The sequence below is a fragment of the Burkholderia gladioli genome (assembly GCF_000959725.1).
Classification (GTDB): Bacteria; Pseudomonadota; Gammaproteobacteria; order Burkholderiales; family Burkholderiaceae; genus Burkholderia; species Burkholderia gladioli.
The window spans coordinates 2411813-2523860 of the sequence record NZ_CP009322.1; the positions used below are offsets into that span (position 1 = coordinate 2411813).

Consider the following 112048-nt stretch of genomic DNA (forward strand, 5'->3'; position numbering starts at 1 on the left):
AGCCCAGCGATCCGCTACCGATCGTCACCCAGGTGCTGCTCAAGGCCGGCGACGAGATCGAACCCGCCGCGCGCGAGGTGTTCCTCGGTCAGATCCTGTGGCAGTTGCCGCGCGCGCGGCGCGATCGCGAGTTGCCGCGCCTGCTCGAGCAGACCGCCGGCACGCTCGGCGTGCGCTACGAATCGGCCCCCACCCTCATCGGAGCGTAGCGATGTCCGAACTCTCCCCCTTGCTGCTCATCGTCGACTACAACCTCACGCGCGTGGCGGACGTGGCGCATCTCGCGCAGGCCGCGAAAGTGCGTCACCAGGCCAACACGATACTGATCCGCGCCGATCCGGGCGCGCGCGACTTCGAGATCTGCACCCACGTGATCGATCTCGATCCGCTCGCCGAGCACTTCGTCGACACGGCGAGCGAGCGCCTAGCACCGTACCGGTCGCGCCTGCGCGCGGGCCTGGTGTTCTCGGACAACGCGGTGCAGCGTGGCGCCGAACTGCTGGAACGGCTCGGCCTGGCAGTCGATTCCGCCGCGCTCGCGGCCGGCGCCTTCAACAAGCGCAGCTACCGCCTCGCGGAAGGCCGCGCGCGGCCCCTGCTCGAGGCCCAGGGCCTGCTCGCGCCGGCCAGCGTGGAGGTGCGATCGGTGGACGACCTGCGCGCCTTCGCGGCCTCGCATCCCGACGGCTTCGTGGTCAAACCCTCGTGCGAGGGCAATAACCGCGGCGTCACGATCGTGCGCGCCGGCGACAGCCTGGACGAGGCCTTCGACGCCGTGAGGCCCTATCTCCACCATGGCGCGATCTGCGAGACGCTGATTCCGTATCGGCGCGAGTACTCGTTCGACGGGGTGGGCGACGTCGAATTCGTCACGGAGAAACTCAGCGCGAGCGGCAAGTATCCGGTCGAGATCGCGCAGATCCTGCCCGCGCGGCTCAGCCCGGCCGAGCAGGCCACGCTCACGCGCGCGGGCCGTCTCGCCAACCTGCTGGTCGGCCAGCGGCGCGGCGCGTTCCATAACGAGATCAAGCTCAGCGACGACGGCCTGGCCGCCGCCGTGGTGGAACCCAACCGGCGCCCGGCCGGGATGAAGATATGGACCATCGCGCAGGCCGTGTACGGCATCGATTTTTACGCGCAATGGCTCGATGCGGCGTTTGGCGAGGCCCGTCCCGCGACGCCGGCCGCCGGCGCCACCCAGGCCGCCACCGTGATGCTCGGCGTGCCGCACGCGGGCTGGTTCGCGCCGCCCGCCGCCGCCGAGGCCGAGCGCTTGTTGTCGGGCGCGCTGACCCGCACCGCCAGCCGTGCGGGCCTGCCCGTCTCGGCCTTGCGGCTGATCGAATGGGGCTGGCTGTCGGCGCAGCCGCGCTACCTGCCCGACCTGCCGCGGGAAAACGGCGATTTCGCGGCCCAGGTCTGCATCGCGGTCGACAGCGGCCAGGCCGAGATCCGCGAACTGGTGCCGGCCTTGCGTGAAGCCTGGCTGGCGATCCTGGCCGAAGCCGGGCTGCCGTCGCGGCAAGCGCTCACGATCGCAGCCTGAAGGAACCGAATCCGATGAGAATCCTGATCCTCCATCGCGTGCCCTATGCACGCATCGACTATGCGCGCGGCATCGACCACGCCGAACACGAGGTGACCTATTTCGGCACCCGCGCGATCCTCGACACGCTGCCCCGCGGCCTGCCTCACCACGCCGTGGCCCGCGCCGGCCAGCGCGGTGCCTACGAGGAGGCGCTCGACTGGCTGGCGGCGCAGCCGCAGCAGTTCGACCGCGTCCTGTCGCTGTCCGAGTACGAGCTGCTCGACGCCGCGCGGCTGCGCGAGCGGCTCGGCGTGCCTGGGCCGAGCGTCGAGGAGGTACGGCGGGTGCGTGACAAGGTCATCATGAAACAGGCCGTCGCGCGCGCCGGCCTGAAGGTGCCGCGCCACCTGCGGCTGCCGGCGCTGCTCGCGGCCCCCGAGGCGGCGAGCTGGACCGGAGCCAGCGTATTGAAGCCGCATAGCGGTGCATCGAGCGAGGACGTGGTGGTGTTCGACAGCCCGAGCGCCCTGCTCGCCGCGCTGGCCTCCCGCACCAGCGGCGCGGCGCGACTCGACCGGGGCGAGCTGGGCGCCGATGCGTACGAGGTCGAGGAGTTCGTCACCGGCGACATCCTGCATCTCGACGGATTGGTGGTCGACGGCCAACTCGCGACCACGATGGCGAGCCGCTACCTCGGCACCTGCCTGGGCTACGCGCAGGGCGAACCGCTCGGCTCGCTGCACTTCCCGCTGTCCGACGCCTTGCGCGACTGGACCTCCGCCGTACTGGCCGCCGTCGGCATCCGCGACGGCAGCTTCCACCTCGAGGCCATCGAGACGCCGGACGGGCCGGTATTCCTCGAAATCGGCAACCGCGTCGGCGGCGCCGACGTGGTGGCGACCTTCGAGCTGGCAACGGGCGTCCATCTGCCTTCGGAGGAACTGCGCGTGCTGACCGGCAAGCCGCCCTCGCATGCGCTGCCGGCCACCCAGGCCGGCTCGGCCTGGCACGGCTGGTTCGTGTTTCCCGGCCATGCGCTCGGTGTCGCGCATTACCCCGGCACGCCGGGTACCGAGGCCTTTCGCGACGACCCGGCCGTGGTTCGCTGGGCGGAACTCCCGCCCGGCGCCCCGCTGCTGTCGCGCATCACCTATTCGGCCCACGAAGCACCGATCGCCGGCATCGTCGCCTGCCGCGATGCCGACGCCACCGCCGCGTGGCTGAGACGGCTATTCGATACGGCCGCCGCCACGCGGTCGGCCGAACGCGCGGCGCTCGCGTGAGCCCGCAGCACCGATCCCATGACTCACCTTCACCATCGATCATCATGAAACTACGAGACATCCTGCTCGCCATCTTCATCACGGCCATCTGGGGCTTGAACTTCTCCGTCATCAAGCTCGGCCTGCAATCCGTCGACCCCTTCATCCTCGCCGGCATTCGCTTCACCTTGAGCGCGCTGCCCGCGGCGCTGCTGATCCGCCGGCCCGCCGTGCCGGTACGCTACCTCGCCATCTACGGCCTGCTGTTCGGGGTCGGGTTGTGGGGCATCGTCAACCTGGGCATCCAGGCCGGGCTGTCGGCCGGCATCGCCTCGCTGGTGCTGCAGTTCAGTGCCTTCTTCACGATCCTGCTCGGCGCGATCGTGTTCAAGGAAGCGGTATCGCGCTACCAACTCGCCGGCATCGCGATCGCCCTGCTCGGCCTGGCCTGCATCATCACCATCACCGACGGCACCGCCACGCTGGTGGGCGTGGCCCTGGTGATCGTGGGCGCCGTCGCCTGGAGTACCGCCAACATCGTGATCAAGCTGTCGGGCACGCGCGACGTGCTGGCCTTTCTGGTCTGGTCCAGCCTGTTCTCGCCGATTCCGCTGTTCGCGATCGCCTGGCTGCAGCATGGCGCGGCCGGCTACGCGGCGACCTTCGCGCACTTCGACGGCAAGGCCATCTTCTCGATTCTGTTCCAGGCTTATCCGACCACGCTGTTCGGCTACTGGATCTGGAACGTGCTGCTCAAGAAGTACCCGGTCTCGACCGTGGCACCGCTCTCGCTGCTGGTGCCGATCTTCGGGATGCTCGGCTCGGCCCTCATCTTCGGCGAACACATCGGCCTGCCGAAGGTGCTCGCCACGGTGTTCATCGTGCTGGGGCTGGCGATCGGCCTGTATGGCAAATACCTCGGGGCGCTGCTGACGAATCGCGCCCGCGCCTGATACGGGAGGTCGGGTCGGTGGCGAAGGCGACGGGGAGGTCGGTGCAGGGGTCGGTGCGAAGGTCGGCTCGTCGCGGAGCCGCATGTCCGGTGAAGGCGCCAGCGCACCGACCTCCGGAATTTCCGATATCCGCCGCCGACCAGAATGATCAGGTCGACCGGCAATCAGATGCCGGCGCCCCCCCGGCCTCAGCAACACGTCTCCAACCGCGCCGCGCAGACCTCGAGCACCCGCGCCGGATCCTGCTTCCACCAATGATCACGAGAAAATATCTCGACTTCCACCATGCCGGCATAACCGGCCTTTTCCACCTGCTCGCGAAACCCGGGCAAATCGACCACGCCATCGCCCATCATGCCGCGATCGAGCAGGAGATCGCGCGTATCGTGGAGCCAGTCCGAGACGTGATAAGCCAAAATCCGCCGAGCCGCCCCGGCCCGGGCGATCGATTCGCGCAGGCTCGGATCCCACCAGCAATGGTAGATGTCGATCGCCAGGCCGAGATGGCCGTCGTTGTCGGCATCGATCGCCTCGCACATCGCCAGGCCCTGCGCGATGGTGTTGACCACCGAACGATTGGCCGCGTACATCGGATGCAGCGGCTCGATCGCGATGCGCACGCCGAACTGCCTGGCGGTGTCCAATAGCATCGCGATGCCGTCCTGAACCTGCTGCCGGGCGCCGTCGAGGTCCCGATGGCCGGGCGGGATGCCGCCCACCACCATCACGAAGCATGCCGCCCCGAGTTCGGCCGCATCCGCCAGCGCGCGTCGATTCGAATCGATGTTCGCGGCGCGCTGCGCCGCCGTTGCCGCCGGGAAGTAGGTCGACCGGCAATAGCCCGACACACTCAGGCCCAGGCTCCGGATCTGCCTGGCGATGGCCCGGACGTCGGCGGATTCGACCTCCTGCCGCCACGGCGCCAGGCCGCCGAACCCTGCTCGCGCGATCCGATCGATCGTCAGGCCGAGCGGTTCACGATGGCCGAGCGTCGCGGTATTGATCGCGCAACGCGCCAGCTTTCCTTTCAGTGCATTCATGTCGATACCAACTCGGCTCGTCCTATCCGGCACAACCGAGCGGAGCCAGCACGGCCCGCGCTCGCGCGACGGCAAGCTCCGGATTCCTCAGCAATCCCGCCTGGTCCGCCAGGCGCAGCACCTCCGCCAGATACGCCGGCGGCCGCGCGCCATGATGGCCGCCCAGCATGAAGAAGTGGTCCTGGAAGCCGTTCAGGTAGGCCAGGAAGACCACGCCCGTCTTGTAGTACTGCGTCGGCGCCCTGAAGATGTGGCGCGACAGCGGCACGGTAGGCGCGAGCAGGGTGTCGAAACCGGCACGATCGCCCAGGGCCAGCGCTTCCAGCGCTTGCGAGGCCGCCGGCGCGATCGCGTCGAAAATGCCGAGCAGCGCGTGGGAAAACCCCACATCGTCGCCGGCGATCAGGCTCGGGTAATTGAAGTCGTCGCCCGTGTACATCCGCACCGACGCCGGCAGGCAGCGCCGGAACGACACCTCCTTCGCGTCGTCGAGCAAGGAGATCTTGATGCCGTCGATCTTCGCGGCATTCACGCCGATGATCTCGAGGCACACGTTAGCCGCGCTCTCGAAATCCTCGCAGCCCCAATAGCCGCGCAGCTCGGGATCGAAGGCATCTCCCAGCCAATGCAGGATCACCGGCTGGTTGCACATCGACAGCACTTCCCGGTAGACGCGGCAATAATCGCCCGGTTCGCGCGCGACCCGCGCCAGCGCACGGCTGGCCATGAGAATGATGCGCCCGCCAAGTTTCTGGATCGCTTCCACCTGGGTCGCGTAGGCCTGGATCACGTCATCGCACGAGTTGGCCTCGCTCGCGGGAAGGTGGTCGGTGCCGCAACCCGATGCGATCGAGGCGCCCGGAATGTCGCGGGTTTCGCCGATGCTGCGCGCGATCAGTTCGAGCGCGCGGCCCCAGCCGAGCCCCATGCCTCGCTGCGCGGTGTCCATTGCCTCGGCGATGCCGAGCCCCTGCCCGAGCAGGTAGCGCCGATATTCGATGGTCCGCTGCCAGTCGATCGCGCCAGCCTCGGAAAGCTCGCCGGCTCGCAACGGGTCGGCCGCCACGTGGGCGGCGGAATAGGCGATGCGATTGAAGGGTGCACGGGGCGCGCGCGGGATCAGCGGCGTTCCCGTCAGCCGATATTGGCGCAACATGCCGTCTTGGGAAGGAAGCTTGATGTCGAGAGTCATGGTCAATACTTTGGAACGAGAAGGCCGCCGTCGATGCGGATTGCCTGGCCCACGCTGTAGGGCAGGCCGCCGGTGGCGAGGGTTCGGATCGTGGTGGCCACTTCCTGCGTGGTGCCCCAGCGCTGCATCGCCGTGAGCCCGCCGGCCATCAGCGCGTCGTATTTCGCCTTGGAAGGCGCGGTCATTTCGGTTTCGATGAATCCCGGCTGCAGCTCGTAGACGGCCACGCCGAGTTCGGCGAATCGCAGGGAAAACAAGGTCGTGGCCATCGACAGCGCTGCCTTGGAAATGCAGTACTCGCCGCGCTGGGGCGAGGCCGCCACCGCGTTCGACGAGGTGATGGTAATCACCGACCGAGGCACGCCGCCGGCGCGCTCCGGCGAGCCGCGAGCAATGCGGCGGCCGAAGGCCTGCATCAGGAAGAAGGTGCCGCGCGTGTTCACCTCGAGGCAGCGGTCGTAACTCTCGGGGCTGATGTCCAGCAGGTCGCCGCGAGACTGCACCGAGACGCCGGCATTGTTCACCAGGCAGGCGAGCGGACCGAGCCGCGCCTCGATCGACTGCAGCATCGGGTCGTGCTGCCCGATATCGGCGAGATCCGAGACCAGCGCGAACGCCCTCCCCCCTGCCGCGCGAATCCCGGTGCAGGTCTGCTCGAGTTCGTCCGAGAGCTGGACGTCGCTCACCGCGACGTCGAAGCCCGCCGAGGCCAGCTCGACCGCCGCCGCGGCGCCGATTCCCCTGCGCGCGCCCGTGACCAGCGCGACGGGACGTGATTCCATGATTCCTCCTGCTCGGTTGTTCGGCATGGGCACCTCGCGGCGCGGCTTCATCTCGATGCCGGCAGGGTGCCGTTGCGCATAAGTAACGATACGGTTCGTTATTTAATAGCGTGCCGAGAGCCCTGTCAAAGAAGGGTTTTCACCTAGGGGGATCAGCGCAAGGAAGGAAGCGCCGCCATTGCGGCGGCGCGATCGAACGAGGCAGGGGCTGCGTCAGCGCGGGCGCAGCAGGCTCAGCACGGTTTCGATGTTGAATCGCAGGCGCGCTTCCAGGGCCTCTTTCGAGACGAAATCGAAGCCAAAGATCACCTCGCCCGTGAAGCGGTTCGTCAGGTAGTAGTAGCCGACCGCGGCCAGCGTGAGGTGCAGTTGCGCGGCATCCACGCCCGGGCGGAATTCACCCGCGGCGACGCCACGATCGAGGATCCGCTGCAGCATGTCGATGAATCCGGCATGCAGCTCCGCGAAGCGCTTCGACTTCTTCACGTGCCGCGCGCGATGGAGATTCTCGCTGTTGACCAGCGTGATGAACTCCGGATGCTTCAGGTAGTACTCCCAGGTGAAGGTCATCAGCGCGCGAATGGCATCGGTCGGCGACAGGCCGTCGAGTTCGAGCGCGCGCTCGGCATTGCGGATGTTCGACCAGGCTTCCTCCAGGACCGCCTGGAACAGCTGGTCCTTGCCCTTGAAGTACTCGTAGATCATCCGCTTGTTGACGCCGGCCTTGTCCGCGATCGAGTCGATCCGCGAGCCGCCCAGGCCGACTTTCGCGAATTCCGCCTTCGCGGCCGCGAGGATCCTGGCCTGGGTCTGCACGGGGTCGCGCGAGCGCTTCGCCCTGGCCGGTTTCTGGGTCGAGTCGGTCGCGAGCGTGTCGCGCCGGGTCGAGAGCTTCGTTTCCATTTCTGTCTCAAGCGTGGGATCGCGCCCACTTTACACCACCCGAGGCCGGCGGCATCCCGCCTTGCGTGCCCTTGGCCAAGCCTCGCCGCCTCGATCCCGTCGCGACCCATCGTTAACCCGAGGCCGCCACAAGAAGGCTTGAATCCGTCATCGAGCTATGCCAGCATTCGCCACAAGTAACGAACTGGTTCGGTGCAAAAAGCCGACCGCAGCCCAGGAGGACGTATGAAGAAGTGGACCACTGCCGACGCGGTCGCGGCAGAGATTTTCGACGGCGCGACGATTGCCATCACCGGCTCGGGCGGCGGCCTGCTGGAGCCGGACGCGCTGCTCGCCGCGATCGAGCGGCGTTTCCTGGCGACCGGGCATCCTCGCGGCCTGACCCTGGTCCATGCGCTCGGCATCGGCGACGGCAACGGCAGCGGCGTGGGCCGCTTCGCGCACGCGGGGATGGTCAGGCGCGTGATCGGCGGCCACTGGGTATGGTCATCGGCCATGCAGCGCCTGGCCGAGACGCAGGAAATCGAGAGCTACAGCTTCCCCGGCGGCGTGATCGCCACGCTGTTTCGCGAGATCGGTGCGGGACGTCCCGGCGTGATCACGCGAGTCGGGCTTCGCACCTTCGTGGACCCGCGCCTGGGTGGCGGCAAGCTCAATGCCCGCACCACGGAGGACCTGGTCGAGCTCGTCACGATCGGCGGCGAGGAGTACCTGCGCTTCAAGCCCTTCCGGATCGACTTCGCGATCGTGGCGGCCTCGTCGTCCGACGATCGCGGCAATCTCTCGACGCGCCGCGAGCCGGCCGATCTCGACATCTACGCGCTCGCGCTGGCGGCCCACAACAGCGGCGGCAAGGTGTTCGCGCAGGTCAAGGCACGCACCGGGCAGCCGGTCCAGGCGCGCCAGGTGAAGGTGCCGGGCGTGCTGGTGGACGCCACCGTCGAGGTGGCGGATCAGATGCAATGCGCGATCGCCGAATACGATCCCGCCATCAGCGGCGAGGCCCGCACCAACGCGGCGGAAGCCATGACGATGCCCGAGGGCATGCGCCTGATCGTGGCCGAACGCGCCGCTCGCGAACTCGGCCGGAACCAGTCGGTCAACTTCGGCTTCGGCTTTCCCGGCGCGATTCCGGCCGTGCTCGCCGCCCAGGGCCGGGGCGGGGATTACTGGGGTTCCGTCGAGCAGGGCGTGCATCGCGGCGACATGCTCGATGGCGCGATGTTCGGCACCGCCCGCAATGCCGACGCGATCGTCGCCAGCGTCGACCAGTTCGATTTCTACAGCGGCGGCGGCATCGACGTCACCTTCCTCGGCATGGGCGAATTCGACCAGGACGGCAACGTGAACGTCTCGAAGCTCGGCAGCACCGTGGTCGGCCCCGGCGGCTTCATGGACATCGTGCAGGGCGCCAGGAAGATCGTGTTCTGCGGCGCCTTCGAGGCCAAGGGCCTGAAGGTCCGGATGCGGGACGGGCGACTCGATATCGAATCGCCGGGCTCGGTGCCCAAGGTGGTGAAGCAGGTCCGCCACGTCACCTTCAGCGGCACGCAGGCACGGCTCGAGGGCAAGGAAGTCCTGTACGTGACCGAGCGCGCGGTGTTCCGCCTCGATGCCGACGGCGTGCGCCTGATCGAGATCGCGCCGGGCGTCGACCTTCGCGACGACGTGCTGTCGCGCATGGAATTCCTGCCCCTGCTCGACGCATCCCTCACGGCCGCCGCCTCCGCGAGCGCATGACGCCAGCCGTCACGCCCCGCCGCCCCAACCCACTCTATTTGCCGGGATCTGCCATGCCACCGACTGGCGACATCGAATTCCGCGTCGACGACGCTATCGCGACCTTGACCCTGAACCGCGCGGCGAAGCGCAATGCCTTGACGCTGGACATGCTCGATCAGATCGACGCGGCCCTGGCGTGCGTCGAGCGGGACCCGCGCATCGGCGTCCTGCTGGTCGAGTCGGCCAGCGAGCAATGCTTCTGCAGCGGTGCCGACATCAAGGAATGGGGCGACCTCGACCCGCAACGGATGGGTAGCCGCTGGATTCGCTCGGGCAACCGCGTGTTTCGCCGTCTGGCCGAGCTCGATATTCCCAGCATCGCGGTACTGGCCGGCGATGCGCTCGGCGGCGGACTGGAACTGGCGCTCGCCTGCGATCTCCGATACGCGTCGCGGGATGCCAGCCTGGGTTTTCCGGAGGCCGCCGTCGGCGCCATTCCAGGATGGCTGGGCTGCCGCCGGCTCGCCGGGCTGGTCGGCCCGGCGCGCTCGCGTCAACTGGTCCTGACCGGCGAGGCGATCTCCGCCGAGCGCGCCGAAAGCTGGGGAATCCTCAACGAGGTGCTACCGGCCGGGCAACTGAGCAGCCGCGTGTCCGAGGTCTGCTCGGTATTGCTGAGCCGTTCGAGCACCTCGCTGTCGGTCGGCAAGCGGCTGCTGCGGCTCGTCGAATCGGGCGACGCCGACATCGCCCACGAATTCGCCGCCTCGGTCTGCAAGGCATCGCCGGACGCGGCCGAGGGCGTGCGGGCGTTCCGCGAGAAACGCCAGGCGAGATTCGAGCGCCCGGCCTGAAGGATCTCGCATCCGGCCGCCCTTGCCGCGCCCGGGAACCAGCGGGAAATCGATCGCCGCCGACGCGCGAGCCATACGGTTCGCGCGGCGTGGCGGCGACCGCGAAATGCGGGGCGACACCCGCTACATGTCAATCGCGCGTGGATGCACGCTTAGGAGACTGAAATGAAGGCCTACAGATGGCGCATCTGCGCGCTGCTGTTCTTTGCGACGACCATCAACTATCTCGACCGCCAGGTGCTCGGCCTGCTCAAGCCGATGCTCGCGGCCCAGATGGCCTGGAGCGAAACCGAGTACAGCTATATCGTGATCGGCTTCACGGCCAGCTATGCCTTCGGCCTGCTGCTGTCGGGAAAGATCGTCGATCGCTTTGGCGTCAAGCTCGGTTACGCCGCCTGCGTGCTGGTCTGGAGCCTGGCCGCCTGCGGCCACGCGCTGGTTCGCAACACGCTCGGCTTCGGGGTGATGCGATCGCTGCTCGGCGTCGCCGAGGCAGGCAGCTTTCCCGCCGCGGTGAAATCCGTCTCGGAGTGGTTCCCGAAGCGCGAACGCGCCTTCGCGGTAGGCATCCTGACCGCCGGCACCAGCATCGGCGCGGTCGCCGCGCCGGCCGTGGTGCCCTGGCTCGCGGCGAGCTACGGCTGGCAGGCCGCCTTCGTCATCACCGGCCTGACGGGCTTCGTCTGGCTCGGCTTCTGGTTCCTCATGTACGAGATGCCCCAGCGCCACCGCAAGGTCGACGCGAAGGAACTCGCCCTGATCATGGAGGCCGAGCAGGACGTCATCGCGACACCGGACAAGGTGAGCTGGCTCTCGCTGTTCAAATATCGCGCCACCTGGCTGTATTTCGTCGGCAAGCTGCTGACCGATCCGGTCTGGTGGTTCATGGCCTTCTGGCTGCCCTCCTACTTCAATTCGCGCTTCGGCCTCGACCTGAAGAACCTCGGGCTGCCGCTGGTCATCGTCTATATCGCGACCTCGCTGGGCAGCGTGGCGGGCGGCTGGGTATCGTCGCGGCTGATCAGCCGCGGCTGGCCCGTGACGAAGGCGCGCCAGGTCACCATGCTGGGCATCGCCTGCCTGGTCGCGCCGATCATGCTGTCGCAATGGGTCGGCAACATGTGGGTGATGGTCGGGCTGCTGAGCCTGGCCGCCGGCTCGCATCAGGGCTGGTCGGCCAACCTGTTCACGCGCCCCGCCGACATGTTCCCGAAGGCGCTGGTCGGCTCGGTGGTGGGCATCGGCGGCATGGCCGGCGCGCTCGGCTCGACGCTGTTCCCGATCTTCGTCGGGCGCGTGCTCGATCACTTCAAGGCGCTTGGCGATATCAACGCCGGCTACAACATCATCTTCGCGATCTGCGGATGCGCGTATCTGGTGGCCTGGCTGCTGATGCGCCTGATCGAACCGCCGCAACGCCGATCCAGCGATCGCGAGATCCTGGTCGCCGCACAGGCCAAGTAAAGCGGTGCCGCGCTCCGGGCGATTTCACACCCACAACGCAAACGGCCGGCACCGCTCGCGCGATGCCGGCCGTTTCATCCAGCCAGTCGATCCGGGCCACCCGCGGGCAGCCCGTCCACCATCAGAACTTGTGGCGAATCCCGACCACCGCCAGCTCCTGCGTGTCGGTGCCCGAGTTCACGCCGTAGCTGCCGATCGAGGCCTTGGCGTCGACCAGCGCGCCGCCCGAGCCCAGCGTCTTGCCGCTGGCCTTCTGGTAGCCGGCCAGCGCGTACAGGTCGGTGCGCTTGGACAGCGAGTACACCGCGCCGATGTTGACCTGGTTGTAGTGCGCCGAAGCCGGGCCCGTCAGCGAGGTGTAGCTGTAGCCGACGCCCGTGTTCAGGGCCGGCGTGAAGCGGTAGTTGAAGAAGCCCGAGCCGCTGTTGAACTTGGCCGTCGAGCGGAACGTCGACAGCGAGTCGCCCGCGTATTGCGTATTCGAGTAGGCCAGGCCGAAGGTGGCCGCGCCCAGCACGTACTGCGCACCGGCGCGCACGATCTGGATCGACTTGGCGCTGGCGAAGCCCGAGTTCACCACGGTGTTGAACAGCGTGTCCGAGGTGCTGGTCCAGGTACGCGAGGTCGCGCCGGTGGCCACGGTGTTGCCGCCGTTCGCGTAGAAGTAGCCGGCGCCCAGCGACAGCGGGCCTTGCGCGTAGGCCGCGCCGAAGCTGTAGGTCTGGCCGTTGCCGGTCTGGCCGGCCACGCCGCCCAGCGCGTACAGGGCCTCGAACTGCAGGCCGGCGATCAGCGGGCTCGTGTACTTGACCGAGTTGCTGACGCGCAGGCTGTTGTCGTAGTTGTCGAGGTCGCCTGGCGTGGCGAAGGTGCCGCCGAACGGGCCGTCTTCGGTCAGGCCCTGCACCAGGTCGACGATCGGGTCGTATTGGCGGCCGAGCGTGACGGTACCCCAGGTCTTGCTCGCCAGGCCGACGATCGACTTGCGGCCGAATTCGCGGCCGCCCTGGCCGAGCGCGCCGGTGCCGACGTTGAAGCCGTTCTCGAGCTGGAAGATCGCCGCGAGACCGCCGCCGAGATCCTCGGTGCCACGCAGGCCCCAGCGGCTGCCCGACATGTTGCCGCTGTTGAACTTCACCAGCGTCGACTGGTTCGCGCCGTTGGCGCCCTGGGCGTTGTGAACGTAGGCGATACCGGCATCCACGATGCCGTACAGCGTGACCGTGCTCTGGGCGTGAGCGACGCCCGTGGCAAGCGATGCGATGGCAGGTAGCGCGAGGAGAGAAATACGCTTCATCCGAGTTCTCTATCTGTTATTGATTGGAAGAGCCCGAACGTTATCGAAATCAATAAGCAGGCGAAACCAAGGAATTCTTTTAAGAATATGAAAACAACACTTCAGTTTCCGGCTTATTGGCGCGTTGACACACGCGCCGCCGTTATGGAAGCAGTTGCAGACGCAAGCATCGCGATCGCGTCGTTTCGGCTGGCCGCGCGCCGCTTCCGATGCGCGGCTTGACAGCCTCGCGCGAACCTTCGTCCGGCCCGCTCGCGCCGGCTTTTGCCGTCAGTTATTTCTGTCTTGACAGAAATAACTGACGGGCCGTACATTACGCCGCATGGAACTGACACCGCTCTCCGAACGATTCATCCTCCACTGGGGCGAGATGGGCTCCCGCTGGGGCGTCAATCGCACCGTCGCGCAGATACATGCCCTGCTCTACCTGCACGGCAAGCCGCTCGCCGCCGACGAGATCGCCGCCGCGCTGAACGTGGCGCGCTCCAACGTCAGCAACAGCCTGAAGGAGTTGCAGTCGTGGCGGCTGGCGCGCGTGGTGCACGTGATGGGCGACCGCCGCGACCATTTCGAGACCTCCACCGATATCTGGGAACTGTTCAAGCTGATCGTCGAAGGCCGGCGCCAGCGCGAACTCGACCCGACCCTGACGGTGCTGCGCGAGACGCTCGACAGCCCCGAGCTGGCCGGCGAGAGCCAGGAAACCGAGCAGCGGATCCGCGATACGCTGCAGTTCCTCGAGACGCTGACCACCTGGTCCGACGAAATGCTGCGCATGAAGCCGGAAACGCTGATGAAGACGCTCGGCATCGGCGCGAAGATCAGCCAGGTGGTGCGGCGCAAGCCGGCGAAGTGAATCCGCGCGGGTGGCGACACCCGCTTTTTTTGATCCTTGAATTTCTGTTTCTACAGAAATAACAGTAAGGAGAAGCGATATGAACACCGTCATCGCCCTGGCCGCCCAGTTCCTCCTGCCGATGCCGATCGGTTATGCGATCGCGCGCTATCTTCGCGCGGTCACGCGCCGCCTGCTGGTGGACATGTGCGGCACCGAGGAGCGCGCCGATTTCTGGACCCGCATCGTGATGGTGATGCTGGTGCTCGGCCCGCTGACGCTGAGCCTCGCCTTCGGCCGCAATCCGGCGCAATGCTCGGCGAGCGAGCTGGTCTGCCTGGTCGGCGCGCTGCGCGCGACGCTGGCCACCTCGCTGTTCGGCGCGATGCTGCCGCTGATGGTGATCGCGCTGCGGATCTCGCGGCAGATTCCGCGCGACGCGGATCCGTCCGCGCCGGGCCGTCTTGCCGCCACGCCGGCCGCCACGGAACGCCCGGCCGCCTCGGCATGAAGATCCGGGCAGCGGCACCGTCACGCTGCCCGGCACTTGCCGGCGCGAAGCGAAGCAGTGGGAGCGATACGGCCTTCATCGCGCTGCCGGCCGTGTACTTCCCGATGATCCGCGAGCCGGTCTGAACGCTTGCCGCGCACGATAGCGCCGATGCGCGGCGACCTCTACTCCCCCGCCAGCCGGCGCAGCGCGCGGCCGTTCGACGAGGCGACGGACGCATCGCCGCGCCGGATCCGAACCGCCTCGGCCTGCGTCGACACGCACGGCGCCGAACCCGGCAGCGGCCGCCCCGCGCTCTCGCGCGCGGCCAGCACCGAGATCGCGCCGATCGCCGCCGCGCCGATCAGGTAATAGGCCGGCATCATCAGGTTGCCGCTGCGCTCGACCAGCCAGGCGGTGACCAGCGGCGTGGTGCCGCCGAACAGCGAGACCGAGACGTTGAAGCCGATCGCCAGCGCGCTGTAGCGGACCCGGGTCGGGAACAGGGCCGGCAGCGCGGACGGCATCACGCCGCAGAAGCAGGACAGCAGCACGCCGAGCAGCATCATGCCGGCGAAGATCAACCCGCCCCGACCGGTCTGCAACAGCAGCAGCGCGGGGATCGCGAACACCATCAGGCCGATGCAGCCGGCCAGCATCACCGGGCGCCGCCCGACGCGATCGGACAGCCAGCCGGCGGCGAGCGTGAGCGGCATCATCAGCACCATCACCAGCAGCACGATCACCAGGCCGCGCGTCTCGTCGAGATGCAGCGTGGCCGACAGGTAGTTCGGCAGGTAGGCCAGCGCCATGTAGTCGGTCACGTTGAAGATCAGCACCAGCCCGACGCAGACCAGCAGCGCGCGCCATTGCCCGACCAGCAGCGCGGCGATCGACGGGCGCGGCCGCGCGCGCTCGAGCCGCTCGCGATGCTCGGCCTCCTTGCGGAAGGCCGGCGTCTCCTCCAGCCGGGTGCGGATGTAGAGGCCGATCAGCCCGAGCGGGCCGGCCACGAAGAAGGGCACGCGCCAGCCCCAGTCGAGCATCTGCGCGGGGCTCAGCAGCGAGGTCAGGGCCGTGACGGTACCCGCGCCGAGCAGGTAGCCGGCCAGCGTGCCGAACTCGAGGAAGCTGCCCATGAAGCCGCGATGGCGGTCGGCCGCGAACTCGGCGATGAAGGTGGCCGCGCCGCCGTATTCGCCGCCCGTCGAGAAGCCCTGCACCAGCCGCGCCACCAGCAGCAGCACCGGCGCGAGGATGCCGATCGAGGCATAGGAGGGAATCAGGCCGATCGCGAAGGTGCCGCAGGCCATCATGATCATGGTGGCGGCCAGCACGCGCTGGCGGCCCAGCCGGTCGCCCAGCGGGCCGAACACCATGCCGCCGATCGGCCGCACCAGGAAGGCGGCCGCGAAGGTGCCGAAGGTGGCCAGCAATTGCGCCGAGCCGCTGGTCGAGGGAAAGAACACATGGCCCAGCGTCACCGCGATATAGCTGTAGACGCCGAAGTCGAACCACTCCATCGCGTTGCCGAGCGCCATCGCGCCCACCGCGCGGCGCAGCAGCGCGCGATCGACCACGGTCACCTCGTCGCCGGCGAAGGCGGCCTCGCGCGGCGGCGCGGCACGTTTCGCGGCGCCGCCGGATCGGGAACGCGGCGCGCTGCCCGGCGCGGCCGGGTGCCTGGCTGGGGTCTTGCCTGAAGCTCTGCGGGTCGAGTGGCTCAAAGGCTCGCTCCTGGATGAGTGGCGATGGACAGCCGCGACGCGGCATGCTGTCTCGTCGTGCGAGCGCGCCGGCCCCGCCGCGATAAAGTCCGTGGACTTCAGCGCGCGCGGCCCTCGCGGTCGCCATCGCCTGTTATCGAATACGGCATCGTGATCGATCCGAGTGTGCGCGACATCGCCTGCGTCATCCTGCCCTGATGCGTCCGCCAGCCGACCGGAAACGACAGTGTTCATGCCCTTGTCGGGCCCGCCGTGGGACGCCGTCGGGGCGCCGTGTCGAACCGGTCCGATCCGTGTCGGGAATAGGCAAGCGCCCGTCGAATTTCCTTGATCGCGGCCCCGCTTTTATCGCAATGATTCGGGGGTGACGCCGCCGTGAAAAAACGGCCGCGAGCGCGGCCCGCGACGCCCGGCAAGTGCCTGCCGGAACGCGGCGGCCACCGCCCTCGCGCCGCTCTCCGGCATCGCGGCTGGCCGGCGCGAGCCGGCCGCCGGGCAGGCGTCGTCATGTACGGCCCAACCTCTGGCATCGGCCCGCGCCGATGTTGCTCCCATGTCCGCATCCACGCCGCGCCATTTCGGTTTCCTGACCCTGCCCTCGTTCTCGATGATCGCCTTCTCGAGCGCGATCGAGGCCCTGCGCATGGCCAACTACGTCGACCGCAGCGAGCATTACCGCTGGACCGTCTACTCGGTCGACGGCGAGGCGGTGGCCGCCAGCAACGGCATGGTCGCGCGGCCCACCCACCGGCTCGATCTCGACGCGCCGCTGCCCGACCTGATGATCGTCTGCGGCGGCACCCAGGTGCGCGAGGCGGTGGACGCGCCGGTGATCCACGCGTTGCGCGAGCTGGCGCGGCGCGGCATGCCGCTCGGCGGGATCTGCACCGGTGCCTACGCGCTGATGGCCGCCGGCCTGCTGGACGGCTATCGCGGCACCGTGCACTGGGAGAACCTCTCGGCCCTGCATGCCGAATTCCCGGCAGTGTCGATCGTCGACGAGCTGTTCGTGATCGACCGCGATCGCGTGACCTGCACCGGCGGCACCGCGCCGCTCGACCTGATGATCGGCATCGTCGCCGCCGAGCGCGGCCAGGAACTCGCCACCCGCGTGTCCGAGCAGTTCGTGCTGCAGCGCATCCGCGGCGCCAGCGATCCGCAGCCGATCCCGGTCGACGCGCGGGTCGGCTTCTCGCGCGGCGAGTTGGTGGAGGCGGTACGGCTGATGGAAGCCAATATCGAGGAGCCGCTGCCGCTGGCCGACCTGGCGCGGCTGATCGCGCTGTCCGAGCGGCAGATGCAGCGCATGTTCAAGCACTACCTGAGCACCTCGCCCACGCACTACTACCTGTCGGTGCGCCTCAAGCACGCGCGCGAGATCCTGCGCAACAGCGACGTGTCGATCGCGCAGGTCACCTCGCTGTCGGGCTTCCGCTCGGCCTGCCATTTCAGCAAGGCCTATCGCGCCCAGTTCGGCCATGCGCCGAGCCAGGAGCGGCGCGCGCCGAAGACGGGCACCGCGAAACGCGCGCGGAAAGCCGCCGGCACGCGCGCCGACGACGACGGCGAACTCGAGGAGGCGGCGGTCGCCGGCATGCCGCACGCCTGAAGCTCGCCCGAAACCGAACGTCTTCATATATCGATCACGGTTCCCGGAGCCGCATCGCGGCGCAGCAACGGCGCGGCCTGTCGGGCGCGTCGCCGCTGGCCGTCGCAGCGGCCCCGGCACTTCCATCCCGGCGTCGTGATCGGCCACTGCCACTGGCTGGCCCGGCGCATCGGCCGGCGCGAGCTGGTCGCGTCGAACACGCCGCGCGAGGCGGGCACGCCACATCATGCGTCGTGCCCGCCCCGCCGCCCCGCTTCAGACCAGCATGCCGCCCGAAGCCTCGATACGCTGCGCGTTGATCCAGCGGTTGTCGTCCGCCAGCAGCGAGGCGATCAAGGGGCCGATGTCGCCGGGCTGGCCCACGCGGCCCAGCGCGGTGAATTCGGCGATGCGGCGATTCAGCTCCGGGTTGTCGCGCACTATGCCGCCGCTGAAGTCGGTGGCGATCGCGCCGGGCGCGACGGTATTGACCGCGATGCCGCGCTCGCCGAGTTCGCGCGCGAGGTAGCGCGTCAGCACCTCCACCGCGCCCTTCATCGAGGCATAGGCGCTGCTGCCGGGGAACGAGAAGCGCGTCAGGCCCGAGGACACGTTGACGATGCGCCCGCCGTCGTTGATCAGCGGCAGCAGCTTCTGGGTCAGGAAGAACACGCCCTTGAAATGCACCTGGTAGAGCGCATCGAGATCGGCCTCGGTCACCTCTGCGAACGGCGCGTGATGCGAGGTGCCGGCATTGTTGACGAGATAGTCGAAACGGCTCGCGCCGAGTTGCGCGAGCGCCTCGCCGAGCTTGCCGACGAAGGCGTCGAAGCCGGCCGTGTTGCCGGTATCGAGCTGCAGCGCGATCGCGCGGCGGCCTTCGGCCGCCACCTGCGCGACCACCTGCTCGGCCTCGGCCGAATTGGAATGCCAGGTGAAGATCGAATCGACGCCGCGGCGCGCGAGATTGACGGCGGTATCGCGGCCGAGGCCGCGGCTGCCGCCGGTGACGATGGCGATCTTGCCGATCTGGCTGGCGACGGGGGAAGTTTGCGTGGACATGGAACACCTCGATCAGGGAACACGGAACGCATCCTACGGCCGCGCCCCCTGCGCGGTGAATGACGGATCTCGACAATTTCTTGCCTGATCCTGCCCGGCCGCGCACGACGCTGCCGGCTTGCCGTTATGCTGGCAGCCGATGCCATCCCCTGGTTCCCGAGGATCCGACATGACCCTGAATGCCCTGCTCGACGCGGTCCGGCACCATATCGACGACCAGCCCCCCGCCCACGTCTATCGCACGGCGAACACCGGCCTGCTGATCACGCGCGCCACCCAGGACCGCCCGCAGAGCCGCCTGCTGATGCGCCCGGTGCTGTGCATCTCGCTGCAGGGCGCCAAGCAGACCACCTTCGGCGCGCGCGACTACCTCTATCGCGCCGGCGAGGCGCTGGTGGTCAGCATGACGATGCCGGCGATCGGCCGGATCGTGCAGGGCACCGAGGAGAAACCGGCGATCGCGCTGATCGTCGAGCTCGACATGGCGGAGATGAGCGCGGTGCTGGAGAGCTTCGAGGCGCCGCCCGCCGCGCGCGAGAGCACCGGGCCCGGCGTGTTCGTGGAGCGGCTGCGTCCCGAGATGATCGACTGCATGCTGCGCGCGATGCGCCTGCTCGACACGCCGCACGCGATCGGCGTGCTCTATCCCGGCATCATGCGCGAACTCTGCTACTGGCTGCTGGCCGGGCCGAACGGCGGCGAGATCGTCGGCATGCTGCTCGGCAACGGCCATGCCGAGCGCGTGGTGCGCGCGATCCACGCGCTGCGCGATCGCTACAACGCGCCGATCCGCATCGAGGAGCTGGCCCAGCTCGCGCGCATGAGCCCGTCGGCCTTCCATCGGCAGTTCAAGGCGCTGACCTCGATGACGCCGCTGCAATTCCAGAAGCAGTTGCGCTTGCTGGAGGCGCGTCGGCTGATCGCGCATGAAGTGGTCAAGGTCGAGGAGGCGGCGTTCAAGGTGGGGTATGAAAGCGCCTCGCAATTCAGCCGCGAGTATTCGCGCATGTTCGGCATCTCGCCCAAGCGCGACGCGGGCGCGCTGGCCGCGGCGCTGCGCGAGGGGCGGGTGCTGGAGACCAGCGAGGCTTAGGCGCGGCGAGTTGCGCGTCCGCCTCGCTCGGCGCCGCGCATCCCGGCTTCGCGTCTCAAAGCTCGCGCACGTCCGCGATCGGCGTGCTGCCGAACTGCTCGCCGAGCGCGTAGTCGAGCAGCTTGCGCGCCGCGTCCTCGGGCGTGCTCAGCGCGCCGCTGGCCTTCAGTTGCGTGAAGCGTTCGAGCTGCGGGAAACGTTCCGCCTCGGTGGCGCGGATGCTCGCCTGCATGTCGGTATCGACCACGCCCGGCGCCACGCTGGCGATGCGCAGCGGCCCGTTCGCGTCGAGCGCGACCGCGCGCGCATGATGGTCGAGCGCGGCCTTGGTCGCGCAATAGACGCTCCAGCCCGCGTAGGCGTTGCGCGCCGCGCCGCTGGACACATGCAGGATGCGGCGTTCGAGCGAGCCGCTGCCGAGCTCGGCCACCGCGGCCGCGAACATCAGCGGCGCCGTCACGTTCAGCGCCACCGCCTGCGCGATCGACTCGGGCGACTGCGTGGCCAGCGGCCCGATCGGCTCGACCATGCCCGCGTTGTTGATCAGCAGCACGCTGCGCGCGCCCTCGGCGAAGCGTTCGAGCGCGCCGCCGGCCAGCCAGGCGGCGACCGCCGCGGGGTCCGACAGGCCGAGCGCGAGTTCGGCGAAACGATCGGCGCCGAACTGCGTGGCCAGCGAGGGATGCGCACGGCGCGAGATGCCGAGCACGGCGACCTCGCGTTGCAGCAGTTGCGCGGCGAGCGCGGCGCCCAGGCCGCGCGTGTGGCCCGTGACGATGGCGCGGATCGGCTGCGAGAAGGAGACGGTCATGATCGAGATCCCGGTTGGCGTCGTGATGGAAAGCCTGCCGCGCGCATCGCTGCGCGGCGGCGCGGGCAGGCCGCTATCGTAACGAGCCGGGCAGGCGGGAGCAACGGATGCCCGGCGCGGCTCAGGCCAGCGCCGCCGCGTTGTCGGCATGCAGCGCCACGGCCGCCGCCTCGATCTCGCGCAGTTGCGCCGGATCCTCGATGCGCGACAGGAATTCGCCGATCGGCCCCAGCGGCGCGATGCCGGCCGCCTCGACGGCCGCGTGCAGCACGCGGATCGGCGAATAGGCGTCGCGGGCGTCCTCGAGCGCGATGAAGCGCTCGCGCAGCGCGGCGGCGCGCGTGTCGTCGCCGTCCAGCAGCGCCAGGCGAATCGCGTTCGACAACGCCGGCGCCACGCAGCAGGAGCCCGAGGTGAAGGCACGCAGCCCGAAGCCGCGGAAATGGTCGATCACCGGCCGCTCGCCGATCCCGCTGATGATGCGCTCCGCGCCCAGGCGCTCGACCAGCGCGGCCAGCACCACGTCGCGGCGCGGGTCCTCGCGCACGATCGCGTACTTGACGGCGCATACGGCGCCGTCCTTCACCAGCGCGGCGAGATCGTCCTCGGCGAGATAGCCCTCGTCCTTCACATAGGCGATCAACGGCCGGCCGTAACGCTCGGCGAGCTTGCGCAGGCCGGTGGCGACGCCGGCCTGCGTGGACGGGAAGCGCAGCGGCAGCACCATCGCGGTCGGGAAACCGCGCTCGGCCAGCAGGGCGAGCTGTTCGCGCGCCTTGCCGAAATCGGGGCCGACCGAGGGAATCAGCCATTCGCCGGCCTTCAACTGCGCGGCCAGCGCATCGACCACGGTGCCGAGCTCGGCCACCCCGAGGTTGTAGAAATTCGCGTTGCCGCCATACATGTAGGTGCTGATGCCGCCGCGTTTCAGGTGCGCCAGCAGCGCGCCGTTGGCGGCCGCGTCCTGGCTGCCGTCGGCGCGGCGCGCGAGCGGCGGCACCGCGATCACGGAGCCGCGCAGGTCCTCGACGCTCACGGGGGTGGTTTTCATCGATCGGCCTCAACATGTAAAATTGATTTACAACCTTAGCGGACCAAAGGGCTGACTGGCAACATGACCGAGGGTAATCACCGAGCCCGCGCCGGCCGCGCCCGAATCGTGCCCGGCGGCCGCCAATCCAGGCTGTAAAAGGCTTGTGCGGCACCACTACCGGCATCGCCGGCGCCGTCCACTCATTGCCAGTGGTTCCGCGATTGGTAAAATCGTCACCCGACTTGTTAGCCTCCCAGGACTCGATGGATTCGATGGACGACCTCGCGAGCGCCGGCGCGCTCGAACGCACCCGGCTGTCCGACACCGTGTACGCGGCCCTGCTCGACGGCATCGTCGGCGGCAACTACGCGGTGGGCGACCGCCTGCCGCCGGAGAACCGCCTGGCGCAGCATTTCTCGGTGTCGCGCCCGGTGGTGCGCGAGGCGCTGCGGCGGCTGCAGAGCGACGGCATCATCGTCTCGCGCCAGGGGTCGGGCACCTATGTGCAGCGCAGCCCGGCTCGACAGGTCACGGCGCTGGCCACCAGCCGCAAGCTGCGCGACGTGCTGCAGGGCTTCGAGGTGCGGCTCTCGCTGGAGGAACTGGCCGCCCGGCTGGCCGCGCGCCATCGCAAGGAACGCGACCTGCTGGAAATGGAGCGCGCCAGCGAGGCACTGCGCCTGGCCTTCGCCAGCCCGGTGTCGCGCGAGGCCGAGATGGAGGCCGACTTCGCCTTCCATCGCGCGATCGTGGTGGCGAGCGGCAACCAGTTGCTGCTCGACCTGCTCGACAGCGTGGCCGAGCGGCTCAAGGCCGGCATGCACATGACGCTGTCGCTGACCAGCGAGGCTTCGGAACAGCGCCGCGCGCGCGTGCTCGACGAGCATGACCGCGTGCTCAAGGCGATCCGCGTGGGCGACCCCGACAGCGCGGCGATCGCGATGCGCTACCACGTCGACCAGGCGCGCAACCGGCTGCTCGACCGCCAACTGGATCGCTGAACGCGGCGGCATCGCGCGCGCGGCGAGCGCCGCTGGATCGCAGCCTTCCGCCCGCGCCCTGTCCCCGGCGACGCGAACCCGTATCAAGTTGTCACTTTGTTTGACATGTCCGGCGAGCGAATGCTACCTTGCCGCGATCCAGTAGCCGGTGCCTTGCCCCAGCCAGGCGGCCGGCCTCGCAGCGTTCGCCGTCACCCCGCCGTCGCCCCCTCGTCCATCGAAGCGACCCGCTCCGCGGCCCCGGCTCCCCGCCCGGGCCCGCGCCCCGTGTCCGGCCACGACTCGCACGCAATCCGCATCACGGCGCCGGCGCGGCGCGAAGCCTGATCCGTTCCGCGCGGCACCGCCACCGATCCACCTTGCCGCATCGCAGGAGACAGACGGAATGGACCACGAAATCACCGGAAACATGTTGCTGGGCGCCGCTTCGGTGCGCGGCACGCAGGGCACGCTGCGCGCCTTCGCGCCGGCCAGCGGCCAGGAGCTCGAGCCGGAGTTCGGCGCGGGCGGCGCGGAGGATGTCGATCGCGCCTGCCGGCTCGCCGCCGAGGCCTTCGACCCTTATCGCCAGGCCGCGCTCGACACGCGCGCCGCGCTGCTGGAAGGGATCGCCACGCGTATCGAGGCGCTGGGCGCGACGCTGATCGAGCGCCTGCACCAGGAAACCGCGTTGCCCGTGGCGCGCCTGGAAGGCGAACGCGCGCGTACCTGCGGCCAGTTGCGCCTGTTCGCGAAGCTGGTGCGCGACGGCCGCTGGAACGACGCCACGCTCGACTCGGCGCAGCCCGAACGCAAGCCGCTGCCGCGCTCGGACCTGCGCGCGCGCAAGATCCCGATCGGCCCGGTAGCCGTGTTCGGCGCCAGCAATTTCCCGCTGGCCTTCTCGGTGGCGGGCGGCGACACCGCCTCGGCGCTGGCCGCCGGCTGCCCGGTGGTGGTCAAGGCGCACGAGGCGCACCTGGGCGGCTCGGAACTGGTGGGCCGCGCGATCCAGCAGACGGTGGCCGAGCTGGGCCTGCCCGAAGGCACCTTCTCGCTGGTGATCGGCAAGGGCAACACGGTAGGCGAGGCGCTGGTCGCGCATCCGGCCATCAAGTCGGTGGGCTTCACCGGCTCGCGGCGCGGCGGCCTCGCGCTGTCGGCGATCGCCGCGGCGCGCGCCGAGCCGATCCCCGTGCATGCCGAAATGAGCAGCATCAACCCGGTGGTCCTGATGCCGGCCGCGTTGAAGGCGCGCGCCACGCAGATCGCACAGGGCTTCGTCGATTCGCTGACGCTCGGCGCCGGCCAGTTCTGCACCAATCCCGGCCTGGTGCTGGCGATCTCGGGCCCCGATCTCGACACCTTCGTGGCCGATGCGGCCGCCGCGCTCGCCACGCGCCAGGCACAGGCCATGCTGTCGGCCGGCATCGCCGCCACCTATCGGCGCCAGATCGGCGAGCGCGCCGAGCAGACCGGCGTCGCCCAGGTGGCCGACGGCATCGCCTCGGACAATGCCTGCAGCGCGCTGCCCGTGTTGTTCCGCACTACCGCGGCGGAGTTCGTGGTCAATCACGGGCTGGCCGACGAAATCTTCGGGCCGGCCTCGATCGTGGTGTCGTGCCGCGACGAGGCGGAGCTGCTGCGCGTGCTGGAGGGTGTCGAGGGCCAGTTGACGGCCACCCTGCAGCTCGATGCGGCCGACTACCCGGCCGCGCGGCGCCTGCTGCCGGTGCTGGAGCGCAAGGTGGGCCGCATCCTGGCCAACGGCTACCCGACCGGCGTGGAGGTCTGTCATGCGATGGTGCATGGCGGCCCGTTCCCGGCCACCTCGGATTCGCGCACCACCTCGGTGGGCACCATGGCGATCGACCGCTTCCTGCGCCCGGTCTGCTACCAGGACCTGCCGGCCGAGCTGCTGCCCGAGGCGCTGCGGGACGACAATCCGCTCGATCTCTGGCGCCTGCGCGACGGCGAATTCGTCAAGGGCTGAGTCAAGGGCTGAGTCAAGGTCTGAGTCAAGGGCTGACTCTAGGGCTGAGTCAGAGGCTGACTCTAGGGCCGATCCGAACCGCGGCGGCATGCCGGCCACGCGCTTCACGCGCGCCGGCCGGCACAAACGAAAAGGGCCGACGCATCGCGCGTCGGCCCTTGTTGCTTCTCGGCCCGCAGACGGCCCGGAAACGGGCCGCTCGATCAGCTTGCCAGGTCCGGCGGCAGCTTGCCGCCGTTGGCCGCCAGCGCCTGCATCAGCTGCTTGTGCAGCCAGATGTTCATGCTGGCCGAATCGTTGGTATCGCCGTCGTACTTCAGCTCCTGCGCGAGCTGCTTGCGATGCTCGAGGCTGCTGTCGACGCCGAGCGCCTTCATGGTGTCGACGATCGACACGCGCCAGTTCAGCGTCTGGCCGCTCTCGCTGACCAGCTGGTCCATCACGGCGGCCACGTCGACGTCCGACAGCGGCGGCGTGGCCGGCGCGGCAGCCTGGGCCGCGGCCGGATCCGGTTGCGGCGTTTCGGCGGGCGGCGCCTGGTCCGGCTTGGCCTTGCCGAACAGCTTGTTCACGATATCGCCAAAGATGCTCATGGTCGGCACTCCATTCGGTTGGTGAAATTCGGTTCGTGACAAAGGAATGCACGCGCACGGCTTGCGATGCGCATGCCGGCGCCATGTTACCCGGATTGCCCCGGCGCGATTGTCAAAAGTGGTAAGCGCGACAAGCTCCGGATCGCGCGCTCAGAAGTGGATCCGGCAGGATTCGGGCGCCACGGTGAACCATGAAATCGTTGCCACGGCCACGTAGACGAGCACCAGGCCGATGATGCTCGGATAGGGGCGGAAACGGATCGGCACCTGGCGACGCGCCAGCGCCACCACGCCCACCCACAGCGCCAGGCCGGCCAGCGTGAGGAGCCAGTTGCCGAGCGCCTGGCCGCCGCCGATGATCGTGAACAGCAAGGTCCAGCCGAGCGCCAGCCCCAGGTCGCGACACTGGGCCGTGAAGAAGCCGAAACCGCCCGCCATCAGCAAGGCGATGGCGAGCAGCAGCAACCAGGCGCTCTGGAACAGCAGATGGGCGGGCCGGCGCGGCGCGGGCGCGGCGGCAACGACGCCGGGCGCGGCGGGCGTGGCAGGCATGGATTCAGGTTCGGTCGGCGGATTCATCGGCTCCCGGATCGGCGGTGGGCAACAGGCGCATCATAGCGCCGCGCGCGCGTGGCCGTGACCGGGGTCGATGACGACGCCGCTCGAACGTTCAGGCGCTCATTGCGACTGCGTGCACGGCGCCGGCGCCGAGGCGTTGAGCGGCGCGGCGCTGGCCTGCTTCACCGCCTGCGCCGCGATCTGCTGCAGGCGCGCGGCCAGTATGGCCGGCACGCCGAGCTGCTGGGCCGCCGTCTCGTTGCCGCCGAAACGCGTCACGTCGGTGCCGGTCACTTGCGCGAACAGCACCAAGCCGGCCAGGTAGGCGCCATCGACGTCGGGATGCAGGTAATCCGGCGAGCTGATCTGCGGATCGTTGACGGCATTGATGCCGTACCAGAGCAGCGGCAGGCTCGACGAGGCAAAGGGGTTGGGATTGGCCACACCCTGGTTCCAGGCGAGTCGCCAGGCCTCGCCCACCGGCGCGACGCCGGCGATCGCGCCGTCCGTCGAGGCGGCGTTGTAATAGGCATCGTGGTTGGCATCGCTGAGCGCGCCGAGCGCCGACTGGTACTGCGTGGCGAAGCCTGCCGCGCCGGTGTTGCCGGCCAGCGCCTGCGCGAGGTCCGCGCGCGCCCAGGGTTCGTAGAGATAGACGTTCGCGTGCGGCGCCGCGCCGTGGACCGCGCGCTCGATGGTCTGCACGCTCGCGCAGAAATCCTTCGGATTACTGACGCTGCTGCCGGTCAGCGCGGTCGGCAGCGGCTTGGTGCTCAGCTCCTGCAGCACCACCGCGTTCCAGCCCGGCTGCGCGATCACGCCCGAGGCCGCCGCGAAATTCTTCGACAGGCTGGTCTGCGAGATCGCCTCGATATGCACGTCGTAGCGCAGCCCGGCCTCGGCCGCGAGCTGCGCGAAGATGGCCGGAATCCCGCCCCAGGGGCCCGGCTCGAGCTCGGCGCGCGCGCCGGTCTGGCCGTAGTTCTCGTCGACCACCAGGGTGGAGGCGCTGCTCGAGCCGGCCGCGCCGCCCGAATGATAGGGGCGCACCGGCGTGTAGCGGCCGTGCGTGAAGCTGTCGCCGACGAACAGGATGTGCTGCACGCCGGCACTCGACGACGACGACGACGCGCTCGAGGAAGACGGAGGGGACGAAGCCGTGGAAGACTGGTTCACGGCCGGCGCCGAGCCGCCGCCGTCGCCGCCCCCGCATCCCGCCAACGCGAACACGGCACCGCATGCGCCAGCCAGGGCAGCTGCGCGCGGGAAAATAAGCTTGTCGATCACCACTGCTCCTCCGATCGGGCGATCGGCCGATTGCGCGTCGCCCTGTTGTCTCGACGATTCCGCGCCTTGCCGAACCGCCACGATACGAAGGCGCGCATCGCAGGCGATGCCGCGCCGATCCTCGCCGAGCGGCGCGCCCGGATCGTTGCGCGCGCACCGACGAAGCGGTCGATGCGCGCGCCGGACGGGGCTGCCGTCGGTCATCTGGCGCAGCCTACGGACGCGGGTTCGCAGCGTCCAATATGATTTGGCGCGCCTGTCCATATCGGCGCGATATGCCAAACGCGGCACGCGGCGCGGGCCGCGCCGCTGCTCGCGACAAGCTTTCAGTTCGATTCGCGGTGCTGGCCGCGGCCACGCGCCGGCAGGGTTTCCCCGAGCGAGCGCCGAGGCGACGACGACGGCGGGCGGCGAGCGGTGGCAGCCCAGCGGCTCAGCGCGAGCCCAGCTCGGCGAGCAGCCAGTCGCGAAACGCGACCAGCACCGGATGCTGGCCGACCCGCGGCGGATAGACCAGGAAGTAGGCACGCGAACTCGGCACCGGATCGAAGGGGCTGACCAGGCGGCCGTCGCGCAGCTCCTCGTCCACCAGCATGCGCGGCACCAGGGCGATGCCGATCCCGGCCACCACGGCCTGGATCAGATGCGAGGTCAGCTCGAAGCTGGGGCCGGGCCGCGGCGCGTCGTGCGGCAGCCCATGGGCCTCGCACCAGACGCGCCAGGCCTCGGGGAAGTTGCGCACGCGCAGCAGGCTCATGCCGGCCAGCGCCCGCGCATCGGGCGCGGGGCGGCGCCGGCCGGAGTCGCCGCGGCGCTTCCAGGCGGCGGGCAGCACCGCGGGATGGCCGACCAGCACCAGTTCCTCGTCATAGAGCCGATGCGCCACCACCTCGGGCCAGCGCCCGTCGCCGACCGCGATCGCCGCGTCGATCTCCATCGCCGAGAAATCGACGGCGTCGATGCGCGAATGCAGGTCGAGCTGCAAGGCGGGATGCGCGAGGTAGAAGCGATGCAGGCGCGGCATCAGCCACTTGGCGCCGAAGGTCGGCAGCGTGGCCAGCCGCAATTGCGTGGCGGGCGCCTGGGAGGCCAGCACGCGCAGCGTGGCGTCGCGAATACGCGCCAGCGCGCCGCCGATCTCGGCCATGTAGGCGCGCCCGGCGTCGCTGGGCCTGATGCGCTTGCCCTCGCGCACGAACAGTTCGACCTCCAGCATCGCCTCCAGCGCCTGCACCTGCCGGCTCACCGCGCTTTGCGTCAGCGACAGTTCCTCGGCCGCGCGCGTGAAGCTTTCATGCCGCGCCGAAGCCTCGAAGGCCAGCAGCAGCGACATCGAGGGCGTCAGTTTTCGAAAATTCATTCATAAACCTCATGATCAACCCGAGGAAGATACGTTTGCGGGCGGCGGCGGTCGATCCGACAATTCACCGGTGGCGGTCCATCCGAAATCGTGACGGATACGCCGAATCCAGACCTCAACCCCCTTCCCCGCCCGCCACGATGACCATTGCCCGGCTCCCCGTCGACGAATCCCTGCCTTCGGCCATCGATCGATTCTTGCATGAATTGCGGGCCGCCGGCTTCCAGGGCGAGATCGACCGCCGCCATGCCACGCGCACGGTGCTGGCCACCGATAACTCGATCTACCAGCGCCAGCCCGCCGCCGCGCTGTTCCCGCGCCACGCCGCCGACGTGGCGCGCCTGGCGGCCCTGCTCGGCGAGGCACGCTTTCGCGGGGTTCATGTGGCGCCGCGCGGCGGCGGCACCGGCACCAACGGACAATCGCTGACCGACGGCATCGTGGTCGACCTGTCACGACATATGAACCGGATCCTCGCGATCGATCCGGTGGCGCGCACCGCGCGCGTCGAGGCCGGCGTGGTCAAGGACCAGCTCAATGCCGAGCTGCAGCGCCACGGCCTGTTCTTCGCGCCCGAGCTGTCGACCTCGAACCGCGCCACCATCGGCGGCATGGTCAGCACCGACGCCAGCGGCCAGGGCAGTTGCACCTACGGCAAGACGCGCGACCACGTGCTCGCCCTGGAGACCGTGTTGATCGGCGGCGAGCGGCTCGCCAGCGCCCCCGTCGACGAGGCCGCGCTCGCGAGCCTGTGCGCGCGCGGCGACGGCATCGGCCGCGTGCATCGCGTGGCCAGCGGGATCCACCGGCGCGAGGCGCAACGGATTCGCGAGCAGTTCCCGGTGCTGAACCGCTGCCTGACCGGCTACGACCTCGCGCACCTGCGCGACGAACAGGGACGCTTCGATCTCAACAGCGTGCTGTGCGGCTCGGAAGGCACGCTCGGTTTCGTGGTGGAGGCCACGCTGAACGTGCTGCCGATCCCCAGGCACGGCATGCTGGTCAATATCCGCTATCGCGGCTTCATGGATGCGCTGCGCGATGCGCGCGCCCTGCTCGCGCATCGCCCGCTGTCGATCGAGACCGTCGATTCGACCGTGCTGCGGCTGGCGCGCGAGGACATCGTCTGGCAGGGCGTGGCCGAGTTCTTCCCCGACGATGCCGCGGTCGAGGACGGCGCGCAGGGCATCAACCTGGTCGAGTTCAGCGGCGACGACGCGGACCAGGTTCGCGCGCGCGTGGCCGCCTTCGTGGCGCGGCTGGAGCAGGAAGCGAGCCCCGCGCGCCTGGGCCTGACGATCGCCGATGGCGATGCCGCCGTGAAGCGCGTCTACGCGATGCGCAAGCGCGCGGTGGGCCTGCTCGGCAACGTGCAGGGCGAGGCGCGGCCGCAGCCCTTCGTCGAGGACACGGCCGTGCCGCCCGAGCACCTGGCCGACTACATCGCCGAGTTCCGCGCCCTGCTCGATGCCCGCGGCCTGCGCTACGGCATGTTCGGCCATGTCGATGCGGGCGTGCTGCACGTGCGGCCGGCGCTGGACCTGCGCGATCCGGCGCAGGCCGCGCTGATCCGGCCGATCTCGGACGCGGTGGCCGCGCTGACGCGCCGCTACGGCGGGCTGCTGTGGGGCGAGCACGGCAAGGGCCTGCGCTCCGAATACGTGCCCGACTATTTCGGCCCGCTCTACCCGGCCCTGCAGGAACTGAAGGCGGCCTTCGATCCGCACAACCAGCTGAACCCCGGCAAGATCGCGGCCCCGGCCGCCGACGGCGCGCAACTGCTGCGCATCGACGCCGTGCCGCTGCGCGGCGAGCTCGACCGGCGCATCGACGAACGCGTCTGGCAGGCCAATGCCGACGCGCTCCACTGCAACGGCAACGGCGCCTGCTACAACTTCGATCCCGACGACGCGATGTGTCCGTCCTGGAAGGCCACGCGCGAGCGGATCCACTCGCCCAAGGGCCGTGCCTCGCTGATGCGCGAATGGCTGCGCCTGCAGGGCGAGGCCGGCACCGATCTCACCGCCGAGCCGGTGGCGGCGCCCTTGCCGGCGCGCGCGATGAACAGCCTGCGCAAGCGGCGCGGCGAGGCCGATTTCTCGCACCAGGTGCACGAGGCGATGGCCGGTTGCCTGGCCTGCAAGTCCTGCGCGGGGCAATGCCCGGTCAAGGTCGGCGTGCCCGAATTCCGTTCGCGCTTCCTGGCCCACTATCACACGCGCTACCTGCGTCCGCTGCGCGACCACCTGATCGGCTCGCTGGAATTCACGCTGCCGCGCCTGGCCGCCGTGCCGGGCGCGCGCCGCATCTACAACGCGCTGCTGGACACGGCGCCGGTGGCCGCGCTGATCGAGCGCGCGGCCGGCGTGGTGGACGCGCCGCGCCTGAGCCGCGCCTCGTGGCGCGCAGCGCTGCGAACGGCCGGCGCCGAGCCCGCCACGTCGGCACGGCTCGCGAAGCTGTCGGCGGCCGAGCGCGCGCGCAGCGTGATCGTGGTGCAGGACGCCTTCACACGCTACTTCGAAACGCCGGTCGCGGCCGCCTGGCTCGCGCTGGCCGAGCGCCTCGGCTATCGCGTGTTCGTCGCGCCGTTCCTGCCGAACGGCAAGCCGCTGCACGTGCAGGGCTTCCTGCCGGCCTTCGCCCGCGCCGCCCGGCGCAACGCCGCGAGCCTGGCCGCGCTGGCCGCAAGCGGCATCGCCCTGGTCGGCCTCGATCCGGCCATGACGCTCGTCTACCGGCAGGAGTATCGCAAGCTGCCCGGTATCGGCGCGCTGCCCGAGGTGCTGCTGCCCCAGGAATGGCTGGTGGAGGTGCTGCGGGAGCGGCCTCGCCCGGCCGAGCTGCCGCCGCGCGCCTTCCGCTTGCTGCCTCACTGCACCGAGCGCACCAATGCCGGCGCCGCCAGCGCGCTGTGGCAGCCGGTGTTCGAGGCGGCGGGCCTCGCGCTGCGGATGCCCGCCAGCGGTTGCTGCGGGATGTCGGGCACCTACGGGCACGAGGCGCGCAATCGCGATACGTCCGAGCGAATCTTCGGGCAGTCCTGGGCGCGTCATGTCGAGGCGGACGACGACGAACTGCTCGCCACCGGTTATTCCTGCCGCTGCCAGGTGGCGCGCATCAGCGGCAAGCGCCTGCGCCACCCGATCGAGGCGCTGCTCGATGTTTATCGGAATGGGCGCAACATCGAGGACGCGCGCCCGGCCTGTAATCCGCATATCGATATGACGTGAAGCTTACGCGGCGCGATGAGCGTCGCTCAACGGCTTCACGCCCGGTTTTCAGCAATCAATTTGATTGCATGCGCAACCGATCGGCGCGAAGCACTGCGCCATCGGCGGCCGCGCGTCCGCCATCGAAGCGGGATCGACGCCGCAACCTCGGGCACGCCTGCACGAATCGCGCGCGCCAACGCAAGCACCCGCTTACAAAGCTGCGTTTTCCCGCACATCCCTGCGCCTCGAATGCATCGGCGCGCCCTAAAGTGGGCGGCCTGCAGGCCGTTAAAACGACGATTCCATCCATCATCGTTCAAGGCCTCCAGCATGAAGTTGTCCACCAAACTGACGGTGCTCGTCGTCACGGCATTGCTCGGTATCGTCCTGTTGGCCGCCACCGCGCTGACCATGATGCGAGGCGAACTGATCGACAGCCGCCGCGACGAGATCGCGACCCTGCTGTCGAAGGCCGAGCACGCGGTGAATGTCTACCGCGAGCGCCAGGCGCGCGGCGAACTCACGCTCGAGCAAGCGCAACAGCAGGCCAAGGAGGCGGTCGCCCGGCTCAACGACGAGGACAGCTATTTCTGGGTCAAGAACGCCGAGAACATCAATATCGTCCACCCGAACCCGGCACTGCGCGACAAGCGCGTGATCGACAACCCGACCGCCAGCGGCAGGACCGATCGCGAGGAATACGATGCCCAACTGGCCCGCTCGCACGTGGCCTTCGTCGACCTGCTGCTCAAGCGCCCCGGCGATGCGCAGCCGGTGCCGAAGCTGCAGGGCGTGGTGCGGATTCCCGAGTGGAACTGGTTGATCGGCACCGGCTTCTTCTACGACCGGATCAACCAGGTGTTCTACCGTCTCGCGGCGATCCTGGCCGGCATCGCGACGGCGATCGCGGTGGTCGTCTCGGCGATCGCGCTAGCCATGGTGCGCAGCGTGCGCCGCACGCTCGGCGGCGAGCCGGCTCATGCCACCGAGATCGCCACCCACATCGCCAACGGCCAGTTGCATCTCGAGTTCGATGCCTCGCGCGCCGCGCCCGGCAGCCTGATCGCCGAGCTCGCGCAGATGCGCACGCGCCTGGCGGCGATGATCGCCGAGATCCAGTCCGCCAGCCACGCCATCGCGCACGGCGCCGGCGAGATCGCCCAGGGCAATATCGACCTCTCGCAGCGCACCGAGCAGCAGGCCGCCTCGCTGCAGGAAACGGCCGCCAGCATGGAGCAGATCACCGGCACCGTGAAGCAGAACGCCGACAACGCACAGCAGGCCAACGGCCTGGTGGGCAGTGCCACCGAGGCGACCTCGCGCGGCGGCGAGGCGGTGCGCCAGGTGGTCGATACGATGTCGAGCATCGCCGAGCAATCCTCACGAATCGCCGACATCACCTCGGTGATCGAGAGCATCGCGTTCCAGACCAACATCCTCGCGCTCAACGCGGCCGTCGAGGCGGCGCGCGCCGGCGAGGAAGGCCGCGGTTTCGCGGTGGTGGCCGCCGAGGTGCGCTCGCTGGCGCAGCGCAGCGCCTCGGCCGCCAAGGACATCAAGGAGCTGATCCAGGTGTCGGTCGACAAGGTGGGCGACGGCAACCGGCTGGTGCAACTGGCCGGCGAACGGATGAGCGAGATCGACCGCTCGATCGGGCAGGTGGCCGACATCATCGGCGAGATCTCGGCGGCCTCGGTCGAGCAGAGCACCGGCATCGACCAGGTCGGCCGCGCGGTCACGCAGATGGACGAGGTCACGCAGCAGAACGCGGCGCTGGTCGAGCAGGCGGCGGCCGCGGCCACCTCGCTGGACGAACAGGCGGGCAGGCTGCGTTCGGCCGTGTCGGTGTTCCGGCTGGCCTGAGCGCCACGCGCCTCGATTGACAGTTAATAGATGACCGGTTATCTTGCTACGCATCCTGCCAACCGGGAACATCGTCCATGCCGCGTCCGCCCAACCCTGAAGTCCGTCTGCGCCTGATCTCCACCGGCCGCCGCGTGGTGCATGAACTCGGCTTCAACGGCTGCGCGGTGCAGGACATCGCCGAGGCGGCCAGCGTGCCGAAGGGCTCGTTCTACAACTACTTCGACAGCAAGGAAGCCTTCGCGGGCGAGATCCTCGAGGCCTATTGGGAGTCGATCGTGGCACGCCACTCGGCCGTGCTGCGCGAGGGCCGGGCCCGGCCGGTCGCGCGCATCCGCAAGTTCTTCCGCCTGCTGTCCGACGATCATCGCGAGGCCGGCTTCGCGCTGGGCTGCCTGATCGGCAATCTCTCGCTGGAGCTGTCCGCCACCAACGAGCAGGCGCGCCTGACCGCGCAGCGCCTGCTCGATCACTGGCAGGCGCTGCTGGCCGACTGCCTGCGCGAAGGCCAGGCGGCCGGCGAGGTCGCGCCGGGCGATGCCGACCAACTGGCGGCGATCCTGATCGAGGCCTACGAAGGCGCCGTGATGCGCAGCAAGATCGAGCGCAACGGCCAGGCCTGCGAGCGATTCGAAAAAGTGGTGCTCACCCGTCTGCTGGGGTGAGCTTTTTTTTGGCCCAATAATAAAGCGACCGGTCATTTATTATTCGAAGCCGCCTGTTTCCATTCCCGCATCCCCACCGCTCGAAGGAGCCCCGCATGACCCGTTCCACCCTGCCCTACGCCGATCCGTCCGACCCGGCGCTGCCGCCAACCGGCTTCCAGCTCGACCGCACCAAGGCCGCGCTGGTGGTGGTCGATCCGCAGAACGACTTCCTCAGCCCGTCCGGCGTGAGCTGGCCGTATTTCGGCGAGAGCATCGTCGAGAACGGCACCGTCGATCACCTGGAAACCCTGTTCAGGACCGCCAAGCAAGCCGGCATCCCGGTAGCCGTCTCGCCGCATTACTACTATCCCTGCGACCACGGTTGGCAGTTCGGCGGCCCGCTGGAGAAGACCATGCACGCGATCGGCATGTTCGAGCGCAAGGGGCCCGTCACGCTCGAAGGCTACGAGGGTTCGGGCGCCGATTTCCTCGAACGCTACAAGCCTTACATCCTCGACGGCGAGACCATCATCGCCTCGCCGCACAAGGTCTATGGGCCCGAGACCAACGACCTGGCGCTGCAGTTGCGCAAGCGCGGCGTCTCGCAGGTGATCCTGGCCGGCATGGCCGCCAACCTCTGCATCGAGTCGCATCTGCGCGAGCTGGTCGAGCAGGGTTTCGAGGTGCTGGTGGTGCGCGATGCGACGGCCGGCCCGCGCGTGCCCGAAGGCGACGGCTACCTGGCCGCGCTGGTCAACTTCCGTTTCATCGCGCATGCGCTGTGGAGCACCGCGCAGACCGTCGAGGCCCTGCAAGCGACGGCCTGAACGCGCTCAAGCGGCCGGCAGCGCGAGCCGCGCCAGCTCGGCGAAGTAGCGCGCGCCGACCGGCAGCAGCGCGTCGTTGAAATCGTAGGACGCATTGTGCAGCGGCGTGCCGCCCTCACCGGCCGTCACGCCGTTGCCGATGAACACGAAGTTGCCCGGCACCGCCTGCAGGAAGGCGCCGAAATCCTCGGAGATCATCATCGGCTGCACGTTCGCGTCGACGGCCGCCGCGCCGGCCACGCGCGTGGCCGCCTCCACCGCCAGCGACACGTATCGCGCCGGGTTCACGGTCGGCGCGAACTCGTGCGTGTAGTCGAAGCGGCATTCGGCGCCGTGGCTCGCGCAGATGCCCTCGCTGATCTCGCGCATGCGCCTGGCCAGCATGGCCTGCACCTCGGGCGCGTAGCTGCGCGTATCGCCCTTGATGGTGACCGTCGACGGGATCACGTTGCGCAGCCCGTCGGTGATGAACTCGGTGCAGGACACCACGGCCTGCAGCCCCGGATCGAGATTGCGCGAGACGATGGTCTGCAGCGCCAGCACGATCTGCGAGGCGATCACGATCGGATCGATGCCCATCTGCGGGCGCGCCGCGTGCGTGCCGCGCCCGCGTATCTCGATCACGAAGTTGTCCTCGCTGGCCATGATGCCGCCGGCGCGCGTCGCGAAGCTGCCGGCCGGCATGCCCGGCATGTTGTGCGCGCCGAAGATCGCCTCCACCGGAAAGCGCTCGAACAGGCCGTCGGCCATCATCGCCTTGGCGCCGCGCCCGTGTTCCTCCGCCGGCTGGAACACGAAGCGCACGATGCCGTCGAAGTCGCGCCGCTCGGCCAGCAGTTGCGCCGCGCCGAGCACCATCGACATATGGCCGTCGTGGCCGCAGGCGTGCATCTTGCCGCGCAGGCACGAGGCATGGGCACGGCCCGGCGCCTGCTCGACGATGTCGAGCGCATCCATCTCCGCGCGGATCGCGATCGCGCGCTCGCCACGGCCGGCCCGCAGGTTCGCCACCAGCCCCGTGCCGCCGATGCCGCGATGCACCTCCAGCCCGAGCGCGCCGAGAATGCGCGCCACCGTGTCCGAGGTGCGGACCTCCTCGAAGCCCGTTTCCGGGTATTGATGAAACTGCCGGCGCCAGCCGGTCAGCTTGTCCTGCAGGGAGCTTTCCATGTTCCTTGTCCTGGCTATCCTCGATGAATTCCCGGTGATCGATACGACGCCGCGCCTCATGCGTCGAGCGGCAGGCGCGCCGCTTCGTCGAGCCAGGCCTGCCGACGCGCGATCACGGCCTCGGCGGCCTCGCCCGTCAAGGAGGCGTAGACGCCCGGCGCGGTCGCGCCCTCGGTATTGATCAGCACTACGCGAGAATTCGCGTCGAGCCCGGCGCGCGCGGCCAGCGCGCGATCGCGCATCAGCACCGCCAGCCCCGCGTGGCCGGCCGCGCCCGATTCCCCGGCCAGCACCGGCACGTCGCCATCCACGCCGGCCGCCAGCGCTCGCATCGCGAACGTCGCATCGGCATCGTCGATGGTGAGGAACGCGTCGATGCAGGGCTGCAGGATGCGCCAGGCGAGCGGCGAAGCCTCGCCGCAGGCCAGCCCCGCCATCACCGAATCGACGCTGCCGGAAGCCTTCGCCGCGTGGCCGGCGATGGCGCTCTGGTAGAGGCAATCGGCCTGGGCCGGCTCGACCACCAGGAAGCGCGGGCGGCTCGCGCCGAAATGCTCCCACAGATAGCTGGCGATGCCGGCCGCCAGGCCGCCCACGCCGCCTTGCAGGATCACGTGCGTGAAGGGCGGCTGGCCGGCGGCCTGCGCGAGCAGCTCGGCCGCGATCACGCCGTATCCCTGCATCACGTCGCGCGGAATCGCCTCGTAGCCCTCATACGAGGTATCGGACACCACATGCCAGCCCTGCTCGCGCGCCAGCCGCGCCGCGTGCTCCACCGATTCGTCGTAGTTGCCGGCGATCCGCACGATGCGCGCGCCATGAGCGGCGATCGCCCGCTCGCGCTCGGCACTGACCCGCGCATGCAGCACGATCACGCAGGCGCAGCCGAGCGATTGCGCCGCGGCCGCGAGCGCCGTGCCGTGATTGCCGTCGGTGGCGCTGATCACGGTCAGCGCGGCAAGCTCATCGGCATGGCGGCCGGCGAACAGCGCCTGCGGCTCGAAGCGCGCCTCGGGCATCAGGCGCAGCGCGAGGCGCAGCAGCGCGACCGGCGCGCCCAGCGCCTTGAAGCTGCCGAGCGACGAACGCAGCGACTCGTCCTTGACCGCCAGCGCGGCGATGCCGAAGCGCGCCGCGGCGCCGGGAAGGTTCCAGAGCGGTGTCGCGCCACGCTCGATCAGCGGCCAATGCGCGAGCCAGGCACCGCTCTGCCGGGCCGTGTCGATATCGAGGATGCGACGCAGCGCGTCGGGATAGGGGGTGAAGCAGGCGTTCGGATTGGCGAACAGCATCGATGGGGCTCCCGGGAAGCGGATTCGGATCGGGTAAATAATATTTCGCCGTGACGCGAATCCTGTCTCGTTGTTATCCTGCCTGACGCAATTTTTTATCGATTCCGCGTTCATCCGCCCCCGACATCCTCATGACCACGCCCCTCGACACTTACGACCGCAAGCTGCTGGCCGAGATCCAGCGCGACGCGCAAACCCCGCAGAACGAGCTGGGCGCGCGTGTGAACCTGTCCACGGCGGCCGTCAACCGGCGCCTGCGCCGCCTGGCCGAGGAAGGCGTGATCGAGCGCTACACGGCCGTGGTCGCGCCCGAGAAGGCCGAGCACCCGCTCACGATCGTGGTGAACGTCGAGGTGGAGAGCGAGCAGATCGACCTGCTCGACGCGATGAAGCGCAGCTTCGCGCAGTGCCCGCAGATCCAGCAGTGCTACTACGTGGCGGGCGAATGGGATTTCGTGCTGATCGTCGCCGTCAAGCACATGGAGCAGTACAACGAGCTGACGCGGCGGCTGTTCTTCTCGAACAACAACGTGCGGCGCTTCAAGACGCTGGTCAGCATGGGCCGAGTGAAGGTGGGGCTGGAGGTGCCGATGGAGCTGGAGGCCTGAGCGGGCAAGGTGGGCGGCACGAAGGCGCGCATGCCGGGTGGAATCGGCAAGGCCGCCGCGACGCATCGCGGGCGCCGACGGGCCCGCGCGTTGCTAGGTCGGGATCGCTCGGCCAGCCGCGGCGCGGCTCCACGGCACGGCGCGCGATACCGCTGCCGAGCCGGCTGGACGAAAGCCCCGGCGGCGCCTAACATGGGCAGCGCTTTTCCTGCCAACTCGATACAGGAGCACCCCATGTCAGTTGATGCGAAATACAAGACCTCCGCCACGGCAACCGGCGGCGGCCGCGACGGCAAGACCGAGCTCGCCGACGGCACGATGTCGCTGCAGCTCACGGTCCCGAAGGAACTGGGCGGCCCGGGCGGCGACGGCGCCAACCCCGAGAAGCTGTTCGCGCTCGGTTATTCGGCCTGCTACCTCGGCGCGATGCGCGTCGCGGCCCAGCAGACCAAGATCAAGGTGCCGGATGGCTCGACCGTCAAGGCGACCATCGGCATGGGCCCGCGCTCGGAAGGCGGCTACGGCATCACCGCCGAACTCGACGTCTACCTGCCCGGCCTCGACGAGGCCGACGCAAAGAAGCTGGTCGAGACCACCCACACCATCTGCCCGTACTCGAACGCCATCAAGGCCAGCGTCGACGTGAAGACGACCACGCACGGCTGAGATCGAATCCGTCTTCCACCGGGTTCGACATCGCACGGGGCGGCAAGCCAGGCTTGCCGCCCCGTTTCATTTGCAGGTCTCGATGGGCGATGCGGCGCCGGCCGCGGCCGGCACGTGGCCGCGGATCACGCCGTCCACCACGGCGGGCAGCCCGTCGCAAAGCGCCGCCACTTCCTCGTCGGTCCAGCGCGGCGATACCGCCCCCTGCCAGACCAGCATCAGCGCATCGGTCATGCGCCCGGGCTCGGCCGCGCCCGAGGCCAGGCAATGCGCATGCAGGAAGGCACGCAAGGCGCCGCGCAGCGCCAGGCTGCGCTGGCTGGTGGCGGGCAGGGCCTCGCCCTGCGAGGTCAGCCGGGCCAGCCGGCAATCGCAGGCCGCATCGGCACGCACGCGCCGCGCCAGATCGTCGAACAAGGCGATCAGCACCGCGCGCGGCGTGCCGTCGGTGGCGCCGGCGATCTCGTCCCAGCGCGCGCGCTCGCCGTCGCAAAGCCGCCCGGCCACTTCGTCGAGCAAGGCCGCGCGCGAGCCGAAGATCCGGTAGATCGCCATCTTGTGCAGGCCCGCGCGCTCGGCGATGCGATCCACATGCACGGGCTCGCCGCCGTCGCGCTCGACCAGGTCCACCACGGCCTGCAGGATCGCCGCGCGCGAATCCTCGGCGCGGCGATAGCGGGCGCGCACCGGCGCGGCCGGCCCGCGCCGCGTGAGCCGGATGTCGACGAGATCGGGCGAATCGCCGGGAGGAAGGTCCATGGCAGGGATCGGGAAGTCGGGCCGGCCGGTGCTGCTCATGGCTGCGCCGGGGCGTCGTCCCAGGGACTGAAGCCGGTGTTCAGCACCGCCGCGAGCGAGCGCCGCAAACCGGCCGCGCGCTGCTCGCCATAGGACTGTTCGAAGGCATCCTGCACCTGCTGCCAGACCGGCAGCGCCTGTCGATAGACGCGCTCGCCGGCCGCGGTGATCGAGATCGCCTTGCGGCGGCGATCGTCCTCGCCGGGACGGATCGCCAGCAGGCCGTCGCGCTCGAGCGGCTTCAGGTTGGTCGACAGCGTGGTGCGGTCCATCGCCATCACGGTGGCCAGCTCGCCCATGCCGAGCGGGCCGCCCGCGCGCAGCTTGTGCAGGATCGAGAATTGGGTGGCGCGCAGCCCGACCTGGCTGAGCGCGCCGTCGTAGAGCGCGCTCAGGTAGCGCGAGGCCTTGCGCGCGGCCAGGCAGTTGCAGCGTCCGTCGAGGTTCGTGCTGTTGTCCATGATCGGAAGGAGATGGAGGGCATCGCTCGTCGCGCGAGACGGTTTCGCATCGCGCGCATCAGGCGCCGAAGCGGCTGCCCCGCCGCCCGCTTCGCGAGACGCGACAAGACGCGAGCAGATTGCCGGCGGGGACTGCGCTGCATATTATGCGTATATCAACCTATTGTAAAGCGAGGGCGGGCCGCTACGACTCGACGCAAAAGATGGCCATCGCCGAGGCGCTGAACCAGTCATTGGTGGAGGTGCTCGACATTCCTCGCGGCGATCGTTTCGTCATGCTTATCGAGCGCGGCGAAGACGAGCTGTTCATCGACCCGGACTTCATGGGCATGCAGCGCAGCGACAAGGCGATGATCATCACCGTGCTGCTCGGCGCGCATCGCGGGCAGGACGACAAGACGGCGCTGCTGGCCGCGGAGCGCGTGGAGGCGCATCCCGACGATGTGTTCGCCGCGCTGGTGCCGGTGCCGAACGAGAACTTCTCGTTCGGACGCGGCATCGCGCAACTCATGGGCGGCGCGCCGCGCTGGTGAGGCGCCTCAGGCCCGCCGCGCCAGGCGGCGCGCCCAGACCGCGTCGAGGCTCAGGGACTCGCCGCCGCGCACGAGCAGCATGAGCGTGATCAGCAGGTACAGCGACTCGGGCAGATAGAGCAGCCAGCTGGTCCAGCCGATCGGCCCGAGCCCCGCCGGGATCTGGTGAAGCCCGACGGTGGCCAGCGCGACGCCGCTGATCGCGAACAGCACCAGCGCGGCCGGGCGCGTGCCGAGGCCCAATGCCAGCAGCAGGCCGAACAGGCACTCGCAGCCCGCCACGAACGGCGCCATCAGCTCGGGACAGGGCACCTGCGCCTCGGTGATGGTCTGCAGCATCGCGGCGCGATTTCCCGGCAGCACCAGCTTGTTGAAACCGGAAGCCGAAAAGAATACGCCGGTCGCAATCCGCATCAGCGCGATCGGCCAACTCGCCGGATAAGCGGATGACGGCTGCACCAACGCAATACGCCGCAGAGTGTGAAATATGTTCATATTGAATTCGTGACTAAAAAAATCGCGTATCTTGCCGGCATCGCGACTCGTTTACTGCATTAGGCATTTCGAACCGGTCCGAATCAATCGCCGAGGTTTAATCGCGAAACCCTAACCGCATCACGCCTGGCGGGCAAGCCGGAAATTCGCAAAGCCCTTAAAAACAGGGGCGATGGGCGATAGCGTGATGCGCCCTGTCGGCAAATCGACAGGATGATGCATCGCAAAAAATCGTTTGAATCGATTTGATGGTTTTTTACATTGCAGCGCCGATACTCGCATGAAAATCCGCCCGGACCAGTCCGAAACGATTCATGCCGGCTTTACCCTGCCGGAATTACCGGGATACCCGCAATCGGGCATATCCATTTCGACAATCTCGACCTAGTATGAAATCGGCCGATTCCAGCGGCCGTTTCGGTGTCATCGATCCATCCTGATGAGGAGTCCAACTCATGAACCTGTCTCACCGACTCGCCGCTGAAGTCTTCGGCACCTTCTGGCTGGTACTGGGCGGCTGCGGCGCGGCCGTGCTCGCGGCCGCGTTTCCGCAACTGGGCATCGGCTTCGCCGGCGTCGCGCTGGCCTTCGGCCTGACCGTGCTGACCATGGCCTTCGCGATCGGCCATATCTCGGGCTGCCACCTGAACCCGGCCGTCAGCGTCGGCCTCACCGTGGCCGGCCGCTTCCCGGCTCGCGACCTGGTGCCCTACGTCGTCGCGCAGGTGGTGGGCGGCGCGCTCGGCGCCTTCGCGCTGTATCTGATCGCCACCGGCAAGCCCGGCTTCGACGTGGTGGGCAGCGGCTTCGCGACCAACGGCTTCGGCGATCGCTCGCCCGGCCATTACTCGCTGGGCGCGGCCTTCATCTGCGAAGTGGTGATGACGGCCTTCTTCCTGTTCGTGATCCTCGGCGCCACCGACAAGCGCGCGCCGGCCGGCTTCGCGCCGATCGCGATCGGCCTGTGCCTGACCCTGATCCACCTGATCTCGATCCCCGTCACCAACACCTCGGTGAACCCGGCACGCTCGACCGGCCCGGCGCTGTTCGTCGGCGGCGACGCGATCGGCCAGCTGTGGCTGTTCTGGGCCGCGCCGCTGATCGGCGCCGTGATCGCCGGCGTGGTCTACCCGATCGTGGCGGGGCGCGGCTCGGTGATCGACGCGCTGCCCCCGGCGGCGGCGCCCGCCGAATGAAAAACGGCGGCGCGAGCCTGCCGATGCAGGTTCGCGCCGCCGTTCGTTCCCAGCCGCTGCTGCTGCAGCAGAGCAGGACAAGCATGCCGCGCTTCCTCGCGAAGCGCCCGCCCCTATCCCCGTCCCCGCCCCTCCCCCGTCTCAGATCGATCGCTCGATCGCCTTGCCGAGCAGTTCCACGCCCAGGTCGACCTCCTCCTCGCTCACCGTCAGCGGCGGCGCGATCCGGAACACGCCGCCCATCCCCGGCAGTTGCACGATGTTCATGCTCAGGCCGAGCTTCATGCATTCGCGCGTGATCTTCGCGCCGAGCCCGTCGGCCGGCTCCTTGCTGCGGCGATCCTTGACCACCTCCATGCCCAGCAGCAGCCCGCGCCCGCGCACGTCGCCGATGCAGTCGTAGCGCTCCATCAGCCCGAGCAGGCCGTGGCGCAGGCGCTCGCCCATCTGGTTGGCGCGCGCCACCAGCCCTTCCTTCGCCACCACGTCGAGCACGCGCAGGCCGACCGCGGCCGGCAGCGGATCGGAAACGTGGGTGGTGTAGAACAGGTAGCCGCGTTCGTGCGCGCGCTCCTCGATCTCGGCCGAGGTGACCATCGCCGCCAGCGGCAGCCCGGCGCCCAGCGTCTTCGATAGCGTCAGGATGTCGGGCGTCACGCCATCGCGCTCGAACGCGAACATCGTGCCGGTGCGGCCCACGCCGGTCTGCGCCTCGTCGAGGATCAGCAGCATGCCGCGCTCCTCGCACTTGCGCTTGAGCGCGGCCAGGTAGCCCGGCGGCAGCTCGATGATGCCGCCCGAGCTGAGGATCGGCTCGGCGATGAAGGCCGCCAGGTTGCCGCTCGACTGGCGGTCGACCAGGTCGAAGGCGTAGTCGAGCTCGGCCAGGTAGTCGTAGCGGCCCTCGCGCTCGAAGCGCGGGCGATAGGTGAAGGGCGCGGGGATCGCGAACGAGCCGACCGCCGCCGGGCCCACGCCCTTGCGCCCGGCGCTGTAGGTGGCCGAGGCGGCGTGCCCGGTCATGCCGTGCCAGGACTGCGCAAAACCCACCACCTCGTACTTGCCGGTGACCAGCTTGGCCATCCGGATCGCGGCCTCGTTGGATTCCGCGCCGGTGCTCAGCAGCAGGGCGCGATCGAGCCCGGGCGGGGTGATCTCGGCCAGGCGCGTGGCGAGATCCACCACCGGCCGCGACAGCATCCCGCTGAACAGGTGGTCGAGCTTGCCGGCGTATTCGTTGATCACCGAGACGATCTCGGGATGGCTGTGGCCGAGCACGGCGCTCATCTGCCCGGAGGTGAAATCGAGGATCGCGCGACCGTCGGCGTCGTAGACGAAGCTGCCCTGCGCGCGCTCGATGATCATCGGTTCGAAGCTGCCGCCGTAGCGGATCAGGTGCTGCCTGGCGCGTTGCCAGAACTGCTCGTCTTGATTGCGGGACACCGTGGTTCTCCTGGCTGGACTGGCGGATCCCTCGCGGCGACGGACCCGGGTGAACGAATGCTTGCAGTCTAGTAGCCGCTCTGGTTTTATAGAATCTAATAGTTTTAATGCCAGATAGTAGTTCCGCTAATACCTTGAGGAACCTGCCTTGAGCCAGACACTCGATATCGACCTGCTGCGCAGCTTCGTCGCGATCGCGGAAGTGCGCGCGCTGAGCCGCGCCGCCGATCGCGTCGGCCGCACCCAGTCCGCGCTGAGCCAGCAGTTGCGGCGCCTGGAGGAGATCGTCGAGCAGCCGCTGTTCCAGCGCACCGGGCGCGGTGTGGTGCTCACGCATCCCGGCGAGCGCCTGCTCGGCCATGCGCAGCGCATCCTGCGGCTGCACGACGAGGCGCTGGCCGATCTCTCCGGCAAGGGTCTGTCCGGCACGATCCGCTTCGGCTGCCCCGAGGATTACGCCACCACCTTCCTGCCGCCGCTGCTGCGGCAGTTCTCGATCCAGCATCCGCATGCGCAGGTCGAGGTGTTCTGCGCGCCGTCACCGCGCCTGCACGAGCAACTGGCCAAGCACGCGATCGACCTGGCGATGGTTTCGGTGGCCGATGGGCAGCCGGCCGGCAGCGGCCCGATCCGCCGCGAGCCGCTGGTCTGGATCGGCTATCCGGGCCTCGCGCCGGCCGATTTCGAACCCTTGCCGCTTGCGCTGTCCGATCCCGACACGCTCGACCATCGCGCCGCCTGCGCGGCCCTGCAGCGCGCCGGGCGCGCCTACCGGATCGCCTACGCGAGCAGCAGCCTGGCCGGCCTGATCGCGCTGGTGCGTTCGGGGCAGGCCTTCGCGGTGGTCACGCAGATGGCCGTGCCGCCCGACCTGGCGATCCTCGGCGGCGATCCGGGCCTGCCGGCCCTGCCCGCGGTCGGCATCACGCTGCGGCTCGAGCAGGCCCAGCCCTCGCCGTTGGTCGAGGCCTTCGCCGAACATATCCGCGCCACCCTGCCCTCGCTGTGACGGCCCGGCGATTCGTTCGCGATCCTCATCGATCTCGCGCGACGGGCATGTCAGGCGAGCAGGCGCTCGAACAGCGGCGCGAGCGCGTCGATCCGCATCTGCCGGCCCACCCCGGCCGGCGGCGACAGCCCGATCGTCCGCCGCATCATCTGGAAACCGGCGATCAGGGCCAGCACCAGCGCCGCGCGTTGCGGCGCATGCGCGCCATCGAGCAGGGACGCGATCGCGCCGAGCCGGAAACGCTCGATTGCCTCGTTGCTTGAACTTTTCAATCTCCTGACGATCCATACCCGCTTTCAGGTAGATCGGAGAAGTTCATGCTGCGTATCGCGACCACCCTCGTCCTGCTGGGCACCGGCGCCCAGGCGCTTGCCGCCGGGGAAACGCGCCCCTCCCTGTTCAAGGAGTACGACGTGCTGGACAAGCGCGACAGGATCCTGCGCGAGGACCATCTGCGCGACTCGCTCAGGAGCGATGCGGAAAAGAGACGGGCAGCGGGGCTCGGCATGTACCCGCAGCATGGGCAGCGCAACGTCGAGCAAGCCGGCAACCTGTCGGTCAAGCCGTATTCGAAGAATATCGATTCGTACTGCTACCAGGAATCGGGCAACTCGACCACCTGCGGCTCGCGCCTGAACTGGTAAGCCCCTTCATCCCGCCAAGGCCTTCACGCGCCGCGCCAGTTCGGCAAAGCCGCACGCGCCCGAACTGGCGCAACAGCGCCTGTTCCGCGGTATCCAGCGCATCGCCGCGGCTTCGACGCCAGGCGATCCGCCTAGCGATGCGACACCAGCAGCACCAGCGGCATGGTGATGGCCGCCAGCGCCGTCTGCACGGTGATGATGCCGGCCGACAGGCGATGATCGCCGCCCAGCAGCTTCGCCATGATGTAGGCCGAGGGCGTGCAGGGCAGCGAGTTGAACAGCACGATGGTGGTCAGCGCCGGGCCGTGGATGCCGAGGCTCACGCCGATCCACAGCGTCAGCAGCGGCACCAGCAGCAGCTTGATGAAGGAGGACTGCAGCACCGGCCCGCGCGCCGCGCGGGCCGCCTGCATGTCGAGCCCGGCGCCGACGGCCAGCAGCCCCAGCGGCAGGGAGGCCGCGCCGAGGATCGAGAGCAGGCTCGACAGCGTGGCCGGCAACGCGAGGCCGCCGAGATTGAACAGCGCGCCGAGCAGCACCGCCATGATCACGGGGTTCTTCAGCACGGCATTGAGGACCTGCCTCGGCGTGGGCGCGCCGCCGCTGCCGTAGCGCATCAGGATCACCACCGAGGCCACGTTGAGCAGCGGAATCGCCACCGCGATGCTGATCGAGGTCAGCGTCAGGCCCACGCTGCCGTACATCGCGGCGGCGGCGGCCACGCCCACGTAGGTGTTGGGCCGCAGCGAGCCCTGGATCACCGAGGAGAACACCGCGCCCGGCTGCCGGCTCCAGAGGCGCCAGCCATACAGCAGCAGCGCGCCGGCGCCTACCGCGCCGAGGATCGCGATCGCGATCGGGCGGATCGGGAACTGCGTGAGGTTGGCGCGGGCGACCTGGCTGAACATCAGGGCCGGGAACATGTAGTAGTAGTTCAGCGTCTCGCAGGGCAGCCAGAACGCGTCGGCGAGCAGCCGGCGCTGGCGCAGCACGAAGCCGAGCAGGATCAGGGCGAAGATCGGGATCAGCGCGGTGAAGACACTTTGCATGGCGGTTCCGTCAGATCAGCGTCCTGGCCAGCACCACCGCGCCGTACACGCCGATGAAGGCGGTCATGGCGCGTTCGTAGAGCGGCGCGCCGGCGCGCTTGAACAGCAGGTTGCCGACCGCGAAATAAACCACCACCGCCAGCGGCGCGATCGCGAAACCCTCCACGCTCAAGGCCGAGCGCCGCAGCACCGCCAGCGTGCCGAGCTGCAGCGCGCCGAACAGCAGGTAGTAGCGCGCGATGGCCAGGCGCACCTGCAGCTTGTCCCGATGGCGGCTGACCGCGTACACGGCCAGCAGGGCGCCGCCCATGTTGGTCAACCCGTGGATCACGCCCATCGCGCCGGCATAGGCGCGGTCGCGACGCTGCACGAAGCGCTGCAGGCGTGCCTGCAGGCGCGGCGAGTAGCGGATCAAGGCGGCGCCCAGCATCATCAGCCCGATCAGGATCTCGACGCGGGCCTTGAGCCCGGTCGCCACCAGCACCGCCAGCGCCACCACGATCGCCAGCGCGCAGAGCAGCATGTTGATCCGCTCGCGCGCCGGCAAGGGCTCGCCGCGCCCGGTCGTGACCTGGATCGCGGAGATCGCCATCGAGGACGGCAGCAGCAGGCCCAGCACCGAGGTGAAATCGAAGCCGAGCAGGAGCAGCGTGGGGGTGCCGAATACCAGCACGCCCATGCCGAAGATCGATTGCACCACCGCGAGCAGCGCGACGATGCCGGCCAGCAGGTAGGGATCGTGCATCTCAGGCCGCCTCCAGGCTCGCTGGCTGCGGCCAGGACCGCTGCCGCGCCAGTTGGCCGACGCGCACCGTCTGCAGCAGGCTCGGCGACACGTCGGCGTCGCTGCTGGCGGCCAGCACCACCAGCACCACGTCGTCGTGCGCGAGGAACCCGGCCGTCCACAGCGCCTCGAGCGCCACCATCCCGGCGCCTTCGTCCGCAACGCTCAATTGCGGCAGGTACACGCCGGTCGTGCCCGGCAGCAGGTTCCAGGCGCGCACCCGCTCAAGCTCGTTGCCGACCGCGATGATCGGCTGCTGCACCTGCGCCATCGACACCAGCCGGGCCGCGTAACCGGTACGCGACAGCACCACGATGCGCGTGATCGGCAGGCTGCGCGCCAATGCCTGGGTGGCTGCCCGCAGGTCGAGCTGGCTGGCCGGCACGCCGCCGAGCGGCGGCGCCACCGCGTGCCGGTGCCCCTCGGCCAACGTGACGATGCTGCGCAGGCGCGCCACGGCCTCCACCGGGAAGCGGCCGACCGCGGTCTCGCCCGAGAGCATCACCGCCGAGGCGCCGTCGATCACCGAATTGGTCACGTCGCCGATCTCGGCCTTGGTCGGCAGCGGGCTCTCGATCATGCTGTGCAGCAGCTCGGTGGCCACGATCACCGGCTTGCCGTAGCGCTGCGCGGCCGCGATGATGGTCTTCTGGTGGATCGACACGTGATCGATGCTGGTCTCGACCGACAGGTCGCCACGATCGATCATGATGGTGTCGGTGGCGCGCGCGATTTCGTCGAGATGGTCGAGGCCGCCCTGGTTCTCGACCTTGGCGACGATCTGCGGCGTCGGCGCGTCGATCAGGGCGCGGATGGCCTCCACGTGGCGCGCCGATTCGACGAAGCTGATGCCGACGAAATCCACGCCGACGCGCCTGGCGAACGCGATCATGTCGCGATCGCGCGGCGTGACGAGCTCCTGGCCCAGGTCGATCTCGGGAACGTTGATGCCCTTGCGGCTCTTGAGCGTGCCGTCCGTTTCCGCGACCACATGCACGTCGGGCCCCTCGACTTCGGCCACCCGGAACGACAAGGTGCCGTCGTCGGCGTAAATGCGCACGCCGGCACGCAGCTTCTCATGAAACTTCGCGTAATTGACCGGCACCTTTTGCGAACCGTCATGCGACAGGTCGGTAGTCAATATCAGACGGTCACCCGTCTTGAACGACGGTTCGACACGCAACTGGATAGTGCGGATCTTGCGCCCCGGAATATCGAGCAGGATCGGCAATTCGGGCAGGGTTTCCCGAATCAGGGCAATGGTGGTCTCATGCCAGGCCAGGTCGCCATGCGAGCCGTTCAGGCGCGCGACCGTCATGCCCGCGCGCTGCAAGGCCAGCAAGGTGGAAGGATGGTTTGAAGCCGGCCCGATGGTTGCGACGATTGTTGTTCTGGACATTTCTTTTTCTGTCGTTGGTTTGCACGCGGCAAATATGACAGAAACATGTCAGCGACTTTAATAATAAAAACTTGGCCAATTAGACGCCAAAGAAATAAAGCTCGTCATTCGAAGTCGAAACATCAATAACGCTGTTGAAACGCCGTTCAACCAAATGGCGCCATCGAATTCAAAATGAGACCTTGATTCGCCCCGCTTCGAAAATCCCCTTTCACCCCCGCCCGCGCCACGCCACCAGCACCACGCCCGCGATCGCCGTGGCGCCGCCCGCCAGCGTGGCGAGGCCGGGACGCTCGCCGGTCAGCCAGGCCGACAGCGCGGTGGCCACGGCCGGCGACAGGTACAGGAAGTTCGCCGCGCGCGCGGCGCCGAAATAACCGAGCGCGTAGGTCCAGCTCGCGTAACCGAGCGCGGCCGGGAACACGCCGAGCATCAGCACCGCCGCGAGCGTGCCGTGAGGCGCCGCGGGCAGCGCGCCGATCGCGCCCGGCAGCCACGGCGAAAGCCATAAAGCCCCCGCCAGCAGCGTATAGGCCGTGCAGGCCAGCGGCCCGTAAACGGGAATCAGCCGTCGCTGCAGCACGAAATAGCTCGCCGTGCAAAAGGCCGCCGCGAGGATCAGCGTGCTGCCGGCGCCGAGCGCCAGGCCGCCTGGCTGGCCGCGCGCGATCACGGCGATGCCGGCCAGGCTGACCAGCGAGCCGATCCATCCCCAGGCATTGATGCGCTCGCCGAGGAACAGCACCGCCAGCACGGCGGTGAAGATCGGCAGCGTGCTGGCGATGAAGCTGGCCGCGCCGGGAGCGACGGTCTGCTCGCCGGTGTTCAGCAGGGCGTTGTAGAAGGCGATGCCGAACAGCCCGCACAACAGGAAGCGCAGGCTGTCGCGCCAGCCCGGCAGGCGCGGCCGCTGCCACGCCAGCCAGGCGAGCACCAGCACGGCGGCGGTGCCGAAGCGCCCCGCCGCCAGATGCAGCGGCGACAGGCCCTGCAGGCCGATGCGGATGAAGGGAAAGGCCGAAGCCCAGGACACCACCGTGAAGGCGACCGCGCCGAGCGCGAGCAGCACCTGCCTGAGATCGCGCGGCGAGCAGTTTTTCGAAGCCGGGGAGAGCGTGTTCATGCCAGGATCGTGCCGCATCGCCAGCTGTTAAGCTAGCGCATCGATCAACGTCTTCCTGTGAATATGGCTCACAGCTCATCTCGCCCTCGCGTCCCGTCCGCGGCACGGCTCGCCGACGCCGCGCCCGACGCCGCGCGGCCACCACTGGCCAGCCTCGAGACGGTCTGCAACGTGGCGCGCCACGGTTCCTTCCTGGCTGCCGCCGAGATCTCCGGCCTCACGCACGGCGCGATCAGCCGGCGCATCGCGGCCGTGGAGAACTGGCTCGGCGTGAAGCTGTTCGAGCGCCACGCGCGCGGCGTGCGGCCGACCCTGGACGGGCAGCGCTTCGTCAGCCGCATCGAGCAGGCCTTCGGCATCATCGACAGCGCGGCCGACCAATGGCGCTCGCCGCGCGGCGCGCGCCTGGTCAAGCTGAGCATGGTGCCGGCCTTCGCCAGCCTGTGGTTCCTGGCCCGCCACGGCGATCTGGAAAACGAAGCACCGGCCCTGCGCATCGAGCTCGACATCGACCATCGCGCCGTCGATATCGCGGGCGGCCAGGCCGACCTGGCGATCCGCTACGGACGCGGCAACTGGCGCCATCTGGAGGCCAGGCCCTTCCTGCCCGAAACGCTCTACCCGGTCGCGCATCCGGCGCTGGCCGCGCAACTGGCCAAGGCCATGCGCCGTCACGGCGAGGCCGCCCTGCTCGATGCCCCGCTGCTGCACGACTCCGACGCGACCGGCTGGCGTGCCTGGTTCGAGCCGCTGGGCATCGCGCTCAAGCCGCGCGCGCAGGATCGACGCTTCGAGGACTACACGCTGGTGCTGGCCGCCGCCGAGGCCGGGCTCGGCGTGGCGCTGGCGCGCGTGCCGGTGGCCGCCGCCCATCTGTCGCGCAGCCCGCTGGTGCGCCTGAGCCGGCGCGAGGTGGTTTCGCCGCTGACGGCGTACATCGTGCACGCGCGGGACGAATGCCGCCCCGAGGTGCTGGCGCTGATCGACAGGTTATTGAGGATGGCGAACCAGGAAGCGGCGGGCCTGGCGGGCGCCGGTGGCTGACATCGCGGCGCCGCCGTGCCCCTCATCGGCTGGCGGGCGAAGGCGCGGCTGCCGGCGCCGAGGCGGGCGTGCTGGCGGAAGCAGGCGCCTGCCAGACCACCGCGTTGTCGACGGCATACAGCCTGAAGCTGACGTTCGACTTGCGGCAATCGTCCTTGAAGCGCGCGAATTCAGCCGAGCTCGAGAAGCTGCCGAACTTGCCGTCGCTGGTGAACACGAAGACGCGCGGCGCGGCCAGCAGCAGGAACTGCTTGTAGGCCAGCACCACCGGCGCCTTCTGCGCGGCCGGCACCGGCAGCGCGTCGGCATCGCCGAGCGCGGCGTAGCCGCTGCCCGCCACGCTGCCGTCGGCGCCGAAGCGCACCCCGGCGGCCTTCATCTCGCCTTGCCAGGCCGCGATTTCCTTCGCATAGCGCTCGGGAAGCTGGGCGACCCATTCGGCCGGATACGAGAACGCGAAATTCTCGGTGGCCGTCGCCACCGAACGCACCACGCCCACCAGCCTGCCTTGCTGGTCGAACAGGCCGCCGCCGCTGGAGCCGCTGGTGACGGGCGTGGACGACTGGATGATCGGCACCGTGCTCTCGGGCTCCTGGCGCAGCGAGGAAATCAGCCCGTCGGTCAGCGACAGTTCCAGCCCGCGCGGGCTGGAGATCACGTAGACGCGCTGCCCGACCCGCAAGGTGCTGATCGGCGCGACCTGCACCGGCGTCACCTCGAACTTGCCGGCCACGCGCAGCAGGCAGAGGTCGCGGCGATTGTCGGGATCGCGCAGCACCTCGTCCACCTTCAGCGTGGCGCCGTTGTTGCCCAGCGTGACCGCGATCGACTTCTCGACCACGTGGCAGGCGGTGATGAAACGGCCCGGCGCGATCAGCACCGCGCTGCCGATCAGGTACTGGTTGCCTTGCGGCTGCTCGGCCCGCACCGTCCAGACCTTCGGCGAGACCGCCGCGAACACCTGCTCGGCCTGGCTGCCGCCATTGCCGATGTCGTTGGCGGGCGCCGTGCCGGCTTGCGCGAACGCACCGGCGCCGAAGCCGCACCACAGCAGACAGGCGGCATGGCGCAGGATGGCGGCGAAGCCTGCTCGGTCGATTCTCAAGGGACGTCTCCTTGCATTCGGATCACGCGATGGACGGCTGCCCGGCGCCGCCACGACGGCGTGCCAGGTCCCGATTATAGGGACCTGCCCGAACGGCCGTCGGGAGCGCGCGCTCAGCCCCGCCCGGCCGGCGCCACCGAGGCGCCCGCCACATGGTGCCGGGCCAGCGCCTCGGCGACGAAGCCCGAGGCCTTGCGCGCCTCCACGAAGGCATCGAGCGCCTCGGCGGCCGCCTGGCCTCGGCTGCGGGGCAGGCCCATCGCCTGGCGGATCACCATGAAGCGGCCGTCGAGCAGGCGCAGGCCCGACTGCCGCGCCGCGTCGGCTTCCAGTTGCTGCTTCACGCCGGCCGCCACGTCGTGCCCCTCGGCCAGGAAGGTCGACACCACCGCCGGCGAGGACGGCGCGCGCTCGATGGCGGCCGCTTTCAGCTCGCGCGTCAGGAACAGGTCGTAGGCGCTGCCCTTGCCGACCGTGACACGCACGCCGGGCCGGTCGACCTCCTCGTTGGCGCGGATCGGCGAGGCCTCGCGCACCAGGTAGCAGCCCTCGATCAGCACATAGGGCGAGGTGAAGGCGATCGATTCGGCGCGCAGCGGATCGATCGCGAAGAAACCGACGTCGGCGCGTTCGTCGCCGACCGCCGCCACCGATTCGCCGGCGGTGGCGAACACCGCCAGCTCGACCGGCACGCCCAGTTCCGCGCCGAGCGCGCGGGCCAGGTCGACCGAGACCCCGGCCGGTGCGCCGCTGGCGGGATCGTGGCCGGCCAGGATCGGATTGCCGAGGTTGATCGAGGCGCGCAGCACGCCGTGGGGAGCGAAAGCGGAAACGATGGCGGGATCGAGGTTCATGAGGCGCGGCGGGTTCGGTTGGGCCGCTGGCCGGCAGGCGCGGCGGCGGACGGGACGGGCGCGGTTTCCCGCGCCGGGGATCGGGGCGATGGCGATTCGAGTATCCCGCTGATGCGCGCGAGCGCGTCGAGCGTATGCAGCAGGTGCTCGCGCAGCGCCTCGGCGGCTTGCTCGTTGCACTCGCGCGCGAGCAGGTCGAGCACGTGCAGGTGCTGGCGACAGTGCTCGGCATAACGCTCGCGATGCCGCATCGAGCGATACGACAGCAGGCGCCGCACGCGATTGACGCGGCGGATCGTGTCGATGAAGAAGGGGTTGCCGGATGCCTCGACCAGCGCCTCGTGATAACGCACGCCGCGATCGTGCAGCGCGTCGGCGCTGGCCGTCTCGATGCCGCCGGCCAGCAGTTGCAGCTCGGTATCGCGGCAGCGTTCGAGCACGCGCGGATCGAGCCGGTAGCCGGGTTCGAGCAGCGCGGCCGGCTCCAGCGCGAGCCGCAGCCGATACGACTGCAGCAGGCTGTCGGGCGTGGTCAGCATGGTCGAGAAGGCCCAGCCGTAACCCGGCTTGCGCTCGGCCCAGCCCTCGCCCGCGATGCGCGCCAGCACGGCATTGAGCTGCGCGCCGGTCAGGCCGTAGCGCTGGCGGATCAGTTGCTCGGAGAATTCGTCGGGCAGCTCGCCGCGCAGGCGATCGTCGGCGATGCGGAAATACACGCTGGAGATCAGGTCCGCCTCGTCCAGGCCGAGCCCGCCGACCACCTCCTCCAGCGGCTCGCGCAAGGCCCGCGCCACGAAGAAACCGCGATGGCGTTCGCGCGTCACCACGCCCTTATCGTGCAGCAGCGCGAGCGCCTCGTTGACGGGCGAGCGCGACACGCGCAGGCGGTCCGCCAGCATCTGCGCCGGCAGGTGGGCACCGGCCTCGAGCTGCTCGCTGCGGATCAGCTCGACGATGCGGGCGGCGATCGATCGGTCGGTCATGGAAGCCGGCGTGAAGGATTGGCGTGGCAGGGCCGCCCATTGTCCGCGTTTCGGCGCATCACGCAAGCGCGGCCGCGTCCGCGCGCGGCAGGTGGCGGCGCAGGATGAAGGGGATCACGCCCCCCGCGCGCAGCAGCTCGCATTCGAGCCGCGTCTCGACGGCGGCCAGCGCGGCCAGCGGCTCGACGCGGCCGTGCGCGCGCACGATGCTCACGCGCACGGCGACACGCGGCTGCAGCACCGCCTCGCGCGCATCGATCTCGATCCGGTCGCCCGGCTGCAGCGCCAGCGCATCGGGATGCGCGAGCTCGATCATGCGCAGCGGCAGGATGCCCATGCCGATCAGGTTCGAGCGATGGATCCGCTCGAAGCTGGTGGCCAGCACCGCGCGGATGCCGAGCAGGCGCTGGCCCTTGGCGGCCCAGTCGCGCGACGATCCCGTGCCGTAGCGCGCGCCCGCCACCAGCACCACCGCCTCGCCCGCCTCGCGATAGCGCGCCGCCGCCTCGTGCAGCGGCAGGGCCTCGCCCGAGGGCGCATGCACCGTGTGCGCGACCGGCAACCCGGCACGCAGACGGTTCTCCAGCGTGCGGTTGTAGAAGGCCGCGCGCAGCATCACCTCCCAGTTGCCGCGACGCGACGCGAACACGTTCAGGTCCTCGCGATCCTCGCCGCGCTCGACCAGGAAATCGGCGACGGGGCTGTGCTTCGGGATCGCGCTGGCCGGCGAGATGTGATCGGTGCTCACGTCGTCGCCATAGACGGCGAGCGGATGCGCTACGTAATGGCCGAGCTGGCTGCCCGCCTCGGCCGAGGCGAAGGGCGGGCGGCGCAGCGCATTCGAGGCCGGGTCCCAGGGGAAGCGCGCCGAATCCGGCGCTTCCAGCGCGTGCCAGGCGGGATTGGCGCTGGCGATCGCGAAGGTGCGGCGGTAGTCGCCCGGCTCGTTGGCGCGCGCGACCAGCGCGTCGATTTCCCCGCGCGTCGGCCACAGTTCATGCAGGTGCACCGGCGTGCCGTCATGCGCCAGGCCCAGCGGCTCGCGGCCGAGGTCGCGCGCCGCGTCGCCGGCCAGCGCGAAGGCGATCACCAGCGGCGGCGACATGATGAAACCGAGTTCGAGCTCGGGATGGATCCGGCCCGGGAAATTGCGGTTGCCCGACAGTATCGCCACCGGGCGCGCGGCCTTCGCGGCCAGCGCCGCGCGGATCGGCTCGCCAAGCGGTCCTGAATTGCCGATGCAGGTGGTGCAGCCGTAGCCGACGATCGAGAAGCCGAGCGCGTCGAGATCCTCGATCAGCCCGGCGCGCTCGAGATAGGCCGCCGCCGCCGGCGAACCCGGCGCGAGCGAGGTCTTGACCCAGGCCGGCACCGTCAGGCCGCGTTCGCGCGCGCGCCGCGCCACCAGCCCGGCGGCGATCAGCAAGGCCGGATCGGAGGTGTTCGTGCAGCTCGTGATCGCGGCGATCGCCACCGGATGATGCGGCAGGTTCGTCGTCCGCGCCCCGCTCGCCGGCGGCGCGCCTTCCAGCTTCGCGAGCGTCTCGGCCACGGCCGTGTAGGGCAGCCGGTCTTGCGGCCGGCGCGGCCCCGCCACCTGCATCGCGATGCCGTCGAGCGCGATCTCGATGCGGCGCGTGTAACGCGGCTGCGCCTCGGGCTCGAACCAGATCCCGACGCGCCGCGCATAGGCCTCCACCAGCGCGATCGCGGCGGCGTCGCGGCCGGTCTCGCGCAGATAGTCGAGCGTGCGCGCATCGATCGGGAAATAGCCGGTGGTCGCGCCATATTCGGGCGCCATGTTGGCCACCACCGCGCGCTCGCCCGCGCTCAGCGTGCTCACGCCGGGCCCGAAGAACTCGACGAATTCTCCCGTCACGCCGATCTCGCGCAGCCGCTGCGTGACCGTCAGCGCCAGGTCGGTGGCCAGCACGCCCGGCCGCAGCGCGCCGCTCAGCCTCACGCCCACCACCTCGGGAATGCGCTGCATCACCGGCATGCCGAACATCACCGTCTGCGCCTCCAGGCCGCCCACGCCCCAGCCGAGCACGCCGATGCCGTTGATCATCGGCGTGTGGCTGTCGGTGCCGATCAGCGTGTCGGGCACGGCCCAGCGCTCGCCGTCACGCTCGATCACGCCGACCACGCTCGCCAGTTGCTCGAGATTGAGCGTGTGCATGATGCCGGTGCCGGGCGGATGGATCCGCACGCCCGTGACGGCCTTCGCGGCCCAGCGCAGGAAACGGTAGCGCTCGGCGTTGCGGGCCAGTTCGGTGCGCAGGTTGCGCGGCGCCGCGTCGGGTTCGCCATGCACTTCCACGGCCAGCGAATGGTCGACCGAGGCATCGACGGGCAGCACCGGATTGAGCACCGAGGGATCGACGCCGGCTTCGGCCAGCGCGTCGCGCATGCCGGCGATATCGACCAGCGCCGGCGTGCTGGTGGTGTCGTGCATCAGCACGCGGTTCGGCTGGAAGGCGATCTCGATCTCGCTGCTGGCGTGCTCGATCCAGGCCAGGATGCCGTCGACGGCGGCGCGCTGCTCCTCGCCCCGGTGATGGCGGATCACGTTCTCCAGCAGCAGCCGCAGCACCACGGGCAGCTCGCGCAGGCGCGTGCCGAAGCGAGCCGGCAGGTCGACGATGCGGTAGCGCGCGCCGTCGAGGGTGAGGGTCGCATCAGGGGCGGCGGCAAGGGGGCTGGGGGTCGAGGTCATGCCGCGCATTTTGCATATTTCAAATAGAAAATGCAATTTTAGGCGAAATGCGGGTAAATTACGGGGCCGCCCGCCGGTTCGCTGGCAGGCAGGCTCGAACTTGACGCCTGCTCATCCGCGGCGCGCCCCGCGCATCATCGTGTCATCGGCATTGGAAGGAGAATCCGCAGCATGTACGCCTATGTCGGCTCGCGTACCACGCGCGAGCGCAACGCCCGCGGCGAGGGCATCAGCGTGTTCCGCGTCGATCCCTCGACCGGCGCGCTCGATCCCGTGCAGGTGCTCGGCGATCTGGTCAACCCGTCCTTCCTCGCGATCGATGCGCGCGGCGAGCGCCTGTACAGCGTGCACGGCGATCGCAGCGAGCTGAGCGCCTTCGCGATCGACCGCGCGAGCGGGCGCCTCGCCTTCCTGAACCGGCAGGACACCGGCGGCAGGAACCCCGTCCACGTCGCGCTCGCGCCGGACGGGCGCCGCGCGCTGGTATCGAACCACCTGGGCGCGAGCCTCGCGGTGCTGCCGATCGCGGCCGACGGCTCGCTCGGCGCGCTCGCGCAATGCCTCGCGCTGGACGGCCCGATCGGCCCGCATCGCATCGAGCAGCAGCAGGCCAAGCCGCATTTCAATCCCTTCTCGCCCGACGGCCGCTTCGTGCTGGTGCCCGACAAGGGCCTCGATCGCATCTTCGTGTTCCGCTACGAAGCCGGGCGGCTCACGCCCGCCGAGCCGCCCTTCGTGGCCACGCGCGAGACGGCCGGCCCGCGCCATCTCGCCTGCCATCCGTCTCGACCCTGGGTCTATTGCGTCAACGAGCTCGATTCGACGGTGACCGCCTACGACTATCGCGCCGACAGCGGCGAGCTGCGGCCCAGGCAGATCGTGTCGGCGCTGCCCGACAGCTACACGGGCAACAGCCGTGCGGCGGGCATCCAGATCGACGCCGGCGGGCGCTTCCTCTACGCCTCGAATCGCGGCAGCGACAGCATCGCCTTGTTGCGCATCGATCCCGACAACGGCCGGCTCGCCTTCGTGGAAGCCGTATCGACGGGCGGGCGCACGCCGCGCTTCTTCACGCTCTCGCCGGATGGCCGCCTGCTGTATGCACTCAACGAGGACAGCGACAGCATCGTGAGCTTCTCGGTCGATGCCGGCAGCGGCAGGCTCTCGCCCACCGGGCAGCTCACCTCGACAGGCAGCCCGGTCTGCATGGTGTTTTCCCGCGCCTGACAAGGCCAGCCAACAAAGAAAAACGGGGCATGCCCAGGCGGGCATGCCCCGTTGCCTTTCCCGGTGCGCGTCGCGCTCACCTCAGCGGCGTCGGCCAGCCGATCGCATCGATATCCGGCGCCCAGTCGCTCGGATTCGAGATCGTCAGCGTATTGCGCGAGCCGGCCTGCAGGTTCACCGTCACCGCGACGTGGCGGATCGTGTCGTAGCTGCCCGTCGAGGGCAGCGCGAGCGTGACCGGCGTGCCGCCGTTCACGCTGACCTGCGCGTTGCGGCCGTTCGGTTCGCCATTGCCGTACAGGATGTCGATCGAATAGGCGCCGGCCTTCGGCGCCGCGATCTGGTTGAAGCTCAGCGTGTTGGCCTGGCCGATGTAGCCGACCTTCTTGCCGCCCGAGCAGCTCGCGCAGTCATACACGGCCGCCTGCCCGCTCAGCGTGTTGAGGGGCGACTCGGCCTCGTAGGCCGCGCGCGGCGGCTGGTAGGCGAGCGGCCCGGCCACCACGGCCACGCGCTGGATCGACAGCGCCGCCGACGGATCGTGCCACTTGGCCAGCACCACGCTGTTGCGCCCCGGCTTCAGCGCGGCCTCGACGCTCACCCCGCCCAGCCCCCAGGCGGCGCCGGTCGGCGGCAGCGAGACGATGCTGCCCGGCCCGCCGTTGACGCTGAGCAGCGCGTCGACCGGTTCGCTGCCGGTGTTCTGGTAGGCGATCTGCAGGTAGCCGCCGGCGCGCTGCGAGACCACGTTGTCGAAGCTGACCGTGGCCGGATTCACGACCTGCGCGTTCGGCTCGCAACCGCCGCAGGACGACAGGTCCGCGCTCGGCTGGTAGGCGCTGGGCCGATACGGCACGGCCGCCGTGTCGGCGCCCTGGATCACGTAGAGGCGGCTGGTCCCGGCCGGCACGCGCGTCTCGAAGCGGCCGATGCCGATGCCGGCATTGGCGCGCGCCCAGACATCGCGCACCAGGCCCGGCACCAGCGGCTCGAGCCCGAGCTCGCGCCAGCTCACCGCCATGCTCGCGTCCTTCGTCGAGTTGTTGAACAGCAGCACCGCGCGACGGCCGTTGCCCATCAGCGGCTTGGCCCAGACCTCGACGCCGGGCGCCGGGTTGGCCACCAGCACGCCCTGCAGGCCGAGCCCGTCCTGGTCGATCGCGATCATCTCGGGGTTCTTCAGCAGCGCCAGCGTGGCGGCCTTGGGCGGGCGGCCGGTGAAGTCGTTGCCGAGGATCATCGGCGCGCCCGAGATGGCCCACAGCGCGATGTGCGAGCGGTCCTGCTCGTCGCTCAGGCCCATGCCGGCCAGCATCATGTCCGGATCGTTGTAGCGGCCCGTGTGCTGCGCCTCGGGGAACACGTTGCCCTCGAAGTTCTGCCCCACCAGGCGCGACCAGCCCGGCGTGAAGTTGTCGCCGGTGTCGTAGGAGATGTCCTCCTCGGTGCGCCACATGTCGGCCACGTTGCCCCAGTCGTAGTCGCGGCCCGTCTTCGAGTCGTTGAAGCTGTCAGGGTTGATGCTGTAGAACAGGTAGCCCTTGCGGCCGGCGCCGAGCGCCGCCTGGCGCAGCGCGTCGCGCATCTTCGCGAATACCGGCACCTGGGCCGGCGCCGCGGTCGAGCCCTTGGTGCACCAGTCGTATTTCAGGTAGTCGACGCCCCATTGCACGAAGGTGGCCGCGTCGAGCGCCTCGTGGCCCTGGCTGCCGGTATTGCCGTTGGCCTCGTTGCCGGGCGCGCCGGGGGCGAGTTCGTTCTGCAGATTGTTGAGCTGGGCACAGGTACGCAGGCCCGGCGTCGCGTAAATCCCGTATTTCAATCCCTTGGAATGGATGTAATCGCCGAGCGCGGTCATTCCGCTCGGAAACGATACATGATTTCCATTCAATTTCCCTTGTGAATCGCGAGTCAATTCCGACCAGCAATCATCGACGTTCACATAGACATATCCGGCACTTTTCAGGCCGCTGCTGACCAGGTAATCGGCCGCGTCGTGAATCACCTTTTCGTTGATGTTGCAGCCATGCCCGTTCCAGCTCGCCCAGCCCATCGGCGGCGGTGGCACCGGCACCTGCCGCACCAGCGGCCAGGCGGGCGGCCAGGCTTGCTGCGCGGCGGGCGCGGCACCGCTGCCGGGCGCCGCGGCGCCGGTCACCGAAGCCGCGCCCGCGTGATAGGAAGACAATGCCGATATGAATAAGGGCAATGAAAAAAATACCGCTCGGATATGCCGTTTCATTGAATAGGTATCCTGATTCAATTAATGGTTTTATTCGATTCGCCAGACCTGCTCGATTGCATGCGAACGGTATCCGCCGAATCAGGGCTGATCAAGTTGTGCGACGGCTTCCCATATGTTGAATCGCGCGCGAAAAGGCGCGCTCGCGGCCTTGCGCGAGCACGCCGCGATGCAGCGACGGCGCACACGCCGAGCCGGCGCGGTTTCGTCGCGCGATCGTGTTATGCGGCATTGCGCCGCATCATCGCTGGAGGCCAAAGCGGGGGCGCCAACCGCTCGCCTGGCCGCTTTTCGATAGACTGTGCGGATTCTCGCGGCAGCGGACGGCACGACCGGCGCACCGCGCTCCCGATCCACAGGAATTCCCGATGAAGCAAGCCGTCTTGTCCCTTGCCCTCGCTGGCGCGCTCGCGCTGCCGGCTCTCCCGTCCCAGGCCCAGGCCTTCGACGATCGCTGCTTCGCGGTCGGCGACGTGGCCGCGCAGATCTCCGGCTGGCGCAAGAAGCACAAGACAAAGGAACAGGCGATCGCGCAGTCGCACAAGTACTACGGCAACGGCCCCGACGCGCAGGCCGTCGACCAGGCGATCGAGGAGATCTACGGCGCGCCCACCCTGCTGAACCCCGACCAGGCCACCATGCTGGTCACGCAGAACTGCCTGAAGCGCAAGGCGGCGCAGGCCGCCGCCGCATCGGGCGCGGCCGGCGCTTCGGCGGCCAAGCCCTGAGGCATCGCGCGGCCGGCTCGACGACCACGCCGCGCGATATCGCCAGACCGTTGCCTGCGCCGGCCCTCGCGCCGGCATCCCCAGCCAGCACGACGAACCGGATCCGACTCTCCATGGAAGCACGCCTGATCGAGCGGCCCACGAGCCGCATCGTCCACGTCAGCAGTGTCGATACCCCCGTGCGCAGCCGCCAGGACGCGCTCGACATCATGCTCGGCCACGGCCACCGGGATCTCGACGGCATCGCGATCGACGCCGCCTGCCTGCATCCCGACTTCCTCGTGCTGCGCACCGGCGTGGCCGGCGAACTGCTGCAGATGTTCGTGAACTACCATCTGAAGCTGGCCATCGTCGGCGATTTCTCCGAGGTCCGCGCCGGAGCGCTGCACGACTTCATCGTCGAGAGCAATCGCGGCCGGCAGGTGTTCTTCGTCGCCGATCTCGACGCGGCGATCGCCAGGCTCGAAGCGGCGCTCGCCACCTAGGCCTTGCCCTGCGCGAATCCGGCCAGCACCTGCGCCAGCGCGCGCCCCGCGTGGCGCGCCTGCGCCAGCGTCAGGGCCGTGTAGCCGACCAGCACCGCCGGCGGCAGCCGCGCCTCGCGGCAGAACATGCCCAGCGGCTGCAGCGCGATGCCGGCCGCGGCGGCCGCCGCGACGAAGGCGGCCTCGTCGCTGCCCGGATCGAGCCACAGCATGAAATGAAAGCCCGCCTGCTCGCCCGAGATCGCGTAGCGGCCCGCCGCGCCGGCCGCCAGCCGCTCCAGCACGGCATCGCGCCGCTGCTGGTAGGCCTGGCGGCTCGCCCGCAGGTGCCGGGCGAAATCGCCGTTGCCGATCAGGCCCGCCAGCGCGCGCTGCTCGATCACGCCGACCGGCCGCCCGAGCGCCGCGAGCAGGGCCTCGAGCGGCGCGCGCAACGCCGCCGGCGCCACCACGTAGCCGAGCCGCAAGCCCGCGAACAGGGTCTTGTTGAAGGAGCCGCAATAGATCGCGCGATCGTGCCGGTCGAGCGCCTTCAGCGCCGGCAACGGCGCGGCCTGGTAGCTGAACTCGCCGTCGTAGTCGTCCTCGACGATCCAGGCCTGCTCGCGGCGCGCCCAGTCGAGCAGTTCCAGGCGCCGCGAAACCGACATCGTCACGCCCAGCGGCGACTGGTGCGCGGGCGTCACGTAGGCCGCCACGATGCCCGGCAGCGCGGCCAGCCGCTCGACCACCAGCCCCTGCGGATCGACCGGCACCTGCGCGACGGCGGCGCCGTTCAGCGCGGCCAGCCGCTCCGTCATCGGATAGCCGGGATCCTCGATCGCCACGCGCCGCCCACGCACCTCGATCGCCCGCATCACCAGGTCGAGCGAATGGCGGATGCCGGCGGTGATGAACACGTCCTCGGCGCGGCAGGCGATGCCGCGATACTCGCCGAGCCAGGCGGCAATCCGCGCGCGCAGCCGCGCGTCGCCGCCGGGCACCGCCGCGCCGAGCTCGGCCGGTTTCAGGCCCGCCAGCGCCTGCGCCAGGTGGCGTTTCCAGGTGGCCGCCGGCAGCAGGGCCGGGTCGGCCAGGCGCGCGACGAAGGGCTGGCCGATGCGCGTGCCGGTCGGCGAGGCGTCGCGGGCCGCATCGGGCGAGCGCCGGAGGCGGGACGGATCGGCGCTCGCGGGCGCGATATCGACCGCGACCGCGGCCTCGCCATGCGCATCGGCTGCCGGCGCCATCAGATACGCCTCGGGAACCACCGCGCTGACCCGCGTGCCCGAGCCGCGCACGCGCGATAGATAACCCTCCGCCACCAGCCGCTCGAAAGCCACCTCGACCGTGCCGCGCGCCACCCGCCAGCGCTCGGCCAGCGTGCGCGTCGAAGGCAGCGCGCCGCCGGCCGCCAGGCGCCCCTGCAGGATCGCCTCGCGCAGCGCATCGGCGATGCGATCCTGCTTCGAGGCGCCGCCTCGCGAGGAGAGGCCCGGCGGCCTCGGCAGATCGAGCGGAATCGCGGCCTTGCCTCGCGTCATAGTGGTCCAGTCCGGTAAGCGTGGAATCAATCCCGGCTTATACCACATCGATCCTGGCGGCAGGCTCGCGGTCCTGCCCGCCGCGGCCCTTCGCCGGGATCGCCACCCTCGCCTTACGCCCGCCTTTCTTCATATGGATGTCATCGAACCCACGCCACACTCATCCACTGTGCAGATACACGATATCCCGCGCTTGTAAGGAAGCTGTCGAGGCGCTCGCGTATCATGCGATCACGCTGGCGCGCGTCCCGCGCGCCGGCACCGGACAATGGCCGGAAGCCGCGCCGCGCCCCGCGTTTCGGGCCTCGAGGCGGCGCCCCGCCCGCTTGCCGGCCGTCCGGCGACCGCGCCCTTGCTTGCCGCGCGCTCGCCGTTCGTCATCCGATCCTGTCACCGATACGCGACCCATGACGCTTTTGCCTCCGGAACCCATGGTCCCCGGCCCGCTCCTGATCGTCGACGACGAGCCGCTGATGCAGCGCCGGCTCACCACCATCCTGACCTCGCTGGGCTACTCGGACGACGCGCTGCTGTTCGCCGGCAGCCTCTCGGAGGCGCGCGCGATCCGCGCCACCCAGCCCTGCGCGATCGCGCTGGTCGATATCGGCCTGCCCGACGGCTCGGGCATCGAGCTGATCCGCGAATGGCACGAGGCCGACCCGGCCCTGCCGATCGTGGTGATCTCGACCTGGAGCACCGGCCCGACCATCGTCGGCGCGCTGCAGGCCGGCGCGACCGGCTACCTGCTCAAGGAGCGCGACGACATCGAGATCGCCTTGTCGATCCGCAGCGTGCTGCGCGGCGGCGCGCCGATCGATCCCTTCGTGGCGCGCCATATCCTCGAGACCACCGTGCACGCGGCGCCGGCCGCCGCGACGCCGGCCAGCGCGGGCCTGCTGCCCTCGCGCAACGGCGCGCCGCCGGTGCGCCTGAGCCGCCGCGAGATCGAGATCCTCGGCATCGTCAGCAAGGGGCTGACCAACCGCGAGATTTCGGAGCTGCTGTCGCTGTCGCGGCTGACCGTCGAATGCCACATCAAGAACATCTACAAGAAGCTCGCGGTGCGCTCGCGCACGCAGGCGGTGTTCGAGGCGCGGGCGCACGGCCTGCTGCCCTAGCCGCGCCTCGCCTCCAAGCATCCCTCTCCTGCGATCACAGATCGATGCCTGCCCGGCCCGCGACGTTACCGCTCACATCCACGCCCACGCTCGACGCGGCGGGCGGCGGCGCTCGCGCGCTCGTGCCGCCGTGGCTGTGCTTGCTCTGCCTCGCGCTGCTGACGGTGTTGGCGAGCACGGCGCGCGCCATCGAAACCTCGACGCCGGCAACGGCCAACGCCTCGACCAGCACCGCGCCACCGATCGACGCGGCGGCCGCCACCATCTCGCCCGCCGGCAGCGAGGTGCTGGCCGGCGACGCCAGCGGCAGCGCCGAGCCGCCCGACTGCGCGCTGCAGACCGACGCCGCGCGCGCCGTCGGCTGGGACGACGCCGCGCCGCCCGCCGCCGGCTGGACCCGCGTGCAGTTGCCCGACGTCTGGACCTCGCGCTGGCCCGGCTTCGACGGCGTGGTCTGGTACCGCTTGCGCTGGGACCGCGCCTGCCTCGGCGACGCACCGGCGGCCGCCTTCATCGACTACGTGAACATGGCGGGCGCGCTCTACCTGAACGGCAGCCTGCTGGCCGCCGACCCTCGGTTGAAGGAACCGCTCAGCCGCAGCTGGAACATGCCGCGCCGCTGGCTGCTGCCGGCCTCGCTGCTGGTGGCCGGCAGCAATACCCTGCTGGTGCGCGTCTCGGGCCTGGCCGCCTACGCGCCGGGGCTCGGCCCGGTGACGGTGGGCGCTCCCGCGCAGGTCGAGCGCCGTTACGCGCATGCCCACCAGGTGCGTCGCGACCTGCAGCTCTACAGCCTGGCCGTCACCTCCACGCTCGGCTGCTTCTTCGTGGTGCTCTGGCTGATGCGCCGCCGCGAGAGCCTGTACGGCTGGTTCGGGCTGCAGTCGATGGCCTGGTGGTGCTTCCAGGTGAACCAGGCGGCCACCTCGCCCTGGCCGTTCGCGAGCACCGACGGCTGGGAAGCGGCCATGTCGATCGCGGTGGTGCTGTTCAGCGTCAGCTTCGCGATGTTCACGCTGCGCTTCGCGAACCGCCGCTGCCCGCGCCTGGAGCGCCTGCTCTGGCTGCTCGCCGCGGCGCAGACGCTGGCCATGCTGCTCGCGCCACGCGGCTCGATCGAGACGGTGCGCGCGGCCATCGCCCTGCTGCCCGCGCTGACCTTCATCGGCTGCTGCAGTGCCTTCATCGTGTTCTCGCTGCGCCGGCCGCGCGCCGACCGGCTGGCGCTGTCGGGCTGCATGCTGGTCTTCGTGCTGGCCTGCATCCACGACCTGCTGACCTTCCTCGGCGTGCTCGGCGACAACGTCTACTACACCTCGATCGCCGCGCAGTTCGAGATGATCGGGATGGCGCTGGTGCTGGCCTGGCGCTTCGTCACCAACCTGCGCCGCATCGAGCAGTTCAACCACGAGCTGACCAGCGCGGTGGCCGAGGCCAAGCGCGAGCTGCGCGACACGCTGGACCGCGAGCACGCGCTGCAGGTCACCAATGCGCGCCTGAACGAGCGGCTCTCGCTCGCGCAGGACCTGCACGACGGGCTGGGCGGCACCCTGGTGTCGAGCATCACCACGCTCGAGCACGCGCCGCAGGACATGCCGCCGGCGCGTTTCCTCGGCATCCTGAAGGAGTTGCGCGACGACCTGCGCATCATCATCGACTCGGCCTCGCTCGACCATGCCGGCACGCGCTCGCTGGACGGCTTCCTCGCGCCGATGCGGCACCGGCTGGCGCGCGCCTTCGAGGCGCAGGACATCGACTGCCGCTGGGAGCTGGCCGGCATCGACAGCCTGCACCTGCCGAACGCGACCTGCCTGGACGTGATGCGCGTGCTGCAGGAGGCGGCCACCAACGCGCTGCGCCACAGCGGCGCGAGCCGCATCGAGATCGCCGTGGTGCACGACGCCGAGGGCCTGCGCATGGCCGTCGCCGACAACGGCCGCGGCTTCGACCCGGAAGCGCCGACGCTGCACGGCGGGATCGGCATGCGCAGCCTGCGCGCGCGCGTCGGCCGGCTCGGCGGCGCGCTGCGGATCGCCTCCGACGCGAGCGGCACGCGGCTGACGGTGAGCATTCCCGGGCTCGGCACGCCCGCCGGCGCCGGCTGAGCGAGCGCCCGAACGACAGCCGGGCGCCACGCTACCGACAGCTTCCGGCCAGGCTCGCGCCATCTTCCAACCCGCCTTCGAGCCCGCCGCGCGCCACGCGACATCGGCCGCCCGGCATGGTTCACCGGCTTACCAATTTCGGGGGATGGGCACCCATGGGGCGGATTGCTAATCTGCCCGCACATTCGCTTGCCAAGGCAAGGAAGCGCGGCGCAAGCAAGGCGCCGCACGGGCCGACACCGGCGGCAGCGCGCGGCGCGACCGGCCCGGCCGGCGAATGCGATGGCCGATGCGCCCTGAAGACACGCATCGTTCGTCATTCTCTGGCACGAGGCGGTGACCGGCCGGCGCGGCAGCGTCGGCCGGCTCACCAAGACCGCCGGCCAGGCCTTTGCTGCGGCCGCCCGAGCCGCCCCGGCACCCGCTTCGTACCACTCGCGCGCCGCCCGCCCGCGACCCGCCTTGTTGCCCTGACCCCACAAGAAACGCCTCCCGTCCCGTCGCCGTCGTAGAATCGACGAAATTTTTTGCGCCCGGTGTAACCGCCGACACGGATGGAACGAACTCAAGACAGCGCCGCGCGACAACGCACCGAGCAGGAACTGCGGCAATGGCTGCTGCTCGGCCTGGGCGGCGACGAGGCTGCCTACCGCCGCTTCCTGAACGCCTTGTCCACGCACTTGCGCGGCTTCGTCAGGCGCCGGCTGGCGAGCCGCCCGTCCGACGTCGAGGACCTGGTTCAGGAGATGCTGCTGGCGATTCACGACAAGCGTCACACCTATCGCGCCGGCGAACCCTTGACGGCCTGGGTCCACGCGATCGCGCGCTACAAGCTGGTGGACTACTTCCGCGCCTGGTCGCGCCACGAGGCGCTCAACGACAGCTTCGACGACGAGGCCGAGTGGATCGCGCCGCCGGAGCTGGAGTCGTCCGAGGCGCGGCGCGACCTGGGCCAGCTGCTCGAATCGCTGCCCGACCGGCAACGCCTGCCGATCGTGCACGTCAAGCTGGAGGGATTGTCCGTGGCGGAGACCGCGCGGATGACCGGCCTTTCCGAATCGGCCGTCAAGATTGGAGTGCATCGCGGCCTGAAGGCACTGGCCGCGAAGATACGCGGAACACGATGAAGACCGATGAACTGATTTCCATGCTGGCGACGGGCGTCACGCCCGTCGACCCGCACCTGCCCGCCAAGCGCTTCGCGACCGCCGTCGCGATCGGCGCGGGCGGCGCGCTGCTGCTGATGCTGGCCGTGCTCGGCCTGCGCCACGACCTGGCGACGGTCGCGCAAACGCCGCTGTTCTGGGCCAAGGTGGCCCTGCCGCTGGCGATCGCGATCGGCGCGCTGCGCGGCGCGCTCAGGCTGGCGCGGCCCGGCGCGCGCGCGGGCGGCGCGGGCCTGCTGGTGGCCTCGCCGGTGGCGGTGGTATGGATCGCCACCCTCGTCATGCTGGCGCTCACGCCGGCCGGCGAGCGTCTCGCGATGGTGCTCGGCCAGACCTGGAAGGTCTGCCCGTTCGCGATCTCGATGCTGTCGATCCCCGGCTTCGTCGCCACCCTGGCCGCGCTGCGCAGCCTCGCCCCGACCCGCCTGGCGCTGGCCGGCGCCGCGGGCGGCCTGCTCTCGGGCGCGGTGGCCACCCTGGTCTACTGCCTGCACTGCCCGGAGATGGGCGTGGCCTTCTGGGGCGTCTGGTACCTGCTCGGCATGCTGGTGCCGACCGTCGCCGGCGCCCTGCTCGGGCCGCGCGTGCTGCGCTGGTGAGCGCGGCGCCGGAGCCGGGCGGCGGCATCACGCCCGTGCTCCGACGCCGACGGCCACCGACGACCACTTTCGGCCGTACGCCATCATCATCAGGAAACTCAGGATGAAGCTCAGGCCGCCGATCATCAGCAGTCCCAACTCACCGACCACCGGCAGCAGGTTGGTCAGGAAGCCCGTCACCACCCAGGCGATCGCCATCACGGAACCCGCGACGCCGAGCGCCCAGCCCTGCCGCTCGACCGACACCGCGTCCGAGTAGGCGGTGTACATGGTGGTGTAGGCCACCATGTCGAAGCAGCCGACCACCATGCCGAGCCCCCAGAGCATGCCCTCGTGCGGCAGCAGGGCCGACAGCACCTGGCCGATGCCGGCGATCAGCAGGCCGAGCTTGGCGATGTCCACCACGCGCCAGACCTTCAGCATCAGGCGCACGATCACCATCAGGCCGAACACGAAGCAGATGCCGATCAGGCCGCTGAACAGACCGAGCTGCGAGCTGGTGTAGCCGAAGCGGGTCTGCAGCACCAGCATGATGGTCTGCAGGTAGAGGCCGTAGCCGACCTGCATCAGGAAGAACACGATCGACAGGAAGGCGACGCGATGATGGCGGCCGGCCTCGTGGATGATGCGCATCGGCAGCAGGATGTCGACGTGGATCTTGCCCTTGGGCGGGCTCGCGTCGCGATAGGTCCAGAAGGTCCACAGGCCGCAGAACACCGACAGCGCGGCAACCAGCAGGAACGGCGTGCCGTAGTTGAAGATCGGCAGAATCGTGCGGTCCGAGGTGATGCCGCCCAGCACCGGGCCGACGATCACGCCGGCACTAAAGGCCATCGACATGATGCTCATGTTCCAGGCCTTGGTTTCCGGCGTGCTGACGTCGGTGATGGCCGCCTGCGCGATGCCCTGGCAGCCCGCCATCAGCCCGCTCAGGCCGCGCCCGACCAGCAGCAGCGCGATGCTCGGCAGCAGCGCGCCGAGCGCCATCAGCAGGTAGCTCAGCGCCAGGCCGAAGATGCAGAGCAGCAGGATCCTGCGGCGCCCGTAGCCGTCCGACAGCTCGCCCATCAGCGAGGAGCCGAAGAACATGAAGAACGGATAGACGCCGTAGCCGAGCCCGAGGTAGAAGTTACGCAGCGAGACGCGGGTGCCGGCGCCGATGATGCCCGAATGCGGATCGGAGAAGATCGCCGCCATGATCGGGTAGACCAGGCCGAAGCCCATGGCGTCGATCGCGATCGCCAGCAGGCAGGGGCCCAGCAGCTTGAGATTGAGTCGGGACATGAGGCGGCCTCGCGGCAAGTGGAGTTGCCGCCTAACTTAACGGGCGCCGCACCCGGGGAGTAGCGCCGCCGCCCCGATATCAGTCATCGGTAAACCCGATCGATACGCCCCGGTCCCGCGCGGCTCGTGCCTCGGGCGGCGGCTTCGCCAGGCGCACCGCGTCGGGCAAGTGCGCCTCGAGCAGTTCGAGCACCGCCTGCGTCCTGGCCGGCACCGGGCGCGTCACCGGCAGCAGCGCGTGCAGCTCGAAACCCGGCACGGTATGGCCGGGCAGCAACTCGACCAGCCTGCCCGTCGCCAGCGCCTCGGCACAGACGATCTCCTGCAGCACGCCGATGCCGCAACCGGCCAGCAGCAACTGATGGACCGGGCCCCAGTGGCTGACCGTGGTCACGATGTTGATCGGCGCGGCAGGCGAGGCCGGGGGCGGCGAAACGGCAGCGAAGCGCAACTGGCCATCGGAGAACAGCCCCGCGACCCGGATGAATGGATGCCGGACCAGGTCGGCGGGCGCCTCCGGGCGGCCAGCCGCATCCAGGTAGCCGGGCGAGGCCACCAGCACGCGGCGCACATGGCCGAGCCGTCGCGCGATGAAATTGCCCTCGCCGATACGACCCAGCCGCAGCGAGAGATCGACGCCTTCGGTCACCGGGTCGGTCGGTTCGTCGTTGAGGACCATCTCGACGTGGAGCTGCGGATGCTGCTCGCGCATCACCGCGACCACGCCCGGCAGCAGCGCATCGCCCACCCCGTGCGGCGCCGCGATGCGGATCCGGCCGCGCACCGCCCGATCGCCGGGCGCGACCGCGACGCGCGCCTCCTCGGCGGCATCGAGCACCAGCTTGCTCTTTTGGTAGAACAGCGAGCCCTCGTCGGTGCATGAGACGGCGCGCGTACTGCGCAGCAGCAGGCGCACGCCGAGGTGCTGCTCGAGCCGCTCGATCCGGTCGCTGACGGCGGGCTGCCCCAGGCCCAGGTCCCGCGCGGCGCGCGACAGGTTTCCGCGTTCGACGACCCGCACGAAGACGCGCATTGCGGCCAGCAGATCCATGTATGCCTCGTTGTTGTCCGGATACCGGGCCCGCGAGCCTCGGCGGAATGGAGCCCTGGATTCTACCGGTCGACGCCGCGGATCCCGCCGGCATCGCCCATGCTTTCTGACAAACCGAAAGCTTTCGAGCGCCAGGCATTGCCGTTCCCACTGAATCCTCCGGACAACTTCATAAATGGGCGATTTCGGCCGGACTAGACTGTCCACACCGGATACCCGGTCAACATCCCCCGAGAACGCCGGCGCATCGACGCCGGCACCGGGCGGCGGCCCCGGCCGCCGATTCCTATCAGACAGGAGACATGCATGATCATCTACGGAACCGCCCTGCTCGCGTTCTGCCATCTCGCCGGCCTGTTCCTCGGCGACCTGCTGGGCGCCGCGATCGGCGTCAAGACCAATGTCGGCGGCGTCGGCATCGCGATGCTGCTGCTCATCGCGCTGCGCATCTGGCTGCACCGGCGCGGCTGGCTGCCCAAGGAGTCCGAGGCCGGCGTGACCTTCTGGGGCGCCATGTACATCCCGGTGGTGGTGGCGATGGCGGCCAACCAGAACGTGGTGGCGGCGCTCAAGGGCGGCCCGGTGGCGCTGCTGGCCGCGCTCGGCGCGGTGGCGATCTGCGCCTGCTGCATCGCGGTGCTCTCGCGCCTGGGCAACGACGACTCGGCACTCGTGCCGGCCAAGCAATAAGCGGAGGCCGGGATGCTTGCCATGCTCGAGAAAGTTCTTTCGCACAACGGCCTGGTGGCCGCCTTCGCGCTGGTCGGGATCGTGATGTGGATCTCGATGATGCTGTCGAAGACGCTCACGCGCGGCCGCGTGCACGGCTCCGCCTTCGCGATCCTCATCGGCCTCGCGCTGGCCTGGGTGGGCGGCACGCTCACCCACGGCGAGAAGGGCATCGCCGACGTGCCGCTGTTCGCCGGCATCGGCGTGATGGGCGGCGCGATGCTGCGCGACTTCGCGATCGTCGCCACCGCCTTCGAGGTGCAGGCCAGCGAGGCGCGCCGCGCCGGCATGATCGGCGTGGTCTCGCTGCTGCTGGGCACGGTGCTGCCCTTCATCGTCGGCGCGCTGGTGGCGCGTGCCTTCGGTTATACCGACGCGGTCAGCATGACCACCATCGGCGCGGGCGCCGTCACCTACATCGTCGGCCCGGTGACGGGCGCGGCGATCGGCGCGAGCTCGGACGTGATCGCGCTGAGCATCGCCACCGGGCTGGTCAAGGCCATCATCGTGATGGTCGGCACGCCGCTCGCGGCCGGCTTCCTCGGCCTGCGCACGCCGCGCTCGGCGATGATCTTCGGCGGCCTGGCCGGCACCGTGAGCGGCGTGACGGCCGGGCTGGCCGCCACCGATCGGCGGCTGGTGCCCTACGGCGCGCTGATCTCGACCTTCCACACCGGCGTCGGCTGCCTGCTCGGGCCCTCGGTGCTGTTCTTCGCTACCCGGGCCATCGTCGGCGGTTGAACGAGGCGGGCGCGGCCAGCGGCACCTCGGTGCCGCGCCGGCCGCGCCCGCGTCCACCTCGTCCCTGCCCGCGAGCCTGCCCTTCCTTGCACCGGCACCGCGTCATGCGCCATCCCATTCCCCTCCAGGGCCCGCTGCCCGAACACGAGCGGCGCGCGCTGCAACTCAGGCATCATCTCGCCCTCGCCAGGCTGCTCGACCGCTGCCACGACCCGGTGCCGCTCGGGGTGCTGGCCAACGTGATCCGGCTCGCACAGGCGCTGCGCGGCATCGCCTCGATGCCCTCGCTCGCCGCCTGCTGCCGGCGCGCCGACCTCGCCCTGCAACGCAGCTTCGCGCGCGGCGCGCCCTACCGGCTCGACCGGGCCGCGCGAGATGCGCTAGAGCCGCTGCTCGCGCTGCACGACGCGCAACTGGCCGCCGTCACGGTCGGCGCCTACCTCGGCGCGTGGCGTGACATGCGTGAGGCGCAATCGGTCATTCCGTATTCTCAATCGCCAAACCGCGACACGCCGATCGACACTCGTGCGCGGCACCTTAATCGGCGATTCGATTTGATATCCACCACCTTAAATGGGCAGCGCAATTAATATCCGAAATCCGGAGTCAAATGGATACCGATCGGTATCATCGTTGTCGCGATACGACGGTCCGGCATTCGACTTGCCAATTCGATTGAAAAACACCTGAAAAACAATGCGATTGCCTGACCGGCACTCGTTCGCATTTGCCACACAATTTCCGGCCCGAATTCGACGACACATTCGTCTGAGCCCGGAATCCCCCGCCCAGGCGCAGGCTGGGCGGGCATTTCCCGCCACCTTCCCGGCCCCTTGGCCCGGTCGATATAAGAAAAATCTCACCTGCCCGATAAGCCGACTGTGTACCATTCAAAAAGATACACACCAGATACACAACCATAAGCCGGCGCAATTCCAGGTGAATCGCGCGATCCCGGCCGACCGCATTGGCGTCCCTATTTTTCCGGCGAGGTAGTACCGCGTGGACCGGACGGATTTCCCTTTGGGGGGGTGAAATCCGGCGCCAGCATTTCGATAATAAGCAACGGGTGATAACAAGATCACGATGAGCACGACTTCCGAAGGTTTGAGCTATCGGTTCTCGACAGCCTATGCGCCGGCGCGCGAGCGTTTCGACGCCTGGCGCGCCGACACCGGTGCGCTATTCGACATCGGCATGCTCGAGGACGAGCATGTCCCCTACGATTCGCAGTTCGATTTCACGCTGCTCGACCAGATCATGTTCGGCGGCCGCCAGTGGCTGCATCCCGAGCACCGCGTCGAGCACGCGATGAGCCGTTCCGCGCAGCGGATCCGCTCGGACGGACTCGACGGCTACTACCTGCAACTGCAGATCAGCGAGACGCTGTCCGGCTCAGCCGGCCGCGACCCGGTGCTGATCGGCCCCGGCGACATGTGCGTGCTCGACCTGGCGACGCCCTTCGACCTCAAGGTCAGCACCGGCGATACGATCTGCATGGTGATCCCGCGCGACTTGCTGCCGGCGGGCGCGGCGGCGCTGCACGGTCGCTCGCTGTCGCACGGCATGGGTTCGATGCTGGCCGACTACCTGCGCTCGCTGCGCCGGAACATGTCGGTGGTCTCGGCCGGCGAGATGCCCTATGCGGTGCAGGCCACCAAGAACATGCTGCTGGCCTGCCTGGCGCCGACGCTCGACACGCTCAAGCAGGCCGAGACCGAGCTCGACGCGATGTTCGTGAACCGCGTGCGCGACTACATCGAGCAGCACCTGCTCTCGCCCGACCTGAGCCCGGACCGCATCTGCAAGGCGATGGGCATCTCGCGCTCGAAGCTCTACCGGCTGTTCGAGCCCACCGGCGGCGTGGCGCGGCTGATCCAGCACAAGCGCCTGCATCGCGCGCGCAACCTGCTGATCGACCCGACCGCGAAACGCATGCGGATCTCCGAGGTGGCGTGGCGGCACGGCTTCGTCAACGAGAAGCACTTCAGCCGCCTGTTCAAGGAGAAGTTCGGCTGCACGCCGAGCGAGGTGGCCGCGCGCGAATTCCGCCGCGAATCCGAGTACGCGCATGCCTCGCCGGAACAGTCGGCTGCGTCGACCAACTTCAGCGACTGGATGCGCTCCTTCGTGTCGCTGTAGGCGGGGCGGGCCGACGCGGCGCGGCCATGAAGCCAGGACGCCACGAAAAAAAGCGCGGCCGTCGAAGGACGGCCGCGCTTTTTGCGTTGCGTGCGACGGCTCGCGCGCTCAGTTCTGGATCAGCGGATTGAGCGTGGTGCAGAGGAAGCCCGTGCAGTTCGCCGGCTTGAAGTAGAACGAACTGACCGCCGTGCCGAAGGCGAGATCGCCGAAATAGGCATTGCCCTGCGCGCCCAGCGTGTTCGACTGCGTGACGAAGCCGCTGTTGGTGGTCTGCACGGCCGCGCTCTGGTACGTGAAGGTCGGCGATTGCGTCTGGTCCTTCACGTAGACCGTGGCCGAGGCGCTGCCGAACACCTGCGTGCCCTTGGCGCGGAAACCGCGCGCGCCCTCGCTGTTGGCCTGCGTGACGAAGTCCGCGGCCGACGCGCTCGGCGCCACCGCCTCGTAGGTGTAGGTCGCGTTCGAGGCATTGTTCTTCATGTACAGCGTCACCTCGGTCGAATCGAGGAACAGCGGCGAGACCTGCCAGTAACCCGATTGCCCCTGCCCGTTGGCCTGCGTCACGAAGTCGGCCGGGCTGCCGACTGCCGGCGCGAGCTGGTAGCTGTAGGTCGCCGACGTGCCGTCGCTGCGATAGAGGTTGCCGAATCCCAGCTCGCCCTCGTAGCGGAAGCCGCGCGCGCCTTCCGCGTTCGCCTGCGAGAGGAAGGCCGTCTGGCCCGATTGCGCGGTCTGCAGCTCGTAGGTATAGATCGCGCCCGCACCATCGTTGACGAAGACCGAGCGAATCGTGCCGTCGCCCGAGAACGACAAATCGCCGAGATAGTGGAAGCCCTTCGCACCCTCGCCATTGACCAGCGTGAGGAAGCTCGCGCCGTCGGCGGCCGTCGCGATCGCCTCGAAGCGCGGCGTGAGCGTGCTGCCGGTTCCGCTGGTGCCGCTGGTTCCGCCGCTGGTGCCACTCGTGCCGCCACCGGTGCCGCTGGTCGAACCGCCGCCGCCCGACGAGGAGCCGGCGGAGCTGGAGGAACCCGCCGAAGCGGACGAGACATCGTCGTCCCCGCCGCAGGCGGTCAGGGCGAGACAGGCGAGCGCGATCAGCGCGGCAGCTTTTTTCATGGCGACCTCGGGAAGCGAATCAAAGGGAATACGACGCGAAGGGCGCGGCCCGCCTGACAAGGCGCGGGCCGCGCGGCGGCCGGCCGGCCGCCGCGTCGAAGCAGCTTGCTTAGTTGACCTTCAACGTACCGCCGCGGCCCAGGCCGCCGCTGACGTCCTGCGCCTTGTAGCTGCGCAGTGCCACCACCATCTTGTTCCAGGCGTCGATGAAGGCGACCACGGTGGCCTTGCCTTCCGGCGTCGACGAGAAACCGCCGAGCGCGCCGCCCACGCCACCGCCGAAGCCGCCCAGCGCGGTGCCCCAGTTGGTGGCCGTCGAGCTGCCCTCGGCCGCCGCGATCTGCACCGCCGAGCGCACGTCGAACAGCGTGAGCGTGACCACCGAGGCCTTGCTCTTGAGGCTGCCGGCCAGCGCCGAGATCGCGCCGTTGCCGATCAGCCCGCCGATCGCGCCGCCGATGCCGCCGATCGCCGAATCGTTGACCACGATGGTCGGCTCCATGTAGTAGTCGGCCGCCACGCGTTGGCCCTTCTGCTGCTTCGAGCCGGCGCGGTATTCGCCGGAGCTGCGCTGCAGCGCGGTGATGCGCTGCAGGCGCGCGTCGGTCTTCTGGTTGCCGACCGAGGTGATCACGAAGCAGTTCGATTGCTGGACCGCCAGGCGCAGCAGCGGATCGATGCTGGTGACCTTGGTGGCGCTGCCGAACGGGCCGAACCAGTCCGCGTTGCGGCCGTCGTCGACGGCGATCGTGCCGAGCGGCTGCGCGCAGTGCTCGAGCTTGGTGTCGGCGCCCGCGCTGGCCGCGCCGCCGGCGGCGCCGCTCACGCCGATGTCCTGGCCGCCCGGCGTCACCATGCCGCCGCAGGCGGCGAGCGAGGAGACGATGGCGGCGGCCGCCGCGATCCTGGTGATGGGATAGGTTTTCATATCGTTGTCGAATCAAGTGAGACGATGTACGGCTTACACGTCGGTGCGAACCTAGATAAGCCCCCCGGCATGGTTCGCGAAAGGATTGGTCTCCCCGTCGCGGCCCCCCATGCTTCGGAATTCGTCAGTACCAGTACCAGGTGGTCTGTTGCCAGGTGCCGTAGTACGGATAGCCCGAATTCCAATAGCCGTAATAGACGTCACGCCAGCGCGTGCGCCACTTGAAATCTTCCTCGTCGGCCTTCTTCGCTTCGCGGGCCTGCTGCAGCAGCTTTTCCGATTCCTTGTCGCCGCGGCCCGCCGCGATCGACAGCCATTTTTCCGCTTCGCGCGGGTCCGGGCCCATCTCCTCGAGGCCGAACAGGTAGTAGACGCCGAGCGCCTTCTGCGCGCGCAGGTCGCCGCGCTCGGCGGCGCTGCGCATCCAGTTGAGCGCCTGGTAGCTGTCCTGGCGCACGCCGTCGCCGCGGAAATAACGCAGACCGAGATCGTAGGCGGCCTTCGGCTGCGCCTTGGCGCTCTCCTTGAGCGCCGCGATGCGAGGGTCCTCGCGATCGTTCACGCCGTCCTTGAATTCCGTGGTGACCTGGTTCTTCGGTCGATCGGAACAGCCCTGGCCGTCGCAGATACGGACCATGTCGCTGGGCTGGAGCTGCGCGCAGGCAGCCAGCAACAGCAAGGACAGCGACGGCACCAACAGACGGCACTTCATGATTCCCCCGGCTCGAATCGAATCGCATCGACTGCCGGTTTCCGACGCCCGCCCCCAAGGGCGGTGAAGCGCTCACGCGCCTCGCGGCGCGTGAGCCAAACGTTTCAACTTCGGCAGGCATGCGGCCCGCGGTTTCTCTCTATGCCGGAACGTCTCGCCCGCCAGCCTGGTTCTCATGATGATTCGGCTCGCGAGCGCCGGCCTTCCGTGCCGGATTGGGTGAGCCATCGACAGACGATCCCCCAAGGGATTCCACGCGATTCGCCGCCATCGGGGGCGACGATAAATTTATGAGATTCCAGCGCGAGCCGTGTCTTTCCGGCTGTTCGTGAAGACGAATCCTAAGTTCTCCCGCCGGAAAAACGAGTGCCTCGCCGTCCACAATTGGTTACTGTCCGTCTCATCGGAAATTCGCCAGGAACTTTGTCGGTGTGAACCCTGCCCCGTTTCGGGGCATCATGGCCTCGCCCGTGGCCGGCCGCGGGCGCCAAAATCGTCCTTTCCCGGAGACCCGCAACATGCTGCATGCCCCTCAGGCAACCTTCATGGCGCCGACATTCGCGCGCGCATCCCGTCGTGGCCTGGCGGCCATCATGCTTGCGTGCGCATCCATCTTGTCGGCGATGACGCCAGCGGCAATGGCTCAAACGCCGAGCACCGCTTCCGAGGTGACCGGCGCCTCGCTGGTGCCGCTCGCGGCGCTGCCGCCCTCGCCCGAGCACGGCGCGCCGGCCGAGTTCTGCGCGCATTACCGCGAGCCTGCCGATGCGCTGTCGGCCGCCGGCCGCGAGGTCGAGAAGCTCGGCTGGTTCGTGATGTCCGAGGCACCGCTCGGCCGTTATCGCACGGTGTCGTTCGCGAGCGGCTTCGAGCCCGGCACCAGCGCGATCTGCACGCCGCGCAACGCCAACATCGGCATCTTCGACGGCACGCGCCTGATCGCCCTCGCCTATACCGCGCGCAAGGCCGACTGGCAGCTCGGCAGGCTCGAGCCGCTCGAGACGGGCGGGCTACTGGTCGGCGAGGGGCAAGGCGTCGGCGGCCCGGTCGCCGAATTGCATCAACAGGACGAGGGGCTGCGCCTGACCGCGGTGGCCGCCTCGCGATCGTTCTGCCAAGGCCGCGCGAGCGTGCCCAACGTGTTCGGCAAGTCGATCGCCGAGGCGCGCAAGATCCTCATCGCACAGGGCTGGAAGCCGGTGCGCGCGAAGCGCGGCGACCCGCTCTACGACGTGGCGGCCGATCTCGCCAGGCAAGGCGTGATCGAGGTGAACGACTGTTCGGGCACCGGCGTGGGTTATTGCAGCTACACCTATCGCAACGCCGTCGGCGTGCTGTCGGTGGTGACTGTCGGCGGCGATCCCGATCCGCGCAATGACAACGTGGTCGGCGCCACCGCCCGCTGCCCGGCGAAATGACGGGCGCCGAACGCATTCGATAGCACCGCCGGGGGACCGCAAAGACCGCGGCGCGGGGCTGTCGCGTCTCCGTAAGCTTGCTCTGGCAAACTGCAAGCCTCGGCGCAAGCGCCGGGGCCCGGCGCACGGATCCGCCGCGCTCTCGTTTTCCTTATCGACTCCCGCTCCCCCGACATGACGCGTTCCGTTTCCCAATCGGCCCTGCTGTGGATCGTGGCCGGTGGTTTCTTCATGCAGGCGCTCGACACCACCATCGTCAATACCGCCCTGCCCTCGATCGCGCATGCCTTTGGCGAGGACACGCTGTCGATGCGCTCGATCGTGGTGGCCTACACGCTCACCATGGCGATGCTCACGCCCGCCTCGGGCTGGCTGGCCGACCGCTACGGCACGCGCTCGGTCTATTTCGCGGCGATCCTGGTGTTCGCGATCGGCTCGCTGGCCTGCGCCGGCTCGCATACCTCGACGCAACTGGTGGTGGCGCGCGTGGTGCAGGGCGTGGGCGGCTCGATGCTGCTGCCGATCGGCCGGCTCGCGGTGCTGCGCAGCGTGCCCGGTGAAGCCTACGTGGGCGCGCTGGCCTTCATCTCGATCGCCGGCCAGGTCGGGCCGATCGTCGGCCCCACGCTCGGCGGCTGGTTCGCGCAGGCGCTGTCGTGGCGCTGGATCTTCTTCGTCAACGTGCCGATCGCGACGGTCGGCCTGCTCGCGGTGCAGCGCCACCTGCCCGCCGACCGGCTCGACCAGCGGCAGCCCTTCGACCTGATCGGCTGCACCCTGCTGTCGCTGGCGATGCTCGGCAGCTCGCTGGCGCTCGACATGCCGGGCGCCGCCTCGCACGTGGGCTGGATCGTGCTGGCCGCGCTCGGTTCGGCGCTCGCGGTGCTGGCCTATGTCGCGCACGCGCGCCGCCGCGAACAGCCGCTGTTCCGGCTCGGCCTGTTCGAGCGCCGCTTCAGCGTCGGCCTGATCGGCAACCTGGTGTGCCGGATCGGCAGCAGCGCGGTGCCCTTCCTGCTGCCGCTGCAGATGCAGCTCGGCTTCGGCTACTCGCCGCTGCACGCGGGGCTGGTGATGCTGCCGGCCGCCGTCGCCGGCGTGATCACCAAGCGCATGATCGCGCCGCTGGTCAGGCGCTACGGCTACGTGCCCTTCCTGAAGGTCAACACGCTGGTGGTGGGCATCTCGATCCTCGGCTTCGCCACGCTCTCGCCGCACACGCCGCTGCTGCTCGACCTCGCGCTGATGGCCTCGTTCGGCGGCGCCACCTCGATGCAGTTCGCGGCGATGAACAGCGTCACCCTCAAGGATCTGTCCCACCGCGACGCGAGCAGCGGCAACAGCCTGTTCTCGATGGTGCAGATGCTCGCCACCGGCCTGGGCGTGTCGATCGGCGGCGGCTTCGCCAGCCTGCTGAGCGCGCACGGCAGCTCGACCTTGTTCGGCATCCAGATGAGTTTCCTGCTGGTCGGCGCGATCACGGTGCTGTCGACCTTCGTGTTCGGCAAGCTGGAGAGCCAGCCCGCCGTCGCCGGCACGCGCGGCAGCCACTGAGCGGAGAGTCGCGTCGGGCGGGCCACCGCGCGGCTCGCCTCAGCCGGGCGCGCGGCAGTGCTCGGTGAAGCGCGCCAGGAAGCTCATGCAGGCCGCCAGCTCGTCGCGGCGCACGTATTCGTCGGCGCGATGCGCGCGCGTGATCGAGCCCGGGCCGCAAACCACCGCCGGAATCCCGATCGACTGGAACAGCCCGCCCTCGGTGCCGAACGACAGCGTGGTCTCGCGCTCGTCGCCGAGCCAGCCGGCGCACAGCGATTTCAGCTCGAGCGAGCCGGCATCGTCGCGCAGGCCGGGATAGGCGGACAAGGGCTCCAGCTCGATGGCCGCCTCGGGCGCCACGCGCCGCATCTCCGGCAGCAGCGTATCGCGCGCGAGGGCCGTGAGCGCCTCGATCACGCGCTCGCCGTCGCGCCCCGGCAATTCACGAATCTCGAAGTCGAACGCGCAACGGTCGGGCACCACGTTGACGGCCACGCCGCCCTCTATGGTGCCGGTCTGCACGGTGCTCCAGGGTGGATCGAAGCGCGCGTCGCGCGCGCCTTCCGTCTCCAGCGCGCGGGCGCTGCCGCGCAGCGCCGTGACCAGCTCGGCCGCGTACTCGATCGCATTGACGCCGAGCTGCGGCTGCGCCGAATGCGCCGCCAACCCGCGCACGCAGCAGCGATACGCGCGCTTGCCCTTGTGCGCCGAGCCGAGCCGCATGCCGGTGGGCTCGCCGATGATGCAGCCCAGCGGCCGCGCCGCATCGCGCGCCAGCTCGTCGAGCAGGTCGCGCACGCCCACGCAGCCGATCTCCTCGTCGTAGCTGATCGCGAGATGGATCGGCACCGCCAGCGGCTCGGCGACGAAGGCCGGCACGGCAGCCAGCACGCAGGCCAGGAAGCCCTTCATGTCCGAGCTGCCGCGCCCATACAGGCGGCCGTCGCGCTCCACCAGCTCGAACGGATCGCTGCTCCAGGGCTGGCCCGCCACCGGCACCACGTCGGCATGGCCGGACAGGCACAGGCCGCCGCGATCGCGCGGGCCGATGGTGGCGTAGAGATTGGCGCGCGTGCCGTCGGCATGCGGCACCAGCCGCGATTCAACGCCGTATCCGCGCAGGTAGTCGGCCACGAAGCCGATCAGGTCGAGGTTGGGCTGGCGGCTGATCGAGCGGAACGCCACCAGCCGCGCCAGCAGCTCGACCGGATCGCGCGGCGCGCTCATGGCTTGACGGCGATCACGTCGATCTCGACCAGCCATTCCGGGCGGGCCAGGGCCGTCACGGTCAGTCCCGTCGAGACCGCGTGCACGCCCTTCAGCCAGCGCCCGATCACGCGATAGACGGCCTCGCGATAGCGCACGTCGGTCAGGTAGACGGTGATCTTGCAGATGTCCTCGAGCTTGCTGCCGGCTTCCTCCAGCAGCATCTGGACGTTCGCCATCGCGCGCTCGGCCTGGGCCGCGGCGTCGCCGATGCCGACCGATTGCGAAGTGTCGAGATCCTGGCCGATCTGGCCGCGCAGGAAAACCATCTTGCCGGCCACCACGCCTTGCGCGAGGTCGTTGTCGAGCGACTGCTCGGGATAGGTGTGCTTGGTGTTGAACGGGCGGATGCGGATATGTTCCATGGGGGAATCAGGCGGTGGCTGGGTTGGGAAAAGCGGCGAGGCCGCCGCAATGCGTGAGGCTCAGTGCGTGAGGATGCGGGACAGGAACAGGCGCGCGCGCTCCGAGCGCGGCGCCTCGAAGAAAGCGTCGGCGGCGGCATCCTCGACGATCGCGCCGCGCTCCATGAAGATCACGCGATCGGCCACGCGCCGCGCGAAGCCCATCTCGTGCGTGACCACCATCATCGTCATGCCCTCGCGGGCCAGGTCGGTCATCACTTCGAGCACTTCGTTGACCATCTCGGGGTCGAGCGCCGAGGTCGGCTCGTCGAACAGCATCGCGGCCGGGTCCATCGCCAGCGCGCGCACGATCGCCACGCGCTGCTGCTGGCCGCCCGACAGCGCCGCCGGATACTTGCCGGCCTGCGCGCGCAAGCCGACGCGATCGAGCAGCGCGAGCGCGCGCGCCTCGGCTTCGTCGCGGCGCCGGCCCAGCACCTTGCGCCGGGCGAGCACGATGTTGTCGAGCACGCTCATGTGCGGGAACAGCTCGAAGTGCTGGAACACCATGCCGATGCGCGCGCGCAGCGCCGACAGGCGCGTGCCGGCCGCGCCCACGCTGATGCCGTCGACCACCACCTACCCGGACTGGAACGGCTCCAGCCCGTTCACGCACTTGATCAGCGTGCTCTTGCCCGAGCCCGACGGCCCGCAGACCACCACCACCTCGCCCTTGGCGACGCTGGCGGTGCAGGCATCGAGCACCTGGAACGCGCCATAGTGCTTGCCGAGCTGCCGGATCTCGATCATCGAAGTCTCCCTCGCGCTTAGCGCTTGCCGTCGAAATAACCGGCGCGGATCGCGCTGCCGATCAGGTTCAGGATCAGGCGGCCGGCGGTGATGCAGGAGATCTGGTTGACGTCCTTCTCGGGCTGGATCTCGACGATGTCCATGCCGACCACGCGGCCCTTCTTCACCAGGCCGTGGATCAGCTTGCGCGCCTGCAGGAAGGTCACGCCGCCCGGCGCCGGGCCGGCCACGGCCGGCATCACCGAAGGGTCGAGCCCGTCGGCGTCGATCGTCAGGTAGTAGTTGCCGTTGTCGGGAATGCGCGCCAGCACGGCATCCATGCCGACGTCGTGCAGCTCGTAGGCGCTCACCAGCTCCGAGCCGTAGGCCTGTGCCGCGCGCAGTTCCTCGGGGCGCGCGCTGCCCTGCGCGCGCAGGCCGATCTGCACGATCTTCGCCACGTGCTTCATCTCCGAGGCGCGGCGGATCGGGCTCGACAGGCCCTCGCGCACGCCGTTTACCTCGTCACGCCAGTCCAGGTGCGCATCGACATGCACCAGGGTGATCGGCCCCAGCGTATCGAAGGCGCGCAGCACCGGCGTGGTGATGCCGTGGTCGCCGCCCATCACGATCGGCAGCGCGCCGGCCGCGAGGATCTTGCGCACCGCGGCCTCGACGCGCTGGTAGTGGCTGCCCGGCGCGGCCAGGTCGGCGATCACGTCGCCGCAGTCGACGAAGCGGATGTCGTCGCGCTCCTGCAGCAGCGGGCCGTCGATATCGAAGTCGTAATGGCCGGGCGAGCGCACCACGCGGTCGGTGGCCTGGCGGATCGCGGCCGGCGCGTTGGTCTGGTCGTTGGTGAAGTCGGAGGCCGAATAGGCCGCGCCATAAGGCATGCCGAGCACGGCGATGTCGGCCTCCAGATGGTCCAGGTCGAGTGCCAGTTCCGAGTACAGCAGGGTCTTGTGGCCGGTGCGCGGCGCGACCGTCAGGGCTTGCGTCATTTTCAGTATTCCTCTTTATGTGGATGATGCGATGAGCGCTTCGTCGGGAATGGAATCAGGCGTGGCGGTAGCGCGTCGCGGCGCGCTCGGCCCACTGCCCGGCGATGTCGAGCAGCACGCTGCACGACCAGTAGATCAGCGCCGTGGTGCCGAGCACCTCGACGTAGGCGAAGGTATCGGCCGTCAGCAGGTTGCTCTGGTAGGTCATCTCGGCCAGGCTCATCACCGAGAAGATCGAACTGTCCTTGAACATCATGATGGTCAGGCTGGTGGTGGCCGGCGCGAGGAAGCCGAAGATCTGCGGCAGCACCACGTGGCGCTGCACCTGGAAGGCGTTCAGCCCCAGCGAGCGCGCGGCCTGCACCTGCCCGTGCGACAGGCTCGCCAGCGCGGCGCGCAGGATCTCGCAGAAGTAGCCGCCGGTATAGAAGGCGGTGGCGGCCACGCCGATCGCGAAGGCGGGTACCCGCAAGCCGAGCTTCGGCAGGCCGAAGAAGCTCAGGTACACCAGGATCAGGAAGGGCACGTTGCGCACGATCTCGACATAGGCGAGCGAGAGCGCGCGCAGCAGGCGCGAGGGCATCGCGCGGCAATAGGCGGCCAGCGTGCCGGCCACGATGCCCAGCGGAATGCCGAGCACGCAGACCTGGGCCGTCACCTTCAGCCCTTCGAGCAGCGGCCCGATCGAGGCGGTGACGATGGAAACGTCAATGGACATGGGACAGCCTGCGTTCGAGCCCGCGCGAGGCGGAAGAGACCAGGAACAGGATCGCGAAGTAGACCGCCGCCGCCACGCTGAACACCTGCAGCGGCTGGTTGGTCTGCAAGGTGGCATCGCGCGCCACCGTCGCGAGGTCGTGCACGGCGATGATCGACAGCAGCGAGGAGGCCTTCAGCAGCATGGTGAACTCGCTGGTCAGCGGCGGGATCGAGCGCAGGAACAACTGCGGGAACACGATGTGGCGCCACACCTGCACCGGGGACATGCCGAGCGCGCGAGCCGCCGGGATCTGACCGCGGCCCAGCGAATGCAGCGCGCCGCGCAGGATCTCCGAGATGTAGGCGGCGGTGTTGAGCGCCAGCGCGAGGATCCCGGCCTGCAGGGGCGAGAGCGTGATGTCCAGCAGCGCGGGCAGCACGTAGTAGGCGACCAGCATCTGGATCAGCGCCGGCACGCCGCGGATCAGGCTCACGTAGGCGAGCACGCAGGCCGCCGCCACGCGTCCGCCGTGCTGGCGCGCGAGCAGCAGCAGCGCGCCGAGCACGATGCCGATCGCGAACGCGGCCACGCTCGCGATCACCGTGGTGGCCGCGCCGGCCGCCACGTCGTGCAGGAACGGCCCGAGCATGGCGCCGTCGAGGAAGGATGCCGATGCCATCGCGCGCGCCTCAGACCGCGCCTTCGGGCAGGTAGCCGCTGGTCGGCAGGTTCATGGTGTAGCCGAACCACTTCTTCTGCAGCTGGGCCAGTTGCCCGTTCTTCTCCAGCTCGCCCAGCGAGGCGTTGATGAAGTCGCGGATCTCCTTGTCCTGCGGATTGGCGACCCAGGCCAGCATCTTCGGCTCGCCGATCTTGCCGACCACGCGGAACTGCCCCGGCTCCTTCTTCATCAGCACCGCGACGATGTTCGACGGCATGATGCCGATGTCGAGCGTCTTGTTTTGCAGCGCCACCATCACGTCCGGATAGGCCTGGAACAGCTTGATGTCGGCATAGCCGGCGCCCTTCGCCTTCAACTGCGTATCGAAGGCCTGCGCGATCGGCTGCGAGGACGAGCCCATCTGGGTGCCGACGATCTTGCCGCCCGCGTCCTCGGGCTTGCCGACCGCCGTGTCGCCGGCGCGCGCCACCAGCACCGTGTCGACCACGCCCACCGGCTGCGAGAAGGCGAAGCGGCGCGCGCGCTCCGGATTGATGCCCACGCTGGTGGCGACGAAATCGAACTTGTGCGTCATCAGGCCCGGCAGCAGGCCCTGGAACGGCAGGTTCATCTGGTTCAGCTTCACGCCGAGCTTGCCCGCCATGTATTCGAGGATGTCGTGGCCGTAGCCGGTCACCTTGCCGTTCTCGACGAATTCGAAAGGTTCGTAGGCCGCCTCGGTGCCCACCGTCAGCACGCCGCGCTTGCGGATGTCGGCCAGCGTGCCGCCCTCCGCGAAGGCGATCGACGGCGCGGCCAGCGCGAGCGTGGCGCTGCCCGTCAGGGCAAGGAATTGACGTCGGTTCAGCGGTCTCATGGCGGTGCTTCCTGGTAGCGGTGGGGGGTGGTTGAAGGCCAATGTAGACACGCCAAATAGTTTTGGAAATTCATTTTTTTATTGATATGGTTTCGGAAAGCGAAACTTTCGCGGGGCGCGATCGATGAAGAAAATGGACCTCGACGAGCGCGACCTGCGCTCGTTGCGCGTGTTCTGCGCGGCCGCGCAGGCTAGCGGTTTCGCCGCGGCCGAGCGCGTGCTGGCGATGTCCAAGGCCTCAATCAGCCGGCACATCAACGAGGTGGAGGCGCGCCTGGGCATCAAGCTCTGCGAGCGAGGGCCGGGCGGCTTTCAATTGACCGAGGGCGGCGAGGTGGCGCTGCGCGTGGCCTCGGAAGCACTGGAGGCGCTGGAGCGCATCAAGCCCGAGGTGGACGCGGTGCGCGGCGTGCTGTCGGGGCCGCTGCAGTTGGGGATGTCGGAGCATGTGCTGAGCCACGAGGGCTGCCGCGTGCCGCAGGCGCTGGCCGAGTTGCACCGGATCGCGCCGCTGGTGCGCCCCTCGCTGTCGGTGATGACCTATCGCGATCTCAGCGCCGCGCTGGTCGAGCGCCGCGTGCAGGTCGCGATCCGCGGCGCCTACAAGCGCGCGGCCGGGTTTCGCCACTATCCGCTGTTCGAGGAAACCCATCGCGTGTTCTACCGGCCCGACGTGGCGGGCGAGTTGCGCGCGGCCGGCGATACGCGGCGGCTACCGCTGGTCTATCGCTCGCATCCGTTCGTGGAGGACGCGCTGTCGAGCCAGGGCTTCGCGCAGGGCCCGGAGGTGGTCGGCCTGGAGGCCGTGGCGATGATGGTGGCCACCGGCCATTGCGTCGGGCTGCTGCCCGAGCATCTGGTGGCGCGGCTCGCGCCGCGCTACCGCTTCGAGGTGCTGCCCGATTCGCCGGCCTATTCGGTGTCGTTCTGCGCGATCGTCGAGGAGGCGCGGCCGGTCACGCGCAGCGTCGAGGCGTTCCTGAACCTGCTGCTGGAAACGCATCGGCCTTGAAAGGATTCTTGAAGGGCGGCACGGCCTTGCACCGTGCCGCCGCGCGGCGGCGTGCTGCTCAGGCGCTCGCCACCGGCATGCGCGCCTGCAGCGGCACCGAGAGATCCTCGAGCTGCTCGCGCGTGAGCGTGACGTCGGCGGCCAGCAGCGCACGGCCCTGCACGTAGTCCTTGGTGGCGTTCACGGCGTCGAGCGCGATCAGGCGGCCGCCGCGCAGATAGAGCACCAGGAACGAGCGCGCGGCCAGGTCGCCACGCACCGCCACCTCGTCGTAGCCGTCGGGAATCCCGGCCATCTGGATGCGCAGGTCGTACTGGGTCGACCAGAACCAGGGCACGCCCGGTTTCGGCGAGGGTTTGCCGGTGATCGAGGCGGCCACGATCTGCGCGTGTTCGAGCGCGCTCGGCACGCTCTCGATGCGTAGCGCGGCGCCGGCCACCAGCGGATGCGCGCGACGCGCGCAATCGCCGATCGCGTAGACGTCGGGCAGCGTGGTGCGGCACTGCTCGTCGACATCGACGCCGTTGCCGCCCTGCGCACCCGCATCGAGCAGCCGTTGCGCGGTAGGCACGATGCCGATGCCGGCGATCACCAGGTCGGCTGCGATCGAACGGCCGTCGGCCAGCTCGACCGCGCTGACGCGCCCGTCCCGCCCCTTCAGCGCGGCGACCTGCGCGCCCGTGACGATCTCCACGCCGCGCGCGCGATGCTCGCCCTCGATGAAGGCCGACAGCGGCTCGCCGGCCACCCGCGCGAGCAGGCGGTCCTGGGCTTCCACCACGGTCACGCGCACGCCGCCGAGCTTGGTCAGCGAGGCGGCCGCCTCCAGGCCGACGTAACCGCCGCCGACGATCACCACATGCTCGCGCCCGGCCAGGTCGGCCTTCAGTGCATCGATATCGTGCTTGGCGCGGATCACGTGCACGCCCGCCAGCGTCGCGCCCTCGCAGGCGAGCCGGCGCGGCGTGCCGCCAGCGGCCCACACCAGCTTGCCGTATTGCAGCGTGGCGCCATCGGCCAGGCGCACGCGATGCGCCTCGGGCTCGATCGCCTCGACGCGATGCGCGAGCCGCACCTCGATGCCGCGCTCGAGCCAGGCCTCGGCGGTGCGAAAGCGAATCTGCTCGCCACCGCGATCGCCGGTGAAATAGTCCTTGGTCAGCGGCGGACGCTCGTAAGGCAGCTCGGTTTCGTCGGACAACAGCATCACGCTGCCTTCGAAACCGGCCTTGCGCAGCTCCATCGCGCAATTGGCGCCGGCATGTCCGGCACCGACGATCAATACATCCACTACGTCCATCTGGCGTTCCTCTATTTTGTTACCCGGTCGATGCCGCGCGGGCGGCGCCGGAATGGGCCGGCGGCGTTTGAAACGCGCCGTCGCGTGCAGGGCGGCCCGCGCGATCGCGAGCCCTGGAGAATCGGCGTCCGTGAGTATCGCCGTTCATTGCGCGCGCGGCAACGCCCGGGCCGATGATTTCGCGCCGTGCCCTGGTCGGCCGATCGACTCCGCGGGCTCGACGTCCGGCCATCCCGGCGCATGCGGTCTTCTCGGCTATCGCAGGCAGGTCCGCCATCAGCGGCGAGGCCTGTCGGGCGCCGCGAGCCAGCCGATCACGCCTGGCGATCGATCGCCAGGCCCAGCGCATCCGCCAGTTCCTTCGCACTCCGCACCACCCGCGCCTCGCGCGGATAGGCGCGCGCATCGCTCGCGGCATCGAGCCAGGCCAGCACGCGCATGCCGGCAGCCACGCCCGCCTGCGCGCCGAGCGGGCTGTCCTCGACCACCACCGCCTCGGCGGCGCTCACGCCGAGCCGCGCGGCGGCAAGCCGATAGCCGTCGGGCGCGGGCTTGCCGGCCGCCACGTCGTGCGCGCTGATCGATACCGTCAGCCAGGCATCCAGGCCGAGCGCGCCGATGCCGGCGTCGAGCGTGCCGCGCCCCGCGTTCGACACCACGGCCTGGCGCAAACCCGCGCGCTGGGCGGCACGGCACAGCGCGAGCGCGCCCTCGCGTGCGCGCAACGTTCCGAGGCCAGCGGCAAAGGCATCGGAGCGCAGTTGCGACCACAGCGCGAAATCGAATGCCTGCCCGTAACGCTCGACGCAGAAGCGGTAGGCATCGCGCCCGGTCATGCCGACGGTCAGCGCATGCAGCGCCTCGTCGGCCTGCACGCCGAAGTGATGCAAGGCAGCCGACAGCGAGGCGAAATGCAGCGGCTCGCTATCGGCGAGCGTGCCGTCCATGTCCCAGAGGATCGCCCGGCAAGCGGGCTCGGAAGACGATCGGTCGAGCTTGCCGCTCGCGTCGGCGGCATGGAACGAATTGCCGGTGTCGGTGGAGTCGGAGGCGGGCATGAGAGCAGCGGAATTGAATACGGAATCGGCCATGAAGGCCTCGATTGTAAATCGGAGCAGGCCTCACTCCGCACCGGCGCGATACGAATCCCGCATCGATCGCGATCATCATCGATGCTTGGCGACGCAATCATTTTGTCGCTCGCATAAGCCACGCGCAGCGCCTATTGTGCTGAGACCGATGCGCATGTCCGGCCATCCGGCGACGCATGCGAAATGATCGCGATCAGGGCTCGCGAATTCATCGCGACGTCATCGAGGCTTCGTTACCGTAGTCGCCGACATCGCGTCGCGCGCCTCGGCATCGGTGCGATGTCCGTTCGACATTCCATTCCTGAGGGGGAATCCAGATTGAAAAAAATCCTGATCGGCCTGGCACTGGCCGCCGCTTCGATGTCCGCTTCCCTGACCGCCTCGGCGGCTGATCTCTGCCAGGGCGGCTCGCTGCTCACCGGCACCGTGTTGACCTCGCCCGTGTTCGTGTCGGGCTCGCAGCGCCAGGGCATCTATCTCTCGCACACGCACGTGAACCTGCGCGGCACCGACGGCCGGACCTACGACGTGGCGATGGACAACGTGTTCGCGAACGGCTACCGCCGCAACCAGAAGAGCGTGCCCGATCCGCTGACGCAGATCCGCGTCGGCGACCAGCTCGAGCTGTGCGGCCAGCTCTATACCGGCGGCGACGTCGGCATCCACTGGGTGCACACCAACTGCGGCGACACGCCCACGCCCGACGAGCCGAACGGCTGGGTCAAGGATCTCTCGCAGCCGGCGCTCGGCAACAACCTCGAGAGCAACGAAACCTACTGCTATCTCTGGTAAGCAGGCCGCCGCCATGAGCACACGACGAGCACGCCGCCTGGGAACAGCAGCGATCACGCTGGTGGCGCTCGCGCTCGTGCTCGCCTGGTGCTTCGCGCGCGGCGGCAAGCCGGTGAGAAGTTCGGCGCCGGTCAGCGCGCCGGTGGTCTCGAAGCTCGGGAGCACCGGCGCATCGAGCTTCTCGAATCCCGAGGCGCCGGCCGGGCGCGTCGCCGTCGACGACGCGGGCGCGCAACTGGTGGGCAGCAGCGGGCGCCTGGTCGATCTCGGCGGCAAGACCGTCGCGCAATATGTCGACCAGTACGCGGGCGCGGCCCGGCGCGGCGACGCCGATGCGGCCTGGCATGTCTACCTGGCCGAATCGGTCTGCGCCGAGGCGGCCACGCGGCAGCCGGCGGGCGACGCGGCTGCATCGGACTCCCGAGCATCGGCGAGCCGCGAGGCACGGCTTTGCGCGAACGTCAGCGCCGCGCAGGTCGACGAGCGCCTGCAGTTCCTGGCCCAGGCCGCCCGCGCCGGGCGCGGCGACGCGCAAGTCGACTACTTCATCGAAGGGCCGTTCGGCCAGGGCAGCGCCGCGCTCGGCGACAACCCCGACGACCCGCGCGTGCGGCAATGGCGCGGCGAGGCACGCGAGCACCTGCGGGATGCCGCCGGCAACTGCGATCCGCTGGCCGCCGGGCTGCTGGCCAACGCCTATGGCAGCGGCCAGTTCGGCGCGCAGGACCCGGCGACCTCGATCGCCTATGCCCTGCTCGCCGCGTCGGCCGGCAACGGCAAGTGGCCGCGCGAACGGCTCGCGGCGCGTTTCGGCGCCACACTGTCGGCGGCCGATTTCGCCGCCGCCTACGACCAGGGCATGCAGCAGGCCCGGCAGGCCTGCCCGAAAGCCGGTTGATCGTCGCCAGCTTTCAAAATCATTTCAGCAAGTCAAGCCAGCTTCCGTGTCAGCGTCGCGAAACGTGCACACGCGGCGAAACGCCCCTTGCATTCCCTAATTACTACAAATTCAAACAACAATCTCGCCTGCCGTTGCGAGGACGATCCCGCATCGCAGCAACGCAAATAATTTCAACAAAAACAATTGCTTATTATTTATCAGACGGAATTGGATGCTGCACCCACGTCGTTGTCGTTTTTTCACACAGACGCGACATATCAGGGAAATCCATTATCATGACGCCCGTAACTCCACCAAGAACGATCGTGAACCCCGTCGCCTCTCTCGCCGCACCCGTTTCGCTGGACCTGCCCGGTCCCGGCCCCATCATTAAGATGCCCTACGTCCAGACGGGCGAAGGCGATCTCGTCGTGTTCGTGCACGGCTCGCTCTGCGACTTCCGCTTCTGGCAGCCGCAACTGTCGGGCCTCGCCCCGCAGTTCGCCTGCCTCGCGCCGAGCCTCACGCACTACTGGCCGGCCGAGCCCTCCGAGGCGCTGCCCACCTTCAGCTGGAGCACCCACGCCGACCAGCTCGGCGCCTTCGTGCGCCAGCTCGGCGCCGGCCCGGTGCACCTGGTCGGGCATTCGCGCGGCGGCTGCGTGGCCTTCTACATGGCGCATCGCTACCCGGAACTGGTGCGCTCGCTGACGCTGTGCGATCCGGGCGGCTCGCTGAGCGGCGTGCCGAACCTGGCCGCGCCCACCGCCTCGCTGGAAACCAAGCGCCTGCGCACGCGCGCCGTGACGCTGATCGCCAATGGCGAGGTGGCCGCCGGCCTGGAGCTGTTCGTCGATTCCGTGAGCCGTCCCGGCACCTGGCAGAAGAGCACGCCGGGCTTCCGCACCATGGCCACCGACAACGCCCGCACCCTGTCGATGCAGTTGCGCGACCCGCTGCCGGCCTACTCGACCGAGCTGGCCGGCGGCATCGCCTGCCCGACCCTGCTGATCGACGGCGAGAAGAGCCCGGCGATGTTCCGCGAGAACGTCGGCGCGCTGGCCACCTGGATCCCGAATGCCTCGCGCGTGACCATCGAGGGTGCCTCGCACGGCATGAACCTCGCGCGCCCGAGCGCCTTCAACCGCCACCTGACGGCATTTCTCAAGGGCGCCTAAGCATCGCCCGGCCGGCGGCGCGGCGAGATTCCCGCGCCGCCGGCTTTCAACTTCCCCAGCACCGCGCGCAAGCGCCTGCCGCGCGATAGAATCGGCGACGATTCCCGTTCGCCCCTTCGCGGCACCGCCCATGCGTATCCTCGTCATCGAAGACGATCCCGACATCCTCGCCAATATCTCCGGCCACCTCGGCAATCGCGGCTACATCGTCGATTGCGCGTTCGACGGCCAGCAGGGTTATGCGCTCGCCACCGCGCACGAATTCGACCTGATCGTGCTCGACCTGATGCTGCCCAGGCTCGACGGCTACAGCCTGTGCCGCAAGCTGCGCGAGGAGGCGCGGCTGGAGACGCCGCTCATCATGGTGACCGCGCGCGACACGCTCGACGATCGCCTGCAGGGCTTCGACGCCGGCGCCGACGACTACCTCGTCAAGCCCTTCGCGCTGGCCGAGCTGGCCGCGCGCGTCAAGGCGCTGCTGCATCGCTCGCGCCGCCCGGCCGCGCGCACGCTGCAGGTGGCCGACCTGGTCTACGACACCGAAACGCGCGCCCTGACGCGCGCGGGCGACACGCTGCGGCTGCCGCCCGCGCCGCTCAAGCTGCTGCAGATCCTGATGCAGGCGAGCCCCGCCGTGGTCCATCGCGCGCGGCTTGAGGAAGCGCTGTGGCTCGATTCGCCGCCCGACAGCGACAGCCTGCGCACCCACGTCCACCTGATCCGCCAGGTGATCGACAAGCCCTACGCGGTGCCGCTCCTGCGCACCGTGCACGGCATCGGCTACCAGTTGCAGGACCCGCAGCGTGCGCAAGCCTAGGCGCACGCTGGCGCGCCAACTGCTGCTCACCTACGTGCTGCTCGCGGCGGTGGTGGGCACCCTGCTCTCGCTCGCCTCGCTGTGGACCATCGACACGCTGGAAGTGCACCTGCAGCGCATCGACATGGGCATGGCCGTCAAGCGGATCCGCGACGAATACCTGAGCGGCCGCGACGTGGGCCGCGAGGACCGCTTCTTCCACGGCGCGCCCGGCAGCGACGCGTTTCCGCCCTGGCTGCGCGCGCTGCCGCTCGGCTTCAGCAAGATCGAGCACGAGGGCCGCGAATGGCATGCGATGGTCGACGACCAGGACCAGGTGCGCTACCTGCTGCTGCGCGACTACACCGAGTTCGAGCAGCGCCAGCAGCATTCGCACTGGATCGCGGTGGCCAGCATGGCCGGCGCGCTGATCCTCGCCTTCCTGCTGGGCGGCGTCACCACGCGGCGCTTCGTCGGGCCGCTGCTGCGGCTGGCCGCGCAGGTCGGCGAGCGCCCCGCGCTGCCGCCGCAGACGCGCCTCGCGCACGAATACCCCGACAACGAGATCGGCCAGTTGGCGGCCGCCTTCGACGAGACCTACAACCAGCTCGAGGCGGCACTGCAGCGCGAGCGGCTGTTTACGGCCGACGTGGGCCACGAGCTGCGCACGCCGCTGATGGTGATCTCGAGCTCGGCCGAGCTGCTGCTCGACGATCCGGCGCTGGCCGAGGCGCAGCGCGCGCGCCTGCAGCGCATGCAGGGCGCGGCCCGGGAAATCGACCAGCAACTGGCGGCCTATCTGATGCTCTCGCGCGGCGCCGGCGACACGCACGGCTTCGCGCATGCCGAGGCGATCGGCGTGGCGCGCGACGAGACGCAGCGCTGGCAGGCGCGCGCCACGCAACTCGGCTTCGCGCTGGAACTGGCGATCGACGAGCCGGAGATGCTGGCCGCGCCGCGTTATCCGTCTGCACTGCTGCGCATCGTGCTGTCGAACCTGATCCGCAATGCCCTGCAGCATGCCGGCGGCGGCACGCGGATCCGCGTGCGCGCCACCGCGCGCTCGCTGGAAGTCGAGGACGACGGCCCGGGCATCGCGCCCGAGGCGCAGGCCGCCATGTTCGCCCCCTTCGTGCAAGGCACCAACGCCGGCGCCGACAATCTCGGCCTCGGCCTGTCGCTGGTGCAGCGGATCTGCCAGCACCAGGGCTGGCGCGTGACGCTCGATTCGGCACCGGGGCGAGGCTGCCGGTTCCGTATCGACCTGCGCGACGAGCCGGCCGCGCCGGGTGCCTCGAACCACGCCTGACAGCGCGTGCAAGGTCCAGTGCCCCGCCCGCGGCTCAGCTATCGGCCCACATCCGCAGCAGGTTGTGATAACTGCCCGTCAGTTGCAGCAGCGAGGCCTCGTCGGCGCCCTGCTGCGTGAGCCGCTGGATCGCCACGTCCATCTCCAGCAGCAGGCTGCGCTGCGCATCCTCGCGCACCAGGCTCTCGACCCAGAAGAACGAGGCGAGCCGCTCGCCGCGCGTGACGGGCGCCACGCGATGCAGGCTCGAACCCGGGTAGAGCACCAGGTTGCCGGCCGCGAGCTTGACGGCATGCTCGCCGAAGGTGTCGCGCACCACCAGCTCGCCGCCCTCGTAGCTGTCGGGCTCGCTCAGGAACAGCGTGGCCGACAGGTCGGTGCGCACGCGCTCGCGCGATTCGCGGATGCCGCGCACGGCATTGTCGACATGGAAGCCGAAGGCCTCGCCACCCGCGTAGCAGTTGAACAGCGGCGGATAGATCTTCCTGGGCAGCGCGGCCGACATGAACACCGCGTGCTGCGCGAGACGCCGGATGATCTCGTCGCCGATCTCGCGCGCCAGCGGGTCGTCGCCGGCCAGTTGCCGGTTGTCCTTCACGCGCTGCGACTGCGCGCCGGCCGTGACGCGGCCGTCCACCCATGCGGCCGCGCGCAGCCGCGCCGCGATCGCCCTCGCTTCCTCCGGGCTGAACACGCCCGGTACCTCGACCATCATGCTCATCCTCCTTGCCGGTTCGAAACAGCGGCCGCGCCCGGCAGGCGGGGCCGCCCGTCATTGACTCGGCGACGCGACGCTCAGAACTTCAGGTCGGCGCTCAGGATCACGGTGCGGCCCGCGCCGGGCACGCCGTAGATCTGGTAGCCATCGAGCGAGGCGCCGATCGCCGAGTAGTAGAACTTGTTGAACAGGTTCTGCACGTTCAGGCTCAGCGTCAGGTGCTTGTCCACCTCGTAGCGCGCGGCCAGCGAATGCAGCCAGAAGGCCGGCGCCTTCTCGTTGTCGGCCACGTACACGGGATGCTTGCCGTTCGGCCCGTTCACCGTGCTGCTGTTGTTGTTCTGGCCGCCCACGTAGGCGTTGTCGGTGTAACGGCGCGTGCCGACGTACTGCACGCCGTAGCTCAGCGCGAGCTTCGGCGTGAGCTGGTACGAGGTCCACAGGTTGAAGGTGGCGTTCGGCACGTTGCCGGGCCGCGCGCCCGCGTTGGCGCCCTTGGTGATGCGCCCGCGCATGCCGGCGAAACCGGCGAAGGCGGTCCATTTCTCGGTCAGGTTGCCCGACAGGCCCAGCTCGATGCCGTCCACGCGCTTGGGCGGCAGCTCGCGCACCACCGTGGTGGTGCTGTCGCCGTAATCCCAGGAATCGCTCAGCTCGGTGCGGAACAGCGCGCCCGTCAGCGACAGGCGCCGTTCGAACAGGTCCCACTTGGTGCCCACTTCCCAGGTCTTGGCGGTGGCGGGCTTCACGCTCTGGCTGGTGGTGTCGCCGTAGATCACGTTGTTGGTGGTGCCGCCCACCGCCGAGGGCTGGGTCGCCTGGCTGTAGGAGGCATACAGGCTGCCGTAGGGCACCGGCTTGTAGGTCAGGCCGGCGCGGCCGCTCCAGGCGCCGTCGTTGCTGCGCTGGACCGTGTGCGCCCCCGCCGCGCCGTTCACCTGCCTGACCGAGAAGCGGTCGTAGCGGATCGCGCCGTCGACGATCCACTTGGACGTCAGCGTGACGGTGTCGCGCAGGTAGACGCCGCCGTCGTTGACGGCTGCGTAGTCGCCGGCGCCGCCTTCCAGGGTCGGCACCGAGCCCATGCTGGTGCCGTAGGGGTTGGCCAGCGACATCACCGGATTGAAGGCGGGGCCGTCCACCACGCTGGTCAAATCGCCGTAACGCTCGTGATAGAACTCGGCGCCGGCCACCACGTCGTGGTGCACGTGGCCGGTGTCGAACGCGAGATTCAGGTTGGTCTCGTTGGCGAGGATGTCGTAACGCTTGGCAGTCCCGAAGTTGTTGCCGCGCAGGACCGCCTGGCCGCCGGCGATCGGGGCCGGCGCGAAGCCGCTGTATGAGAGCACGCCCGAGCCGCTGGTGATCAACGGCCCGCTGCCGACGTAGCCGAGCGAGGTGCCGGCCGTGCTGTTGAAGCGCGCCGGCGAGAGCACGGTCACGCGGTCGGTCTGCTCCCAGCGCGTGATGTTGGACAGGTGCACGTTGTCGTTGACGTCGTGCGCGACCTTCACCGTCACGCGGTTGGTCTCGGTGCGATCGGTGTAGAGGTTCGGGTCGCCGTACCAGGCGTTGCGCGCCACGCCCGGCATCGGCGCGCCGCCGGTGCCGCGCTGGATCGGGATGCCGCCGTCGGGCACGTTGTCGTCGTGCTGGTGCAGGTAGTCGATCGTCACCGTGGTGGGCGTGCCCAGGCCCATCGCCAGCGAGCCGGCCACGCCCCAGCGGTCGTAGTGGGTGACCGCGCGGCCGTCCACGTCGTTGGTATGGCGCATCAGGTTCAGGCGCAGCGCGGTGTTGTCGCCGAGCTGCTTGTTGAGATCGGCCGTCACGCGGCGGTAGCTCGCGCTGCCCAGCGAACCCTGTAGGTGGTAGGCATCGCCCAGGTGCGCTTCCTTGGTCACCAGGTTGACGCTGCCGCCCGGCGCCGCCACGCCCGACTCGATGGTGCCGGTGCCCTTGAAGACCTCCACGCTCTCGGTGTCGAAGGTGTCCATGCGGCTCGCCAGCCCGGCATCGCGGATGCCGTCGACGGTGAAGCTCTGCTCGGACGAGAAGCCGCGAATCGTGAACATGTCGCCCCAGCCGAGGTTGCCCTCGCCCGAGGTGAAGGTGATGCCGGGCACGTTGCGCAGGATGTCCTGCAGGCTCTGCGCCTGCTGCTCGTCGAGCACCTTCTTCGGGATCACCGAGACGCTCTGCGCCATGTCGAGGATCGGCTGCGTGAACTGGTCCGAGTGGACGAACTCGGCCTGGTAGGCGGAGCGCCCGCCGTGGATCGTCATGGCCGGCAGCGCGGCGGCGGCCTGGCTGGTGCCCTTGGCGGTGGTTTGGGCGGTGGTTTGGGCGCCGCCCTGGGCGGCCGTGGTTGGGCCGACGGCCTGGGTCGTCGCCCCGGCGGTGCCCGGCGTCGCGGCCGCTTGCGCCGCCGCCCCGTTCGTGCCGGCCGCTGCTGGTGCCTGCGACGGCGCTGGCGGCTCCGTTCGCGTCTGTGCCTGCGCACCCGACATCATGGCGATGCCGAGGGTGGTACCCAGCAGCCCGGTCAACAAGCCCGACGGCCGGCCACGCCTTCCCCGATACGACAACATGCTGATCCTTACGCGTAAATGAAAATGATTGTTGTTTGCGATTCGGATTCTAGGGAGGCGGATGTCAAGGAACTGTTAAGGTCGGCCGCGCGCCGGCGGCCCGGCCGGCGGCGCGCGGCCTTCGGGCAGTCTTCATCCGGCTTTCAGGCGGCTATCGGTTTCGGCTCGCGGGCCGCGCATTCGCCCGCGGCGGGGACCGGCGCGGCCCGCTCGGCTGTAATGCCCTGGCCTGTCTATCCCAAGGAGGAATCATGGCAACCGCAATCAGCGGCAAGATCGATATCTCGGCACTGGCCTCGGCCATCGAGGCGAAGAAGGGTGGCGGCGCGCTGCCCAAGGACGCCGGCATGCAGGCGCTCGGCGCCCTGATGCAGGGCCTGGGCAAGGGCATCGCGGAAAAGGGCAGCCCGCTGCCCAAGGACGCCTCGCTGGCCGACCTGTTCTCGAAGATGCCTCCGGGCTCGTTCCACAAGGCCTGAGCAGGCCCATTCGAGCCGCCTCGCGCGGCTCCTTCCCGACATGACCGATCCCAGCACGATCCACGACGCCTGGCAGGCGGCGCGCCAGCAAGGGCGCGAGGCCGAAGCCGAGGCGCTGCTGCAGCAGTTGCACGCCGAGGCGCCGGCCTCGCGCGAATCGCTGACGCTGAGGCTGTCCGCCTGCATCGAGCGCGGCGACTACCTCGACGCGCTGCATCTCGCGAGCAGCGCCGAAGGCGAGCGCTTTCCGGAACTGAAGGCGCTCGCGCTCTACTTCCTCGACGATCCGCTCTGGCGCGGCATCGCCCAGGGCCTCGCTGACGACGCGAATCCCCACGTCGCCACGGCGATGCGCAAGCTGCTGGAGGAGGCGCCAGCCGCCGCCTGAAGACAGGCCGCCGGCGCATGCCGGCGGCAAGATGCGAGCGCGCTCAGGCGGTGCCGAGCATCCACTTCGCGAAGCCGTGGCGCCCGCTCAGGTTGAGCTTGATCCCGGCGCGCCGGAAGTAGGTGGCGGCGGTGCTCTCGCGCACGCTGAGCTGGCGCGCGATCGCGGGCAGGGTATGGCCGCGCAGATGGGCCAGGCAGACCTGGTATTCGCGGCTCGACAGCCTCACGCCGATCCGCCGCAAACGCTCGTCGAAGCTGCGCTGCAGCCGCGCGGCCTGGCTTTCCGCCGGGGCCGGCGCGATCGACGGCGGCATCTCGGCCCAGGGCTTCTGGGTCTTCTTGCGCGCATGATGGCCGAGCGCCGGCAGGATCGCATCGGAGATCTGCTTCAACGCCGACAGCTCCTGCAGCGAGAAGTCCTGGCTGTGCCGCGAGGCACGGTACAGGGAGATGACGTAACGGCAGTTCTCCTGACGATGCAGCAGAATGCACCGGCATACCGTGTCACCGGCCTGCTGCGCCTCGCCCGTGATCGCGCGCGGCTTCAGGTGGATCAACTGGGAATCCTTGGCATCGACGATCCGGCCGACGATCGCGGCATCCGCCTCGTCACGCCTCGCCGCGCCGCCCCAGCTACCCAGGCGCTGGACCGCCGTCACCGTGCGCCGCTTCTCGTCGAGTGTCCAGTTGCTCGCCTCGGTCACGTCGACCGGCACGTAGTCGTTGATCAGGCGGTGAATGCCCGCCAGGAAATTGTCGGTACCGCTGTCGGTGATCACCTGCCCGATCTTCGCGAAAAAATTGTCCAATTCTCACACTCCTCGGAAACTGCATGCACACAGCGCCTTCCGTCGATCGGCCTCGCCGTCGCGCAGGCAAGCCGCCGATCGTGCGCGGGACACCGCCGCGGCGCACGAGGCGCCGCTTCCCGCCGTGATGCTCTCTCTTCACGATCACGTCGACGCTCGCCATGACAAGACCGGCGAGATAATCGGCATCATTGCATTTTTATCTTTCAACTCCATTATTTCGCCATACAAAATAAGCCAGACGAATCGGCCCACCCAAGCCTTCATTCAACATCAATAACAAAAACATCAATAACAAAAACATCAAGCCGAGAATATCGAATTCTCCGGTCATTATGCTTCAATCAGGATCGTGGCATATCGGCAATCAGCGCATCCGGGCATGCGCTGCACGCAGGCATAAGCCCGCGCCTGCCCCCGATTCCGACGACAAGCACCGATGGCGTCGTCGGCCGGCGAGGCCAACGGGCTGCATGGCGCTTCCGCCCCGCCCGCGATCATGGTATTTATGACACTTGAATTTTGGATTTCGAAACAATTCATAATTTCTTGAGGATTTACACAGAAAGGCAATATGGATCGTTGACGCCCGCCGGCCCTGGATTTACCTGTCCAGATATTGATCTTTTCATATCGCGAACCCGGAACCGGCATTCGGAAATTCGACATCCTGCAATGTACCTCGTTGAAACGACGAATCATTTTGATAGTGCCGTGCGTCCCGGCCAATGGCCGGCAAGAACAAAATGACACCGAGAGATCCACTCATCATGCGAACCCTGGCTCCAGCCTTGCCTTTTTTTCCCACCGGTTTCGCGGCGGTCGTCGCGGCGAAACGAGCCGCCTCGGCCCGTCCGCCATTCCCGGCATGAAAGACCAGCGCGGGCCAGGCCCATGCCGCGCCGGAAACCATCACGGGGGCTATCCATGCGCGACAGCATCGTGAAACTCGGCAGGGTGATTTCGAATGTCGGAAGCCCTCGATTCTTCTCGACCATGCAGCAGCTGATCGAAGGCGCGGTCGCGATCGACCTGATGCAGGTCGCGGTCCGGCGCCGCGATCCGCATCATGGCCGACGGCTCGGCATCGCCACGCTGCACGGCCCGGAACTGCAGGAGTGCGAACTCGGCGGCCTGCTGCCCGAGCCCGACTCGGAGCAGGACGGCCCGCGCCTGTTCCCGCTCGCGCCGCGCCAGGCCGAGCCGGGCGAGACCGCGCCGGCTCCCGGCCATCGCTGCCTGATACTGATGCGTCGCGCGCAGGTGGATTTCGTGATGCTGTTGCGGCGCAACGGCGGGCGCGCCGGGTTTCGGCCCGAGGAGTTCGCCACGCTCGACGAGTTGTCGAAGGCGCTGCTTCCGCTGGTCGAGCAGCATGCCTTGATGCAGCCGCCCGCGGCCGCCGATGCGCTGCCGGCCAACGCGACAGAGCCGTCGACGCTATCCGGCCAGGGCGCCGACACGCTGCCGCAGCGCTTTCGAGCGCGCCTCGACCAGCAGAACATCACGTTGTCGCTGCGCGAGCAGCAGGTCTGCCTGCTGAACCTGTCCGGCTACACGCTGTCGGCGATCTGCGACGAGCTGGACCTGCGCTCGGGCACCGTCGAGACCTACCTGAAGCGCGCTCGCCTCAAACTCGGCCTGAGCGGACGACATGGCCTGTCGCGCTGGATGATCGAATAGGCGAGGCGGGCGGGCCGCACGCCGGCAGGACTGCGTCGTCGCCGGCCCGGCTCGCCGCGTCGCGCCCCCCTCGGCGCCTCGCGGCGGCCTTGCCGCCCGGCGGCTTGCTCAGATCACCAGCAGCAGCCCGGCGAACACCGCATAGAAGCCGCCGACGCAGGTCAGCAGGCGGCTGCTGACGCGGCGCGCGCGGAACACGAACTGCAGGAACACGATCGCGATGGCCGTCATCACGGCCGCAAGGATCGACGGCGAGGCGAGATGCCAGGGCGTGAAGAACAGCCCGAACGCGGTCGGGATGGTGGCCTGGATCATCATCGCGCCGCTGATGTTGGCCAGCGCCAGGCGCTCCTTGCCCTGCCGCACCCAGATCACCGCGTTCATGATCTCGGGCAGCTCGGTGGCGATCGGGCTGAACAGCAGCGCCGTGAGCTGCGGGCTCAGGCCGAGCCAGGGGCCGACCGCCTCGATCTGGCCGACGAACAGGTGCGAGGCGGCGAAGATCACCACCAGCGCGCCCACCGTCTGCAGGACCACCCAGCCCATCGCCGGATTGTCGGAGCGCGGACGCAGCATCAAGGGCTCGAGATCGCCGTGTTCGCTGCCGTCGCCGTCAGCCGTCAGCTCGCGCCAGCAATACAGCGCATAAGCCGCCAGGAAGGCGATGCCGAGCAGCGGCTTGTACTGGAACACCACCAGGCCGAGGCCGATCTTGGCCACGAAGATGGCCAGGAACCAGAGCTGGTCGCGGCGCAGTTGCGCGGTGTTGGCATCCACCTCGCGCGCGCGGCCGAGCTTCCTGGCCACCGCCAGCAGCGCGAAGCCGACCACCGCGTAGGCCACCGTGCTCAGCGCCAGCGGGCCGCCGATCGCGGCGCCCACGCCGATTTCCTTGTGCGCCGGGGTGGTGCCGAAGGCCACCGCGACCAGGGTGACCACGCTCTCGGGCAGGGCCGTGCCGAACGCGGCGAGGATCGTGCCGGTGGCGGTCTGTGTCAGGTTCAGCTTCTGGCCGAGCCATTCCACGCCGTTGACGAAGGTTTCGCAGGAAAAATAGATGATGCCGGCCGCGGCGATCAGGAGAACGAAGGTGAGGATCATCGCGACGACTCCGCGATGGCGAGACGGGTACGGCAGGAGGGATTGAGGGACACTTTTATTATCTCCACGGGCCGGGCGACGCAACCATGACGCAACCCTCCCGCCCGGCCAGGGTGGAGGGAAACGTCATAAGTCTCGTCAGGCCGTGGACAACAACGGCTGCCGACGCCATGGCCATGCTGGCCAAATATGTTGACGTCGGCGCTTCGCCGGGGAGGCGAAGCAGACTACTCCCCTAAGACAGGCGCTATTCTAGCCGAACATTGTGACAACACCAATTTTCGGGCCGTCGTGGCGCGCCACCGCTGGCGCCCGCGCGCATGATGCCGGCGCCGCGCGGCCCGCGCCATGCCCTGCGCGTCATCGCCGTGATGACGGATCCGCATGGGTCGCCGCGCACCAGCCGTGGCGCGGCTCGCCCGGCCGAAGCCGCCTTTAGCGCGCCCGACGCGCCTCGCGGGCACGGGCATCGCCGTGCTATCGTCGCCGGCAGCCGATCGCGGCAGGTCGCGCAGGATCGGCAAGCCACCCATCAACGAGCACGGAGGCCTGAATGCCGGGATTCGACGAACGCGTACTGAACGGCATGAGCATCTTCGTGGCCGTGGTGGAAGCCGGCAGCTTCGCCGCCGCGGCCGAGCGGCTCGACATGTCGCAACCGGGCGTGAGCCGCGCGATCGCGCGGCTCGAAACGCGGCTCGAGATCCGCCTGTTCGATCGCAGCACGCGCGCCGTGTCGCTGACCGACGAGGGCCGGCGCTTCCACCGGCAGATCACGCCGCTGCTCTCCGGGCTGGAGGAAGCGGCCGCCATCGCCTCGGGCAGCGCCACCGTGGTGCGCGGCCGGCTGCGCGTGAACATCGATCCGTTCTTCTCGCGGCTGATGCTCGGACCGCGCCTCGAGGCCTTCCTCAATCAGCATCCCGAACTACGGCTCGAGCTGGTCACGCGCGACCAGCTCGGCGACCTGGTGGCGGACGGCTTCGATCTCGCGGTGCGCTTCGGCGTGCCGCGCGAATCGGCGATGCGCGCGCGCAAGCTGCTCGACACGCGCATCCTCACGGTCGCCTCGCCCGACTACCTCGCGCGCCACGGCCGCCCGCTCAAGCCGCAGGAGCTCGGCGACGGCAGGCACGTCTGCATCGACTTCCGCGATCCCGAGAGCGGCCGGCCGTTTCCCTGGGAATTCCATCGCAAGCGCGAACGCATCGTGGTCGAAACGCAGGCGCGGCTGGTGGTCAACGATGTCGGCACCATGCTGAGCGCCTGCGCGGCCGGCTACGGCGTGGCCCAGGTGATGGCGCTCGGCTCCGAGGCGCTGCTGGCCGAGGGCCGGCTGGTCGAGCTGTTTCCCGATTGGCCCGACGAGCGCTTCCCGCTCCACGCGCTGTACCTGAGCGCCAATCACCCGCCCGCGAAGACGCGCGCCTTCCTCGATTTCGTGGTGTCGCTGACCGACGCGGGCACGGGCGACGCCGCGCCGCTCGTGCCGCCCGCCAGATCCTCGCGCAAGCCGCGCGCGAAGGCTTGAGGCGCGGGCCAGCAATCCGCGCGCGGCACCACCACCGGGCGCGATGACGGCAACGCCGCCGCCCCGGCTCATTCCACCGGCAAGGCCACCCCCGACAGGCGTTCGCATTCGGCCAGCAGGCGCTCCTGCAAGGCCACCTCGCGCGTGGCCGGATCGGGCTGGCGCGGCTTCATGTGGAAGAAATACCGGGCGCTGACCCGCGCGCCCTCGTCCTCGCCCACCGCGAGCCAGGCCTGGGTGCGATGCGCCTGGTCGAGATCGTCGGGCGCGCCGGGCCCGCCCATGCGGGTGGGCACCCAGCCCGGCTCCAGCGCGTTCGACAGCACGCCGGGCCAGCGCCGCGCCACCGCGAAGGCCAGCAGCACGTCGTAGAGCTTGCTTTCCGAATAGGCATCGGCACCGTTCCAGCGCCGCCGCGTCCAGGCCAGGTCGTCGAGCGCCGCCGCGGTGCCGCGATGCATGCCCGAGCTCAGATAAACGAGGCGCCGCGGGCGATGCATCAAGGCGGTCAGCACGTAGGGCGCCAGCACGTTGATCGCGAACACGTGCGGCAAGCCATCCGCGGTCTCGATGCGGCGCTCGCGATAACCGACGCCGACGTTGTGGATCACAGCATCGAACTGTCCCAGCCGGTTCGCCTGCTCCGCCACCTCGCGCATCGCGTCGAGCGTCGAGAGATCGCCGCTGACGATCGCCTCGGCTTCCGGCAGGCGGCGGCGCGCATGGTCGGCACGTTCGGCGTTGCGCGCATGCAGCACCACGCGATGGCCGTCCCGTGCCAGCAGTTGCCCGGCCATCAGCCCGAGCCCGTCGGTCGATCCGGTGATGAAGATCCTTGCCATGTGTCCTCCGCTTGCTTGAATGTCAGGAAATGCCGGAGCCGGCGCGCTATCGTTCCGTGCCGTGTCGTGACGGCGCCCGCGCCGAAGCCCGGCTTGAATTCACGGGTGAGCGGCGCGGCGGCCATGTCGAACGGCATGTGATGCCGATTGTGGCGAGGCCGCCCGCGCCGGGCAATCCCGTGCGCGGCATCGCATCGATGCGGGGCCGGCATTGATGCCGTCGCCGCATCGATGCGATGAGACGGCGTGCCTGTTTCCACCGGGCCTGCCTGGAGACAATCCCTCCTGTCGAGCGACAAGCTTTCTTGTCCTGACCATCATGGGAGTCTCATCATGCAATCTCGTTGGTCCATCCTGCTGCTCGCGGCCAGCCTCGCCGCGCCGCTCGCCGCGCAGGCGCAATCCACCGTCACGCGCGCCCAGGTGCGCGAGGAACTGGTCCGGCTCGAAAGCATCGGCTACCGGCCCGCGCGCAACGACGTCCACTACCCGGACTCGATCCAGGCTGCCGAGGCGAAGCTGAACGCGAGCCAGGCCGCCGCCGGCATCGGCACGCAGCCCGCGGCGCGCGGCGAAGCCGGCAGCGCGCGGACGCCGGTGGCCGGCGAGCCGCTCTACGCGCATCATTGATGCACGCGCGCCGTTCGCGCGGGAAGCTCGCGGGGCCGATCGCAGGATCGGCCCTGTTTCATTGCGCCGGCATCATTACGCCGGACAAAGTACGAGGCCCTCGCCGCTTGCGCGGCGAGGGCCTCGTCGACACACCCGGCTTCGGGCGGCGTGCCGCTCAGTGCGCCACCAGCCCCTTCAGCACGGTTTCCAGCGTGGTCGGGGCCACGCGATGCTCGCTGCCCTCGCGCTCGAAATCGATCCAGCCTTCGTTGAAGCCGTCGATCATGCGGATGCGCGGCATCGGATACTGCATGCCCTGCGAGCGGAACAGCGCCTCCCAGGTATCGCGCGGCACCGGCGCCATCGTCACCGGATGACCGAGCGCCGCCGCGAAGGCCGCGCCGATGTCGTTCGCGCTGTAGCGGCGCGGGCCCTCCAGCTCGACCACGCGCGTGCCGGTCCAGTCCTCGCGCAGCATGGCCGCGGCGGTGCGGCCGATGTCCACCGTGGCGACCATCGGGATCGGATGATCGAGCGGCTGCAGGAAGGACGGGATCGTGCCGGTCCGCGCGGCCTCGACGTCCCAGGCCGCGTTCTCCATGAACCAGGCGGCGCGCAGCAGGCCGACCGGCACGTCGAGCGTGCGCAGCATGGTCTCGGTCATCCGCGAGTTGTTCAGCAGGTTGGGCTCGGCCACCTGCGCGCCGACCGTCGACAGGAACACCACGCGGCCCGGCCGCGCCGTCTCGATCGCATGGCGGATCGATTCGCAGTTCTCCACCGTCTCGGGAAAGCCCGGCGCCGGATCGTAGTTCGGCGGCGTCATGAAGAACACGCCCGCGGTGCCGGCGAAGGCCCGGGCCAGCGCCTGGGCATCGCCGATCTCGGCCACCGCCACCTCGCAGCCGAGCGCGGCCCAGGGCGCGCCCCGGGCCGCGTCGCGCACCACCGCGCGCACCGGCAGGCCCGCGGCCAGCAGCGTTCGCGCGACTTCTCCCCCGACCTTGCCGGTAATACCTGTCACTGCATACATCGTCCTGTCCTCCGGATCACTGAATATTGGGTTCGCCACCGCGATCGAGCCGGCTCGCCTGGGCGGCGCGGGTTCGATGCGACTGCTCGCAGCGTAAGCCGCGCGGGCGCCGCGACGAATGGCCGGGAGGTCAGGACATCGATGACGGTTCGTCATGAGTCGCCACGCCACGAGCGTCCGGGGCGCGTACAATCGCGTGCTGAACAGACAGGTCGGCCACGCCCGGCCGCAAGGAGTGCTCGATGGCGACGACACGCGCAAGACCCGAATTCGCGTCCGCCTGGTGGTGGGTGGCGCTGTATGTGCTGAGCGGCTACCTGTCGTATCGGCTCGGGGCCGTCGACGACTCGACCAACTACATCTGGCTGCCGACCGGCGTGACGGTCGGCGCCTTCATGCTGCGCCCGGTGCGCGACTGGCCCCTGCTCGGCGGCCTGTTCCTGCTGGCGCAATGGCTGCTGGGCGGCTTCGAGCTGGGCCGCTGGCTCGACGCCCTGCTGTATGCCGTCGACGACGTCGGCGCGGCCGCCCTGGCCGTGTGGCTGATCCAGCGTACCGGTTTCGCGCTCGAGGGCCTGTATTTCCTGCGCTCGGTGATCTTCGCGGGGCTGCTGGCCGGAGCGGTGGCGGCGCTCGGCGACGCGGCCTGGCTGAGCCTGCGCGGCGGCCATGCCACGCTGGGCGCGGTGGCGATCGGCGCGGCCGCGAGCTTCGTCGGGGTGCTGCTGGTCACGCCGGTGCTGGCTTCGTGGTCGCGCTTTCGCGCCCATCGCTCGGGCGACCATGAACGCTTCGATCTCTGGCTCGGCATCGCCTGCTTCGTGCTGATGGTGGTGAGCGCGACGCTGGTCTTCAGCGAATCGGCGGCGCGCATCGATGACATCGGCATCCTGTTCTCGCTGACCTACATCCCGATGTTCCTGACCGTGGTCGTGACCATCCTGCTGGGCGGGCGCAGCGGCTCGGTGTCGATGCTGGTGCTGGCGCTGATCGCGATCGGCCTGACCGCGCAGGACGACGGGCCGTTCGCCTGGCTCGACGACCATCACGGCCACTCGCTGCTGGAAGTGCAGTTCTATCTCGCGATCGCCTCCCTGCTGGTGCTCACCGTCAGCACGCTGAAGACCAACCGAGAGCGCGTGCACGAACAGGCCGCGCGCCAGCAGAACAACGTGGCGCTGGCGCTGGCCGGCGCCGGCCAGCTCGCCTACGTGCTCGACCCGCAATCGGGGCAGCTCGAATGGACCGGCGAGCTCGGCCGCGTGTTCGGCGCGGGCATCGCCGCCGGGCAGGTGGCGAGCCTGCCACTGCTGCTCGAGCGCCTGCATCCCGACGATCGCGCGGCCCTGCGAGAGAGCTGGTCCGCCGAGCAGGCGCAGGACACGCGCGCGCCCTTGCGGCTGCGCGTGATCCAGCCCGACGGCGGCACGCTGGCGATCGTCGATCACGGCAGCGCGCTGCGCGATGCAAGCGCCGAGGTGGCGGTGTTCGCCGGCGTCTGGCTGCTCGGGGATCGCGCTAACTAGGCGCGGCCATCATGAACGATCGCACCGGCGTTCTGCTGATCCACGGGCTGGGCGGCACGCGTCACGATCTCGGCTCGATGCACAAGGCGATCCGGCGCGCCGGCGGCGACGCGCACATGATCACCCTGCCCGGCCACGGCACGCGCCCCGAGGATCTCGCCGAGGTGCGCGCGGAAGCCTGGCTCGACGCGGTGGTCGAGCAGTATCGGCAGCTCGAGGGGGAATACGACACGCTGCACGTGGCCGGCATGTGCATGGGCGCGCTGGTCGCCCTGCTGCTCTGCCATCGCGTCGAGCACGCGCGCGGGCGGCTCGCGCTGCTGGCCGCGCCGGTGTTCATCGACGGCTGGTCGACGCCCTGGTATCGCCCGCTGCGCCACCTGATCTATCGCCTGCCGCAACTGGCCCGGCGCATGCGCGTGGAGGAAGGCGAACCGTTCGGCATCAAGAACCCGCTGGTGCGCGCGATCGTGAAGAAGAAATTCGAGCGCCAGGACAATTTCCACTATCCCTGGGTGCCGCTGTCCTGCGTCGGGCAGGTCGATCGCATGCGCGCCTGGGTGCAGGCGGCCGCGCCCGAGACGCGCTGCCCGACCCTGGTGGTGCACGCGCGCGAGGACGAGCTGACCAGCCTGCGCTCGCAGGCCTTCCTGCAGGACACGCTGCCCGATGCGCGCAGCGTGGTGCTCGAGGACAGCTACCACATGATCTGCGCCGACAACGAACGCGACGAGGTGGCCCGGCAGCTGCTGGCCTTCTTCGGCTTCGATCCGGTACATGCGGTGAGCCCGGCCATGGCGCGCCGCATGGGCCGCGGCAGCCGGGATGGCGACCCAGGCAACGCGGGCGATCCGGCAGATTCGGGTGACGAGGCGGGCTGAAGCGCGCCGGGTCGTGTGGGCCGCTTTCCTCGACAGCGGCCCGTCACCGCCCCGTTCTACCTCGACGGCGGCGGTTCCGCATCGGGCTGCCGCGAAGGCTCCGCGCGCGCGAAGGCCGGCAGCGCGGCGGCACGCTCGTCAAGCCCGACCAGGGTCGGGTAGTCGTCGAGCGCGATCGCGAAACGCCTGGCATTCCAGACCTGCGGCACCAGGCACAGATCCGCCAGGCCCGGCGTGTCGCCGCACACGAAGCGCCCCACGCGCGGCTCGGCCGCCAGGCGCCGTTCGAGCGCGGCGAAGCCATTGCCGATCCAGTGCGCGTACCAGGCGCTCTTCTGCTCGTCGCTCACGCCGAGCGTCGATTTCAAATAGCCGAGCACGCGCAGGTTGTTGAGCGGATGGATCTCGCAGGCGATCTGCTGCGCCACCGAGCGCACATAGGCGCGATCGGCCGCCGCGGCCGGCAACAACGGCGGCTCGGGGTAGCACTCGTCGAGATACTCGACGATCGCCAGCGACTGCAGCAACGGCGGCGCATCGCCATCCACCAGCGCCGGCACCAGCCCGTCGGGATGGATCCGGCGATAGGCCTCGCCCAGTTGCTCGCCGCCGCCGCGCAGCAGGTGCACGGGCAGTTGCGTGTAGTCGAGCCCCTTCAGGTTCAGCGCGATCCGCACGCGATACGAGGCCGAGCTGCGGAAATAACCATGAAGCGCGAGCGCGGACATGGCCTCACTCCCCGCCGAAGTCGTGCGCGGCCGCCGGCAGGATGGTGCCCACGCAGGTGCCGAAACCCACGCGATAACCGTCGCCCTGGCAATGCCCGGCGAGCGTCAGCGTATCGCCGTCCTCGATGAAGGCGCGCGTGCCGCCGCCCGCCAGCGCGATCGGCGCCTTGCCGCCCCAGCTCAGCTCCAGCAGGCTGCCGTAGCCGTGCTGGTCGGGCGCGCTGATGGTGCCCGAGCCCATCAGGTCGCCCACCCGCGTATTGCAGCCCGACACGGTGTGATGCGCGAGTTGCTGCGCCATGCTCCAGTACATGTGCCGGAAATTGCTGCGCGAGATCACGCTCGGCTCGGCCGCGCCCTCGGGCTGCAGCCGCACCTCGAGCCGGATGTCGAAGCCATGCTCGCCGGCATGCCGCAGGTAGGGCAGCGGCGGCGGCTCCTGCCTCGGCTGCGCGACGCGAAACGGCGCCAGCGCATCGAGCGTGACGATCCATGGCGAGATGGTGGTGGCGAAGCCCTTGGAATTGAACGGCCCGAGCGGCACGTATTCCCATTGCTGGATGTCGCGCGCGCTCCAGTCGTTGAGCAGCACCATGCCGAAGATGTGCTCCTCGGCCGTCTCGCAGGGAATCGGCTCGCCGAGCGCGTTGCCGCGGCCGACGATGAAGCCGGTCTCCAGCTCGATGTCGAGCCGGCGGCTGGCGCCGAACACGGGCCGCTCCTGGTCGGGCAGCTTCAACTGGCCGAGCGGGCGGCGCACCGGCGTGCCGCTCACCACCACCGACGACGCCCGGCCGTTATAGCCGATCGGCATCTCGGACCAGTTCGGCAGCAGCGCATGCTTCGGATCGCGAAACATCGAGCCGACGTTGGTCGCGTGCTCCTTCGAGGAATAGAAATCGGTGTAGCCGGGAATCTCGACCGGCAGGTGCAGCATCGCGCCGGCTTGCGGCACCAGCACGCGCTCGCGCAGCGCCGCGTCGTCGCGCAAGCGCGCGTTGCCCTGCGCGAACAGCGCGCTCAACTGCACGCGCACCGCGCGCCAGGCGTCCCGGCCCAGCGCGATGAAGCCGTTCAGGGTGCTCGCCTCGAACAGCGCGCGCGCATCGGCGCCCGGCACCGCGAGCAGGCCCGCCTCGGCCAGCGCGGCGAGGTCGACGATCGCGTCGCCGAGCGCCACGCCGGCGCGCGGCGCTCGCGCGTCGCTGAAGATGCCGAACGGCAGGTTCTGGATCGGGAAATCGCAATCGGCCTGGTTGGCCGAATCGAGCCAGCTGCGCAGCGAGGCGGCCAGCGTGGCGTCGAGGTCGGTGACGGTCATCGTTGCTCCGGGTTGAAGTGCCTGGCGAGGTCCTGCCAGCAGCGGTAGTAGTCGGCCTGCAGTTGCGAGGTCTCCAGCGCGAAGCGCGTCGGCCGGATCAGGGTGCGCGTCTCGAACATGAAGGCCATGGTGTCGCCGACCTTGTGCGGGCGCGAGGTATCGGCCGCCGAGGCCTTCTCGAAGGTGCCCGCGTCGGGCCCGTGCCCGGACATGCAGTTGTGCAGGCTCGCGCCGCCCGGCACGAAGCCCTCGGCCTTGGCGTCGTAGGCGCCATGGATCAGGCCCATGAATTCGCTGGCCACGTTGCGGTGGAACCAGGGCGGCCGGAAGGTCGACTCGGCCGCCAGCCAGCGCGGCGGGAAGATCACGAAGTCGAGCGTGTCGACGCCCGGCGTGTCGCTGGGCGCCTGCAGCACCAGGAAGATCGAGGGATCGGGATGGTCGTAGCTGATCGAGCCGATGGTGTTGAAGCGGCGCAGGTCGTAGCGATACGGCGCGTAGTTGCCGTGCCAGGCCACCACGTCGAGCGGCGAGTGGCCGATCGCGGCGCGCCAGAGCCGGCCGTTGAGCTTGGCGACCAGCTCGAAATCGCCTTCGCGATCCTCGTAGGCCGCGTGCGGCGTCTCGAAGTCGCGCGGGTTGGCCAGGCCGTTCGAGCCGATCGGGCCGAGGTCGGGCAGTTGCAGCGCCTGGCCGAAGTTCTCGCAGACGTAACCGCGTGCCTCGCCATCGGGCAGCGCCACCGTGAAGCGCACGCCGCGCGGGATCACCGCGATCTGCTGCGGCTCGACGTCGAGGCGGCCCAGCTCGGTGGCGATGAACAGGCGCCCCTGCTGCGGCACGATCAGCAGCTCGCCGTCGGCGCTGTAGAAGAAGCGCTCGCGCATCGAGCGATTGGCCGCGTAGAGATGGATCGCGCAGCCATTCATCGCGGCGGCCGAGCCGTTGCCGGCCATGGTCACCCAGCCGTCGACGAAATCGGTCGGCTCGGTCGGGATCGGCAGCGGGTCCCAGCGCAACTGGTTCGGCGGCGTGGGCGGCACCTCGGCCGACTCGGCCCCGAACTCGGCCACCAGCGCGAGCGGGCGCGGCAGCGGCTCGAACGGCCGGTGCACGGCGGCCGGGCGGATCCGGTACAGCCAGGAGCGGCGGTTGTGCGCGCGCGGCGCGGTGAAGGCGGTGCCGCTCAGTTGCTCGGCGTACAGGCCGTAAGGCGCGCGCTGCGGCGAGTTCTGCGCGGCGGGCAAGGCGCCCGGCAGCGCCTCGCTCGCGAAGTGATTCGCGAAGCCGGGCTGGTAGGCGGTCTCGCCCGGTCGGCTCAGGTCGAAGGTCATGGATGCGCTCCAGTCGGTCCGGGCAGGTTTCGTCGCCCGGTCTATCTCGGAAATTTTTTACGCATTGTATAACTCGTTTCTCATACGTGAAATTGCGTTTACCCTAAGGCGCGGCGGCGCGCGAACGAGCACCGGCCTGCCGGGGCGGCAAACCGGCGAAACCAGGGGACGGGAGAAGGAACAAACGGCGGGCGGCGCGGCAGGAACCGGCACGAGCGCGGCGACGCCGGCCCGGGGCGGCGCCCGGCCGGCTCGCGTCACGCGGAAGGCTTGGAAAGAACGGCCGTTCAGGCCGCCTCGAACATCCCCAGGTATTGATACCCGCTCGTGCCGGCGCGATCGAGTTCGCTGATCGCGCCAACCTGCCCCAGCACCTCGACGGTCGGCTGGCGATTCGACACCAGCGTCCAGGAGCCGGCAGGCGAGGCCGCCGCCTCGGGCCCGGACGGCAGCGCCCGCAGCACCTCGAGCAAGCGCGCCGGCTCCGGCGCGACGATCAGGAAACCCTCGTTCGACACCGAGGCATGCGCGATGCCGAGCGCCGCGCAGATCGCCTGCTTGGCCGGCACCGCCTGCTCGTGCGCGACACGGCTGCGCTCGGCGGCCTCGCGCGTGACGGCGTCGACGATCACGCCGCCCGCGATCAGCGGCGTGGCTGCCTGCCATGCCTCGGGCGGGCAACCCTTGTTGGCGGGGGCGAGCGGGATGAAGGGATTGATCTCGGCCGGGTAGACGCGGCACACCATCGGCCGGATCTCGTAGGCGCCGCAGCGCATGTCCTCGAGCAGGTTCGGGCAGGGGCCGCTGAACGAGGCCGCCAGCGTCACGTCGACGCGAATCGGCAGCGAGCCGCTGTCGGCGGCGAAGCTGCGGCGCCGCTTGTAGTCGGCGAAGGCGTTGCCGGGCTCGGGTTCGGTCGGCCAGGGCACGGCCTCGCAGAGCACGTCGACGCGGCCGCCGCGCTCGAGCCAGCCCAGCGCCTCGGCGGGCGTGACGGGCAGGCGCAGGTCGTGGCAGCAGTTGCCGCACGACGTGCATTGGAACGCAATATCGCTCACTGGGGGGACCTCGATCGTCTTGGCGGCGGCGGCTCCGGGCAGGGAGCGCGCGCCCGCTGGAAAGCCCCGCTCGGCCGGACGCGGAACGATTCCACGGCCGGCAGGCGGGCGACGAACTATAGCGAGTTTCGGCGTCCTGCGCGCGGGCTCGTGCGAGGCGAGGCGGGACGGCGGTGGCGCCCGGCGGGCCGCCGGGGCGATCGAGAGGCAGTCGGGGGACAGGCG

The 112048-nt window shown here is 69.4% G+C and carries 106 protein-coding genes, 1 pseudogene and 1 riboswitch (1 of these 108 only partly in view); of the genes and pseudogenes, 52 read left to right on the plus strand and 55 right to left on the minus strand.

Annotation, left to right across the window (positions count from 1 at the left end; translation table 11 throughout):
- The 4 genes in view from BM43_RS10760 to BM43_RS10775 are tightly spaced (at most 44 nt apart) and all read left to right on the plus strand, a layout consistent with a single transcriptional unit that may run on beyond the window.
- Nucleotides 1–209 carry the 3' end of an ATP-grasp domain-containing protein gene (locus tag BM43_RS10760; RefSeq protein ID WP_036055604.1) on the plus strand. 1135 nt of this gene lie to the left of the window's left edge, so the window shows 209 of its 1344 coding nt (coding positions 1136–1344); its start codon lies off the left edge, out of view; it ends in the stop codon at nucleotides 207–209.
- A gap of 2 nt (nucleotides 210–211) precedes the next feature.
- Nucleotides 212–1546: an ATP-grasp domain-containing protein gene (locus BM43_RS10765; protein ID WP_036055603.1), complete on the plus strand. Its 1335-nt coding sequence runs from the start codon at nucleotides 212–214 to the stop codon at nucleotides 1544–1546.
- 14 nt (nucleotides 1547–1560) lie between these two features.
- Nucleotides 1561–2811 carry an ATP-grasp domain-containing protein gene (locus BM43_RS10770; RefSeq protein WP_036055602.1) on the plus strand — a complete coding sequence of 417 codons (1251 nt, stop codon included), beginning with the start codon at nucleotides 1561–1563 and terminating at the stop codon, nucleotides 2809–2811.
- 44 nt (nucleotides 2812–2855) lie between these two features.
- Nucleotides 2856–3743, plus strand: a complete 888-nt coding sequence (locus BM43_RS10775; RefSeq protein ID WP_036055601.1) for an EamA family transporter — start codon at nucleotides 2856–2858, stop codon at nucleotides 3741–3743.
- Nucleotides 3744–3931: 188 nt separating this feature from the next.
- Here the strand turns inward: BM43_RS10775 and BM43_RS10780 are convergent, their stop codons facing one another.
- The 4 genes from BM43_RS10780 to BM43_RS10795 form a co-directional block, all read right to left on the minus strand.
- A complete protein-coding gene (locus BM43_RS10780; RefSeq protein ID WP_036055600.1) occupies nucleotides 3932–4783 on the minus strand; it encodes a sugar phosphate isomerase/epimerase family protein in 852 nt (283 codons plus the stop codon).
- 22 nt (nucleotides 4784–4805) lie between these two features.
- On the minus strand, nucleotides 4806–5975 hold the full coding sequence (locus tag BM43_RS10785) for a dihydrodipicolinate synthase family protein (protein ID WP_036055599.1): 1170 nt from the start codon (nucleotides 5973–5975) through the stop codon (nucleotides 4806–4808).
- Nucleotides 5976–5977: 2 nt separating this feature from the next.
- Nucleotides 5978–6757, minus strand: a complete 780-nt coding sequence (locus BM43_RS10790) for a 3-ketoacyl-ACP reductase (protein WP_036055598.1) — start codon at nucleotides 6755–6757, stop codon at nucleotides 5978–5980.
- Nucleotides 6758–6970: 213 nt separating this feature from the next.
- Nucleotides 6971–7660: a TetR/AcrR family transcriptional regulator gene (locus BM43_RS10795; RefSeq protein WP_036036412.1), complete on the minus strand. Its 690-nt coding sequence runs from the start codon at nucleotides 7658–7660 to the stop codon at nucleotides 6971–6973.
- Nucleotides 7661–7885: 225 nt separating this feature from the next.
- Here BM43_RS10795 and BM43_RS10800 point away from each other — a divergent pair, with 225 nt between their 5' ends.
- The 3 genes from BM43_RS10800 (at nucleotide 7886) to BM43_RS10810 (ending at nucleotide 11700) form a co-directional block, all read left to right on the plus strand.
- The gene (locus BM43_RS10800) at nucleotides 7886–9400 is read left to right on the plus strand and encodes an acyl CoA:acetate/3-ketoacid CoA transferase (RefSeq protein WP_036055597.1); all 1515 of its coding nucleotides are present in this window, start codon (nucleotides 7886–7888) and stop codon (nucleotides 9398–9400) included.
- Nucleotides 9397–10236, plus strand: coding sequence for an enoyl-CoA hydratase/isomerase family protein (locus BM43_RS10805; RefSeq protein WP_230676409.1), 840 nt, complete (start codon nucleotides 9397–9399; stop codon nucleotides 10234–10236). The genes BM43_RS10800 and BM43_RS10805 overlap by 4 nt, the downstream gene beginning before the upstream one ends.
- Before the next feature lie 165 nt (nucleotides 10237–10401).
- Nucleotides 10402–11700: an MFS transporter gene (locus tag BM43_RS10810; protein WP_036055595.1), complete on the plus strand. Its 1299-nt coding sequence runs from the start codon at nucleotides 10402–10404 to the stop codon at nucleotides 11698–11700.
- 121 nt (nucleotides 11701–11821) lie between these two features.
- On the opposite strand, the gene BM43_RS10815 is transcribed toward BM43_RS10810, so the two are convergent.
- Entirely contained in the window at nucleotides 11822–12997 is a 1176-nt protein-coding gene (locus BM43_RS10815; protein WP_036055594.1) for a porin, read from the minus strand.
- A 322-nt stretch (nucleotides 12998–13319) separates the two neighbouring features.
- Here BM43_RS10815 and BM43_RS10820 point away from each other — a divergent pair, with 322 nt between their 5' ends.
- Nucleotides 13320–13853 carry a GbsR/MarR family transcriptional regulator gene (locus tag BM43_RS10820; RefSeq protein ID WP_013691133.1) on the plus strand — a complete coding sequence of 178 codons (534 nt, stop codon included), beginning with the start codon at nucleotides 13320–13322 and terminating at the stop codon, nucleotides 13851–13853.
- 79 nt (nucleotides 13854–13932) lie between these two features.
- A complete protein-coding gene (locus BM43_RS37480) occupies nucleotides 13933–14343 on the plus strand; it encodes a hypothetical protein (RefSeq protein WP_052409100.1) in 411 nt (136 codons plus the stop codon).
- A 164-nt stretch (nucleotides 14344–14507) separates the two neighbouring features.
- Here the strand turns inward: BM43_RS37480 and proP are convergent, their stop codons facing one another.
- Nucleotides 14508–16049 (minus strand): glycine betaine/L-proline transporter ProP, encoded by a 1542-nt coding sequence (gene proP, locus BM43_RS10830; RefSeq protein WP_036055593.1) that lies wholly within the window; start codon nucleotides 16047–16049, stop codon nucleotides 14508–14510.
- A 553-nt stretch (nucleotides 16050–16602) separates the two neighbouring features.
- On the opposite strand from proP, the gene BM43_RS10835 reads away from it, so the two are divergent.
- Nucleotides 16603–17658: a GlxA family transcriptional regulator gene (locus BM43_RS10835; protein ID WP_036055592.1), complete on the plus strand. Its 1056-nt coding sequence runs from the start codon at nucleotides 16603–16605 to the stop codon at nucleotides 17656–17658.
- A 255-nt stretch (nucleotides 17659–17913) separates the two neighbouring features.
- Here the strand turns inward: BM43_RS10835 and BM43_RS10840 are convergent, their stop codons facing one another.
- On the minus strand, nucleotides 17914–18699 hold the full coding sequence (locus tag BM43_RS10840) for an SDR family NAD(P)-dependent oxidoreductase (RefSeq protein WP_042284052.1): 786 nt from the start codon (nucleotides 18697–18699) through the stop codon (nucleotides 17914–17916).
- Nucleotides 18700–18868: 169 nt separating this feature from the next.
- On the opposite strand from BM43_RS10840, the gene BM43_RS10845 reads away from it, so the two are divergent.
- Nucleotides 18869–19792 carry an AraC family transcriptional regulator gene (locus BM43_RS10845; RefSeq protein WP_036055591.1) on the plus strand — a complete coding sequence of 308 codons (924 nt, stop codon included), beginning with the start codon at nucleotides 18869–18871 and terminating at the stop codon, nucleotides 19790–19792.
- A 55-nt stretch (nucleotides 19793–19847) separates the two neighbouring features.
- Here the strand turns inward: BM43_RS10845 and BM43_RS10850 are convergent, their stop codons facing one another.
- Complete coding sequence (locus tag BM43_RS10850; RefSeq protein ID WP_036055590.1) at nucleotides 19848–20603, minus strand: SDR family oxidoreductase; 756 nt, start codon at nucleotides 20601–20603, stop codon at nucleotides 19848–19850.
- Nucleotides 20604–20724: 121 nt separating this feature from the next.
- Nucleotides 20725–21654: a dihydrodipicolinate synthase family protein gene (locus tag BM43_RS10855; RefSeq protein ID WP_036055589.1), complete on the minus strand. Its 930-nt coding sequence runs from the start codon at nucleotides 21652–21654 to the stop codon at nucleotides 20725–20727.
- A 254-nt stretch (nucleotides 21655–21908) separates the two neighbouring features.
- Between BM43_RS10855 and BM43_RS10860 the strand changes: the two genes are divergently transcribed.
- Nucleotides 21909–22637 (plus strand): FadR/GntR family transcriptional regulator, encoded by a 729-nt coding sequence (locus tag BM43_RS10860; protein WP_017920234.1) that lies wholly within the window; start codon nucleotides 21909–21911, stop codon nucleotides 22635–22637.
- A 385-nt stretch (nucleotides 22638–23022) separates the two neighbouring features.
- Nucleotides 23023–24609 (plus strand): aldehyde dehydrogenase (NADP(+)), encoded by a 1587-nt coding sequence (locus BM43_RS10865; protein WP_017920233.1) that lies wholly within the window; start codon nucleotides 23023–23025, stop codon nucleotides 24607–24609.
- A gap of 203 nt (nucleotides 24610–24812) precedes the next feature.
- Here BM43_RS10865 and BM43_RS10870 read toward each other — a convergent pair whose 3' ends face one another.
- From BM43_RS10870 to BM43_RS10880, 3 genes are all read right to left on the minus strand, one after another.
- Complete coding sequence (locus tag BM43_RS10870; protein WP_017920232.1) at nucleotides 24813–25202, minus strand: DUF3597 domain-containing protein; 390 nt, start codon at nucleotides 25200–25202, stop codon at nucleotides 24813–24815.
- Nucleotides 25203–25352: 150 nt separating this feature from the next.
- Nucleotides 25353–25754: a hypothetical protein gene (locus BM43_RS10875; protein WP_036055588.1), complete on the minus strand. Its 402-nt coding sequence runs from the start codon at nucleotides 25752–25754 to the stop codon at nucleotides 25353–25355.
- Between the two features lie 126 nt (nucleotides 25755–25880).
- Entirely contained in the window at nucleotides 25881–26936 is a 1056-nt protein-coding gene (locus BM43_RS10880) for a hypothetical protein (protein ID WP_144417643.1), read from the minus strand.
- Nucleotides 26937–27077: 141 nt separating this feature from the next.
- On the opposite strand from BM43_RS10880, the gene BM43_RS40295 reads away from it, so the two are divergent.
- Nucleotides 27078–27293, plus strand: a complete 216-nt coding sequence (locus tag BM43_RS40295) for a hypothetical protein (protein WP_126241579.1) — start codon at nucleotides 27078–27080, stop codon at nucleotides 27291–27293.
- Nucleotides 27294–27480: 187 nt separating this feature from the next.
- Here the strand turns inward: BM43_RS40295 and BM43_RS10885 are convergent, their stop codons facing one another.
- Nucleotides 27481–28407, minus strand: coding sequence for a LysR substrate-binding domain-containing protein (locus BM43_RS10885; protein ID WP_036055587.1), 927 nt, complete (start codon nucleotides 28405–28407; stop codon nucleotides 27481–27483).
- A 140-nt stretch (nucleotides 28408–28547) separates the two neighbouring features.
- Here BM43_RS10885 and ydiJ point away from each other — a divergent pair, with 140 nt between their 5' ends.
- The 4 genes from ydiJ to BM43_RS10905 all read left to right on the plus strand — a co-directional run bounded on the left by ydiJ (nucleotide 28548) and on the right by BM43_RS10905 (nucleotide 34959).
- Nucleotides 28548–31640 carry a D-2-hydroxyglutarate dehydrogenase YdiJ gene (gene ydiJ, locus BM43_RS10890; RefSeq protein WP_036055586.1) on the plus strand — a complete coding sequence of 1031 codons (3093 nt, stop codon included), beginning with the start codon at nucleotides 28548–28550 and terminating at the stop codon, nucleotides 31638–31640.
- 312 nt (nucleotides 31641–31952) lie between these two features.
- A complete protein-coding gene (locus BM43_RS10895; protein ID WP_036055585.1) occupies nucleotides 31953–33485 on the plus strand; it encodes a methyl-accepting chemotaxis protein in 1533 nt (510 codons plus the stop codon).
- Between the two features lie 77 nt (nucleotides 33486–33562).
- Nucleotides 33563–34150: a TetR/AcrR family transcriptional regulator gene (locus BM43_RS10900; RefSeq protein ID WP_013691148.1), complete on the plus strand. Its 588-nt coding sequence runs from the start codon at nucleotides 33563–33565 to the stop codon at nucleotides 34148–34150.
- 95 nt (nucleotides 34151–34245) lie between these two features.
- A complete protein-coding gene (locus BM43_RS10905; protein WP_036055584.1) occupies nucleotides 34246–34959 on the plus strand; it encodes a cysteine hydrolase family protein in 714 nt (237 codons plus the stop codon).
- A 6-nt stretch (nucleotides 34960–34965) separates the two neighbouring features.
- Here the strand turns inward: BM43_RS10905 and BM43_RS10910 are convergent, their stop codons facing one another.
- Together BM43_RS10910 and BM43_RS10915 are read right to left on the minus strand one after the other, a co-directional pair.
- The gene (locus BM43_RS10910) at nucleotides 34966–36129 is read right to left on the minus strand and encodes a M20 aminoacylase family protein (protein WP_036055582.1); all 1164 of its coding nucleotides are present in this window, start codon (nucleotides 36127–36129) and stop codon (nucleotides 34966–34968) included.
- 56 nt (nucleotides 36130–36185) lie between these two features.
- Nucleotides 36186–37421: a diaminopropionate ammonia-lyase gene (locus BM43_RS10915; RefSeq protein WP_036055581.1), complete on the minus strand. Its 1236-nt coding sequence runs from the start codon at nucleotides 37419–37421 to the stop codon at nucleotides 36186–36188.
- Between the two features lie 131 nt (nucleotides 37422–37552).
- Here BM43_RS10915 and BM43_RS10920 point away from each other — a divergent pair, with 131 nt between their 5' ends.
- Together BM43_RS10920 and BM43_RS10925 are read left to right on the plus strand one after the other, a co-directional pair.
- Complete coding sequence (locus BM43_RS10920; protein WP_036036363.1) at nucleotides 37553–38029, plus strand: Lrp/AsnC family transcriptional regulator; 477 nt, start codon at nucleotides 37553–37555, stop codon at nucleotides 38027–38029.
- A 234-nt stretch (nucleotides 38030–38263) separates the two neighbouring features.
- The gene (locus BM43_RS10925) at nucleotides 38264–38695 is read left to right on the plus strand and encodes an organic hydroperoxide resistance protein (RefSeq protein WP_025102239.1); all 432 of its coding nucleotides are present in this window, start codon (nucleotides 38264–38266) and stop codon (nucleotides 38693–38695) included.
- A gap of 66 nt (nucleotides 38696–38761) precedes the next feature.
- Here BM43_RS10925 and BM43_RS37485 read toward each other — a convergent pair whose 3' ends face one another.
- Both BM43_RS37485 and BM43_RS10935 read right to left on the minus strand, forming a co-directional pair.
- Nucleotides 38762–39454 (minus strand): TetR/AcrR family transcriptional regulator, encoded by a 693-nt coding sequence (locus BM43_RS37485; RefSeq protein ID WP_052409098.1) that lies wholly within the window; start codon nucleotides 39452–39454, stop codon nucleotides 38762–38764.
- Between the two features lie 35 nt (nucleotides 39455–39489).
- Nucleotides 39490–39954, minus strand: coding sequence for a MarR family winged helix-turn-helix transcriptional regulator (locus BM43_RS10935; protein ID WP_036055580.1), 465 nt, complete (start codon nucleotides 39952–39954; stop codon nucleotides 39490–39492).
- Nucleotides 39955–40157: 203 nt separating this feature from the next.
- Here BM43_RS10935 and BM43_RS10940 point away from each other — a divergent pair, with 203 nt between their 5' ends.
- Nucleotides 40158–40487: a tautomerase family protein gene (locus tag BM43_RS10940; protein WP_230676408.1), complete on the plus strand. Its 330-nt coding sequence runs from the start codon at nucleotides 40158–40160 to the stop codon at nucleotides 40485–40487.
- Between the two features lie 6 nt (nucleotides 40488–40493).
- Here BM43_RS10940 and BM43_RS10945 read toward each other — a convergent pair whose 3' ends face one another.
- Nucleotides 40494–40901 carry a DoxX family protein gene (locus BM43_RS10945; RefSeq protein ID WP_198399555.1) on the minus strand — a complete coding sequence of 136 codons (408 nt, stop codon included), beginning with the start codon at nucleotides 40899–40901 and terminating at the stop codon, nucleotides 40494–40496.
- Nucleotides 40902–41437: 536 nt separating this feature from the next.
- Here BM43_RS10945 and aqpZ point away from each other — a divergent pair.
- Complete coding sequence (aqpZ, locus tag BM43_RS10950; protein ID WP_036055578.1) at nucleotides 41438–42178, plus strand: aquaporin Z; 741 nt, start codon at nucleotides 41438–41440, stop codon at nucleotides 42176–42178.
- A 141-nt stretch (nucleotides 42179–42319) separates the two neighbouring features.
- On the opposite strand, the gene BM43_RS10955 is transcribed toward aqpZ, so the two are convergent.
- Nucleotides 42320–43621 (minus strand): aspartate aminotransferase family protein, encoded by a 1302-nt coding sequence (locus BM43_RS10955; protein WP_036055577.1) that lies wholly within the window; start codon nucleotides 43619–43621, stop codon nucleotides 42320–42322.
- A 148-nt stretch (nucleotides 43622–43769) separates the two neighbouring features.
- Between BM43_RS10955 and BM43_RS10960 the strand changes: the two genes are divergently transcribed.
- Nucleotides 43770–44630 (plus strand): LysR family transcriptional regulator, encoded by an 861-nt coding sequence (locus tag BM43_RS10960; RefSeq protein WP_013691159.1) that lies wholly within the window; start codon nucleotides 43770–43772, stop codon nucleotides 44628–44630.
- A gap of 50 nt (nucleotides 44631–44680) precedes the next feature.
- On the opposite strand, the gene BM43_RS10965 is transcribed toward BM43_RS10960, so the two are convergent.
- Entirely contained in the window at nucleotides 44681–44902 is a 222-nt protein-coding gene (locus BM43_RS10965; RefSeq protein ID WP_036055575.1) for a TetR/AcrR family transcriptional regulator, read from the minus strand.
- 45 nt (nucleotides 44903–44947) lie between these two features.
- On the opposite strand from BM43_RS10965, the gene BM43_RS10970 reads away from it, so the two are divergent.
- Nucleotides 44948–45274, plus strand: coding sequence for a hypothetical protein (locus BM43_RS10970; RefSeq protein WP_036055574.1), 327 nt, complete (start codon nucleotides 44948–44950; stop codon nucleotides 45272–45274).
- Nucleotides 45275–45405: 131 nt separating this feature from the next.
- On the opposite strand, the gene BM43_RS10975 is transcribed toward BM43_RS10970, so the two are convergent.
- From BM43_RS10975 to BM43_RS10990, 4 genes are all read right to left on the minus strand, one after another.
- Nucleotides 45406–46323 (minus strand): AEC family transporter, encoded by a 918-nt coding sequence (locus BM43_RS10975; protein ID WP_036055573.1) that lies wholly within the window; start codon nucleotides 46321–46323, stop codon nucleotides 45406–45408.
- A 10-nt stretch (nucleotides 46324–46333) separates the two neighbouring features.
- Entirely contained in the window at nucleotides 46334–47068 is a 735-nt protein-coding gene (locus BM43_RS10980; RefSeq protein ID WP_036055572.1) for a TSUP family transporter, read from the minus strand.
- 1 nt (nucleotide 47069) lies between these two features.
- On the minus strand, nucleotides 47070–48506 hold the full coding sequence (gene pyk / locus BM43_RS10985) for a pyruvate kinase (protein WP_036055571.1): 1437 nt from the start codon (nucleotides 48504–48506) through the stop codon (nucleotides 47070–47072).
- Between the two features lie 211 nt (nucleotides 48507–48717).
- On the minus strand, nucleotides 48718–49629 hold the full coding sequence (locus BM43_RS10990; RefSeq protein ID WP_036055570.1) for a DMT family transporter: 912 nt from the start codon (nucleotides 49627–49629) through the stop codon (nucleotides 48718–48720).
- 57 nt (nucleotides 49630–49686) lie between these two features.
- Between BM43_RS10990 and BM43_RS10995 the strand changes: the two genes are divergently transcribed.
- Nucleotides 49687–50673 (plus strand): LysR substrate-binding domain-containing protein, encoded by a 987-nt coding sequence (locus BM43_RS10995; RefSeq protein WP_042284045.1) that lies wholly within the window; start codon nucleotides 49687–49689, stop codon nucleotides 50671–50673.
- A gap of 22 nt (nucleotides 50674–50695) precedes the next feature.
- Here the strand turns inward: BM43_RS10995 and BM43_RS11000 are convergent, their stop codons facing one another.
- The 4 genes from BM43_RS11000 to acnA form a co-directional block, all read right to left on the minus strand.
- Nucleotides 50696–51778, minus strand: coding sequence for a S1 family peptidase (locus BM43_RS11000; RefSeq protein WP_230676407.1), 1083 nt, complete (start codon nucleotides 51776–51778; stop codon nucleotides 50696–50698).
- A 113-nt stretch (nucleotides 51779–51891) separates the two neighbouring features.
- A complete protein-coding gene (locus BM43_RS11005) occupies nucleotides 51892–52632 on the minus strand; it encodes an ABC transporter substrate-binding protein (protein WP_036055569.1) in 741 nt (246 codons plus the stop codon).
- Nucleotides 52629–53615 carry a GntR family transcriptional regulator gene (locus tag BM43_RS11010; protein WP_036055568.1) on the minus strand — a complete coding sequence of 329 codons (987 nt, stop codon included), beginning with the start codon at nucleotides 53613–53615 and terminating at the stop codon, nucleotides 52629–52631. Before BM43_RS11010 ends, BM43_RS11005 begins: the two co-directional genes overlap by 4 nt.
- Nucleotides 53616–53673: 58 nt before the next feature.
- Nucleotides 53674–56331: an aconitate hydratase AcnA gene (gene acnA / locus BM43_RS11015; RefSeq protein ID WP_036057148.1), complete on the minus strand. Its 2658-nt coding sequence runs from the start codon at nucleotides 56329–56331 to the stop codon at nucleotides 53674–53676.
- 171 nt (nucleotides 56332–56502) lie between these two features.
- On the opposite strand from acnA, the gene BM43_RS11020 reads away from it, so the two are divergent.
- Nucleotides 56503–57558 (plus strand): lactonase family protein, encoded by a 1056-nt coding sequence (locus tag BM43_RS11020; protein WP_036055566.1) that lies wholly within the window; start codon nucleotides 56503–56505, stop codon nucleotides 57556–57558.
- A gap of 76 nt (nucleotides 57559–57634) precedes the next feature.
- Here the strand turns inward: BM43_RS11020 and BM43_RS11025 are convergent, their stop codons facing one another.
- Complete coding sequence (locus BM43_RS11025) at nucleotides 57635–59746, minus strand: carbohydrate-binding protein (protein ID WP_158380920.1); 2112 nt, start codon at nucleotides 59744–59746, stop codon at nucleotides 57635–57637.
- Nucleotides 59747–60168: 422 nt separating this feature from the next.
- Here BM43_RS11025 and BM43_RS11030 point away from each other — a divergent pair, with 422 nt between their 5' ends.
- A complete protein-coding gene (locus tag BM43_RS11030; protein WP_036055565.1) occupies nucleotides 60169–60528 on the plus strand; it encodes a hypothetical protein in 360 nt (119 codons plus the stop codon).
- Between the two features lie 113 nt (nucleotides 60529–60641).
- Complete coding sequence (locus BM43_RS11035; RefSeq protein WP_036055563.1) at nucleotides 60642–61013, plus strand: DUF4180 domain-containing protein; 372 nt, start codon at nucleotides 60642–60644, stop codon at nucleotides 61011–61013.
- Here the strand turns inward: BM43_RS11035 and pdxR are convergent.
- Nucleotides 61010–62536 carry a MocR-like pyridoxine biosynthesis transcription factor PdxR gene (gene pdxR, locus BM43_RS11040; protein ID WP_036055562.1) on the minus strand — a complete coding sequence of 509 codons (1527 nt, stop codon included), beginning with the start codon at nucleotides 62534–62536 and terminating at the stop codon, nucleotides 61010–61012. The genes BM43_RS11035 and pdxR overlap by 4 nt on opposite strands.
- 407 nt (nucleotides 62537–62943) lie before the next feature.
- Here pdxR and BM43_RS11045 point away from each other — a divergent pair, with 407 nt between their 5' ends.
- From BM43_RS11045 to BM43_RS11060, 4 genes are all read left to right on the plus strand, one after another.
- A complete protein-coding gene (locus tag BM43_RS11045; protein WP_036034456.1) occupies nucleotides 62944–63654 on the plus strand; it encodes a response regulator transcription factor in 711 nt (236 codons plus the stop codon).
- Nucleotides 63655–63698: 44 nt separating this feature from the next.
- Nucleotides 63699–65759, plus strand: coding sequence for a sensor histidine kinase (locus tag BM43_RS11050; RefSeq protein WP_036055560.1), 2061 nt, complete (start codon nucleotides 63699–63701; stop codon nucleotides 65757–65759).
- Between the two features lie 554 nt (nucleotides 65760–66313).
- Nucleotides 66314–66886 carry a sigma-70 family RNA polymerase sigma factor gene (locus tag BM43_RS11055; protein ID WP_036055558.1) on the plus strand — a complete coding sequence of 191 codons (573 nt, stop codon included), beginning with the start codon at nucleotides 66314–66316 and terminating at the stop codon, nucleotides 66884–66886.
- A complete protein-coding gene (locus BM43_RS11060) occupies nucleotides 66883–67524 on the plus strand; it encodes a DUF1109 domain-containing protein (RefSeq protein WP_036055556.1) in 642 nt (213 codons plus the stop codon). Before BM43_RS11055 ends, BM43_RS11060 begins: the two co-directional genes overlap by 4 nt.
- A gap of 27 nt (nucleotides 67525–67551) precedes the next feature.
- Here the strand turns inward: BM43_RS11060 and BM43_RS11065 are convergent, their stop codons facing one another.
- Nucleotides 67552–68808 (minus strand): MFS transporter, encoded by a 1257-nt coding sequence (locus tag BM43_RS11065; RefSeq protein ID WP_036055555.1) that lies wholly within the window; start codon nucleotides 68806–68808, stop codon nucleotides 67552–67554.
- Between the two features lie 79 nt (nucleotides 68809–68887).
- The gene (locus BM43_RS11070; protein WP_036055554.1) at nucleotides 68888–69859 is read right to left on the minus strand and encodes a LysR family transcriptional regulator; all 972 of its coding nucleotides are present in this window, start codon (nucleotides 69857–69859) and stop codon (nucleotides 68888–68890) included.
- Between the two features lie 306 nt (nucleotides 69860–70165).
- Between BM43_RS11070 and madL the strand changes: the two genes are divergently transcribed.
- The 4 genes from madL to BM43_RS11090 all read left to right on the plus strand — a co-directional run bounded on the left by madL (nucleotide 70166) and on the right by BM43_RS11090 (nucleotide 73471).
- Nucleotides 70166–70549, plus strand: coding sequence for a malonate transporter subunit MadL (gene madL / locus BM43_RS11075; RefSeq protein WP_013691177.1), 384 nt, complete (start codon nucleotides 70166–70168; stop codon nucleotides 70547–70549).
- Between the two features lie 12 nt (nucleotides 70550–70561).
- Nucleotides 70562–71329: a malonate transporter subunit MadM gene (gene madM / locus BM43_RS11080; protein ID WP_013691178.1), complete on the plus strand. Its 768-nt coding sequence runs from the start codon at nucleotides 70562–70564 to the stop codon at nucleotides 71327–71329.
- 104 nt (nucleotides 71330–71433) lie between these two features.
- Nucleotides 71434–71919: a hypothetical protein gene (locus BM43_RS11085; RefSeq protein WP_036055553.1), complete on the plus strand. Its 486-nt coding sequence runs from the start codon at nucleotides 71434–71436 to the stop codon at nucleotides 71917–71919.
- Nucleotides 71920–72415: 496 nt separating this feature from the next.
- Nucleotides 72416–73471, plus strand: a complete 1056-nt coding sequence (locus BM43_RS11090; RefSeq protein ID WP_013691180.1) for a helix-turn-helix domain-containing protein — start codon at nucleotides 72416–72418, stop codon at nucleotides 73469–73471.
- 108 nt (nucleotides 73472–73579) lie between these two features.
- Here the strand turns inward: BM43_RS11090 and BM43_RS11095 are convergent, their stop codons facing one another.
- The 3 genes from BM43_RS11095 to BM43_RS11105 all read right to left on the minus strand — a co-directional run bounded on the left by BM43_RS11095 (nucleotide 73580) and on the right by BM43_RS11105 (nucleotide 76233).
- Complete coding sequence (locus tag BM43_RS11095; protein ID WP_036055552.1) at nucleotides 73580–74593, minus strand: hypothetical protein; 1014 nt, start codon at nucleotides 74591–74593, stop codon at nucleotides 73580–73582.
- Between the two features lie 109 nt (nucleotides 74594–74702).
- Nucleotides 74703–75521, minus strand: coding sequence for a hypothetical protein (locus BM43_RS11100; RefSeq protein ID WP_036055551.1), 819 nt, complete (start codon nucleotides 75519–75521; stop codon nucleotides 74703–74705).
- Between the two features lie 124 nt (nucleotides 75522–75645).
- On the minus strand, nucleotides 75646–76233 hold the full coding sequence (locus tag BM43_RS11105; protein ID WP_036055550.1) for a tetratricopeptide repeat protein: 588 nt from the start codon (nucleotides 76231–76233) through the stop codon (nucleotides 75646–75648).
- Between the two features lie 545 nt (nucleotides 76234–76778).
- Between BM43_RS11105 and BM43_RS11110 the strand changes: the two genes are divergently transcribed.
- Together BM43_RS11110 and BM43_RS11115 are read left to right on the plus strand one after the other, a co-directional pair.
- Nucleotides 76779–77651, plus strand: a complete 873-nt coding sequence (locus BM43_RS11110) for a PASTA domain-containing protein (protein ID WP_036057146.1) — start codon at nucleotides 76779–76781, stop codon at nucleotides 77649–77651.
- Nucleotides 77652–77825: 174 nt separating this feature from the next.
- Nucleotides 77826–79205 (plus strand): MFS transporter, encoded by a 1380-nt coding sequence (locus BM43_RS11115; RefSeq protein WP_036055549.1) that lies wholly within the window; start codon nucleotides 77826–77828, stop codon nucleotides 79203–79205.
- A 39-nt stretch (nucleotides 79206–79244) separates the two neighbouring features.
- Here BM43_RS11115 and argE read toward each other — a convergent pair whose 3' ends face one another.
- The 7 genes and pseudogenes from argE to BM43_RS11150 all read right to left on the minus strand — a co-directional run bounded on the left by argE (nucleotide 79245) and on the right by BM43_RS11150 (nucleotide 84828).
- Nucleotides 79245–80414 (minus strand): acetylornithine deacetylase, encoded by a 1170-nt coding sequence (gene argE / locus BM43_RS11120; RefSeq protein WP_025100666.1) that lies wholly within the window; start codon nucleotides 80412–80414, stop codon nucleotides 79245–79247.
- Nucleotides 80411–80818, minus strand: coding sequence for a RidA family protein (locus tag BM43_RS11125; RefSeq protein WP_025100665.1), 408 nt, complete (start codon nucleotides 80816–80818; stop codon nucleotides 80411–80413). Before BM43_RS11125 ends, argE begins: the two co-directional genes overlap by 4 nt.
- A 60-nt stretch (nucleotides 80819–80878) precedes the next feature.
- Nucleotides 80879–81607 (minus strand): annotated as a pseudogene (locus BM43_RS11130) (amino acid ABC transporter ATP-binding protein).
- Between the two features lie 17 nt (nucleotides 81608–81624).
- Nucleotides 81625–82590, minus strand: a complete 966-nt coding sequence (locus tag BM43_RS11135; protein WP_036055548.1) for an agmatinase — start codon at nucleotides 82588–82590, stop codon at nucleotides 81625–81627.
- Between the two features lie 55 nt (nucleotides 82591–82645).
- Entirely contained in the window at nucleotides 82646–83308 is a 663-nt protein-coding gene (locus BM43_RS11140) for an amino acid ABC transporter permease (protein ID WP_013691190.1), read from the minus strand.
- Nucleotides 83298–83969 carry an amino acid ABC transporter permease gene (locus BM43_RS11145; protein WP_036055546.1) on the minus strand — a complete coding sequence of 224 codons (672 nt, stop codon included), beginning with the start codon at nucleotides 83967–83969 and terminating at the stop codon, nucleotides 83298–83300. The genes BM43_RS11140 and BM43_RS11145 overlap by 11 nt, the downstream gene beginning before the upstream one ends.
- 10 nt (nucleotides 83970–83979) lie before the next feature.
- Nucleotides 83980–84828 carry a transporter substrate-binding domain-containing protein gene (locus BM43_RS11150; RefSeq protein ID WP_036055545.1) on the minus strand — a complete coding sequence of 283 codons (849 nt, stop codon included), beginning with the start codon at nucleotides 84826–84828 and terminating at the stop codon, nucleotides 83980–83982.
- Nucleotides 84829–84952: 124 nt separating this feature from the next.
- On the opposite strand from BM43_RS11150, the gene BM43_RS11155 reads away from it, so the two are divergent.
- Entirely contained in the window at nucleotides 84953–85840 is an 888-nt protein-coding gene (locus tag BM43_RS11155; RefSeq protein ID WP_013691193.1) for a LysR family transcriptional regulator, read from the plus strand.
- A 58-nt stretch (nucleotides 85841–85898) separates the two neighbouring features.
- Here the strand turns inward: BM43_RS11155 and BM43_RS11160 are convergent, their stop codons facing one another.
- Nucleotides 85899–87140: an NAD(P)/FAD-dependent oxidoreductase gene (locus BM43_RS11160; RefSeq protein WP_036055543.1), complete on the minus strand. Its 1242-nt coding sequence runs from the start codon at nucleotides 87138–87140 to the stop codon at nucleotides 85899–85901.
- A 314-nt stretch (nucleotides 87141–87454) separates the two neighbouring features.
- Nucleotides 87455–88231 carry an HAD family hydrolase gene (locus BM43_RS11165; RefSeq protein WP_226284738.1) on the minus strand — a complete coding sequence of 259 codons (777 nt, stop codon included), beginning with the start codon at nucleotides 88229–88231 and terminating at the stop codon, nucleotides 87455–87457.
- 318 nt (nucleotides 88232–88549) lie between these two features.
- On the opposite strand from BM43_RS11165, the gene BM43_RS11170 reads away from it, so the two are divergent.
- The 5 genes from BM43_RS11170 (at nucleotide 88550) to BM43_RS11190 (ending at nucleotide 93186) form a co-directional block, all read left to right on the plus strand.
- Nucleotides 88550–89023: a hypothetical protein gene (locus BM43_RS11170; RefSeq protein WP_226284739.1), complete on the plus strand. Its 474-nt coding sequence runs from the start codon at nucleotides 88550–88552 to the stop codon at nucleotides 89021–89023.
- A 13-nt stretch (nucleotides 89024–89036) separates the two neighbouring features.
- Nucleotides 89037–89921, plus strand: coding sequence for a sel1 repeat family protein (locus BM43_RS11175; protein WP_144417644.1), 885 nt, complete (start codon nucleotides 89037–89039; stop codon nucleotides 89919–89921).
- A gap of 308 nt (nucleotides 89922–90229) precedes the next feature.
- Entirely contained in the window at nucleotides 90230–91081 is an 852-nt protein-coding gene (locus BM43_RS11180) for an alpha/beta fold hydrolase (protein WP_080741980.1), read from the plus strand.
- A gap of 130 nt (nucleotides 91082–91211) precedes the next feature.
- Nucleotides 91212–91898, plus strand: a complete 687-nt coding sequence (locus tag BM43_RS11185; protein ID WP_025100653.1) for a response regulator transcription factor — start codon at nucleotides 91212–91214, stop codon at nucleotides 91896–91898.
- On the plus strand, nucleotides 91885–93186 hold the full coding sequence (locus BM43_RS11190; RefSeq protein ID WP_036055540.1) for a sensor histidine kinase: 1302 nt from the start codon (nucleotides 91885–91887) through the stop codon (nucleotides 93184–93186). Before BM43_RS11185 ends, BM43_RS11190 begins: the two co-directional genes overlap by 14 nt.
- Before the next feature lie 34 nt (nucleotides 93187–93220).
- On the opposite strand, the gene BM43_RS11195 is transcribed toward BM43_RS11190, so the two are convergent.
- Both BM43_RS11195 and BM43_RS11200 read right to left on the minus strand, forming a co-directional pair.
- Nucleotides 93221–93901, minus strand: a complete 681-nt coding sequence (locus BM43_RS11195) for a Fe2+-dependent dioxygenase (protein ID WP_036055539.1) — start codon at nucleotides 93899–93901, stop codon at nucleotides 93221–93223.
- Nucleotides 93902–93981: 80 nt separating this feature from the next.
- Nucleotides 93982–96456: a TonB-dependent receptor gene (locus BM43_RS11200; protein WP_232484034.1), complete on the minus strand. Its 2475-nt coding sequence runs from the start codon at nucleotides 96454–96456 to the stop codon at nucleotides 93982–93984.
- A 290-nt stretch (nucleotides 96457–96746) separates the two neighbouring features.
- On the opposite strand from BM43_RS11200, the gene BM43_RS11205 reads away from it, so the two are divergent.
- Nucleotides 96747–96974, plus strand: a complete 228-nt coding sequence (locus BM43_RS11205) for a hypothetical protein (protein ID WP_036055537.1) — start codon at nucleotides 96747–96749, stop codon at nucleotides 96972–96974.
- A gap of 40 nt (nucleotides 96975–97014) precedes the next feature.
- Nucleotides 97015–97362 carry an HrpB1 family type III secretion system apparatus protein gene (locus BM43_RS11210; RefSeq protein WP_052409096.1) on the plus strand — a complete coding sequence of 116 codons (348 nt, stop codon included), beginning with the start codon at nucleotides 97015–97017 and terminating at the stop codon, nucleotides 97360–97362.
- A gap of 43 nt (nucleotides 97363–97405) precedes the next feature.
- Here BM43_RS11210 and BM43_RS11215 read toward each other — a convergent pair whose 3' ends face one another.
- Nucleotides 97406–98173: a helix-turn-helix transcriptional regulator gene (locus tag BM43_RS11215; RefSeq protein WP_036055536.1), complete on the minus strand. Its 768-nt coding sequence runs from the start codon at nucleotides 98171–98173 to the stop codon at nucleotides 97406–97408.
- On the opposite strand from BM43_RS11215, the gene BM43_RS40300 reads away from it, so the two are divergent.
- Nucleotides 98166–98453, plus strand: a complete 288-nt coding sequence (locus BM43_RS40300) for a hypothetical protein (RefSeq protein WP_144417645.1) — start codon at nucleotides 98166–98168, stop codon at nucleotides 98451–98453. The two genes, BM43_RS11215 and BM43_RS40300, sit on opposite strands and share 8 nt — an antisense overlap.
- 348 nt (nucleotides 98454–98801) lie before the next feature.
- Here BM43_RS40300 and BM43_RS40305 read toward each other — a convergent pair whose 3' ends face one another.
- Nucleotides 98802–99089: a hypothetical protein gene (locus BM43_RS40305; protein WP_144417646.1), complete on the minus strand. Its 288-nt coding sequence runs from the start codon at nucleotides 99087–99089 to the stop codon at nucleotides 98802–98804.
- Between the two features lie 80 nt (nucleotides 99090–99169).
- Between BM43_RS40305 and BM43_RS37490 the strand changes: the two genes are divergently transcribed.
- Complete coding sequence (locus BM43_RS37490; protein WP_157693250.1) at nucleotides 99170–99856, plus strand: LuxR C-terminal-related transcriptional regulator; 687 nt, start codon at nucleotides 99170–99172, stop codon at nucleotides 99854–99856.
- A 108-nt stretch (nucleotides 99857–99964) separates the two neighbouring features.
- Here the strand turns inward: BM43_RS37490 and BM43_RS11225 are convergent, their stop codons facing one another.
- Nucleotides 99965–100957 carry a sodium:calcium antiporter gene (locus BM43_RS11225; RefSeq protein ID WP_013691200.1) on the minus strand — a complete coding sequence of 331 codons (993 nt, stop codon included), beginning with the start codon at nucleotides 100955–100957 and terminating at the stop codon, nucleotides 99965–99967.
- A 66-nt stretch (nucleotides 100958–101023) separates the two neighbouring features.
- Nucleotides 101024–101205: riboswitch (yybP-ykoY riboswitch) on the minus strand.
- 305 nt (nucleotides 101206–101510) lie between these two features.
- Between BM43_RS11225 and BM43_RS11230 the strand changes: the two genes are divergently transcribed.
- The gene (locus tag BM43_RS11230; RefSeq protein ID WP_036055535.1) at nucleotides 101511–102488 is read left to right on the plus strand and encodes a LysR family transcriptional regulator; all 978 of its coding nucleotides are present in this window, start codon (nucleotides 101511–101513) and stop codon (nucleotides 102486–102488) included.
- A gap of 68 nt (nucleotides 102489–102556) precedes the next feature.
- Here the strand turns inward: BM43_RS11230 and BM43_RS11235 are convergent, their stop codons facing one another.
- Nucleotides 102557–103330, minus strand: coding sequence for an SDR family NAD(P)-dependent oxidoreductase (locus BM43_RS11235; RefSeq protein WP_036055534.1), 774 nt, complete (start codon nucleotides 103328–103330; stop codon nucleotides 102557–102559).
- A 333-nt stretch (nucleotides 103331–103663) separates the two neighbouring features.
- Here BM43_RS11235 and BM43_RS11240 point away from each other — a divergent pair, with 333 nt between their 5' ends.
- A complete protein-coding gene (locus tag BM43_RS11240) occupies nucleotides 103664–103960 on the plus strand; it encodes a DUF4148 domain-containing protein (protein WP_013691203.1) in 297 nt (98 codons plus the stop codon).
- Nucleotides 103961–104117: 157 nt separating this feature from the next.
- Here the strand turns inward: BM43_RS11240 and BM43_RS11245 are convergent, their stop codons facing one another.
- Nucleotides 104118–104975, minus strand: coding sequence for an NmrA family NAD(P)-binding protein (locus tag BM43_RS11245; RefSeq protein WP_017919297.1), 858 nt, complete (start codon nucleotides 104973–104975; stop codon nucleotides 104118–104120).
- A gap of 242 nt (nucleotides 104976–105217) precedes the next feature.
- Between BM43_RS11245 and BM43_RS11250 the strand changes: the two genes are divergently transcribed.
- Both BM43_RS11250 and BM43_RS11255 read left to right on the plus strand, forming a co-directional pair.
- Complete coding sequence (locus BM43_RS11250; RefSeq protein WP_036055533.1) at nucleotides 105218–106501, plus strand: MASE1 domain-containing protein; 1284 nt, start codon at nucleotides 105218–105220, stop codon at nucleotides 106499–106501.
- 11 nt (nucleotides 106502–106512) lie between these two features.
- On the plus strand, nucleotides 106513–107382 hold the full coding sequence (locus BM43_RS11255; protein WP_036055532.1) for an alpha/beta hydrolase: 870 nt from the start codon (nucleotides 106513–106515) through the stop codon (nucleotides 107380–107382).
- Between the two features lie 56 nt (nucleotides 107383–107438).
- Here BM43_RS11255 and maiA read toward each other — a convergent pair whose 3' ends face one another.
- The 4 genes from maiA to BM43_RS11275 form a co-directional block, all read right to left on the minus strand.
- Entirely contained in the window at nucleotides 107439–108110 is a 672-nt protein-coding gene (gene maiA, locus BM43_RS11260; protein ID WP_036055531.1) for a maleylacetoacetate isomerase, read from the minus strand.
- A gap of 4 nt (nucleotides 108111–108114) precedes the next feature.
- Entirely contained in the window at nucleotides 108115–109431 is a 1317-nt protein-coding gene (fahA, locus tag BM43_RS11265; protein ID WP_036055530.1) for a fumarylacetoacetase, read from the minus strand.
- Nucleotides 109428–110765 carry a homogentisate 1,2-dioxygenase gene (gene hmgA, locus BM43_RS11270; RefSeq protein ID WP_036055529.1) on the minus strand — a complete coding sequence of 446 codons (1338 nt, stop codon included), beginning with the start codon at nucleotides 110763–110765 and terminating at the stop codon, nucleotides 109428–109430. Before hmgA ends, fahA begins: the two co-directional genes overlap by 4 nt.
- Before the next feature lie 287 nt (nucleotides 110766–111052).
- A complete protein-coding gene (locus BM43_RS11275) occupies nucleotides 111053–111823 on the minus strand; it encodes a YkgJ family cysteine cluster protein (RefSeq protein WP_036055528.1) in 771 nt (256 codons plus the stop codon).
- Nucleotides 111824–112048 lie beyond the last annotated feature (225 nt).

Coding starts and splice junctions, on each gene's coding strand:
- fahA (WP_036055530.1), bottom strand. CDS start 109,431: ATGACCGTCACCGACCTCGACGCCACGCTGGCCGCCTCGCTGCGCAGC.
- BM43_RS11045 (WP_036034456.1), top strand. CDS start 62,944: ATGACGCTTTTGCCTCCGGAACCCATGGTCCCCGGCCCGCTCCTGATC.
- BM43_RS10915 (WP_036055581.1), bottom strand. CDS start 37,421: ATGCTGTTCGCCAATCCGAACGCCTGCTTCACCCCCTATCCCGACGCG.
- BM43_RS11105 (WP_036055550.1), bottom strand. CDS start 76,233: ATGAAGTGCCGTCTGTTGGTGCCGTCGCTGTCCTTGCTGTTGCTGGCT.
- BM43_RS10875 (WP_036055588.1), bottom strand. CDS start 25,754: ATGCCTGCCACGCCCGCCGCGCCCGGCGTCGTTGCCGCCGCGCCCGCG.
- BM43_RS11175 (WP_144417644.1), top strand. CDS start 89,037: ATGAGCACACGACGAGCACGCCGCCTGGGAACAGCAGCGATCACGCTG.
- BM43_RS11250 (WP_036055533.1), top strand. CDS start 105,218: ATGGCGACGACACGCGCAAGACCCGAATTCGCGTCCGCCTGGTGGTGG.
- BM43_RS11195 (WP_036055539.1), bottom strand. CDS start 93,901: ATGATGGTCGAGGTACCGGGCGTGTTCAGCCCGGAGGAAGCGAGGGCG.
- BM43_RS10790 (WP_036055598.1), bottom strand. CDS start 6,757: ATGGAATCACGTCCCGTCGCGCTGGTCACGGGCGCGCGCAGGGGAATC.
- BM43_RS10920 (WP_036036363.1), top strand. CDS start 37,553: ATGACCACGCCCCTCGACACTTACGACCGCAAGCTGCTGGCCGAGATC.
- BM43_RS10780 (WP_036055600.1), bottom strand. CDS start 4,783: ATGAATGCACTGAAAGGAAAGCTGGCGCGTTGCGCGATCAATACCGCG.
- BM43_RS10795 (WP_036036412.1), bottom strand. CDS start 7,660: ATGGAAACGAAGCTCTCGACCCGGCGCGACACGCTCGCGACCGACTCG.
- BM43_RS11055 (WP_036055558.1), top strand. CDS start 66,314: ATGGAACGAACTCAAGACAGCGCCGCGCGACAACGCACCGAGCAGGAA.
- BM43_RS11005 (WP_036055569.1), bottom strand. CDS start 52,632: ATGAACCTCGATCCCGCCATCGTTTCCGCTTTCGCTCCCCACGGCGTG.
- argE (WP_025100666.1), bottom strand. CDS start 80,414: ATGAGCGCGCCGCGCGATCCGGTCGAGCTGCTGGCGCGGCTGGTGGCG.
- hmgA (WP_036055529.1), bottom strand. CDS start 110,765: ATGACCTTCGACCTGAGCCGACCGGGCGAGACCGCCTACCAGCCCGGC.
- BM43_RS11115 (WP_036055549.1), top strand. CDS start 77,826: ATGACGCGTTCCGTTTCCCAATCGGCCCTGCTGTGGATCGTGGCCGGT.
- BM43_RS11225 (WP_013691200.1), bottom strand. CDS start 100,957: ATGATCCTCACCTTCGTTCTCCTGATCGCCGCGGCCGGCATCATCTAT.
- BM43_RS10970 (WP_036055574.1), top strand. CDS start 44,948: ATGCTGCGTATCGCGACCACCCTCGTCCTGCTGGGCACCGGCGCCCAG.
- BM43_RS10775 (WP_036055601.1), top strand. CDS start 2,856: ATGAAACTACGAGACATCCTGCTCGCCATCTTCATCACGGCCATCTGG.
- BM43_RS11070 (WP_036055554.1), bottom strand. CDS start 69,859: ATGGATCTGCTGGCCGCAATGCGCGTCTTCGTGCGGGTCGTCGAACGC.
- BM43_RS10885 (WP_036055587.1), bottom strand. CDS start 28,407: ATGAATTTTCGAAAACTGACGCCCTCGATGTCGCTGCTGCTGGCCTTC.
- BM43_RS11240 (WP_013691203.1), top strand. CDS start 103,664: ATGCAATCTCGTTGGTCCATCCTGCTGCTCGCGGCCAGCCTCGCCGCG.
- BM43_RS11165 (WP_226284738.1), bottom strand. CDS start 88,231: ATGGCCGATTCCGTATTCAATTCCGCTGCTCTCATGCCCGCCTCCGAC.
- BM43_RS11095 (WP_036055552.1), bottom strand. CDS start 74,593: ATGAAAAAAGCTGCCGCGCTGATCGCGCTCGCCTGTCTCGCCCTGACC.
- BM43_RS11030 (WP_036055565.1), top strand. CDS start 60,169: ATGAAGCAAGCCGTCTTGTCCCTTGCCCTCGCTGGCGCGCTCGCGCTG.
- BM43_RS10810 (WP_036055595.1), top strand. CDS start 10,402: ATGAAGGCCTACAGATGGCGCATCTGCGCGCTGCTGTTCTTTGCGACG.
- BM43_RS10860 (WP_017920234.1), top strand. CDS start 21,909: ATGGACGACCTCGCGAGCGCCGGCGCGCTCGAACGCACCCGGCTGTCC.
- pyk (WP_036055571.1), bottom strand. CDS start 48,506: ATGTCCAGAACAACAATCGTCGCAACCATCGGGCCGGCTTCAAACCAT.
- BM43_RS10900 (WP_013691148.1), top strand. CDS start 33,563: ATGCCGCGTCCGCCCAACCCTGAAGTCCGTCTGCGCCTGATCTCCACC.
- BM43_RS10785 (WP_036055599.1), bottom strand. CDS start 5,975: ATGACTCTCGACATCAAGCTTCCTTCCCAAGACGGCATGTTGCGCCAA.
- BM43_RS11050 (WP_036055560.1), top strand. CDS start 63,699: ATGCCTGCCCGGCCCGCGACGTTACCGCTCACATCCACGCCCACGCTC.
- madL (WP_013691177.1), top strand. CDS start 70,166: ATGATCATCTACGGAACCGCCCTGCTCGCGTTCTGCCATCTCGCCGGC.
- BM43_RS11065 (WP_036055555.1), bottom strand. CDS start 68,808: ATGTCCCGACTCAATCTCAAGCTGCTGGGCCCCTGCCTGCTGGCGATC.
- BM43_RS11010 (WP_036055568.1), bottom strand. CDS start 53,615: ATGACCGACCGATCGATCGCCGCCCGCATCGTCGAGCTGATCCGCAGC.
- BM43_RS10975 (WP_036055573.1), bottom strand. CDS start 46,323: ATGCAAAGTGTCTTCACCGCGCTGATCCCGATCTTCGCCCTGATCCTG.
- BM43_RS10815 (WP_036055594.1), bottom strand. CDS start 12,997: ATGAAGCGTATTTCTCTCCTCGCGCTACCTGCCATCGCATCGCTTGCC.
- BM43_RS11205 (WP_036055537.1), top strand. CDS start 96,747: ATGGCAACCGCAATCAGCGGCAAGATCGATATCTCGGCACTGGCCTCG.
- madM (WP_013691178.1), top strand. CDS start 70,562: ATGCTTGCCATGCTCGAGAAAGTTCTTTCGCACAACGGCCTGGTGGCC.
- BM43_RS10850 (WP_036055590.1), bottom strand. CDS start 20,603: ATGACCGTCTCCTTCTCGCAGCCGATCCGCGCCATCGTCACGGGCCAC.
- ydiJ (WP_036055586.1), top strand. CDS start 28,548: ATGACCATTGCCCGGCTCCCCGTCGACGAATCCCTGCCTTCGGCCATC.
- BM43_RS11255 (WP_036055532.1), top strand. CDS start 106,513: ATGAACGATCGCACCGGCGTTCTGCTGATCCACGGGCTGGGCGGCACG.
- BM43_RS11245 (WP_017919297.1), bottom strand. CDS start 104,975: ATGTATGCAGTGACAGGTATTACCGGCAAGGTCGGGGGAGAAGTCGCG.
- BM43_RS11230 (WP_036055535.1), top strand. CDS start 101,511: ATGCCGGGATTCGACGAACGCGTACTGAACGGCATGAGCATCTTCGTG.
- BM43_RS10870 (WP_017920232.1), bottom strand. CDS start 25,202: ATGAGCATCTTTGGCGATATCGTGAACAAGCTGTTCGGCAAGGCCAAG.
- BM43_RS11150 (WP_036055545.1), bottom strand. CDS start 84,828: ATGAGACCGCTGAACCGACGTCAATTCCTTGCCCTGACGGGCAGCGCC.
- BM43_RS11185 (WP_025100653.1), top strand. CDS start 91,212: ATGCGTATCCTCGTCATCGAAGACGATCCCGACATCCTCGCCAATATC.
- BM43_RS10940 (WP_230676408.1), top strand. CDS start 40,158: ATGGCCATCGCCGAGGCGCTGAACCAGTCATTGGTGGAGGTGCTCGAC.
- BM43_RS10800 (WP_036055597.1), top strand. CDS start 7,886: ATGAAGAAGTGGACCACTGCCGACGCGGTCGCGGCAGAGATTTTCGAC.
- BM43_RS11210 (WP_052409096.1), top strand. CDS start 97,015: ATGACCGATCCCAGCACGATCCACGACGCCTGGCAGGCGGCGCGCCAG.
- BM43_RS11060 (WP_036055556.1), top strand. CDS start 66,883: ATGAAGACCGATGAACTGATTTCCATGCTGGCGACGGGCGTCACGCCC.
- BM43_RS37480 (WP_052409100.1), top strand. CDS start 13,933: ATGAACACCGTCATCGCCCTGGCCGCCCAGTTCCTCCTGCCGATGCCG.
- BM43_RS11160 (WP_036055543.1), bottom strand. CDS start 87,140: ATGGACGTAGTGGATGTATTGATCGTCGGTGCCGGACATGCCGGCGCC.
- BM43_RS10945 (WP_198399555.1), bottom strand. CDS start 40,901: ATGCGGATTGCGACCGGCGTATTCTTTTCGGCTTCCGGTTTCAACAAG.
- BM43_RS11235 (WP_036055534.1), bottom strand. CDS start 103,330: ATGGCAAGGATCTTCATCACCGGATCGACCGACGGGCTCGGGCTGATG.
- BM43_RS10935 (WP_036055580.1), bottom strand. CDS start 39,954: ATGGACAACAGCACGAACCTCGACGGACGCTGCAACTGCCTGGCCGCG.
- BM43_RS10805 (WP_230676409.1), top strand. CDS start 9,397: ATGACGCCAGCCGTCACGCCCCGCCGCCCCAACCCACTCTATTTGCCG.
- BM43_RS11090 (WP_013691180.1), top strand. CDS start 72,416: ATGAGCACGACTTCCGAAGGTTTGAGCTATCGGTTCTCGACAGCCTAT.
- acnA (WP_036057148.1), bottom strand. CDS start 56,331: ATGACCTCGACCCCCAGCCCCCTTGCCGCCGCCCCTGATGCGACCCTC.
- BM43_RS10865 (WP_017920233.1), top strand. CDS start 23,023: ATGGACCACGAAATCACCGGAAACATGTTGCTGGGCGCCGCTTCGGTG.
- BM43_RS10765 (WP_036055603.1), top strand. CDS start 212: ATGTCCGAACTCTCCCCCTTGCTGCTCATCGTCGACTACAACCTCACG.
- aqpZ (WP_036055578.1), top strand. CDS start 41,438: ATGAACCTGTCTCACCGACTCGCCGCTGAAGTCTTCGGCACCTTCTGG.
- BM43_RS11155 (WP_013691193.1), top strand. CDS start 84,953: ATGAAGAAAATGGACCTCGACGAGCGCGACCTGCGCTCGTTGCGCGTG.
- maiA (WP_036055531.1), bottom strand. CDS start 108,110: ATGTCCGCGCTCGCGCTTCATGGTTATTTCCGCAGCTCGGCCTCGTAT.
- BM43_RS10770 (WP_036055602.1), top strand. CDS start 1,561: ATGAGAATCCTGATCCTCCATCGCGTGCCCTATGCACGCATCGACTAT.
- BM43_RS11140 (WP_013691190.1), bottom strand. CDS start 83,308: ATGTCCATTGACGTTTCCATCGTCACCGCCTCGATCGGGCCGCTGCTC.
- BM43_RS11085 (WP_036055553.1), top strand. CDS start 71,434: ATGCGCCATCCCATTCCCCTCCAGGGCCCGCTGCCCGAACACGAGCGG.
- BM43_RS11125 (WP_025100665.1), bottom strand. CDS start 80,818: ATGGAACATATCCGCATCCGCCCGTTCAACACCAAGCACACCTATCCC.
- BM43_RS10835 (WP_036055592.1), top strand. CDS start 16,603: ATGTCCGCATCCACGCCGCGCCATTTCGGTTTCCTGACCCTGCCCTCG.
- BM43_RS10905 (WP_036055584.1), top strand. CDS start 34,246: ATGACCCGTTCCACCCTGCCCTACGCCGATCCGTCCGACCCGGCGCTG.
- BM43_RS10895 (WP_036055585.1), top strand. CDS start 31,953: ATGAAGTTGTCCACCAAACTGACGGTGCTCGTCGTCACGGCATTGCTC.
- BM43_RS37490 (WP_157693250.1), top strand. CDS start 99,170: ATGCAGCAGCTGATCGAAGGCGCGGTCGCGATCGACCTGATGCAGGTC.
- BM43_RS37485 (WP_052409098.1), bottom strand. CDS start 39,454: ATGGACCTTCCTCCCGGCGATTCGCCCGATCTCGTCGACATCCGGCTC.
- BM43_RS10925 (WP_025102239.1), top strand. CDS start 38,264: ATGTCAGTTGATGCGAAATACAAGACCTCCGCCACGGCAACCGGCGGC.
- BM43_RS11135 (WP_036055548.1), bottom strand. CDS start 82,590: ATGACGCAAGCCCTGACGGTCGCGCCGCGCACCGGCCACAAGACCCTG.
- pdxR (WP_036055562.1), bottom strand. CDS start 62,536: ATGACGCGAGGCAAGGCCGCGATTCCGCTCGATCTGCCGAGGCCGCCG.
- BM43_RS11110 (WP_036057146.1), top strand. CDS start 76,779: ATGGCGCCGACATTCGCGCGCGCATCCCGTCGTGGCCTGGCGGCCATC.
- BM43_RS10980 (WP_036055572.1), bottom strand. CDS start 47,068: ATGCACGATCCCTACCTGCTGGCCGGCATCGTCGCGCTGCTCGCGGTG.
- BM43_RS10990 (WP_036055570.1), bottom strand. CDS start 49,629: ATGAACACGCTCTCCCCGGCTTCGAAAAACTGCTCGCCGCGCGATCTC.
- BM43_RS10840 (WP_042284052.1), bottom strand. CDS start 18,699: ATGTCCACGCAAACTTCCCCCGTCGCCAGCCAGATCGGCAAGATCGCC.
- BM43_RS11145 (WP_036055546.1), bottom strand. CDS start 83,969: ATGGCATCGGCATCCTTCCTCGACGGCGCCATGCTCGGGCCGTTCCTG.
- BM43_RS10910 (WP_036055582.1), bottom strand. CDS start 36,129: ATGGAAAGCTCCCTGCAGGACAAGCTGACCGGCTGGCGCCGGCAGTTT.
- BM43_RS10845 (WP_036055591.1), top strand. CDS start 18,869: ATGACCCTGAATGCCCTGCTCGACGCGGTCCGGCACCATATCGACGAC.
- BM43_RS11035 (WP_036055563.1), top strand. CDS start 60,642: ATGGAAGCACGCCTGATCGAGCGGCCCACGAGCCGCATCGTCCACGTC.
- BM43_RS11100 (WP_036055551.1), bottom strand. CDS start 75,521: ATGAAAACCTATCCCATCACCAGGATCGCGGCGGCCGCCGCCATCGTC.
- BM43_RS10820 (WP_013691133.1), top strand. CDS start 13,320: ATGGAACTGACACCGCTCTCCGAACGATTCATCCTCCACTGGGGCGAG.
- BM43_RS11020 (WP_036055566.1), top strand. CDS start 56,503: ATGTACGCCTATGTCGGCTCGCGTACCACGCGCGAGCGCAACGCCCGC.
- BM43_RS10855 (WP_036055589.1), bottom strand. CDS start 21,654: ATGAAAACCACCCCCGTGAGCGTCGAGGACCTGCGCGGCTCCGTGATC.